Source organism: Rhodococcus sp. NPDC127593, assembly GCF_042671975.1.
Classification (GTDB): Bacteria; Actinomycetota; Actinomycetes; order Mycobacteriales; family Mycobacteriaceae; genus Rhodococcus_F.
This window is the reverse complement of sequence record NZ_JBHXWI010000020.1, coordinates 1-113,609: the sequence shown is the minus strand read 5'-3', so window position 1 is coordinate 113,609 and position 113,609 is coordinate 1. Positions and strand designations below refer to the sequence as shown.

The window sequence follows — 113,609 nt, the reverse complement described above, 5'->3', positions numbered from 1 at the left end:
GTGCCGGGTAAGCGTTGGCTGCGGCACACCCAGTGCCGTAGCGGCCTTGGTTATCTGCCCTTCCTGGGCCACCGCGGCAAATTGCACCAGCATCGGACACAACGTATTCAGAACGTCATGCGAAAATGATTTATTCGGCTCATTCATTTCCGTATATCCTCAATTCAAAATTGACTTTTCCCCAAGTGTCGAATCATCGTTGACCCTTGTTTCGAACACCTGCTAACGTCGAATTTAGAGCACCGACATGCGGCAGGGCAATAGCTCCTCATCGAGCAATTACTACCGACCCACATCCGACGGGCTCCGATTTCGAATAATCGACAATGGCAACCGAATGCGGCTTGCCGGAGGCCATTTAATTCCGAGAATTGATGGTTCATGCGAAGGGAAAAGGGATGATAACCGAAGAAATAGCCGCCGACGCGCTGGATGTGTTCGAGACATTTGTCAGCGCAGGGTGGACCGACGGTCTGCCCGTCATTCCGCCGACCGCACGCCGGGTCGCGGAATTCGTCGAACGTGCCGGACGCTCTGCCGATGAGGTCATCGCCGAGGTCGCTCCTCTCGGCGGCGCGGCGACGACCGAAAAGATCGCCGCCAACGCCATCATGGCAGGGTGCACGCCGGACCACATGCCGGTGTTGATTGCCGCCCTGCAGGCTGCCACCGATCCGGCGATGAACATCGGCGGCATGCAGTGCTCGACGCACATGGCATCGCCGTTGCTGATCGTGCACGGGCCGATTCGCGACGAGCTGGGTATCAACTCCGGTGCCAACAGCTTCGGGCAGGGTGTGCGGGCCAACGCGACCCTGGGGCGCGCCCTGAAACTCGCGCTGGTCAATATCGGCGGATCGCACCCCGGCGAGGCGGACAAGGCCACCCTGGGCCAGCCCGGCAAGTTCACATTCTGCATCGGCGAGAACGAAGAGGACTCGCCCTGGCCGGGGCTGCACGTCGACCGGGGGCTGTCCAAGACCGACAGCGCGGTCACTCTCTACGGTGCCGAGGGCCCGCAGAACATCAACAACCAGGCCGCCGACAACCCATACGACATCCTCACCACCGTCGCGGGCATGATGACGAACCTCGGGTCGAACCACATCTTCATCCAGGGTGAGAGCTTCGTGGTGCTGTGCCCCGAGCACGCCCAGATCATTGCCAAGGCCGGTTGGACGAAGGCCGACATCAAGCACTTCCTATTCCAGAACGCCACACGCAGCGTTCGCGAGATCGGGGCCGGCGGTATCCACGGCCGCAAGGTGCGCAACTACCCGACCTGGCCGCGCTTCGTCGATGCCGACGATCTCGACGCCCGCGTTCCGGTCACCCGCCGCGTCGACGACATCACCATCATCGTCACGGGCGGCCCCGGCCGACACTCGGCATACCTGCCCGGCTGGGGCACCCGGTCGGTTACCCGCAAGATCGAAGCATGAAAGGTCGCCAGCACATGTCTATTACGATCGATGACAACAAAAAAGACTGGGCAACAAAGTATTTGGTCGAGAAGCTCGGTCTGGTCGATCCGACCGTGAACGCCGCCGACGCTGCCAAGTCCAAGCCCAACGGTGCTGCCGCACCGCGCCTGGCCGCGCTGACCGGCGCTCGCGGCGTGCTGTTGGACAACACCAAGGGCAACGCCGGACCGCTACTGCGCCACGTGGGCGATCTACTCGAAAAGAAGTACGGTGTCCGGCCGCTGACGATGGAGCGCAAGATCGTCTATTCCCGCCCGGCCGACCCAGCACAGCTCGACGAGCTCGCCCGTGACTACGAGTTCGTCGTGACCGGTGTCGGTGCGTGCGGCTCGTGCACCTCCGGCTGTGTGCGCGACGCTGTCGACCTCGAGGCCCGCGGCATTCCGACCGTCGCGATCCACACGACGGTCTTCATGAACTCTGCGATCGCCCACCGTGGTGCGTTCGGTCGTCCCGACCTGCAGTTCGTACCGGTTGAGCACCCCATCGCCGCGGTCAGCGACGCCGAGCTCGAGCGGCGCGCCATCGCGCTGGTGGACGATGTCGCGACGATTCTGATTGGTGGCAAGGCATGAGCAGCATTCGCGAAGATGTTGAAAATGCCCTCGATGGGCTGCGGCAGGGCTTCCAGGCCGACGGTGCGGACCTGACCGTCGAAGAGGCGACGGAGTCCCAGGTGACTCTGCGGCTGGTGGGCAGCGACGAGACCTGCTGGGAATGCATCGTGGCCCCCGACCAGCTGCGTGACGTGGTGGGTTCGGTGCTGCACGACAGCATCGGCTCGCAACCCTCGGTCGAGGTGATCGACCCACGCAGCGACCACTGAGCGATCGGTGGCCGGGATTCTCACCCGGCCACCGATGCCCTCACCCTCACCCCTGCATCGAAACGACCCGAACCGAGAAACCAATGACTTCGACCGCACACTCTGGAGCCCATGCCGACACCGGACAGAGGCGCCCACTGAGCCCCCACGACTTCTTGAATATCGACTTCTGCTTGTCGGAGGAGGAGCGGCTCATCCGCGCCACGGTCCGTGACTACGTTCGCCGTGACCTGTTGGGCCGGATCCCGGACGCCTACGACAACGCGTACCTTCCGGAGGACTTCCCCAGGGCTGCAGGCCGGCTGGGGTTGTTGGGAATGCACCTGCAGGGATACGACTGCCCCGGCACCAGTGCGGTCGCGTACGGGCTGGCGTGCCTGGAACTCGAGGCCGGTGACAGCGGCCTGCGGAGCTTCGTCTCGGTCCAGGGCTCGTTGGCTATGTTCGCGATCTGGCGATACGGCAGCGAGACACAGAAGCAGACCTGGCTGCCGGCGATGGCAGTGGGCAAGGCGATCGGATGCTTCGGCCTCACCGAGCCGGATGCCGGTAGCGATCCCTCCGCGATGCGCACCACTGCCCGCCTCGAAGACGGCCAGTGGGTCCTCAACGGCAGCAAGATGTGGATTACCAACGGCAGCATGGCGGCCGTCGCCGTGGTGTGGGCGAAGACCCCCGACGGGGTCCGCGGATTCCTCGTACCCCGCCACACCCCTGGCTTCTCCACACGCGACATCACCCACAAGATGTCGCTGCGCGCCTCCACCACCTCGGAACTGGTCTTCGACGACTGCACACTCCCGAGCGAGGCAATCCTTCCCGAGGCGCACGGGTTGAGCGCACCGCTGTCCTGCCTGACCGAGGCACGATTCGGAATCATCTGGGGAGCGGTCGGGGCCGCGCGTGCCTGCTACGAGGCGGCGCTCGACTACGCAAGCACCCGAACGCAGTTCGGGCGGCCCATCGCCGGATTCCAGCTCACCCAGAGCAAACTCGTCGAAATGTTGACCCACGTCAACACCTCCTTGATGCTCGCCCTGCACCTCGGCGAACTCGAGGACGCCGGGCAACTGCACCCGCAGCAGGTCAGCTTCGGCAAGCTCCACAACGTGCAGAGCGCACTCCACGTGGCGCGCAGCGCCCGCACCATCCTCGGCGCCAATGGCATCACCCTCGAGTATCCGGTGATGCGGCACATGACCAATCTCGAATCCGTCCTCACCTACGAAGGCACCGGCGAGATCCACACCCTCATCGTCGGTCAGGCCATTACCGGTCTGCCCGCGTTTCACTGACATTGGAGCAGCCATGGATTCCCCACGCAACGTCATCATCATCGGCGGCGGCCCGGCCGGGTACACCGCCGCCATCTACACCGGCCGCGCCGACCTGAACCCCCTGGTCGTCGAGGGCACCCAGTACGGCGGCGCTCTCATGCAAACCACCGAGGTCGAGAACTTCCCCGGATTCGTCGAAGGAATCCAGGGCCCCGAACTCATGGACACCCTGCGCAAACAGGCCGCACGCTACGGAGCGGACCTACTCACCACCGACGTCTCCGCCGTCGACCTGACCGGTGACATCAAGACAGTCACCATCGGCGACAACACCGTCGAAGCACGGACGGTGATCCTGGCGATGGGATCGGCCTACCGCAACCTGGGTCTGCCCAACGAACAACGCCTGTCCGGACACGGCGTGTCCTGGTGTGCGACCTGTGACGGGTTCTTCTTCCGCGATCAGCACATCGCGGTTGTCGGCGGCGGCGACTCCGCCCTCGAGGAAGCGATGTTCCTGACCCGCTTCGCTTCCAGTGTCACCGTGGTGCACCGGCGCGACACACTGAGGGCATCGAAGATCATGCAGGAACGCGCGTTCGCGAACCCCAAGATCCGGTTCCTCTGGAACAGCGTCCCCGAAGACGTTCTCGGCGATCAAGAAGTGACCGGCCTGCTCGTGCGTAACACCGGCACCGGCGAACAGTCGACGGTACCGGTCACGGGTGTGTTCATCGCGATCGGTCACGACCCACGACACGAACTCGTACACGGTCAAATCCCACTCGACGGCGAAGGCTACGTAGTGACCGAAGGCCGCTCCTCACGCACCACAGTGAGCGGAGTGTTCGCCTGCGGCGACCTCGTCGATCACACATACCGGCAAGCCATCACCGCCGCAGGCAGCGGCTGTACCGCCGCACTCGACGTCGAACGCTACCTCGCCGACACCGCCGCCGGTGGCGCCGTCGCGAGTGGATAGGGATCTACGAATACCGACTCGGTCCCGGACCTGCGGCCCTTTCCCGGTCGGCACAAGGCCCGATCCCCGGCTCGACAGCTGCTACCCCTGACCAGCAGCGCCCATCAAACCCGAATCAACCGATTCCGGTCCGACAACACAGGCAAGGGAACTGAACATGTCCGATCACGCACTCACTGTCACCGACGATTCCTTCGACGAACTCGTTCTGAAGAGCACCCGACCGATCCTCGTCGACTTCTGGGCACCATGGTGCGTGCCGTGCAAGAAACTGTCGCCGATCCTCGACGAAATCGCGGCAGAGAGCAGCGACAAGATCGCAATCGCGAAGCTGGACATCGACGCAAACCCGAACTCCGCCAAAAGCTACCGCGTCATGTCCCTCCCGACCATGGTCGTCTTCCGCGACGGCGAAGTCGTCGGCAGAATTACCGGCGCCAAGGACAAGGCCACCTTGCTGAAAGACATCGGCGCTACCCTCTCCGTGAGCGAAGACACCGCCAACTCGATGTGAGGTGGGAACTCGCCAGCACCGTGAATCGATTGACGATCTGAACCAACCCGGGGCTGATCCGCACGAGCCAGATCTTGTGCGTCGGGTCGATCGGCACGATGAGCAGTGTCGAAGATGGCCTCGTACTCGGCCGGTGAAATCCGCCCGAGCCGGGAACCAGCCGACGGCGTGACGTCGGCGATATGCCCCGCCGTGTAGAGCCCGGTCGTTCGACCAGATCCGGCGGTCGCGTCGCCGACGGTTCCGGCACCGTTGCGCAGTGATCACACGGAAAGATCGGTGCGACCCGAACCCGTCGCGGTGTTCGGCGACGACATCGGCAGATCAATTGGCGGGGGCGCACTCCCGAATCACAGACGTTTGCGGACTCGAGTAATTCGATGGCCCTTCCCGGCCCGGCGCTCTTTCGCCGTGATGACCGCGGGTGAATCCAGAAATCTGGGATCCTGTTCCGGTTTCTCAAACGTCGAGACGGCACTGTCGAGGTATGCGAGCAAAGCCATTTATTCTTGAATACCAACATTCAATTTCGAATTCCGGTTCAAGGGTTATCTTCGAAGCCTGCCAGAGGTAGTGTGGTCCCTATCGCTGCAGCAGGTGGTGCTTCCGTCCCGGAAGTTACCACGCAATTTTGAACCGTCGGGTCTATTTCCGAAGTCGAAATTGGCAGAATGCCCACAATGATACTTGGTTTTCCTTCGACGCGAATTCCTATGTGGACTCGTGCGTCGCAGGGGGCTGAATCCGAGTCCAGATTTGCCCGCGAGTTCTCGCAGAGAAACGAAAGAAAGGACATCGATGTCCACCTCCACGCCTTCACCAGCGGCCCTGTCGCCGCCCACTACCGTCCGTCGACGTCGGTACTACGCTCAGCTGTGGTTCTGGGTTCTGGTCGCTTTGGTCGCCGGTATCATCGTCGGACTCGTCGCCCCAGGATTCGGGGAGAATCTCCGCTTTCTGGCGGATAGCTTCATCCAGCTCATCAAGGTAGTCGCGCCGCCTATTGTATTTTGCACCATCGTGATTGGGGTCGCCTCAATCGGCAACATGCTCAAGGCTGGAAGGCTCGCTGCGACCGCTCTGGGCTACTTCCTGGCCATGACGATCGTCGCGCTCTCGCTGGGTCTGGTCGTGCTCAACGTCATTCGTCCCGGTGCCGACTTTCCCACACAGGTAGCTGATCCCAGCACACTCCAGACTGCCCAAGCGGATGTCACTGAAGCGACCGGGAAGACCGGAATGCTCGGCTTCATTCAGGACGAGCTATTGCCGAAGAGCCTTTTCGGTCCATTCGTAGAAAATGACATGCTCCGTGTGATCGTGTTGGCGATTTTGTTCGCCGTCGCTGCATCGATGCTTGCTACTCCGCTACGTATGCGGGTCGTAGCCGCAGTCGAACTGATGTCGAAGGTTGTCTTCGGAGTTATCCGCATACTGATGCTGCTGGCACCGATTGCGGCATTCGGCGGTATGGCCTACACCGTGTCTCAATTCGGCGGTAAGACGCTGGCCAACCTAGGCCTGTTGATGGTCGCCTTCTGGCTGACATGCTTCTTTTTCGTGTTCGTTGTACTTGGTGCGGTCTGTGCGTGGAGCGGATTCAGTATCTTCAAGTTTCTTCGCATGATCAAGGATGAGCTGCTGATTATCGTCGGAACATCGACATCTGAGACTGTCCTGCCGCGCCTCCTGGGCAAACTCCAGGCGGCGGGTGCAAGTCGCTCGGTTGTCAGCATGGTTCTACCGACAGGTTATGCGTTCAATTTGGATGGCAGCTGCATCTACTTGACAATGGGAGCGCTATTCATCGCGCAGGCCGGCGGTGTGGACCTTCCCATCGGAGCGCAACTCGCCCTTGTGGCGCTGATGATACTCACGTCGAAGGGCGCGGCCGGGGTAACCGGCGCAGGCCTTGTCACGCTCGCTGCGTCCCTACAGGCATTCGGACCAGACTTCTTTCCTCCTTCAGTACTTACCATCGGCCTCGCTCTGCTCGTCGGCATCGATCGGATCATGAGTGAGGGCCGCTCACTGACCAATGCGATAGGCAACGCGGTCGCGGTGATGGTCATTGCGCGCTGGCTGGGCGAGCGTGACGAGACACGCTTCCGTGCGGCGCTCAAAGACCCCGAACTCGTGCGAGATCAGATCGAACAAGAGCCGGACACGGTACAACTGGGAGCCGGTACATACGAAATGCCCGAGGCGATCCGGCCTCACAGACAGATGGCAGCTCGAGGTGACGACGAGTCTCCGACTTGTGAGTATGCGCCGGCCGTCACGTCCAAGATGGAGCCGCGGGATTAACGCCCGAGCATGGCGGGCGCCGTCGCGCAACCTCCTGGCCGGCTTGGCGCGAGCTTCGGGCCAACCATGCTCGGTGTGGTACCTCGGTTCGGATTCGTTGCTGCACAACGTGAATTGCTGACCGTGACAGGGTCCCGCACTTTTTCATGATTTCCGTTCGCAGGTTGGTGTGGGGTGCTGGGCGAGGTAGCTGTGTGCGTGGTCGCCCATCACATGCGCGCTGAGTCGGTGCGCACGGGCGGCGAAGCCGCATAATTGAGGGTGCGAGGTGAGACCGGTGCGGCAGACACCCTGGTTGGCGACGACGGTATTCGTCGGATCGGTTGCTGTCCTGCTCGCAGTCCACACCGGCGGCGGTGCGTCGAGCGAACCCCACAGGGAAGCGACGCGCATGCTCGATCCCGCCGGGCCGGTCCTCGTCCTCACTCCGCCGCGCGGGCAGCCGGGCGACCACATCCAGTATCACGCCACGAGTCTTCCGACGTGTGGCGGGCCGTGGGCGGTGGAGTTCGGCGATCGTGTCCTGGGCGAGACCCGTCAGGTCGGCAGCGTCGCCGACTTCCGCGCGGCGGTGCCGAACCGCGGCAGTCGCGGTTTCCAGGTGGCCGGTCTGCGGTGCTTGCCGACCCCGTCCATGGTGGTGCAGACGACTTTCGAGGTGCTCCCGGTGACACGTTCGCCGGAACCGACCACTACCTGGATGCTGCCGCCACCACCAGAGCTACCGACGCGGACGAAGAGACCCACACCGACGACCACCACCACGATCACAGCTCCTGCTGACGCGGAGCGGTAGCGGCGACATCCGGAGCCGGAACGGTGAAACTGCCTATCCGAACGGTCCCGGCGGGATCGCCTGCTGGGAAACCGTCGCCGTCTGAGGGCCCCTGCGCGGTGTCCTCAGACGGTGTAGTGCAGCAGGGAGACGCCGTTCTGGAAGCCGCGGGCCTCCACCAGCTGCAGCCTCGGCATCTCGTACCCGTCGGGGAACAGCCTTCGTCCCCGACCTTGGACGGCGGGGTACACGAACAGTCGGTACTCGTCGACCAGGCCGGACTCGATCAGGGCATGGGTCAGCATGATGCTGCCCGTGACCACTATGTCGCGGCCCTCCTGCCCCTTCAAGGCCCGTACCCGGGCGATCCAGTCGCCCGTGAGCACGGTCGAGTTCCGCCACTGGGGGTCGGCCATGGTCGAGGAGACGACGTACTTCTGAATCTGGTTCAGCTCGTCGGTGATCCCCGTCTGGTCGTCGGTCTGTCGGGGCCAATAGCCGCGGAAGTCCTCGAACGTCCGCCGACCCAGCAACATCGCGTCCGCGCGCTCGGACTGCCGGCGGGTCGCCTCCAGCAGCTGCGGATCCTGGTCCGCGGGGTCGAACCAGTCGCCGAGCATCTCGATGGAGCCGTCGAGGGTGATGTTCTGGGTGATCGCGAGTGTTCTCATACCAAATACTGACACCGCGACCGCCGAAAAATCATCGGCAGCACCTGCACACCTGACGACGGCGAACAGGGGGCACACGTCACGGTGAGCGGATGGAGCCTGCGAGTACGCTGGCGCGGTCGAGAAGGAGAGGTGTTGTGCCCATGAGTGAGCCGTATGCAGTCGTCGGAGCGACGGGTGGTCAAGGAGGCGCTGTCGTCGACGCGCTGCTCGAACGAGGGCGTGAGGTCCGCGCGCTTGTCCGTCGAAGCTCTTCTCGCTCAGATGCGTTGCGCCTACGAGGCGTCGAGATTGCCGTCGCCGACATCACCGATCGGGCGGCGATCGCGTCTGCCGTCGATGGGTGTGCGGGCGTGTTCGCCATGACAACTCCGTTCGAGGACGGCCCCGAGGCGGAGATCGCTCAGGGTGCGGCGCTGGTCGGCGCGTTCAGTGATTCCGGTGTTCCACACGTGGTGTTTTCTTCGGTGGCCGACGCGGACAAGAGTACCGGGGTCCCACATTTCGACACGAAGGCTGCGACCGAGTCGTTGCTGCGAGAATCCTCGGTCTCGTACACGATCGTCGGGCCGACCTACTTCTATGACAACCTGCTCGGTGGACTCGACGGAATCCGCCATGGCCGACTCGATCTGCCTCTGCCGGTCGACACCCCGCTGCAGCAGTTGTCGCGGCGAGACCTCGGTCGGTTCGTCGCCCTCGTGTTCGACGATCCGGACCGATTTTCCCGGACACGAATCGACCTGGCGTCGGATGATCCGACGCCACGTCGAATGGCCGAGGTGCTCGGTGAGGTACTGGGCACGCCGGTACATGCCCATTCGTCCGACGCGGACGCCATCGCGTCGCCGGACATGCGCGCGATGTTCCGCTTCCTCACCGACAGGGGGTACGACGCGAAGATCGGCGAACTGCGCCGGCTCTACCCCGAGGTGGGCTGGCAGAGCTTCGCCGAGTGGGCTGCAGAGTTGGCCTGAGGTCCGACGAGCATCGGCGCGTATTCGACGACCGTGGCGGTCGCCACGATTATGTAATATGGAGGTCGGGAGCCCGGTACTCGAACACCAGCAGTGAGGACGGTCATGGGCGTGCAGGCCAACACCAGAGCCATCGAGAAAGACATCGTCACCGACTTCAGCGAGCGGATGAGCTACGCCTCGTACCTCGACCTCGACACCCTGCTGAGCGCGCAGAAACCGGTGAGCCGGCCGGAGCATCACGACGAACTGCTGTTCATCATCCAGCACCAGACCACCGAACTCTGGCTGAAGCTCGTCCTGCACGAAACACTCGCGGCCCGAGCTGCTTTCGACGAGGACGACATCGGCCGGGCGCTCAAGTGCGTGGCGCGCGTCAAGCACATCCAGAAAACGCTGACCGAACAGTGGTCGGTCCTGGCCACGCTGACCCCCACCGAGTACTCGGAGTTCCGCCGGTTCCTCGGCAATTCGTCCGGGTTCCAGTCCTACCAGTACCGCGCCGTCGAGTTCGTACTTGGCAACAAGAACGCCGGAATGCTTGCGGTGTTCGACGCCGATCCCGCCGCCCACGATCTGCTCGAACGGCTCCTCGCCGAGCCGAGCCTGTACGACGCGTTCTGGCAGTGCCTGGCGCGGCTGGGGTACGACGTGCCGGCCTCCGCGCTGGACCGCGACGTGACCACCGCCTACACGCTGAACGAGGACCTGCTGCCCCTGATCAAGTTCGTCTACGAGAACCACGACGAACACTGGGCCGTCTACGAGGCCTTCGAGGAGTTCGTCGACCTCGAGGAGAACTTTCAGCTGTGGCGCTTCCGCCACATGCGCACGGTGCAGCGGACCATCGGAATGAAATCCGGAACGGGAGGGTCCAGCGGAGTGGGATTCCTGCAAAAGGCGCTGGACCTGACGTTCTTCCCCGAACTGCTGGCTGTGCGCACCGAGATCGGACGATGATGACCACCTCGACCGATGTGCCGGCCGCCCGCGCCGCCGAACTCGACGCCGCGGACCCGCTGCGCCCGTACCGCGACCTGTTCATCGGCGCCGACGACCCCTCGGTGCCCGCCTACCTCGACGGCAACTCGCTCGGCCGGCCCACCAAGGCGAGCGCCGAGCGGATCAACGCCTTCGTCACCCAGTCGTGGGGCGGCCGCCTCATCCGCGGGTGGGACGAGGAGTGGTACGACCTGCCGATCACGATCGGTGACACCCTCGCGAGGGTGGCGCTCGGCGCCGCCGCCGGGCAGACCACCATCGGCGACTCGACGACGGTCCTGTTGTACAAGCTGGCACGCGGTGCGCTCGCGTTGCGGCCGGACCGCACCGAGATCGTCGTCGACCGCGACAACTTTCCGACGGACCGCTACGTGCTCGAGGCCGTCGCCGGAGAACTCGGGCTCACGCTCCGGTGGATCGAGTCCGATACCCGGGGCGGCGTCACCGTCGACGACCTGACGTCCGTGGTCTCCGAACACACCGCGCTCGTCGTGCTCAGTCACGTCGCCTACCGCTCGGGCTACCTGGTCGACGCCGCCGGCGCCGCTCGCGTCACACACGACGCCGGTGCGCTCCTGCTGCTGGACCTGTGTCACTCCGTCGGCTCGGTTCCCCTCGAACTCGACACGTGGGGTGTCGATCTGGCGGTCGGGTGCACGTACAAGTATCTGAACGGCGGTCCGGGCTCACCGGCGTTCGCCTACGTTCGCGCCGACCATCAGCAGGACTTCGTGCAGCCGATCTGGGGCTGGATGGGCCGCGACGACCCGTTCGCGATGGAGCAGGGCTACCGCCCGGCGCCCGGCATCCGGCGGGTGATCAGCGGAACGCCGTCGGTCCTCGGCATGATCGCGCTGCAGGACACCCTCGCACTCCTCGACGAGGTCGGCATGGACGCCGTGCGCGCCAAGTCGATCGCGCTCACCGAGTACGCACTCGACCTCGTGCGCGAATTACTGGTTCCGCTGGGCGTAGAGATCGGGGCGCCGGAGGATTCCGCCGAGCGGGGTGGTCACGTCATCATCGACCACCCGCGGTTCCAGACCGTCGTCGAGCGACTGTGGACGAAGGGCGTCATCCCCGACTTCCGGGCCCCGCAGGGGCTGCGGCTCGGCCTGAGCCCGCTGAGTACCAGCTTCGGTGAGGTGTGCGCCGGGATACTCGCGATCCGTGATGAACTCACCGACTGAACCGGCGAGCGCGATCCTCGACGACTTCGATTCGCGGCCCGGCAGCGCGACGTCGCTGATCCGCACCGTCCTCGGCGCGTACGTGCGCGACCTCGGCGGGTGGGTGGCGATCGCCGACTTCGTGGAAGTGATGCAGGCCGCCGGTATCCCGGCCGAATCGACACGCATCGCGGTGGCCCGCCTGAAGAAGAAGGGGGTGCTGCGGCCGCTGACCCGCGACGGGCGGAGCGGGTACGAGGTGACCGAGCAGGCCGAGTCGATGTTCAGACGCGGCGATCCGCGGATCTTCGGCTTCCGTCAGATGGCGGACACCGACCCCTGGCGGCTCATCTCGTTCACCATTCCCGAATCGCAACGGGCGGTGCGGCACCAGTTGCGCAGGCGACTCGGCTGGATCGGCTGCGGAACCGTGTCACCCGGCCTGTGGATCGCCCCCGAGTACCTCGCCCGCGAGGTCCAGGACATCGTCGACGCGCTGGGCCTGTCCGAGTACGTGACCACCTTCGTGTCCACGGCGGTGTTCGTCCCCGATTCGATGGGGAACGCGGCGACGCGGTGGTGGGATCTGGACGGCATCGCCGCGCGGCACCGCGACTTCCTGGACCGCCACCGGGTCGCTCTGTCTGCTGCAGAGGAGGTGTCGCCGCGCGAAGCGTTCGTCCGGTTCGTCCCGCTGCTCGACGAATGGCGCATCATCCCCTACATCGACCCGGGCCTGCCCGCCGGCATGCTGCCCGAGGACTGGCCCGGCGCCGACAGCGTCCGCCTGTTCGCGTCGGCGCGGGACCGCTACCTCGACGGGAGCCGCGACTGGGTGCGGAGCGTGCAGTCGCGGCTCCCGGTGTGAGGTGCTATCCGAGGAATTCCTCGCCGATGTTCTTGGCCCACTCCTCGGCCTGATCCTTCGGGCGGATCGAGCTGGACCCGTCGTGCCTGCCGTGTTCGCCCACCTGGACCGCGCCGAGGGAGACGAGCTTCTCCGCGATGATCTCGCCGCCGCGGTTGTACGTCTCCTCGTACACCTTGTCGCCGAGGCCGAACAGCGCGAACTGCACACCGGTGAGGTCGGGTTCGTCCTCCTCGAGACCCTCGAAGAAGGGTTCCGCGCCGGTGGGCAGCTCGCCCTCACCGTAGGTGGAGCACACGATGACGTGGAAATTCTCGGGGTCGAGATCGCCCGCGTCGAACTCCATCATGTCGTACAGGGACGTGTCGCCGTAGTCGCCGAGCACGTCGGCGATGTTGTCGGCCACCAGTTCGGAGGTTCCGCCCTCGCTGCCGTACAGAATCACCACTGCCATTGTTCTTGCTCCTCGTGAGTTGCTGCCGACGTGGTCAGTACACGTCGCGCAGGTAGCGCTTTTCCTTCTTGAGCTTGGTCACGTAGTCGGCGGCCTGCTCGGTGGAAAGGGTGCCATGGGTGGCGATGACCTCGTGCAGGGCCCGGTCGACGTCCTTCGCCATCCGGGTGGCGTCGCCACACACGTAGAAGTGGCCGCCGTCCTCGAGCCAGGCGAACAACTCCGCGCCGTTCTCGACCATCCGGTTCTGCACGTAGATCTTCTCCGCCTGGTCGCGGGAGAAGGCGAGGTCGAGGCGGGTGAGGAGACCGCTGTCGCTCATCGCGCCGATCTCCTCCTCGTAGATGTAGTCCGACGCGCGGTGCTGGTCGCCGAAGAACAGCCAGTTGCGTCCCGACGCGCCGCGCGCCTGCCGTTCCTGCAGGAACGCGCGGAACGGCGCGATGCCGGTACCGGGGCCCACCATGATCATCGGTGCGTCGTCGTTCGCGGGGACGCGGAACGACTTGTTCTTCGACACGAAGATCCCGCCGCTGCCGCCGTCGCCGATCCGGTCGGCGAGGAACGTGGAGCACACGCCGCCGCGGTCGCGTCCGGCCGAGCTGTGGCGGACGCTGGCGACGGTCAGGTGCACGCTGCCGGGGTTCGCGAGCGCGCTGGACGAGATCGAATACGCCCTGTGCTGCAACGGCTTCAGCAGCCCGACGAACTCGTCGGCGGTAAACGTCACCGACGGCTCGAGGAGCAGCAGGTCGAGCACGTCCTTGCCCCACAACCAGGCGTCGAGGGCTTCCTTGTCGCCGTGCCGCAGCACGTGGCTCAGTTCTTCGTCGCCCGCCCGCTTCTCGATCTCGTCGATGAATTCGTGGCTCGGCGTGGAGATCTCGTACGCGTGCAGGAGGAGATCGCTGAACGGCCGCTCCTTGCCGGTGACGGCGGCATCGGCAGGGATGCCCAGCCGGGACACCAGGGCGTCGACGAGGGCGGGATCGTTGATCGGCATCACACCGAGCGCGTCACCGGCCTCGTACTCGAGGCCGCTGTCGGCGAGCGCGAACTCGTAGTGCCGGATCTCCTTCGCCGACGTGTCGCTCGACAGCCGCCGGTTCACGGAGAGCGTGGACGCATAGGGGTTCTTGCGGTTCCACTGCGAGCGGTTGCGGGCCGGTTTCGTCTCGGGCTCGGCGATATCGGCGACGGGGGACTCGCCGCGAATGCCCTCGACGGCCGCAAACAGGGGGAGGGTGTCGGCGACCCACGCGGCGGCGGTGTCCTCGTAGTCGACGTCGCAGTCGACGCGCGGAGTGACGCGGCGGGCACCGAGCTGCTCGAGCCTGGTGTCGATCATCTTGCCGGCCTGGCAGTACCCGTCGTAGCCGGTGTCGCCGAGTGCGAGCACGGCGAAGTCGGTGGTTTCCAATCGCGGCGCGGTCTCCGCGGACAGCGCCTGCCAGAACAGTTCGGCGTTGTCGGGCATCTCACCCTCACCGTAGGTGGAGGTGACGACGAGGACGCGTTGCATGGCGGCGAGGGCGTCCGTGTCGACGTCGTCGAGGGCGCTCACGACCGGTGCGAAGCCCTGCGAACGTGCTGCGGCCGCAGCGTCTTCCGCGACGCCCTCGGCGTTCCCGGTCTGGCTGCCGTACAGCACGTGCATCGCGGGCAACTGCCCAGCGCCCGCCGCCGCGGGCGCGTCGGAGCCACCGACGACCAGGCGTGAGCTCATGCCGGCGAGGAAGCCGGTGAGCCAGACGCGCTGGTCCTCGCTGAACGGGGCGTCCTGAGGGATGTACGGCATCTTCATGAGGGGACCACGTCTCTCGTGGGGATCAGATCGGGGAGAGCGTGCTGCGCGAACAGCTCCTCGAAACCGGGCAGCCGGCCGATCTTGTCGACGTTCTTGGCATCCTGGTGCAGGATCCAGCCGTACGTGCCGGGGGCGTCGATGGACCGCACGTTGCGGCGGCGCAGCGCATCCTTGTAGTCGGCGAGACGCTTGGCCGCCACCATCACGGCCAGGTCCTCGTCGCTGTAGTCCTTCAACGCTTCCCGCGCGTACCGCTGCAGCCGCTGCATGAGGAAGAAGTCCTCGGTGAGCAGCAGGTTGCGGACGGCCTTGTCGACCGCCGGATCGGACGGATCCGCGACACCCGGCAGCTTGGACAGCGCCATCTCCTGCGCCGCGTTCAGCACCGTGTAGTTGTTCAGCAGCGCGAACATGGCCTCGGTGTCGGCCTCGCCGTAGCCGGGCACGGCGCCGTCCAGCACCGCGTGACCGTCCCGGTAGTCCAGCTTGAACTTGCGCACCTGGTGTGCGACCAGTGCGGCGGCGAGTTCGTCGGCGAGCTCCTTGCGGGGCTTGGCCTTCAGGATCTCGTCGCTGTCCTGGTACTGCAGCAGTGCGCGCGGCATGCCATACACGAAGTGGTGCTGTTCGGTCTCCCAGTTCTCGAGCAACCATGCCGCCTTGGCGGAGCCGGTGGCCTCGAGGTGCCACCCGAGCAGCACGTGCACGGCCTGACGGTGCAGCGCCGCGTGCTCGTCGTCGCCGGTGATGGAGCCGAGCAGGATCGAATCCGCGCTGGCCTTGCCGGGCAGCTTGCCCTCGGGGTCGTACTGGTAGACGAAGCCACCGCTCATGCCGTTGCCGACACCCTTGCCGAAGCCGCCGAGGTTGAGGACGGCGCCGTTGGTCATGTACTCGCAGGCGAAGTCGCCGACGCCCTCGACCACCGCGGTGGCACCCGAATTGCGCACGGCGAAACGGTCACCGGCCTGGCCCTCGACGAACGTGCGCCCACCGGTGGCGCCGAACAGTGCGAAGTTGCCGATCAGCACGTTGCCGCCGTGCAGGTCGGAGCCGCCACCGGGCGAACGCACGACGATGCTGCCGCCGTTGGCGCCCTTGCCGACGCCGTCGTTGGCGGTGCCGGTGTGGACGAGGGTCATGCCGTCGTTGCAGAACGCACCGTACGACAGGCCCGCGGACCCGGACGTGGCGATCCGGACGCTGCCCTCACGCAGATAACCGCGGCCGCGCTCGTCGCGGAGCACGGCGGGCAGCTCGACATCGGTGAGTTCGTGATTCAGCATCCGCTCGATGTCGACCGCCAGCTGGGCGCCGACGCTCTTGTTGCGGTTGCTCAGGTGCACCCCGTCGCCGAGCTCCACCGTGGCCTCGCCCTGCTCGACCAGCGCCGCGCGCAGCTGCACGAGCCAGCCGTCGTCGAGGGTGTAGTCCTTCTCCAGGTACACCGGATCGCCGATCGACACTTCCTCGACCACGGCGAGCATCGCGCGCAGGTCGAGCTGGCCGACGCTCGACGGGTGGTCGAGGAGCTGCAGCAGATCCGACCGTCCCCGGGCCTCGCGCAGCGAGGACATCCCCAGCTCGGCCAGCACCTCGCGGGTCTCGTGCGCGATGTTCAACAGGTACTGCGCCATCGCCCGCGGATCACCGTCGAACAGTTCGGGATTGGTGGTCAGACCGGCGGGGCACTTGATGTTGCAGTTCTTGGCCATGACGCACTTGAGCATCATCAGCGCGGTGGTGCCGAACTCGAAGCTGTCGGCGCCGAGCAGCGCCGACTTCACCACGTCGCTCGCCGTCTGGTGCGCGCCGGAACACCGGAGCAGCACCTTCTGCCGCAACCCGTTGGCGCACAACGCCTGATGGACCTCGGCGACGCCGATCTCCGCCGAACGTCCGGCGTACTTGAGGCTCGTCACCGCGGCGGCACCGGTGCCGCCGGTGTTGCCCGCCACGTTGATGACGTCGGCGCCGGCCTTCGCGACACCCACCGCGATGGTGCCGATGCCCTCCGAGGACACGAGCTTGACGATGACGCGGACCCGCGCCGCCTTGCAGTCGTGGATCAGCTGCGCGAGGTCCTCGATGGAGTACGTGTCGTGATGCGGTGGGGGAGAGACGAGTTCGACACCGGGGGTGCCGCCGCGAGCGGCCGCGATCTCGACGGTCACCTTGGGTGCGGGCAACTGCCCGCCTTCGCCGGGCTTGGCGCCCTGCGCGATCTTGATTTCGAGTTCCTCGAGCATCGGGTCGGCCAGGTAGCCGGCCCACACGCCGAAGCGGCCGGACGCGAACTGCTTGATCCGGGAACCGCGGATGGTGCCGTAGCGGGAGATGTGCTCGCCGCCCTCACCGCTGTTCGACATGCCGCCGACCATGTTGGTGCCGTGCGCGACGGCCTCGTGCGCGTTGGAGTTCAACGCACCGTGGCTCATGGCGCCGGACGTGAGGAACGGTGTGATGTCGCTGGCCTTCTGCACCTGCGCGATCGGCAGGCTCGCCGGAGCGGTGCGCAGCAGCGACAGACATCGCAACGCCTCACCGGACGTGCGCACGAGAAGAGCATCACCGTCCACGCTGTGCTCGCGGAGGTCGTCGCCGAACCGTATCGCCAGCGATTCGCCGAGCGCCGCCAGCACACGGGCCTCGCCCGCGTGGGGGCCGGTGAGCCGGAGCCGGAACCGGTCCTCGCCGATGGCCTCGGATTCGAGTCCGCGCACCGCGAAGCTGTTGTTGCCCTTGCGGGAGAAACGGCCCATCTGCTTGCGGAACTCGGCTGCCGTGGTGAGGAACGTGACGTCGGCGGGCAGATCCAGCACGTCGCGCAGCGCTGCGGGGCGGCGGGTGCGCTCGTCGACCATCGTCCGGGCGAAGGCGCGGTAGCCGGGGGTGATCTCGAAGCGGTCGATCGACTCGGGGGTCAGCTTCTGGAAGCCGGCGTTGCGGTAGGCGTCGTCGTCGAGACCGAACGCGTCCTCGAGCCGGTTCAGTGGCAGCAATCGCAGCGATTCCGTGTGGTCCTGCGTGCCCGCCGTGTCGAATGCGATGGGTTCCTCGGTGAGGTCGACGAAGCCGCGCACGGCCGCCGTGCCGTACGAGTGACCGGCGCCTTCCGCGCGCTCCTTGAACAGGCCGAGCAGCGGGACGTCCTTCTCCCCGGTGACGGCCAGGGCGCGCTGGTGCCAGTCGGCGACGGCCTGCGCGATGACGGCGAACCCGACACCGCCCACCGGCGTCTTCACGTTCGCGAAGTAGCGGCGCAGTACCCGGTCGTCGGTGTCGAGGTAGTTGGGTTCGAAGAACTCGCCGCCGATGTAGCTTTCGGCGGTGCACAGGCCGACCCGGCCCATCGTCTTCATCAGCGACTTCTCGGCGGCCTTCGCGAACCGCTTGAACGCCACATCCGCCTCGTCGGCGAACTTCTCCTCTGCGCGCAGACGGACGGCGAGCGGGTAGATCGCGGCGGCGCCGAATCCGAGGGCGGCCGCCACATGGTGCGAGGACGAGATCTGACCGCTCTCGGCGACGACGGACACCCGCAGGCGCAGACCCTCTTCGATCAGCCGCTGGTTGACAGCGGAGATCGCCACGATCATCGGCAGCGCGGCGCGGTCGGTGGCCACGTGACGGTCGGTGACGATCGCGATGCCGCCCTGCTCGCGGGCGAACGCCTCCACCTCGTCGCAGAGCCCGTCGACCGCGGCCTCGAGTGCGGCTGCGTTGGCGGCGAAGTCACCGTGGACGGGGGTGTACAGCATCGGGAATCGCTGCACCGGCGTCTCGGACTGCTTGCGGATCCGCAGCATGTCCATGTGTGTGAGGATCGGCGACGGCACCACGATCTGCGGCGCCGACTGCGCCCCGCTGTTCGGCTTGGCGCCCAGCGCGACGCGCAGCGTCATGCCGTCGGCCTCACGGATGCTGTCCAGCGAAGGGTTGGTGACCTGAGCGAAACGCTGCGAGAAGTACTTGGCCACCCCGCCTTCCTGATCGGAGAGCGCGTTGATGGCGTTGCCGTAGCCCATCGCGGAGATCTTCTCCTGACCCGACGCGAGCATCGGGTCCATCATGAACTTGAAGCTTTCCTGGTTGTGCGAGTACGCGACGTAGCGCTGGGTGCGCTCGAGGTCGCCGTTGTACCGCAACGGTCCCGGCTCGGCCTCGACCTCGGGCAGCGCCTCGATGGTCCGGCGGGCCTCGGCGACGAGCGTCGGGTAGTCGTTCCGGGAGGCGAGCAGCTCGAGTGCCTCGTCGGTGGAGTACGAGCGGCCCTCGCGGTGGTCGAAGTACAGCATGCCGCCGGCCTCGATGCGTCCGCGGTGCAGGACGGTCTCGGGGTCGAAGTCGATCTGCCCGGCCTCGGACGTGACGCACAGGTACTCGTTCGTCTCCACCGAGCGCAGCGGTCGCAGTCCGAGCCGGTCGAGCCGCGCGCCGACGACGGTGCCGTCACCGAAGATCAGCGCGGCCGGGCCGTCGTTCTTCTCCTCGTACAGCGAGAAGTACTCGAGCATCGACCGGACCTCGGGCGACAGGGTGGAATCGTTCTCCCACGCCGGCGGCATCATCGACACCACCGCGGTCACCAGGTCGAGACCGTCCTCCACGACCCGGCTCTGCAGCGTCTGGTCGAGGCGGCAACTGTCCGACTGGCCGTGCGGGCGGACGATCTCCCGGTTGCGGGAACGAGCGAGAGCCGTCTCGGACAGGCGGTTCTTCTTGTCCGTGTTGAGCTCACCGTTGTGCGCCATCAGACGGAACGGCTGCGCCATCGTCGGATGCGGATCGGTGTTCGTCGAGAACCGGGTGTGGAAGTACAGGGTGTGGATGGCGTGGGCCGGGTCGACGAGGTCCCGGAAGTAGGGCATCACCTCGTTCGAGTTGAGGCGGCCCTTGAGCACCTGGGTGCGGGCGCTGAGCGACAGCGGGTACAGCCCGGCCAGATCGGGCTGGGTGTACGCGACGGCCTCGATCGCGAGCAGGGCGTCGTGGATGCGACGGTCGAACTCGGTCTCGTCGGTGCAAGCGTCGGGCGCGGTGAACACCCACTGCCGGATCGGCAGCTGGTACCGGATTGCGGCGGGCCGGAGCACGGTGGCGTCGACGGGCACGTCACGCTCGACCAGCACCCGGAATCCCTGATCGGCGAGAGCCCGCTCGATGACGGCCTCCGCGTCGCCGTGGAATGCCACGTCGGTGGGGAGGAAGAAGTTGCCGACACCGAAGCGGCCGGCCTCGAGATCGTCCTGACCGGTCAGGGAGCGGAAGAACGACACCGACAGGTCGACGCACACACCGGCACCATCGCCGACACCCTCGGCCGACATGCCACCGCGGTGAGGAACCGCACACAGGGCCTCATGGCCCCGGGTGAGGACGTCATGGGACTGAATGCCGTCCTTGCGGGTGATGAAGCCCACGCCACAGCTGCTCTTGTCGAGCGTCCTGTCGTACAGGCCGGACTCGGTGGCGCTCGTGTTCAACCGACTGTCTCCTCGCGATACTCGCCGAATAAGGGTCCGTGCTGGGCGCACGGGTGGCGTCGGCGAGAGGATCACGGCAGAGAACCGACCCCGAACCGATACGCCGGTGAGGCAGACGTCGTTGTCTGAGGTGCGGAACGTGGCATGTCCGCGCGAAATCGCAGATTAGCCGAGGCTAAGTCTTTACTGCAAGCTGCTCGATCCGCAGCCGCCGAGCGGTACCAAATCCGCGCCGGGCGTGCAGCCGAACGCCGAGTTGCGAACATCACACCTGGCCAGACGGCTGGGCCCCGCTCGTAGGTGCGCGGGCAGTTGGTCAGACGCCGGCGCCATTGCGGGTGCGGATGACTATCCGGCGGGCGTGTGCGGGGGCTGACCTCAGTCGGTGAGGTCGATGCGGACGGTCAGGAGGTCGGTGCCGACGACCCGGACGGCGACGCTGTTCATCCGGGGAAGCTGCGCCAGCCGGGTGCGGGCGTCGTCGTCGGGGAGCAGCGTCGCGGTGCCCGTGTGCCACCTGCCGTGGATCCGCAGCCGAACGGCATTGTTCGCGCGGATGTTGCGGATGTAATTCGACCGCTCACCGAACTCGGACACCAGCCAGAACTCGGTGCCCGTTCGCCGGCCCCCGATGGGCGTGACGCGGGGCTGCCCGCTCACGCGGCCGGTGGTCTCGAGGAGCGTCTGGCTCGACAGTCGCGTGGAGAGCGGGTTGGCGACGTGCCGCTGGAATTGCATGACGATCCGTCGTTTGATCGCGTCGAGGTCGGCCATGACGAGAGCCTTCCACGTGGGGAAGGCTCTCGTCGAGCGTTTCGCTACGCCGCTGCGACCGTCTCGTCGTCCTCGAACGGGTCGCCGGTCCGTTCGGCGTTGTAGCGGGCTTCGTCGAGGATGCCTTCCCGCTTCGCGACGATCGTCGGGACGAGAGCCTGGCCGGTGACGTTGACCGCGGTGCGGCCCATGTCGACGATCGGTTCGACCGCGAGCAGCAGGCCCACACCGGCGAGGGGCAGTCCCAGCGTCGACAACGTGAGCGTCAACATGACGGTGGCGCCAGTGGTGCCCGCGGTGGCCGCGGACCCGATCACGGAGACGACGATGATCAGCAGGTAGTCGGTGAACGACAAAGGAACACCGTAGAACTCGGCGACGAAGATCGCGGCGATCGCGGGATAGATGGCAGCGCAGCCGTCCATCTTGGTGGTCGCCCCGAGCGGCACCGCGAACGACGCGTACTCGCGGGGGACACCCAGATTGCGTTCGGTGACCCGTTCGGTGAGTGGCAGGGTGCCGATCGACGAACGGGACACGAAGCCGAGCTGCGTGGCGGGCCAGACGCCGGAGTAGAAGGCGCGCACCGACAGTCCGTGCGCGCGGATCAGGACGGGGTAGACGACGAGGAAGACGATGGCCAGTCCGATGTAGACGGCGGCGGTGAACCAGCCGAGCGAGCCGATGGCGTCCCAGCCGTAGGTGGCGACCGCGTTCGCGATCAGCGCGGCGGTCCCGATCGGTGCGAGGCGGATGATCCACCACAGCACCTTCTGCACGATCGCGAGCAGCGACGCGTTGAACTGCAGGAACGGTTCGGCCTTGGCCCCGACCTTCAGTGCGGCGATGCCGATCGCGGCCGCGACGACGAGCAACTGCAGCACGTTGAAACTCAGCGACGTGCTGGCGGCGCCCTCGGTGAGGGTGGTCTTCGCGTTCAGGCCGAGGAAGTTACTGGGCACCAGGCCGGTGACGAACGCCCACCACGACCCGGTGGTGGCCGGTTCCTTGCCGGCGCCGGTGACGGTCGTGTGCGATCCGGGCTGGGTGACGAGTCCGATGACGATTCCGATGACGACGGCGATGAACGCGGTGATCGCGAACCACAGCAGCGTCTGGACGGCGAGGCGCGCGGCGTTGGCCACCTCACGCAGGTTGGCGATCGAACTGACGATGGCCGTGAACACCAGCGGGATCACCGCGACGGTAAGCAGTTTCACGTAACTGGACCCGATGGTGTGGACGGTTCCGACGAGCCAGTTCTCGTTGCCGTCGGCGGCGACGGGCATGGCGCGGGCGACGAGTCCGAGGATGACGCCGACAACGAGTCCGGTGACGATCTGGGGGCCGAACGAGGTGGCCCACTGGGGTAGACGGCGTCGAGAGGTGGTCTCGGCGCGCGTGGACAGCGCGGAACTGGGCATGGGTGTGCCTTTCGCATGGGGCCGTGGAACGTCGCCCGGTGGGGCGGATACGACGAGAGAGAGTCCTGAGTGAAGCGGTGCGTCAGCGCGAGCGCGGACAGATTGCGCTCGCCTGCAGGCGGAGGTCGACGTAGCGCCGAGAGGTCAGGAACAACACTGCCGGAACAATACTCCCGGTGGCGGAGGGCGTATTACTCCGGTTCCGCCTCGCCCGGATACCAGCGCGCGTAGACGTCGGGGTGCGCGCGGGTGCGGCTCTTCCATGCGTTCTCGCCGTACGTGCGATAGAGCGGATTCGCCGGATCGAGTTCGATGCCGCGCGCCCGTTCGGCCAGGTGCGGCGGCAGTTCGATGGCCGGGACCGTGGCGTCGAGAGCGGGATTGAGGAAGTACGGCACGGACAGTCGCTCGGGCGCACCGGCGGGGGTGAGCACCCGGTGCTGGGTGGCCCGCAGGTAGCCGCCGGTCGCGACCTCGAGCAGTTCGCCGATGTTCACCACGAACGAGCCGGCGCGGGCCGGTGCGTCGATCCAGTCGCCGGTCTCGGTTTCCACCTGGAGTCCCGACGACCCGGGTTCGAGGAGCAGCATGGTCAGCACGCCGGAATCCTTGTGGGCGCCGACGCCCTGCTCGCCGGTGTGGTCGGCGCTCGGCCGTTCCGGATAGCGGACGACCTTGATCAGCGTGGCGGGGGCGTGCGCGAAAGCGTCGTCGAAGATCGCCGGATCGGCGTCGAGCGACGCGGCCCAGTTCCGCAACAGTCGCATCCCGACGTCGGCGAGCGCGGCGTCCAGGGCCTCGATCGTCTTCTCGAGGTCGGGGAGATCCGTGGGCCACTGATTGGGGCCCTGCAGTCGCAGGTAGCCGGCGGCACCGGGGATCGGCTGCCGTTCGGGGCCGATGTCGATCTGTTCCCGCCAGTCGGTCTCACCGTTGGTCAGTTCGCCGCCCACCCGGTTGTAGCCGCGGAAATGGGGGCTGTTCAGCATCGCGATCGACTGCTTGGAGTCGTCGGACAGGGCGAAGAACTCCCGCGCGACGGTGAACACCCGATCGAGCAGTTCCCGGTCCACGCCGTGCCCGTCGAGGTAGAAGAACCCCACGTGGTGGGTGATCTCCCGCAGCCGTTCCCGCCCGGCCGGAGTGTCCAGTTCGGCGAAATCGATGACGGGGAGCATCCCTCCACGGTATCTCCGGGTGGTCGCGGTGTCAGGTCTCCCGGCGGCGCTCGAGCAGCACGCTGTCGTGCCAGACGCCGTCGATCTGCGCGAGTCGTTGCCGCACCCCGACCGTCCGGTAGCCGACCGCGTGGTGCAGTGCGATGGACCCGGTGTTCACCGCCAGCACCGAGGCCTGCAGCGTCCAGATGCCCGAGAAGTCCGCTTCGTCGATGAGCCGCCGCATCAGCGCGGTCCCGATGCCCGCACCGCGGAACTCCCTGGCCGTGTACACGGAGTTCTCGGCGACTCCGCGGAAGCAGCGCCGCGCGGGGACAGGAGACAGGGCCGCCCACCCGGCGACCGTCCCGTCCACCTCGGCCACCCATCGGTGCCCGCCCAGCCAGCGCGAGTCCAGTTCCGACCGTGTCGGGGTCTCCGTGTCGAATGTGGCCAGCCCGCCGACGATGCCCTCCGAATAGATCCGGAGCACCGACCCCCAGTCCCTCGCATCGAGCCTGCGTACGGCGATCGGCGGCATCGTGGAGGTGTGGCCATGAAGTGCTGTGGCACAACGCAATCGGGGATCGGATTCCGAAGATACGAGGGCAAACATGGCGCCAGCTTAGCGGCTCGACGTGCCCGCGTGGGGTGCCACGTTTCGGGGCGAATGTACCTTCGGGCGCCTCGGCAGCGCCGAAGGGTACATTCGCCCGGCGAGTTCGGGAGGTGAACCCGGTGCCGTGACGGCTACTGCCGCAGCCGGATCCAGGTCGTCTTCAGTCCGGTGTACTTGCCCATCGCGTGCAGGGAGAGGTCGCGGCCGAACCCGGACTGTTTGAACCCGCCGAACGGGGTCTGCGCGCTGATGGCGTCGACGGTGTTGACGGAGACGGTTCCCGCGCGCAGTGCCGCGGAGACGCGGTGCGCCCGGTTCAGGTTCTCGGTCCATACCGAGGCGGCCAGACCGTAGATGCTGTCGTTACCCATCCGGACGGCGTCGGCCTCGTCGGTGAACGTCTGGACGGTGAGGACGGGTCCGAACACCTCCCGGGTCACCACCTCGGCGGTGGGTGCGACGTCCGCGAAGATCGTCGGTTCGACGAAGGATCCCCGGCCGCCGACGGTGGTCCTGTTGCCGCCCAGCAGCACCCGGCCCTCGGACCGGGCGCGGTCGATGAAACCCGCGACGGTGCGAGCGTGGTTCTCGTCGACGATCGCGCCCAGTGTGGAGGCGGGATCGAGCGGATTGCCGGGGCGGATCGACGACGCCCGGCGGACGAGGGCCTCGGTCACTTGTTCGGCCACCGACTCCTCGACCAGCAACCGGGAGTTGGCCGAGCACACCGCGCCCTGGTTGTAGAACGCGCCGAAGACCGCTTTCTCCACTGCCTCGTCCAGATCGGCGTCCGCGAACACCAGGTTGGGACTCTTGCCTCCGCATTCGAGCCAGACCTGCTTCAGATTCGAGTCCGCCGCATACCGGAGGAACCGCTTCCCGGTCGCGGTCGAGCCGGTGAAGGCGACGACATCGACGTCGGGATGCAGGCCCAGGGCCGCCCCGGCGGTGGCGCCGAACCCCGGGACGACACCCAGGACGCCGTCGGGCAGCCCCGCCTCCGCGGCGAGTTCGGCCAGCCGCAGCACCGACAGCGGGGCCTGCTCGGCGGGCTTGAGGACGACGCTGTTGCCTGCTGCGAGGGCCGGCGCCAGCTTCCACACCGCGAGGTCGAGTGGGAAGTTCCACGGGACCACCGCCCCGACGACGCCGAGGGGTTCGCGGGAGACGAGCGCGAGACTCCCGGGATCGGTGGGCGCGATCTCGCCGCCGATCTTGTCGAGGGCCTCCGCGTAGAACCTGAAAAGCTCTGCTGCCGATGGGACGTCGACGGTCAGCGCCTCCACCACGAGCTTGCCCATGTCGAGGGAGTCGAGCAGGGCGAGCTCGTGACGGTGTTCTAGGATCAGCTCGGCGAGCCGGAGCAGGACCCGCTTGCGGTGGGATGCCGGACTCCGCGACCAGACGCCGGAGTCGAACGCCTCGCGCGCAGACCGCACCGCGGCATCGACGTCCGGGGCGTCCGCGGCTGCCACCCGTGCCAGCAGCTCACCGGTCGCCGGGTTGATCGAGTCGAACGTCTCGTCCGACTTGGCGGGACGGAACGCGCCGTCGATGAAGAGCTCCCGGCGCGGCGTGATCGTCGCGGCGAGCCGGGTCCAGTCGGCGAGTGTGGTCGGATCAGGCATCGTCATCCCTCGTGCTCGAAAGTGGTGGTGTGCGATCAGGGAACATAGATGGCGAACTGTTTGAGCAGGGGTTCGTCGACGCGGTACTCGCCGCGCCACCCCCTGGTCAGGGTGAACGCGTCGCCGGGTCCGAAGGTGTGCGAGACGCCGTCGTCCGCCGTCAACGTCACGGAACCCTCCAGCACCCGGGTGTATTCGTCGCCCGGGTAAGACTCGATGTACTCGCGATATGGCTCCGCACGCCACGAGCCGATGGTGAACTTCTCGTCCCCGCTGCTCAGGTGGACCATTTCGTGTTCCTTCGGATCGCCTTGCTGGAGCGTGTCCGCGGTGACGTAGGCGCTGGGTGTCATCGCCGCGATGTTCCGGGCGTCGGTCGGGATCGGGTGCACTGCGGTCATGGTGGTGTTCCTCAGTTCTGTGCGTCGGCGAGTGGGGGGACGGAGAATGTCTCGACGGGTTCGATGGACAGTCCGGTGACTTCTCGTCGGAAGGCGACCGGGCCCGGGGCGGGTGGTTCGTCCAGCTCCTCGGCGTACCGGTGCCCGGACCAGACCGCGGCCGCGATCGTGGACGGCGCCCAGGCGTCGCCGATGCCGCGGACACTGCGCAGGTCGGCGTCGGCCCATTCGGATTCGCGCGACCGCAGTTCGTGGAACAACCCGTCCTTCGGGAGTCGCGCGGTGACGAGGACGACGCTGTCCGCGTCGACGAACTGCTCGTCGCCGGTGAACGCGCACACCGTGCGGACGCCGTCCGCGGTGACCGCGGTGACGGCGCGATTCACCTGAACGTGCACACCGGCCTTGATGATTCGCTTGCGGATGCGGACCACCTCCATGGTGTTCGTCGTCCACTGCGACACGTGCGCGGCCGGCGTGATCAGGGTGACGTCGAAACCCTCCTTGGCGAGGAGTTCGGCGACGACCGCACCGAGGTAGTAGTGGTCGTCGTCGAAGAGGACGACCTTGTTGCCCCGGGGGCGGAGGCCTGCCATCACGTCGTCGGGGGTCAGGACGTCGGCGTGCTCGTCGACGGGAACGGCGTGGGTGTGCCACCGGCCGACGCCGTCGCGCCGCCAGTGCGAGCCCGTCGCCACGACCACGTGATGGAAGTCGTTCTCGATGACGTCGTCGGCGGTCATCTCGCTCTCCATGAACACGTCCACGTTGGGGAGCTTGCGGAGTTGCTGTTCGCGGTAGTCGACCACGCGGATCCACGCGGACAGTCCGGGGAGCTTGGACTCGCGGGTCACACGGCCGCCGAGTTGCCTGCTCGCCTCGGCGAGGCTGACGTTGTAGCCGCGTTGCCCGAGCGCGCGCGCCGCCTCGAGTCCGGCGGGGCCGGCGCCGACCACGAGGACGTTCGAGTCGGTCGAGTGGACCTTGATCCGCTCCGGGTGCCAGCCGCGGCGGAACTCCTCGCCCATCGTCGGGTTCTGGGTGCAGCGGATCGGGGACATCGTGAAGTCGCCGGACACGCAGATATTGCAACCGATGCATTCCCGGATGTCCTCGAGGTTCCCCTCCTCGATCTTGCGGGGAAGGTACGGGTCGGCGATCGAGGGGCGGGCCGCGCCGATGAAGTCGAGGATGCCGCTCTTGACCTGATGCAGCATCGTGTCGGGGGAGGTGAAGCGGCCGACGCCGACGACGGGTTTCGTGGTGAGCTGCTTCAGCCCGCGGACATACGGTTCCTGCTCCGCCTCGGGGCCGAACCGCGAGGTGACGGAGTCGTCCTCCCAACTGCCCAGCACGAAGTCCCACAGATCGGGGGTCTCGCCGAGCAGGCCGATCACGTCTTCGATCTCGCTGCGGGTGATCCCCTCGTCGCCGAGGAGTTCGTCGACCGAGATGCGGCACGCCACAGCGGCCTTTCCGTCGGCGACCTCTCGTGAATCCTCGAGGATCTCGCGGAGCAGGCGAACCCGATTGGTCAGGCTGCCGCCGTACTCGTCCGTCCGGTTGTTGTAGCGGCGGGACAGGAAGTGGTGCAGGCCTCCGATCGCGTGCCCGGCGTACACGTAGACGATGTCGTATTCGGCCTTCAGCGACCGGCGCACCGCCTCTCTGTGCCAGTGCCGGAGGTCGGCGATGTCCGACTTGGTCATCGCCCTGGCCTGGACGGGGTCGTAGTTCCAGGAGACGACGGGCAGATTCTGCGGGCCGAGCGGGGTCTCGCGGCTGATCAGGTTGGGACTGTTCAGGCCGTTGTGGGCGAGCTCGATGCCGGCGAGGGAGCCGCCCTCGTGAATCTTCTCGGAGATCCGGGTCAGGGCCGGCAGGTCCTGGTCGTCCCACAGGCGCAGTTCGATGAACGGGCCGATGTCCGAGGTCGGATGGATCTCGACCTGCTCGGTGCAGACCACCGCCCAGCCGCCCTCGGCCTTGACGCGCCGCATGTAGGCCTCCCCGGAGGGGTCGCGGTAGCCCATGCCGTTGCAGTGCGGGACTTGGAAGAATCTGTTGCGGGCGGTGACCGGTCCGATCTGGACCGGTTCGAAAAGGATGTCGTATCGCGGATCACGCACGGTGGGTTCCTCACGCTGTTCGGTTCGTGCAGTGCCAGAATCGTCGGCCCGCGCGACCACAACAGTCAACAGGATCTTTCCGTGCCACTGCATCAGTTATTCAGATGCCAACTCGCCGGTCTCGGCATCTGGAGAACTGATGCAGTACCCCGGAACTTTGTGCTGTACAGATTTGCCGGGTGCGGACGAGAGTAGTGACCGGCATCACTGCAACGTGAGAGGCATGATCGATGAGCGACAACACCCCCACCGCCCTGGCGGACGAACAGACACAACATCTGAAGAAGTCCCTCGGCCGTTTCGACATCGTCTTCCTCATCGTCGCGGCGGTGGTGTCGGTCGAGGTTCTCGGTCAGGTCTCCACCTTCGGCGCGGAGACGTTCACCTGGGCACTGGTTCTCGCGGTGTTCTTCCTGCTGCCGTACGGCCTGATCTTCGCCGAGATCGGCAGCACGTTCACCGGCGAGGGCGGTGTGTACGTGTGGGTCCGGAGAGCGTTCGGCCGGCCACTCGCCGCCCTCGCGTCGTTGCTGACGTGGGTGACCCAGCCCGTGTGGGTCGGCGGGTCCATGGCGTTCATCGCCGCGGAGACCTGGAACCACTACGTCAGCGCGTTCGAGGAAGGATCGGTGACGGACTACCTGTTCAAACTGGTCTTCATCTGGCTGACGGTGCTCGCGGCCGTCGTGAGTCTCGCACGCGGCAAATGGATTCCGACGGTCGGCGCGTTCCTCAAGATCGTCTTCCTGCTGTTCTTCCTCGTCACCACCGGCATCTACGCCGCGAAGCACGGTTTCGCCGGCATCTCGGCGGGCGACTTCAGCCCCACCCTGGCCGGGCTCCTCGGCGTGACGCCGCTGCTGCTGTTCTCCTACCTCGGATTCGAATCCGGGAACAGCGCCGCCGGGGAGATGAAGAACCCCGCCCGCGACGTCCCGATCTCGATCGCCCGCGCCTGCGCCATCGCCGCCGCGTCCTACCTGCTGCCGATCTTCGCCATCCTGCTCGTCGTGCCCGCGGACGACATCACCGGTGTCGGCGGGCTTCTCGAGGCGGTCGCGACCGTGTACAGCGTCTACGGTCCCGCCGCGCCCGCCATGCTGACCGTGACCGGGGTGATCTTCGCGGTGATCCTGATGACCCAGGGCGCGGCGTGGATGATCATCAGTGACCGCATGCAGGCGATGGCCGCAGCCGACGGCGCGTTCTTCGGCGGATTCTTCGGTCGCTTCCATCCGCGTCTCGGAACGCCGGTGCGCGTCAACTTCCTCTCCGGACTAGTCGCCACCGTCTTCATGATCGCGGCCATGCAGATCACCGGCTCCGGCGGTTCGATTTTCGCTGTCGTGCTCACCATCTCGATCTCGACGTTCCTGCTCAGCTACCTGATCGTCATCCCGTCGGCGGTCCGCCTGCGCACGCGTTTCCCGGACGTCGTGCGGCCCTTCCGGGTTCCCACCGGAAACGCCGGCTTCCGCGTCCTCGGCATCCTCTGCTTCTCCTGGGTACTGCTCGGTTCCTGGGTGGCCGTCTTCCCCGGCACGCTGGAATCGGTGTTCGGCCTGGACTACGACTTCGAGGAGATCTGGGGCGTGAGCCAGGGGACGTTCGAACTGTTCACCCTCGGGACTCTGGCGGTGCTCACGCTCCTCGGCGCGGTTGGTTACGTGCGAGGCACATCCGTGCGGTCGGCGAGTGGCCCGCGCCCCGCCCGGGAGGACCGCCCCGGAACGGAGCCGGATCCCGACCTCGTGAAGGCCGACATCCGCTGATGGCGTCGCGGCCGCCGAGTGTGTCGCGGGTGGCTCCCCGGTCGGAGACCTGCAATCCTGGTCACCTCAGATCCCGAGGAGAGCGCATGCAACGACGACCCGACGTGACGTTCACCCAACTCAGGTATTTCGTCGAGGCCGCGAACTTCTCCAGCATGACGAAGGCCGCCGACGAACTGATGGTCGCGCAGTCGGCGGTGTCCTCGGCGATCTCCCAACTCGAGCACCAGATCGGCACCCAGCTCTTCATCCGGCAACGGTCCCGCGGACTTGTCCTCACCGCGGCGGGGGAGGAGATGCTCCGCGACACCCGCAGCGTCCTCGCCCACCTCGGTGAGGTTCTCGACGCGGCGCGCGGCCACGAGGACAACGTTCGGGGAACCGTCCGCCTGGCCTGCTTCGTCACCCTCACCCCGTTCATCCTCCCGACACTGATCTCGGACCTGCGCGATCAGCACCCCGACCTGGAGGTCGAGGTCGTCGAGACGCAGGCGGAGGCGGTGCGGGCGGCGCTGCGGAACGGCACCGCGGAACTGGCCCTGACCTACGACCTCGCGCTCGGCGACGACATGGAGACGGAGACACTCGGGGTTGCCAGACCGCACGTCATCCTTCCGCCGGACCACCGGCTGGCCGGCCACGACGCGATCACGCTCGCCGACCTCGAGGGCGAACCCATGGTGTTGCTGGACCTGCCGAGCAGCCGCGACTACTTCCTGGCGATGCTGTCCGCGGCGGGTGTCACACCGGTGGTCCGGTACCGGTCCGCGAGCTACGAGACGGTGCGCGGACTCGTCGCCCGCGGCCACGGCTTCTCGATCCTCAACCAGCGGCCCGCCGAGGGGCGGACCTACGACGGCGGGCGGGTCGCAACGCTGCCCATCGCCGACGATGTTCCCGGCCTCCCCGTGGTGCTCGCCCGGCTGAAGGGTGTGCGGAGCACGGCGCGGGCCCGGGCCGTCGCCGAACGGGCGCGCGCCGTGTTCGCGAAACAGGCGGGTTCGGCGCGCTAGAACGGCCACCCCATCTGGGCGTCGCGGTCGGCGCCGAAGGCGTGATCGACACGGTCGAGGACGTCGGGGTCCGCGGCCCGCAGCCGGTTCGCGGCGGCGAAGGTGCGTGCCCGGTGGGCGCCGAGATACAGGCTGCCCAGCACGTCCAGGTCGAGCACCACCTGCGGGGCGGAGTCGGTCGGGGTGCACATCGCGGTGCCGTCCCGCACGGTCAGCGCGAACCGCCCACCGGCGTCCAGGAACCCGTCGTCGACCTGGATCACGACGTCGAAGTCTGTTCGGTACCTGCGGGCCTCGAGTGCGGCCGGCACGTCCATGATCCGGACCCACAGCTCGTCATGGCGGGAGGTGGTGCGCACCAGCCGGCCGTCGGCCAACAGATATGGCAGGGGGTCCTCGGGGGTGAGGTGCGCTTCGATGCGGCGCACGAGGTCCAGCCCGAGGAGCGCCCGCCACAGCGCGGCATGCGCGTCTCGCGTGACCGTGCGGATCTCCTCCACCCGGGCGACGGTTCCGTTGTCGCCGGACACGCGACGGTAGAGCACGTAGCCGTCGTCGTGGACGAGCCCGAACAGGCTTGTGCCGCCGCCCCGTTCGCTCTCACGGTCGGCGAAGATCCGATTCCACACGATCTCGGGCCGCACCTGCGCCCCTGGTGTCACCCGTTGCCAGCGGTCGTAGACGTCCGTGAACGCCGGCCGTGCCTCCGCCGGATGGACCATCCGCACACCGCCCGGATCCGGCGCCTTCGGATGCGGGACGGCGAACCGACGGTCGATGCTCGACGTGGTCTCGACGGTCGCCGGACCGTACCCGAACCGGCCGTAGATGCCGCCTTCGCTGGCGGTCAGAATCGACAGCGGCACGCCCGACTGCCGGATACGCGCGTGATGCTCGGTGTAGAGCGCGCGGAGAATCCCCCGCCTGCGGTGCGTGGGCGCAACGGTCACAGCGGTGACCCCGGCCGCCGCGACGCTGCCGCCACCGGGCACGGTGACAGTCATGGGGATGTCCATGGTGGCGCCGACCACCGCGTCCTCGTCGAGCGCGATGATCGGCGGCGCGCCGCTGACGAGTTGCTTCCAGTGGGCGGTGAATTCCTCGGTCTGCGGTGTCACGAAGCAGATCTCGTTGAGCAGGGTGATCTTCGGCCAGTCCTGCTCGGTCGCGGTCCTGATCGTGATGCCGGCGGTGGTCGTCGTCATCCCCCGACACTGGCACACGCCAAGTGGACTCGCAGCCGAATTTCGGCGTCCGACCTTGACCTGGTGCGCGTCTTCGGAGAGTCTGAGATCTTGCCGACCCGTGAGGGGGTGACGTCACGGTGTCGAGTGACCGCCCCTCGTCTGCACCTCGCCGAACGCTCCGGCTACGCCGGGAGTCCTGGGGATTCGTGATCGGCTCCTTCCTGTTCGGGATGGCGGCCACGCGGGTGTACGGGGACGCGGTCGGCGCCGAGATCGACAACATCACCTACTTCCTCGGATCGCTGTTCTTCACCACCGCCGGATTCATCCAGTTGCGGCTCAGCGGCAGGCCGGTGCCCGGGGAGGAATCAGCGACGGTCGAACGCTACGACTGGTGGGCGGCGCTGGTCCAGTTCGTCGGCACCCTGCTGTTCAACGTGAGTACCGGGGTCGCGCTGATCCAGGGTCTCACCGTCGAACAGTACCGGGTGTGGGGGTGGCGTCCCGACCTCTTCGGATCGACGGCGTTCCTCGTCGCCAGCGGTCTTGCGGTGGTGGCCACCACCGAAACCGACAAGCTGTGGGATCCGCATGCCCGCAACTGGCGCAGCACCTGGCTGAACATGATCGGGTCGGTGGCGTTCGGGGTATCCGCGGTCGCCGCGTTCATCGTGCCCGGCACGGACGCGCTGGAGAACGCGACGATCGCCGATCTGGGCACATTCGTGGGCGCGGTCTGCTTCCTCGTGGCCGCACTGCTGATGCGCCCGCCTCACCCCAGATATTCGCCGAACCAGGCGAGGACACGTTCGTAGGCCTCGGCTGCCGCGGTCGCGTTGTAGCGGGGCCCGGTGTCGTTGAAGAACGCGTGATCGGCACCCGGAACCGTGACGATCTCGTGCGGTAGCCCCGCCTTCGCGAGTGCGGCAGCCGCGGCGTCGCGGGACGCGTTCACCCGGGCGTCCAATTCCGCGTAGATGGCGAGGACCGCGGCCCTCGACCCGGAGAAGTCGGCGCCGTCGGGCAGTGGACCGTAGAAGGGGACCGCCGCCGCCAGGCGTGGCTCGCCGGACGCGAGGAGTTGCCACACCATCCCGCCGCCGAAACAGAACCCGACCGCCGCGATCTTCTCGTCCGGCTCCCGTCGCCCGAGTTCGTCGACCCCGGCCTTCATATCTGCGACGAAGCGCGCCGGCGGCACGGTCGCCAGCGCGGCGGTCGCCTGCGCCTGATCGGTGAACGTCGCGGTCCCACCCTCTTCCGAGAGCAGGTCGAGGGCAAGTGCGGAGTAGCCGGCACCTGCGAATCGTCCCGCCACCGAACGGATGTGGTCGGTCAGGCCCTTGTTCTCGTGTATGACGAGGACCGTTCCGCGGGGTGTGGCGGCGTCGGCCCACGCACCCTGCAGGACGCGGCCGTCCGGGCCGGGGAACGACACCGCTTCGGTTGCGACGGCCTCGGCCGCTCCCGGCGGCGGGGGCGTCGCTCCGCCCGGCGTCACCGGAGCCGAGGTCGGCGACTCGTCGCTGCCGGTGGAGCAAGCGGCGAGCAGCGAGGACGCCGCCGCCACGCCGAGACCGATGAGGCCGAGTCTTCGTAACGCCTCGCGGCGGGACAGCAGCCCGTCGGCATGATCGATCGCGATCTCTTCGGCGATATAGCGCTGCAGTGGCGTCATGATCGTCCCCGTCCGCATCGGCTGATGTAGGGAATTATCCCTGGTCGAACCTGTGATCGGTATTGATTCCCAGTTCATCACTTTTCCTTATGCAGTGCGCCACTTATCTGTGTTGTACAGATTTCACCGGGGACCTCAAGATTGGTGCAACGGCACGAACTCCTCGCTCACCGCACACAGAAAGGAGCCCGTCATGCCGATCGCTGACCGTCACCCAGCCGTCGAAACGACGGCCCGAACATCGGTGGCCCCACCGATGCCGGACAACTCGACCGCGAACTTCGTCATGGCCATGAGCGCCGTCGCGACCGGAGTCACCGTCGTCGCGACGGACGGTCCCGGCGGGCGCGCCGCACAGACCGTGAGTGCGATGTGCTCCGTCTCGGCGGACCCGGCGCTGGTGCTCGTCTGCCTGCACGGGCGAAGCCCGGTCAACGACGCGATCTCCGAGAACGGTGTCTTCTGCGTCAATGTGCTTGCCACCCAGCACGATCACGTCGCCGACACGTTCGCCGGCCGCCCCTGGCCCGGCAAGCAGCGGTGGGACTTCACCTGCGGGCACTGGACCGTGGCCGAATCCGGCTCCCCCCGCGTCCACGACGCGATCGCGTCGTTCGACTGCACCGTCCACGACGTCATCGAGGCCGGCACCCACCGCATCTACATCGGACGCGTCGCCGCCGTGGAGGCGCACCCCGGCGAACCGCTCGTGTACGCCGCCCACACCTACAGCAAGCCCGCAGCGTTCGAACCCTCCACCTTCCCCGACTACCCGGACGCACACCCCGCGCCGAGGACCAGGAGCACGAAATGATCCGCACCGGAGATCAATACAGGGAGTCCATCAGGGACGGCCGTGAGGTCTGGGTCGACGGGGAACGCGTCAAGGACGTGGCCGACCACCCCATGTTCAAGCCGATCGTCGACGTGCGGGCCCGCATCTACGACCTTGCACACGACGAGGCCACGCAGGACGCGATGACCTACGTCGATCTCGAATCCGGCGAACGCAACGCCATCGCCAACAAGCTTCCCCGCACGCAGCAGGACTGGCTCGACAAGCGCGCCGCCGTCGACCTGGTCCTCGAGGACACCCGAGGCGTGGTCACCCGCGTCGGTGACGAGACCATCGGCGAGATGTGGTCGCTGTTCGACGGTCAGGACGTCCTCAACGAGGTCGACCCGCGCTTCTCGGAGAACATCCGCCGCCACCTGGAGCGGTCGGTCCGGGAGGACCCGTTCCACGTGTCGGCGAACACCGACCCCAAGGGCGACCGGTCCAAGGCGCCGCAGGATCAGGACCCCGACATGCTCCTGCACGTCGTGAAGGAGACCGACAACGGCATCGTCGTGCGCGGCGCGAAGTACGAGACCGCCGCCGCCTACTCCAACCAGGCGTTCACCAAACCCACCATCGCCAACTGGGGCAACAGCGAACTGTCCGACTACGCTGTCGGATTCGTGCTCGACATGGGTGCGCCGGGGCTGAAGTACATCTCCCGCAACGGGTTCGCCGGCCGCGCACCGGCCGCCGACTACCCGCTCGCCAACCGGGTCGACGAGGTCGAGTCCCTCGTCGTGTTCGACAACGTCGAGATCCCCTGGGAAGACGTCCTGTTCTACCGGCACACCCGGGCGGCCACGTTCATCCGCTCCACCCTGCACCGCTACAGCGCGTTCCCGTTCGTCCAACGCACCCTGCACCTCGCCGATCTGATGATCGGATCCGCACTGTGGAACGTCAAGCAGAGCGGCCTCGAGAAGCAGCAGGCGGTGCAGGAGAAGCTCGCTCAGCTCGCCTGCTACCGGGAGACGATCAACGCCCATCTCACCGCGGCCATCTCGCTCGCCGAGCCCAGCCCCGGTGGCCTGCTGATGCCGAACCAGTCCCTGCTCTACACCGGGCGGGTGATGGCGCTCAGCCAGCTGCCCGCGATAATGCACATCGCCCGCGAACTGTGCGGCGGCCAGATCTGCATCACCCCGGACGCCGCCACGTTCGCCGACACCGACGTCGCGCCATGGCTGGAGAAGTTCTACTCCATCAACGACAACTGGGTGGCCGACGACCGCCGCAAGCTCCTCGCGTTCGCCCGCGACCTGCTCAACAGCGACTACGCGGGACATCGCCTGACGTTCCAGCTCTTCGCCCAGTCACCGCCCTTCGCGCAGCTCGCCGCCGTGTACCGCAACTTCGACTTCGACGGGCCGCTCGGGCTGGTCAAGGCCGCGGCGGGGCTGTCGGACAACGTCGACGGAGGTGTGGCATGACCACCCACACCCGCATCCGCCCGTTCAACACCCGCGACACGTACCCGGAACAGAACCTCGACAACGACCTCGCGCAGGCCGTCGTCGCCGGCGGAGTCGTGTATCTCCGCGGGCAGATCGGACAGGACCTCGACACCCGGGAGTCTGTGGGTATCGGCGACGTCGAGGCCCAGGCCGAGAAGGCGATGGCGAACATCGCGATGCTGCTGAAGGAATCGGGCAGCCGGCTGGAGGACGTCGTCAAGGTCACCATCTACCTGGTGGACGTCCGGTACCGAGAGACCGTCTACCGGGTGGTCGGACGCTGGCTGAAAGGTGTGCACCCCGTGTCCACCGGCATCGTCGTCGACGCCCTCGCCCGGCCCGAATGGCTCGTCGAGATCGACGCGACGGCAGTGATCAGCTCATGACGTTCTCACTCGTCGCCCGTGATTCCGCAGGCGCGTTCGGGATGGTCGTCTGCTCCTCCAGCCCCGCCGTAGCCGCACGCTGCCTGCACGTGCGGTCCGGGGTCGGCGTCGTCGCCTCCCAGAACGTGACCAATCCGCAGCTGGGGCCGATCGGCCTCGACGCGCTCGCGTCGGGTGAGGATGCGGAGACCGCGCTGAAAACCGCGCTCGCGCAGGAGAAGTTCCCGGACTGCCGGCAGGTCGTCGTCGTCGATGCGGACGGCGGCACCGCGGTGCACTCGGGCGCGCAGACGCTGGGCATCCACAGCAGCGCGCAGGGCGGCGGCGTCGCAGTCGCCGGCAACATGCTCCGCGACGAAGGCGTCATCCGGTCGCTGCTGTTCGGCTACGTGTCGAGCGCGGCCCCGACGTTCGAGGGCAGACTGCTCGACGGTCTCACCGCGGCCGTCACCGCCGGCGGCGAGGCGGGGCCCGTGCACTCGGCGGGAATCCAGGTGGTCGAGGACGTGCAATGGCCCGTCACCGATCTGCGCGTCGACTGGCACGACGACCCGGTCGGCGAACTGCGCCGGCTGTGGACGGTGTGGGAACCGCAGAAGCGGGACTACCGGGTGCGCGGAGTCGACCCGACCGCCGCCCCGTCCTACGGCGTACCGGGTGACCTGTGAGCGCCGACGCCGCGGTGCGCGACGGAGCCAGGCGGGCGGAAGACCGCATCCTGGCTCTGTCGCACGACCTCCACGCCCACCCGGAGGTCGCGTGGGAGGAGGAACGCTCGTGTGCCCGGGTCGCCGGGGTGCTGTCGGATGCCGGGTTCACGGTGGAGCAGCAGTACGTCGGACTGCCCACCGCATTCCGCGCGCACCTCGGCTCCGGACCGCTGCACCTCGCGGTCTGCGCCGAATACGACGCGCTCCCCGGGCTCGGGCACGCGTGCGGGCACAACGTCATCTCCGCCATCTCGGTGGGGACGGCGCTGGCCCTCGCCCCGCTCGTCGACGACCTCGGCATCACCCTGTCGGTGCTCGGCACCCCCGCCGAGGAAGGCGGGGGCGGCAAGATCGACATGCTGAAACGCGGAGCGTTCGAGGGCGTCCACGCCGCCGTCATGGCGCACCCCGGCCCGGTCGACGTCGCGCGGGCCGAGCCGTACGCGGTGTCCCACAGTCACATCCGGTACGACGGCAAGGCGGCACACGCCGCCGCGTACCCGGAACGGGGCGTCAACGCAGCGGATGCGTTCACGGTAGCGCAGGTCGCCATCGGGCTTCTCCGGCAACAGCTTCCGTCGAGCACACGAGTGCACGGGATGATGACCCGCGGGGGAGAGGCCCCCAACGCCATTCCGCAGCGAACCGAAGGCCGCTGGTACGTGCGCGCGGAGACGCTGGAGGAACTGGCCCGCATCGAGCCCCGCGTCGCCCGCTGCTTCGAGGCCGGCGCCGTCGCAACCGGCTGCGAACTCACCATCGCCCCCGAAAGCGAACCGTATTCGGAGTTCCGCACCGACGAAGCGCTGCTCGCGTCGTACGTCCGGCATGCGGAGGGACTGGGTCGCGTGTTTCGCACCGGCCCGGACTCGCTGATGAACCGGGCCTCCACCGACATGGGCAACGTCTCGCAGGTGATTCCCGCGATCCACCCCTACATCGGAATCGACTCCGCGCCCGCCGTCAACCATCAGGCCGAGTTCGCCGCGGCCAGCGCCGCGCCCGCGGCAGACCGGGCCGCCGTGGACGGCGCGCTGGCCCTCGCCCTGACCTTGCTCGACGCCTGCGCCTCCGGCACCCGTGAGTACTTATTAACCGCCCGACGTTAATAAGTACTCACGGGTGGAGCAAAGAATTCGAGCGCGATGTTGTCGGGGTCGCGGAACGAGATGCCGGAACCGTAGTGCGCCGTCTTGATGCCCCCGTGCTCGATGCCGAGTGCGTCGAGCCGCTCCACCCACCCGGTCAGTGCGTCGGGGGAACACTGGAACGCGATGTGGTCGAGTCCGACCTGCCGTTCGTCGAACGTCGCGGGAGCGCCGCTGTCGGGGTGCGTGTGCAGACCGAAGAGCATGCCGCCGTCGAGCGCGAACACCGTGTGGTGGAAGGTCCCCGATTCCTCGTCCTCGTCGAGCACGGGGTCCGACCCGAACAGTGTGGTGTACCAGGCGGTGCTGGCCGGTAGGTCGGACACGGTGATCGCGACGTGGGTGAGGCCCGGGAAACTGGACATCTGCGACAACTCTCTTCTCCGGTGAAACACGGTGGACGAGGTACTTGCACGGTCTCTTTTCGACCCTAGCGAGCCGGCGCCGCCGGGTGGTGGACAACGGCGAAACCTGCCCGAGCGGACAGGAGTTGGTCACCACACAGGGCCGCACACGCAGAACCGCCCGAGCCTGTAACAGGCTCGGGCGGTGCGGTGTTCGGGGACTACAGCCGGGCAGGCACAGGTGTGGCGGACGTGGCCTTCGCTCCGGTGGAGCGACCGGAACCGCGCCGCGCCAGGAGCAGGTAGATGGGTCCGGTCACCACCAGCCCGGCCACCCAGGACAGGTCGGCGCCGCCGAGGAACGCGGACACCGGCCCCGTGTAGAGGGACGTGGCCATGAACGGAATCTGGACGATGATGCCGAGCAGGTAAGCGGTGATGGCCGTCCAGTTGAACCGGCCGTAGATGCCGCCGTCGAATCGGAAGATCGACTCGAGGTCGTAGACGCCCTTGTGGATGATGTAGAAGTCGATGAGGTTGATCGCCGTCCACGGCACCAAGACCACCAGGAGCACGACCACCAGATCGACGAAGTGCGAGACGAAGTCGGCCGACAGTGCGATGGCGACGACGGACGCCGCGACGAGAATGATCGTCGAGAGAATCACCCGGGCGCAGGCGGTCGGAATCCAGCGGGCGCGGAACGTCTGGACCGACGTGATGATGGCGAGGACGGCGCCGTAGAGGTTCAGCGCGTTGTGGCTGATGACGCTGAGCAGGAACAGCACCAGCATGATGCTGCCGAGGCTTCCCGTCGTTGCCTTGACGCCGTCCATCGTGTCCATGCCGACAGGTGCGGCGAGCGTGACGACCGCGCCGAACGCGAACGCGAGGAACGAGCCGAGGGTGCAGCCGAGGTAGGTCGCCCAGAATGTCGACGGCACGCCCACGTCCTTGGGGAGGTACCGCGAGTAGTCGGAGACGTAGGGCGCGAACGCGATCTGCCAGAGCGCGCCGAGCGAGACGGTCGCCAGCCAGCCGGCGAAGTCGAAGTCGCCCCGCGTGAGGAAGTCCGACGGCAGGTCGCCGGTGAGGATGGCGACGAAGCCCACCAGGATTCCGATTCCGAGAACCCACGTTCCGATGCGGTTGAGGATGTGGATCAACCGGTAGCCGATGATGCAGATGACGGCGGAGCCGAGGGCGCCGGCCACGATCCCCACGTTAACGGGTATGCCGTTCACGATCCCGTGCATCGACTGCCCGGCCAGGACGATGTTCGACGAGAAGAAGCCGAGATACATGACGGCGGCGATCACCACGATGATGAGCGCCCCGAACGTGCCGAACTGTCCGCGGCTCTGGATCATCTGGGGGATCCCCATCTGGGGTCCCTGCGCCGAATGCAACGCCATCAGGGCGCCACCGGCGAGATGTCCGACGACGAACGCGACGAGACTCCACCACAGAGAGAGTCCGAACAGGCTGGGCCCGAGGGCGCCGGTCACGATCGGCAGCGGGGCGAGATTGCCGCCGAACCACAGCGTGAACAGATCACGAACCTTCCCGTGGCGATCGGATTCCGGGACGAACCCGATGGTGTGCTTCTCCAGCATCGGGGCGACGTGGTTGTCGGGCATCAATCCTCCGAACGGAGCGCGTGCGCGCCACTTCTAGTCGAGTAGTGGAGACCACAATGGTCGGAGGCGGTGAATCTGTACAGCACAACTAACTGATGCGTTGCATCACTTCTTCTGATTCACCAGGTCGGAAGTAACCTGAGTCGATGCGCACCGTGGGAGTCGACCTGGCGGCCGAGCCGAAGAAGACCGCCCTGGCCGTCATCGACTGGTCCGGCGGTGTGGCCCGCGTCGCGTCCGTCCGGCTGGGAGCCGGGAACGACGCCGTCACCGAGGCCGTGCTCGCGTGCGACAGGGCCGGTATCGATGCACCGTTCGGCTGGCCCGACGCGTTCGTCCGCATGGTGTCCGAGCATCACACCGGCCGACTGTCCGCGACCAACGGTCTCGCCAACCGCGACGGGCGTCGACCGTTGACGAAGCGGCGCACCGACCTCGTGGTGCAGGCCGCGACGGGGATATCCCCGCTCAGTGTGTCGGCGGATCTCATTGCGCACGTCGCGTTGCGCTGCGCCGGAATCCTTGCGGAACTCGGCGACCTCGGCGTCGACGTCGGACGCGTCGACGGCCGCGTGGTCGAGGCGTATCCGGCGGCCGCGCTGCGCACGTGGGGGCTGGTGTCGCGCGGATACAAGAGCGCGCAGAACCGGGTGACGCTGGGGGAGTTGGTCGACGCGCTCCTGACGGCCGCGGACTGGTTGGAACTCGGTGCATTCCAGACGATCTGCCGCGAATCGGACGACGCCCTCGACGCCGTGCTGGCCGCCGTCGTCGCGCGGGCCGCGGCCGTCGGCTGCACGGCACTACCCGAGGGCGACGACCGCGCCATCGCCGAGCGGGAGGGGTGGATCCACGTGCCGACGGGAGACCTGCAGTCGCTACGACCCTAACGGCGGATTCCTGCGACTGCGCTGGTAGACCGTCCGCGGCGACGCCCTCGGGCGAAACCTGGCAAATTGGACACCACACGCACCGTGCGTGGGCACACGAAGAAGGAGTCCAATGGCTTTCTGGGATCAGCTGAAGGCAAAGGCGTTCGAGATGAACGGCCAGCTCAAGACCAAGACGGCACAGTTCCAGAACAAGGAGTTCGCCAACGCCAGCATGGCCATGTGCGCCCTCATCGCCGCGGCGGACGGGACCATCGACCCGTCCGAGCGTCAGAAGACCGCGGCGCTGATCACCAGCAACGAGGCGCTGAGTGTGTTCCCGTCGGACGAGCTGAGCCAGAAGTTCGACTGGTACTGCAGCAAGCTGCAGTCCGATTTCGAGTTCGGCAAGATCGAGGCGACCGCCACCATCGCGAAGCTGAAGTCCAAGCAGGATCAGGCACGTGCCGTCATCCAGATCGGCATCGTCATCGGTGGCGCCGACGGCAACTTCGACCAGCACGAGCGAAATGTGGTGCGCGACGCCTGTTTCGCCGTCGGCATCGCTCCGGCGGAATTCGAACTCTGAGGTGATCGGTGACGCGCCCGGCGCAGGGCGCGTCACCGACGCTCAGTAGGCCGTGATGATCGGCGCCGGGTTCCACATGCCCGAACGCTGAATCCGGGTGGTGTCGATCTCCGCGGTCTTCGCGTCGGAGTCGAGCGGGGAGTACTGCTCCACTCCGCCCCAGTCACGGTCCCAGTCGTCCCTCAGATACGACGGTATGGTTCGGCTCGCCCGGGTCATCTCGATCCAGCCCAGGGGGCCTCCGCCGTACCGGTCCTGCCACAGGCTCGTCATGATCGCGCCGGGACGGTCGGGGAGGATCCGGTACTCGGGCGCCTCCGCGACACCCGTGCGGTGGTCGAACGGTCGCTGACACGGAAATGCAAGTCCCACAGCCCAGTCGATCATCACGGGTGCGTCGGATCCGATCACGTCGTTCAGTGTCTGCGTCCGCGGAACACGCGGCGGCGTCACCGCCAGCCACTGCTGTGTATCACTGTCCGTGTCCGATGCCACGAGTCGGATGACATCCGTATTGTCCGGCAGGGAATCGAGCGGAACGCGCAGATTCCGCCAGGACGGTGCCGGCCCGATGTCGATCGGCGTCACGCGTCCCGATACCGCGACGGCGCCGTCCGGCTGCGCGGTGCCGTACTCCACCTCGAGGTTCTGGCCGTACGTGACGACGCCGTCCGCGTCGACGGAGTGGATGCGGCCCGCCGCGGCGATGGAGACGATACCCCCCCGCCCCGGCGTCCGAGTCGGGGTTCGGCAACCGGTACCAGCCCGTGGTCAGTGACGCGTCGCCGTCGCTGCCGTCGCTGCCGAGGACCGGCGTGCGGTCGGGGTCGAGGCCGAACGGCAAGGCCACCGCGCTGCCGTTGACACCCACCGCCCCGGCGCCGCCGCCGGTACCCGCGGCGTTGCTCGACGCCGTCTGCTCGGTGTTGTCGGTCTTGACGGAGTTGGCGACGCCCGCATCCGACGATTCCTCGTCGGCACTCAGATCGCCGGCGACGCCGTTCGGTGTGAAGCCGACGGTGCCGGTGCCCGCGAGGGCGGTCGCGGCGTCACCGGACAGTGGTTGCAGCAGCGACGCGTTGGGATCGGTTTCGAGTAGGACGTCGTTGGCCAGACCGCACGGTGCGCCGGTGACGGCGTCGACGTTGGAGCGGGCGAGGGAGAACGCGGGGTATTGTGCGACCGCGCCCTTCGCCATCGACAGCACCTCGAACAGCACCATCGCGGCGGCCGCCACCGTCAACGGCGGGATCGCCCACAATCGGCGTCGCCGCACGGATTCGGTCCGGGTGTAGGGCTCGCGGAAGTAGCACCACGCCGCGATCAGCAGCATCACCAGCGTGGCGCCGAGCAGGATCGTGCCGGCACCCAGGCCGGCGATCGACACCGGCTTGTCCCACCACGGGACGCTGTAGCTGGACACGTACCACCACCCGTTGGTGCTGGTGAAACACATCGCGAGCAGGAACAGCACGGCGGCCGCGAACAGGGCGCGGTTGCGTGGCGAGCGCACCACGGCCGTGCTCACCGCCACGGACGCCAGGACGGCCAGCGACCCCGCGAGGCCCGCGTAGATGCCGAAGTGGTGCGTCCACTTGGTGGGCGTGAACATCATCAGCCCCATCGCGGCGAGCGTGATGCCGATGAGCCGCCGCGACGGTCCGGCCGCGGTCCCGGGGATCCGGCCGCCCTTGCGCAGCATCACGAGGACCGTCACGGCCAGGCTCAGCACCATCACGAACACGCCGAACCGACGCGACAGCGAACCGTCGACGGAGATGTTCAGCAGGTACTGGTAGCGGAGGTATTCGTCGAACCAGGGAACATTGGGGCCGATCGCATGAACGTGCTGCATCTCCATGACGGCGGCGAGGGTCTGATCGGCGAACACCGCCACCAGGATCACGGTTCCCGACGCGACGAGCGGCGCCAGCAACGCGACGTATCCCACCGTCTTGGCCCGGGCGATCACGATCTGCAGGATCGGCCGGGCACCCGCGACCAGGGCGCCGAAACAGATCAGCCCGGACGGGCCCGCGGTCAGCGTGGCCGCACCGACCAGGATCGCCACCGCGGCGGGCAGCAGTCGCCGGGTCGCGACGGCGCGTTCCACCGAGCACCACGTGAGCAGCACGCCCACCGCGACGATCGGCTCGGGCCGCAGACCGTTGTTGTACGGGAGCCAGAACGCGAGGAACACCAGTCCGCCGGTCCACAGCGCGAGCCGGTTGCCCCGGACCGCGGCGCCGAGTCGCGGTGCGACTTCACGGCTGATCACCAGCCACGCGACGATGCCGGCGAGCAGCGCGGGCAGACGCACGAACGGGCTCGCCGGGGTGATGTTCGCCAGCACCGCGAGGACGTCGTAGTACGGAGACCCGAACGGCGCTTCCGGGACGCCGTACCAGCGGAAGTAGTTGGCCATGTAGCCCGCGGCCTCGGACGTGCGGGCCATGTTGAACTGATAGCCGTCGTCGGAGGTGGAGGCGCCGATGAAGTGCCAGAGCACCAGCGTGCCGATGACGACGGCGTCGGCGGCCCCGAACGACCACCAGCGGGTGGGCAGGAATCGTCGCGCCCGGCGCCCGTCGACGTTGTCGAGACGGTGCAGAGCCACCAGCGCCAGGATCGTCGCGAGCGCACCGACCACCATGGCGACGAACTTGAGGGTCGACGGCGTCGACGAGAAGCGGCTGTCGATCTGAGCCGTCACCTGTAGTCCGTCGGGCGCCGCGCCGTCGAGGTCGCTGAAGATGCCCACCATCTGCGGGCGGAGGTCGCCGTCGACGACAGTCGGTGTGTCCTGGCCCGCCGCGACGAATCCCGCGGTGGTCCGAGTGGAATCCGACGACACCACGAGCGCGCAGTCGGCGGGTAGCTGGTCCACCGGCGACGACAGGAGCACCTTGTTCCGCAACAGCACCTCGACGCCGGCGGGACCGTCCGGGGTCGCGGGATTCACCCTCGCGACCAGTCCGTACTTCCCGGCGTCGGCGGCGCCCGCGGGGGCGGTGGAGGTCAGGATCCCGCCGCGGTCGGCGAGTTCACCGACCGCCGAACAGGGGATCCGGACGTCGAGGCTCAGCGGCGCGTAGGTGACGAGCGGTGCCTCGACGCTTCCGGTGCTGCCGTTCTGCGGCCAGGTGAGGGTCGCGCTGTCCTGCTCGACCGGAAGGAACGGGAGCGACAACGTGAGCAGCACTCCGAAGACGGAGGCGATGATCGCGAGAAGGCGGGCGGAGCGGATCGACTGACCGACGGGGGACGACTGGGGCGGGGTCCCGATCGGCGACTCGTCCGAGTCGTCTCTGGATACATTCGCCGATTCCAGCCTGCTGTCAGTCACGACGTCGGATAGTACCCATCCGCGCCAATGGTTAGCGAAGGCAAGGAACAGGCCTGGTCGGAGGGCCGGCCGCCCCGACTGATCACATGTGGAAGTGCTTCAGAATCCGCGACCGGCGCTCCGCTCGGGTGGAGAGATGGTGGTGATGCCGGGGACCGCGGCGGTGCTGAACTTCGGAATGCACTTCGCGGATGATCTCGAACATGCCTCCGCCTTCCTTCTACGCGAGTCGGTAGCCCGACGGTAGGTCGGCACAGGGGTGAGCCGATTCACCCGGGGCGGGTGAACCAGGTCACCGCTCGCGTACTTTCGTCGTACCCGCCCCCGGGGTGTCCCTACCCCTCTGCGCGACAGAAGAACGATCATCCCGTGACGGGCTGCACCGACAGCTGCTTCACGCCGGTCTGCGAACAGCCGGTCGTGGCGTAGGGGACGAACACCGACCCGGTGTCGTTGGGTGGGTACACCCGGAATCCCGCGACCGGAGTCGGGCCACACGTCTCGGCCGGATAGTTCTGCACCACCGTCGCGCGCACCGCTGCGGTGGCCCGTGCGCCCGGGGCAACCGTCACCGGAGTCTCGGTTCCGCCGTCCCGCTCGGCCGCGGCACCCACCTGCGGACCGTCCGGGCCCGCGACGTAGGACACCCCGGGGTATCCGTGGAGGACGCAGTCGCGGGTGCCGGTGTTGGTGAAGACGAGCGGGATCTCCTGAGATCCGGCGGCCCCACTCGCCTCTCCGAGCGTCACCTGCAGCTCGCCGATCAGGCAGCGGTCGGGATGGGGTGCGGTCGTCTCGGTCGTCTCGGTCGGCGCGGACGGGGTGGTGGTGGTGGTTGCAGTGGTGGTCGCCTCCGAAGTCGTCGAGGTGACGCTGCCGGGCGAGGGTTCGGCGGTCCCCGTCTCGTCCGTCGAGCCACACGCCGAGGCGGTGAGCACGGCGGCGATTCCGAGTACGCCGACAAGGGTGCGTGCCGGTGACTGCGTGCGCATCTGATCGCTCCTCCTGCTGGGTGTGCTGCCGTACGTCGATGGTCCGCGATCGGTGGCATCCCGGTGTGTGGTTCGGGGAGATCGCATTCGCCCCTCGCCGGAGGATTCCGGTCGTAGGCTGCGGGGCGCAGGGGGAACCGCGACACTTTCACTGGAGGCTGATCAATGAGCGAAGTTCTGGACCGGACCAAGATCTACATCGACGGATCCTGGGTCGATTCGCAGGGGACGGGCCGGATCGACGTGGTGAATCCGGCCACCGAGGATGTCATCGCGGTGGTCGCCGAGGGCACCGCCGACGACGTCGATCGCGCCGCGAAGGCCGCGCGAGCAGCCTTCCCCGCATGGTCCGCGCTCAGCGGCAAGGAACGTGGCGAGTACCTCCAGAAGGCGGCTGCCCTGATCAAGGAGCGACTCGACGACTTCACCGCGCTGGTGTCCCGCGACATGGGCATGCCGCTGGGATTCGCGAAGCCCATCCAGATCGGCATGCCGCTCGCGAACCTCGCCGCCTTCGCCGAGCTCGCCGCCACCTACGACTTCGACGCCCACGAGGTGGGCAACTCGCTGATCGTGCGCGAGCCGATCGGTGTCGTCGGGGCGATCACCCCGTGGAACTTCCCGCTGCACCAGGTGGTGCTCAAGGTCGGCGGTGCTCTGGCCGCGGGATGCACCGTGGTGCTCAAGCCGACCGAGGTGGCGCCGCTCGCCACCTACGCGCTCGCCGACATCTTCGACGAAATCGGTCTGCCGGCAGGCGTGTTCAACCTCGTCAGCGGATACGGGCCCGTCGTGGGCGAGGCGATCGCCGGCCACCCCGAGGTGGACATGGTCTCCTTCACCGGCTCCACCCGCGCGGGCAAGAGGGTCGCGGTGGTCGCGGCCGAGACGGTGAAGAAGGTGGCACTCGAGCTCGGCGGCAAGTCGGCCAACGTCATCCTCGACGACGCCGACCTGACGAAGGCTGTCACCGACGGAGTGGCCAAGTGTTTCCTCAACTCCGGTCAGACGTGCTCGGCGCTGACCCGGATGCTGGTCCCCGCGGACAAGGTGGACGAGGCCGCCGCCATCGCGGCACAGGTCGCGCAGAATTACTCCGTCGGCGATCCGACGGCCGCCACCTCGGTGCTGGGGCCGCTGGTGAACTCGAACCAGCTGAAGCGGGTCCGCGGGTACATCGAACAGGGCATCGCGGAAGGCGCGCACGCCGTACTCGACGGTCGGGAGACCGGCCAGGAATCCGGCTACTTCGTCGGCCCCACCGTGTTCTCCGGCGTCACCGAGGACATGACCATCGCCAAGGAGGAGATCTTCGGCCCCGTCCTGTCGATCATCGGGTACCAGGACGAGGACGACGCCGTGCGGATCGCCAACGCGACGGAATACGGACTCGCCGCCGGCGTCTGGTCCGGTGACAAGGACCGCGCCGACCGCGTCGCGCGGCAGCTGCGCGCCGGCCAGGTCGAGGTGAACGGCGGGGCGTTCAACACCAACGCCCCGTTCGGCGGATACAAGCAGTCGGGCATCGGCCGCGAGGCCGGCGTCCTCGGCTTCGAGGAGTTCCTCGAGATCAAGTCGATCCAGCGGTAGGCGGCAGGCGGCTTCGCCGCCCGTGCGCCTTTCTGGTAGGGACTGCTACCAGAAAGGCGCACGGGTGCGGAGCGCAATTGGCCTCACGCTGAACCGAATCCGTGACTCCCGACCGTCGCGGTCCTACCCTCGAATCGAGGGGTGGACAGCAGAAATGAGGGAATGACATGGATCTCGGTCTAGGCGGCAAGCGGGCGATCGTCACCGGCGGCAGCCGCGGAATCGGTCTCGCGATCGCGCGCAGCCTCGCGTCGGAGGGGGTCGATGTGGTGCTCGCGGCAAGGGGCGTCGAGGCGCTCGAACTGGCGGCGAAGACGCTGTCGCAGGAGACCGGGCGCCGGGTGATCGGGGTACCCACCGACACCGGCGACGACAATTCGGTGCGCGCCCTCGTGCAGCGAACGGTGGACGAACTCGGCGGCGTCGACATTCTCGTGAACGCCGCGGCCACACCGTGGAGCGCGGGCAAGCCGAACGACTTCGCGTCCACCACCGACGACGTAGTGCGCGGCGAACTCGAGATCAAGGTGCTCGGCTATCTGCGGACGGCCCGCGCGGTGGCACCGCACCTCATCGAGCAGGGGTGGGGCCGGATCATCAACATCAGCGGGCTCGGTGCACGGCAGGCCAATTCCATCGCGCAGACCGTGCGGAACGTCGGTGTGTCGGCGCTGACGAAGAACCTCGCCGACGAACTCGGCCCGCACGGAATCAACGTCACCGTGGTGCATCCGGGACTGACGCGGACGGAACGACTCGTCGACCGCCTGGCCGAGCAATCCGAGGACGAGGGTGTGCCGGTGGCCGAGCTGGAGTCGCGGCTGGCCACCAACTCGATCCACCGGCTGATCGATGCGAGCGAGGTCGCGGACGTCGTCACTTTCCTGGCCTCACCGCGCAGTGTCGGGATCACCGGCGACGCGGTGGCCGTCGGCGGGGGTGTTCCGGGCGCCGTCTATTACTGAGCCCGGGCCGGTGACAGCACGCCGTCGTGTTCGGTGACTTCCCGGGCGGCGCGCTCACCGGACCGGATGGCCCCGTCGACCCAGCCGCACATCACGGACGAACTTTCCGTGCCGGCCCAGTGAATGCGACCGCAGGGCGCGCGGAGGGCATGGCCGAACTGGGTGAGCACTCCCGTCGGTGCATGACTGAGCATGCCGCCGCCGGAGTAGCGTTCGACGCTCCAGTTCTGCTCGATGTAGTCGATCGGGGAGGCCGCTTTGCTTCCGAACCTCGCGGTCAACTCCCCGAGCACCGCCTTCTTCCGCTCCGCTTCCGACAGCGTCCCCAGCTTGCGGGCGATCGGTCCCTCGACGATCACACACAGAACACCGGGACGTCCCGTGTCCGTGCTCGCGTCGATGGTGATCGTCGCGGGGGAGTCGGGTGCCGCTGACTGCCCCGACAGTCCGTCGGCCCGCCAGAAGGGTTCGTCGTAGAGGACGGCGATCTTCATGACCGCGCCGCTCGGCATTCTCTGGTGCAGGAAGGACCGATCCATCGGGAGCATGGGCTCGTAGAGGATCTGGCTCGCGATCGCGAGGGGTACCGCCACGATCGCCCTCCGGGCCCGCACGGTCATGTCCGCGGATCGGACGGTCACGCCGTCGCCGTCCTGCGCGATGTGCCGGACGGGTTGCGACAGGTGGAGTGCGTCGCCGATCTCGGCTGCCATCGGACGGTAGATGGCGCCCATTCCGCCGACCGGTCGCGCGTCCTCGGCGGCGTCCTTCACACCGAGAACGAAACTCGGACCACCGCCCGATGCCATCTGGTACAGGACGAACAGCATCGACACCTCGGACGCCGCGGATGTGTAGCAGCCGGCGATGGCGGTCTCGAGTAGGTCGTGGGCGGGCTTGGACAACGTATTGTCACCGAGCCACTTCGCGAGACTGATCGAGTCCCACTTGGCCGCCTTCTTCGCCTCCCACGGCGCCTCGAGCGGGATCGTCTTGCACATCTCGCCGAGTTCGACGAACACGGCGCCGAGATTCGCAGCCGCCCAGGGACTCATCGTCAGGGGAATCGTGCCCTTGTACCGGTACTGCTTGCCGTCGACGACCATCATCGCCTCGCCGTCGGTGTACTGCTTGTAGCTCTTGACGCCGAATTCGTCCATGAGGGCGTAGATCCGGTCCTGTCCCGGCCCGATCCACGCACCGCCGCGATCGATCCACGAACCGTCCTCGCGGACCTCGGTGAACGTGCGCCCGCCGATCCGGTCACGCGCCTCCAAGAGCGCGACCGATTGTCCGGCCTGTTTCACGCGCAGTGCCGCCGTCAGTCCGGCGAATCCAGCGCCTACGACGCAATAGTCGACCTCGATGTCTGCCATGACAAATCCCCTCGCGCTCGCCCCGGTGGCCTCGTGCGGCCGTATGCAATGGATGCGTCGCGATTCGTCCTGGGGGTGTGAATTCCTCTCTCCGGGAATGAAACCGCCGCGCACAGAACGTATTCATCCTTACTCGCGGCGAGTCGTGCGGTCAAGGCTTGCGCGCGTGAGTACTTGTCAACCGCCCGCGGTTAACAAGTACTCACGGGCGGGGACGAGCGGGAAGACCTGCGCGGCGATGCGCTCGAGTTCCTCGTGCGCGGGGGAGCACTGGATGAGCAGCAGGGTGAGACCGGCGTCCTGGTAGGCGCGGATCTTCTCGGCGACCTGTTCCGGTGTGCCGACGAGGTCGGGGCGCAGTCCACGCGTGCCGACGGAGTATTCGCGCTTGGACAGTTCGACGTCGAGTTCGGAGTTCTTCACGAACTCCTCGAACGACGCATACCCGGGCGAATGCGGATCGACGGTGGTGATGCGTTCGAGTTCGGCACGGGCTTCGGCTTCGGTGTCGCGCACGATGATGTACGTCGACATGCCGAATTCGGCCATGTCCCGCTGGTGGATTCGCTGCGACCGGGCGTTCATGTCCGCGATCTTCGTGCGCACCTCGTCGACGGTGCCGCCGTGCAGCACGTACGAGTCGGCGAAGGTCGCGATCGATTCACGGCCGCTCTCGCTCTCACCGCCGGCGAAGACCGGGGGATGGATGCCGGGTTTCGGCGACAGGATCGAGTCGCGCACGCTGAAGTGCTCGCCCTGGTAGGTGAATGGTGTGTGTTCCCACAGTCCACGGAGAACGTCGACGAATTCGGTGGCCTGCCGGTATCGGTCGTCGTGCCGGGTGAAGGCCCCGCCGTACTGCCGGGCTTCCTCCTCCCACCACGCGGCGACGACGTTGAGCGCGAACCGCGCCGCGCCGGCATCGGTTGTTCCGGCGATGTCGGTGATCGTCGCCGATTCCTTCGCGGTGACCGCCGGCAGGTGGAATCCGGGTCGCACCGCCGTCATCACTCGGAGCTGTTCGGTGACCGCGAGGATCGCCGACGACAGCGACCACGCCTCGAGGCTGGGCGCGTCGACGCCCTTGCGGTCGTTGAGATAGAGCTCGGGCACGAGGGTGGTGTGGTATCCGAGCCGATCGGCGAGCTGTGAGAGCTTCTTGACGTAGTCCCAGGTGGCGGGCATCCCTTCATCGCCGAGGTTGCGCAGGAAGCCGCCGTAGATGGGCGTCCAGTAGCCGAAGTGCATGTCATTCCTCCGTGATGGCGTCGAGCGAAGCACGCAGATCGTCGACGAGGTCTTCCAGGTTTTCCAGTCCGATCGACAATCGGACGGTGCGGTAGCCGAATCCGGCGTCGCGGAGTTGCGTGTCGCCGAGATGGCTGTGCGTGGTGGTGGCGGGGTGCACTACCAGCGAACGGGCGTCGCCGATGTTGGCGACGATCGAGAACAGTTGCAGCGAGTCGATGAACTTCGCCACCTTCGAGTCGTCGACGGCGAGATCGAACGAGAAGACCGAGCCGGCGCCTCGCGGCAGGTACCGCTGGGCGGCGTCGTGCCACCGGTTGTCCGGCAGTCCGGGGTAGTTGACCTTGGCGACCGCGGGATGACCGTCGAGAAATTGTGCGATCGCCAGTGCCGAGCCGACTTGCCGTTCCAGTCGCAGGTCCAGCGTCTCCAATCCCTGAAGCAGCTGGAACGAATTGAACGGGGACAGTGCGGGACCGAGATCGTGGACGATCTTCGTCTTCGCATAGACCAGGTAGGCGCTCCGTTCGCGGCCGAACTCCTCCCACAGCACGAGGTCGCCGATGCGCGGGTAGGGCTCGGTGAACTGGGTCCACCGCTGCGGTTCCGCGCCGAAGTCGAACGTGCCGAGGTCCACGATCACACCACCCAGCGACGTCCCGTGCCCACCGATGAACTTGGTGGCCGAGTACACGGTGATGTCGGCTCCGAAGTCCTTCGGGCGGAGCAGATACGAGGTGGCGATCGTGTTGTCGACGATCAGCGGGACCCCCACCTGGTGCGCGATGTCGGCCACGGCCCGGACGTCGAGCACGGAGGCGACGGGGTTGCCGATCGTCTCGGCGAAGAAGGCCCGGGTCTCGGGACGCGCGGCCGCACGCCAGGCGTCGAGGTCGTCCTGATCGACGAGCGTGACCTCGATCCCGAAGTCCGCGAAGGTGTCCGTGAGGAGATCGACGGTTCCCCCGTACAGCTGCCGAGCCGCGACGATGTGCTGTCCGGACTTGGCGAGGGTGAGCAGGGCGACCGCGACGGCGGACTGTCCGGATCCCGTGGCCAGGGCGGCGACACCGCCGTCGAGATCGGCGAGACGCTGCTCGAACACGGCCTGGGTGGGGTTCCCGGTGCGGCTGTACAGGTTTCCCTTCCGGCGGAGTGCGAAGATGTCCCGCGCCTGTTCGAAGCTGCCGAAGTCGTAGGCAACCGATTGGTAGATCGGGGGGATCGCGGTGTTCTGCGTCGTTCCGGGTTGATAGCCGGTGCGGACCTGCCGGGTCGCGAACCCTGTGGTCTCGGGCATCGGTGTGCCTGTCCCTTCGTCGGTATTTCTGAACGGGTGAATCACAAACGAATATGTTCGGAACAAAACACGAAGCGAGGCGAGAAGGCACGTGTTTTGTTCTGCTCGAGCTTTAGTCTTGTTCGACCTCGCGCGTGTGGGTCAGGGTGACGCAGTCAATCCTGCGAACAACACCCCGAATGAGGTAATCAGTGGACATCGACTGGCTGGAACCCGAAGCGACTGTGCGTGGCTCGGTGATCGTCGTCGCCGGCCGCGGTGAGCGTGCTCACGTGTATCGCCGGTTCGCCCGCCGGATCGCCTTCGATGGTTACCGTGTCGCGGTGGTGGAGAACGATCCCGCGGCGACCGCTCGGGTGATCGCAGATGCCGAGACCGCTCTCCCTCTCACCGTCGTCGGATCGGACAGTGGCGCCCTGACCGCCCTCGACCTCGCCTCGACGCATCCGGCCGTGTCCGGGGTCGTGGCAGCGGGACTACTCGTCGCCGGCGCCGACGCCTTCACCGGAGAGTGGGACGGCGAACTCGAGGTCCGTTCCGCGTGTCCCGTGCATCGGGGGGTCCTGTCCTCGGCCGACGCTCTCGAGCGGGGAACGCTCGGTGCGGAGACACCGGTGGCCACGGCCGATTCGCTGACTCACGTGCAGGTTCCCGTCCTCGTCGTGCACGGAGGCGCCGACGTCCTGAGCCCGGCAGCGGACGTCCTGGCCGTCACGTCCGCGTTGCCCGACGCCCGGGTCGTCGTCGTCCACGAGGGACTGCACGACATCCTCAACGACGTGTCCCACCGGTCGGTCGCCGCCGAGATCGTGCAGTTCCTCGAGCGCCTCCGCCTGCCCGGTACGCCCGACATCATCCTCCGCGAACCGGCAAGGGCACTCACGCAGTGACCCGGACGCGCGGGGCGCGGGGGCGGTAGTGGTTGTCGATCGAAGGGGTGTGGATGTCAGCGGTGCTGGAGACGGAGGCGATTGCCCCGGAGTGGTTGCTCGAGCGGATCGACGGCCGCACCGCGGAACTGGCCGATGCCGTCGCCGACCTCATCAGGTCGGGTGAGCTCAGCCCCGGCGATCGCCTGCCGACCGTCCGCGCACTCGCGAAATCGACCGACCTCAGTGTCGGTGCGATCGTCAGTGCCTGGGGCCGGCTGCAGGAACAAGGGTTCGTGCAGACCCGCCGTCGCGGCGGCACCGTCGTTCTCCCGCCGCTCGACAGCGTGCCCGAGCGCGGCATACCCGACTGGCGTGGCGTCGACCTGGCGCAGAATGCACCCGACCTGGCGCTGCAGCCGTCCCTGTCCGACGCTTTGTTGTCCAGCCTGGACGCCGAGACGCTGAATGTGTTCGGCCGCGAACTGATGACCGAGCGGTTGAGGAACGCCGTCGCCCCGGGGTGGCCGTTCGAACCGGAGGCCTGGGCCACGGCGGGCGGTGGAACCGAGGCGTTGTTGCTGGCCGTGGAGGCGGCAGCCCCACCCGGCTCCATGGTGGCCGTCGACGAGCCCCTGGGCCCGGGCGTTCTCGACACCCTCCGCGACCTGGGGCTGGATGCGATCGGCGTCGGCGCAGATCGCGACGGCCCCCGGCCGGACGCTCTCGACACGGCACTCTCGGCCGGTGCGGTGGCCTTCGTGTTCCAGCCCGGTGCGCCGTTCGCGGTCGACCATGCGGTCAGTGCGAGGCGCACGAGGGAACTCGCCGAGGTGCTGCGACGGCATCCGGCGGCGTGGGTCGTCGAGGACGACTCGATCGGACCGCTCGAACCGCAGCAGCCTCCCTCTCTGGGATCTGAACTGCCGCAGCGGGTCGTCCGGATCCGCAGTTATTGCAAGGCATATGGGATAGACGTGCGGACCTCCGTTCTCGGCGGGTCCCGCGAGCTGGTCGAGAAGGCCATGAAGGTGCGCAGTCACGGCGTGGGCTCGAACAGCAGAATCCTGCAGAACACTCTCGCCCACCTGATCGGCAGCGCCGATGCCGAGCAGGCGGTCACCGCAGCGCACGAGCGCTACGTCGCCAGGCGCACATCGCTGCTGGAGGCCCTGATCGACCGCGGCATCGAGGCCTCCGCGGGCCCGCACAGTCTGGTCGTGTGGGTCACGGTGTCGGACGAGACCGCGGCCCTCGTCGCGCTGGCGCGGCAGGGCATCTCCGTGGGGGCCGGTTCCCGCTCGTTCGTGCAGGCACCCGCACGGCAACTCCTGCGCTTGTCGGCCACCCAATTGCCCGACGATCCGGACCTGATCGGGCAACTCGCCGACGTCGTCGCGGTGGCCGTCGCGGAGTCGTCGCGCGAGTTCTTCGACTGATCGGGCTTTGTTCGGCAGCCCTGCGGGACATACGAAATATGTTTTGAAACATCGAGAATTTAATACTCTGCACGCGCCTGTTTGCTCCATACACTTCAACGCGGCGTGCCGAGGCAGGTGCCTGACGGCGGACGATGAAGGAGCGAGAACATGACGAGACGGCAACTGAAATTGGGAGCTGTCCTCACCCCCACGGGTGGGCCCGGGCACCCGTACACCTGGCTGGACCCGGAAATTCCCGCCGACGCGAGCGTCGACATCGACTGGTACATCCGCTACGCGCGGCTCGCCGAGCAGGCGCGGTTCGACCTCGTCTTCATCGTCGACAGCCAGTTCATCACCCCCGACTCGCCCCCGCACTACCTGAACCGGCTCGAGCCGCTGACGCTGCTGTCGGCGCTCGCGGTGGCCACCGAACATATCGGGCTCGTCGGCACGCTGACCACGTCGTTCAACCAGCCGTTCAACCTCGCGCGACGGTTCGCGTCTCTCGACCTGATCAGCCGCGGCCGTGCCGGCTGGAACGTGGTCACCAGTGGCGACTCGGGTACCGCCGGAAACTACGGCCTCGAGGAGCATTACGACTACGCCACCCGCTACGGCCGGGCACTCGAACACGTCGAGGTCGTCAAGGCGCTGTGGGACTCGTACGAGGACGACGCGTTTCCGCGCGACCGGGAGGCCCGCCGCTTCCTCGACCCGGACAGGCTGCACACCCTGGACCACCGTGGTGAGCACTTCTCGGTGGTGGGCCCGCTCAACATCGAACGCTCGCGGCAGGGGCAGCCGGTGATCTTCCAGGCCGGTGACTCCGACCAGGGCCGCGACCTCGGAGCGCGTATCGCCGACGGGATCTTCACGCACGCGCCGAGTTTCGAAGCGGGAGCGACGTTCTACGCCGACATCAAGACCCGCGCCGCGGCCTACGGGCGCGCTCCCGAGGACATCGTGATCCTGCCAGGCGTCACCGTCACCGTGGGCGACACCGACGCCGACGCGCGCGAGATCGAGCGCGCAACCCAGCTGGCGGACAACGACTTCGGAAAGTCCCTCCGGGAACTTGGCCGGCCCTTCGGCTGGCACGACTTCCGGCAGTACGACCTCGACGCACCGTTCCCCACCGAGGCACTGCAGCACGCCGAGCGCAGCTTCTACACGCAGGCCAAGAAGATCGCCGACCTCGCCGCCGACCGGGGGTTGACTCTGCGGCAGACGGTCGAGGCCCTCAGCGCGCCGAAGACGTCGCCGTTCACGGGTAGCGCCGAGACCGTCGCGAACGAACTGCAGCGCTGGCTGGACGGCCACGCCCTCGACGGCATCAACATCCACATCGGTCACCCGGCGCAGTTCCAGCGCTTCGTCGACGAGGTGCTGCCGATCCTGCGTGAGCGTGGCGTCGTCCGGGAGGACTACGAGCAGAACACGTTGCGCGGCAACCTCGGCCTGCCCTTCGCGGAGAACCGCTACACCCGGGCGCGGCGTGAGGGAATCGACCCCGCCCCGCTGCCCGGCACCACCGCATCGCTGCCCGCGAGCGTCTGAATCACCACCCCCTTTGCATGGTCAGGAGCACCCAGTGAGCAAGAAGAGCCGGCGGATCGCCGGCGCCGTAATACTCGGAGTGATCGTCGGGCTCGTTGCCACCGCGTGCGGCGGTGGCAGCAGCTCGGACGGCGCCGAGGTCAAGTGGGCGTTCAGCCTCCCCACCTCCTGGGATCCGGTGACGAGCCGGACAGGAAACGACATCAACACGATCAGCCTCGCGTACGCGTCGCTGACCCGGCTCGACGCCGAGGGCAACGTCGAACCGTCACTCGCCGAGAGCTGGAACTACAACGCCGACGGCACCGCGGTGACCTTCACCCTGCGTGACGGTCTCACCTTCTCCGACGGGACCACCCTCGACGCCCCGGCGGTCAAGGCGTTCTTCGATCGAGGCAAGACCCAGGACGACTCGTTCCTCCGCGATCAGCTCGCCGGCGTCACCGAGGTCACGGCCGACGGTCCGACCGCCGTCACGCTGCACCTGGCCGACGCCGACTACCAGATCCCGTACCTGGTCGCCGGGCGTACCGGTGCCATCGCCAGCCCGACCGCGGCGGCCGACCCGCAGAAGCTCAGTGTGTGGCCGGTCGGGGCCGGTCCCTTCACGATCACCGACTTCGTCGCCGAGGACCACGCCTACTTCGAGAAGAACCCGAACTACTGGGACGCCGACAACATCCACATCGACCACTTCGAACTCAGCGTTGCCCCGGACCCGGCCACACTCGTCGCCGGTGTCCAGTCCGGCTCCATCGACTTCGCGACACTGCCGGCCCTGCAGTCCAAGGAAGCCGAGGCCGCCGGTCTCGATGTCACCGTGAAGCCGTCGCTGGCCGCGAACGACGTCTCCATCAACCTGAACAAGGCCCCGTTCGACAATCCGAAGGTCGTCGAGGCGTTCCGGTACGCATTCGACCGCCAGGCATTCGTCGACGTCATCACGAACGGGTTGGGTAGCACGACGAGCCAGCCGTTCCCCGACGGGTACCTCGCCTTCAATCCGGAGGTCGAGAAGCTCTGGAACTACGACCCCGACAAGGCATCTCGACTCCTCACCGAGGCGGGATACGGACCCGGGCAGTTGTCGATCGAGGTCACCGCCCAATCGGCGGCCACCAACCGGGCGGAGCTCGTGCAGGCGCAGCTGAAGAAGGTCGGCGTCGAGTCCACCATCAAGGTGGTCCCGCCGGGATCGTCGACGTGGCAGAGCGAGGTCTATATCGCGAAGAACCCGCAGGTGGCGACGGACGGCACCATCGGGCGTGAATCCCCGGTGCAGAACCTGCTCGCCGTCTACGGTCCGGAAGGCATCATGAACCTCAGCGGCCCGCACGCGTCGCCGGAGTTCTCCGCCGCGCTCGATGTCGTGCGTCGCACGCCCCTCGAGGACCCGGAGTACAAGCCGCGGCTGTGGCAGGCCGTCAAGGTCGGTGTCGAGCAGTCACCGACGAACTACCTCTTCAGCAATCCGTGGATCATCGTGTCCAACCCGGACCTGAAGAACCTGAACATCCTGCCGTCCCAGGTTCGGTGGGAAGGCGTCACGGTCTCGTGACCACCGCAGACGTCCAGGCCGCCGGCGCCGGGAGAACGTTCGCTCTCCCGGTGCCGGCGGGTGAGCTCGGCACGGCGCTGCGGGTCGTGCTGAGCACTGTGCTGATCGTGGTCCCGGTCTTCCTGTTCTCCACCCTGATCACCTTCCTGCTCGGGGCGGCCAGCGGGCTGAATCCGGCCGCCGGGATCGCCGGCGACGCCGCGACCCCGGAGACGATCGCCCGCATCAACGCCGAATTCGGGCTGGACAAGCCGGTCTGGCAGCAGTACATCGACTGGATGTCGAGCATGCTGAGCGGCGACCTCGGTGTCTCGTGGTTCAGCAAGATCCCGGTCAGCGAGTTGATCGGCGAGCGGCTCGCCGTCAGCGCCTCGATCGCGGGTGTCGCTCTGCTCATCGGACTCGTCCTCGGCGTCGGACTCGGGGTACTCGCCGCCGTCTACAAGGGCAGCCTGCTCGACCGGCTGATCACCGCCTACACGTCGGTGGCCTCGACGCTGCCGCCGTTCGTCATCTCGATCGGACTGATCCTCGTCCTCAGCGTCGGGTTGCACTGGCTGCCGTCGGCCGGGTACGTCCCGCCGGACGAGGACTTCGGCCGCTGGCTGTCGCTGATCATCATGCCGGCGATCGCGTTGAGCATGGACGTCGTCGCCGACATCGCGCGACAACTCCGCACCGGACTGGTCGCGGAGCTGGATCAGAACTACGTCACCGGCGCGGTGGTCCGGGGCATCAGTCCGTCCCGGATCCTGTTCGTGCACACACTGCGTAACGGCAGCGGTCCCGCGCTGTCCATCCTGGGTATGAAGGTCCCCACGCTCATCGGCGGCGCCGTCGTGATGGAGACCATGTTCTCCATGCCCGGCTTCGGTCGCCTCGCCGCCGACTCCGCGCTGCGCGGAGACGTTCCCATCGTCCAGGGAACGCTCGTCGTGGCGATCGTGTTCGTGCTGTTCTGCAACATCGTCGTCAACATCGCCCAGAGCGCCTTGCAGCCGGCAACCAAGCGGAGAGACTGAAATCCTATGCTCACAGCAATCCTGCGCTATCACTCCGCTCGCGCCGCGGTGGTCGTTCTCGGGCTGATCGTGGTGCTCGCGGTGTTCGGGCCCGCCCTCGCGCCGTTCGACCCGCTCGAGCAGGACACGTCGGCAATCCTGCAGGGCCCGAGTGGAACTCACTGGCTCGGGACGGACAACGTCGGACGGGACGTGTTCAGCCGGCTGCTGGCGGGTTCGACCGTGTCGGTGCTGTCCGCCCTGCAATGCGTCGTGGTCGGATTCCTCCTCGGCGTGATCCCGGGCTTCCTGTCGGTGTACCTCGGGCGCGGCGTGGAATGGTTCACCCTCCGGTTGATGGATGCGCTCATCACGCTGCCGTTCCTGGTGTTCGCCGTCGCGATGACCGCGCTGCTCGGAAACGGGCTGGCGCAGGCGATGTTCGCGGTCGGCATCCTCATCGCACCCGCGTTCTACCGGGTCACTCGTGCCGCGGCACTGACCGTGGCCAACTCCCAGTACGTCGAGGCCGCCGAACTGATGGGGGCCGACACGTCCTGGATCATCCGCCGTCACGCGGTGCGCAAGGTGCTGCCGGCGGTGGGGGTGACGTTCGCGGCGATGACCGGGGCCAGCCTCGTCATCGTGTCTTCGCTGACGTTCCTCGGGATCGGCGTCGTTCCGCCGGACCCGACCTGGGGCGGGCTCCTCGCCAGCGGATTGCAGTACCTGTACCAGGTTTCGTTCGGCCCCGTCGTGCCCGCCCTGTTGATCGTGGCCACAGTATGGGCACTCAACGCCATCGCCGACGCGCTGCGGGATGCGACCGGTCAACCCCATCGACGCGCCCGCAGGAAACAGGAGGTCACCTCGGATGTCCACTGACACATTGGATGCCACGTGGGCACCCGCAACCACGCCCCCCGGCAGGCCGGTGCTCACCGTGAGCGATCTGCGCATCGCACTCGACGACGGAACCGAACTGGTCCACGGCGTCGACTTCTCCCTCGCGCGCGGCGAAGCCCTCGGGATCGTCGGCGAATCGGGAAGCGGCAAGTCGCTGACCTGCCGCGCCATCCTCGGAATCCTGCCCGGCGGAATCGACGTCACCGCCGGCTCGATCGACTTCGACGGCATCGAACTCACCGACCTCGGTCGCAAACACTGGCGGCCACTGCGGGGAACCCGTATCTCCGCGGTGTTCCAGGACCCCGCCTCCTATCTCAACCCGTCCATCCGGGTCGGTGAACAACTGGCCGAGGCACTCCGGTCGACCCTCGGGCTGTCCCGCGCGGACGCGCGGCGGCGCGGCGTCGAACTGTTCCGGAAGATGGGGCTGAACGACGCCGACACCGTGTACCGCCAATACCCGCACGAACTGTCCGGGGGAATGCTGCAGCGGGTGCTCATCGCGATCGCGGTGTCCGCGGAACCGGAACTCCTCATCGCGGACGAGGCGACGACCGCCCTCGACGTCACCGTTCAGGCCGAGGTGCTCGACCTCCTCGAGGACCTGCGCGACGAACTGGGCCTCGCACTCGTCCTCGTCTCGCACGACCTCGCCGTGGTGGCCCAGGTCTGCGACAGCGTGATCGTGATGCGGGACGGCGCCGTCGTCGAGTCCGGGCGCGCGGAGGACCTGCTCACCGCACCCCGGCACGAGTACACCCGCCTGCTCGTCGAGAACCATCGGGAGTACGGGCTCGAGTCGTTCATCGGGAAGGAGGCGACTCGTGTCTGAACCGTTGCTGCGCATGACCGACGTCCGGGTGGAGCGTGGGCCCCGTGGGGCCCGCAAGCAGATCCTGCACGGCGTCGACCTGACCATCGATGCCGGCGAGAAGGTGGGACTCATCGGTGAAAGCGGTTCCGGGAAAACGACACTCGCCCGCACGATTCTCGGCCTGATCCCTCCCACGTCCGGATCGATCGAGATCCGCGGGCAGCGCGTCGACGACCTGTCCATGCCGCACCGCAGGGCGCACCGCCGCACGGGGACCGTGCAATACGTGTTCCAGGATCCGCTGCTGAGCCTCGATCCGGACATTCCGGTGGGCGAGTCGATCGCCGAGGGGCTGCTCGTGCGGGGCGGACTCGACCGCGATGTCGTGCGGTCGCGGGTCGCAGACGTACTGAGCAGTGTCGGACTCGACGCCGACATCGCGGCGCGGATACCCGCCGAATTGTCCGGTGGGCAGCGCCAGCGGATCGCGATCGCGAGGGCCCTCATCCTGGATCCGGCGCTGTTGCTGCTCGACGAACCGGTCAGTGCCCTCGACTCGGTCAACCGCATCCAGATCCTGAAACTGCTCACCGAACTCGGGCATTCACGGCAACTCGCTCAGCTGTTCATCTCGCACGACCTGGGGGCGGTGGCGGCGCTGGTCGACCGGATCGTCGTGCTGTACCGCGGCAACATCGTCGAGGACGGGCCCACCCACCAGGTGATCTCCGATCCCCAGCACCCCTACACCGCGCTCCTCGTCGGATCGGCTCCCACGTTGAGCGGCGGCGCGGTGACGCGGGAACGTCGCCGCGAACTGAGGCTCCGCCTCCCGTGAGTACTTGTTAACCGCGGGCGGTTAACAAGTACTCACGGCTCAGCGGCGCAGCGCCTTTCGCGCCAGCCAGTTGCCGAAGAACTGGGAGGCCTGGACGAGCAGGATGATGACGAGGGTGGCGACGAGGGTCACCTGCCAGTTGAAGCGCTGGTAGCCGTAGACGATGGCGAAGTCGCCGAGGCCGCCGCCGCCGATCGTTCCCGCCATCGCGGACATGTCGACGATGCCGATGAGGACGAAGGTGTAACCGAGAATCAACGGACCCAGGGCTTCCGGGATCAGCAGGGTGACGATGATCCGCAGGGGTCCCACGCCCATCGCGCGGGCAGCCTCGATCACGCCGGGATCGACGGTCACGAGATTCTGTTCCACGATGCGCGCGATGGCGAACGACGACGCGATGATCATCACGAAGATCGCGGCCTCGGTTCCGATGGTCCGGCCCACCACGGCAAGGGTTACGGGCCCCAGTGCGGCGAGCAGGATGATGAACGGAATCGGCCGCACGATGTTCACCAGGATGTTCAGCACCGTGTAGGCGGCCGTGTTCTGGAGAATCCCGCCCTTCCTCGTGGCGTACAGCAGCGTCCCCACCACGAGCCCGATCAGTCCACCGACCACCAGTGTGATGACCACCATGTAGATGGTGGTGCCGATGGATTCGAACAATACGGGGCGCAGTTTGTCCCAGTTCGTGGTCATGCCGGTACTTCCTCGACGTCGGTGACGGTCCGCAACCGGCGGATCACGTCGTCGACGCCGTCGTCCGGACCGACGAGTTCGAGCGTGAGGCTGCCGAACGAGCGGTCCTGCAGGGTGGTGATGCCGCCGTAGACGATCTCGAACCGGACGCCGTGCCCTCCCGCGTCGGAGAGAACGTCGCCGATCCGGCTGCCGTCCCGCACGTCGGCGGTGACGATCCGGCCCCCGAAACGCGCCCGCAGCCGTTCCAGGTCGGCGGGCTCCGGGCGGTTGCGCAGGATCGTGCTCACGAAACTCTTCGACGCCGGCGCCTGTGGTTCCGAGAAGACGTCGAACACCGTGCCCAGTTCCACGACACGACCCTCCGCGAGCACGGCGACACGATCCGCGACGGCCCGGACGACGTCCATCTCGTGCGTGATCACCACGATCGTGACCCCGAGTTCCCGGTTCACCTTGCGGAGCAGACGGAGTACGTCCTGGGTGGTCTCCGGGTCAAGGGCGCTGGTGGACTCGTCGGCGAGCAGCAGGTCCGGCGACGTCGCGAGCGCGCGGGCGATCCCGACCCTCTGCTTCTGCCCGCCGGACAGCTGGTCGGGGTAGGACCGCGCCTTGTCGGAGAGGCCCACGAACGCGAGCAGTTCGGCGACGCGTTCGCGGCGCTTCTGCCGTGGCCACCCGGCCACGACGAGGGGGTAGGCCACGTTCCCGGCGACGGTCCGGGAGCGGAACAGGTTGAACTGCTGGAAGATCATCCCGATCTTCGCGCGCACGTGCCGGAGTTTCGATTCCGACAGCGCGGTGATGTCGACGTCGTCGACCACGATGCGCCCACTCGTCGGGCGTTCCAGGCCGTTGATCAGACGAACCAGCGTGCTCTTCCCGGCCCCCGAGTAGCCGATGACCCCGAAGATCTCACCTCTCTCGATGGTGAGATCGACGGTGTCGACGGCGGTGAGTGTCTTCTTTCCGGACTGGAAGGTTTTCGTGACGGATTCGAATCGGACGATCGGTGTCATCTACTTGGCCGAACGAATTCCCTCTTCGACCCGCGACAGGATCTGCTGCAGTTGGGCGCCGTCCCGTTCCACCTCGACCGACGTTCCCTTCGACTCCTCGCGCACGGCGGCCTGGATCTCGGGGTCGTGCCAGATCTTCACGAGTTCGAGGTACGTCGCGTTGTCCTTGTCCTCGGCGCGGGTGACGAACGCGTTGATGTACGGCTCGGCGGCGGGGCTCGACGGGTCGTCCTTGTAGAGAGCGGATTCGGGGTCGATGCCCGAACGCTCGAGGAAGGTGTTGTTGACGATCGCACCGTCGACGGATGCGAGCGACAACGCCGTCTGGGCGGCGTCGACCGGCGTCACCTTCACCTTGGACGCACCCGTGTCGATGTCGGCGGGCGTGGGGGACCGGTTGTCGCCGGTCAGCGTGAGCAGGCCGGCGCCCTTCAGCACGAACAGGGCACGAGCCTGGTTGCTGGGGTCGTTGGGGATCGCGATCTCGCCGCCCTGCGGTATGTCGGCCAGGCTCTGGTGCTTCTGCGAGTACAGGCCGAGCGGCACGATCTGGGTGGCGCCGATCGGGGTGAGGTCGTCGTCGGCGCCGGTGTTGTACTCGCCGAGGAACTGCAGGTGCTGGAAGAGGTTCGCGTCGATCTGCCCCTGCGACAGGGCGGTGTTCGGCTGCGAGTAGTCGGAGAAGTTCACGACGTCGAGCGTGATACCCGCGTCCTTTGCCTTGTCCTCGAAGATCTCCCACGAGCGGTCGCTGGCCTCGGTGGTTCCGATCCGGACCGTGTCGCCGTCGGCGCCGCCGGATCCACCGGAGCACGCTGTCAGAGCCGCCAGGAGAGGAACGGCAGCAAGGGCGAGAGAACGGCTGAACTTCACGGAGAATCCCCACGATCGATCGGATGACCACGGAGTGTGGCCACCGGTAAGGTAGCCCGTCCGGGCTCGGTGCGGAAGGGTTTGGATCGCCCTGATTCGAAGGGCATTGTCTCGACTTCCGTTCCTGCCCTGCAGTATTCGACCGGAACCACCGAGTGCTCTAGGGTGGCGGGGTAAGCATGCGAGAGGTGATGAAGCAATGAAGGTAACGGTAGTGGCGGGCAATCCCAAGCCCGGTTCACGGACGCTGGACGCAGCCGGTCTGGTCGCGGCCGCGGTCACGGGTGCCGCCGCGGATTCCACGGTCGACGTGACCGAGCTCGGTGCGGGACTGCTCGGATGGGGTGACGAGAAGGTCGCGGCAGCCGTGGAGACGGTGGCGTCGTCGGACCTCGTCGTGTTCGCGAGCCCGACGTTCAAGGCCTCGTACACGGGCGTGTTGAAGCTGTTCCTCGACCAGTTCGCAACCGGAGACGGACTGAAGGACGTCGTGGTGGTGCCGCTGATGCTCGGGGCCGGGCCCGCGCACGCCATGGCGCCGGACCTGCTGCTCAAGCCGGTGCTCGTGGAATTGGGCGCGACGGCCCCCGCGCCTGGCCTCTATCTCATCGACACCGCGTACACCACCGACACACGCATCGCCGACTACGCCGAGCGGTGGGGTTCGATCCTCACCGCGGCGGCCCGGACCCGGACGGAACTCTCATGACGCAGGCAGACGGCACACTCGACAAGACTTCGCTCCGGGAGGCGTTCGGACATTTCCCGAGCGGTGTCGTCGCCGTCTGCGCCGAAGTCGACGGTGAGCGCGTCGGGATGGCGGCGAGCACATTCGTGCCCGTGTCGCTGGAGCCGCCGCTGGTCGCGTTCTGCGTGCAGAACACGTCCACGACGTGGCCGAAACTCGCGGACCTCGCCCACGTCGGGATCAGCGTGCTCGGTGAGGCGCACGACGCCGCCGCGCGTGTGCTGGCCGCGAAGACCGGCGACCGGTTCGCGGGCCTCGACACCGAAACCACCGACGGCGGGGCGCTGTTCATCGACGGAGCGTCGGTGTGGCTGGACACCACCGTCACCCAGCAGGTTCCTGCGGGGGATCACGCGATCGTGGTCCTGCGGATCAACGAGCTGAGGGTGCAGTCCGAGATCGAACCGATCGTGTTCCACCGCAGCCGGTTCCGCTGGTTGCGCACCGTCGCGTCCTGACCGGGGGTGAAATGACCACGGAACTGACGGTTACCGGGAAGACGGACGTTCATCCCCTGGACGACGCCATCCGGGAATCTCTTCGCGGGGAACACGCGCATTTCGCCAGGTGGTCAGGCCGGGTGGCGCGGTACCACCCGGACGTCGCGCCGCACGTCGGCCACCCGGCGACGCTGGGGGACGAGGACTGGGCGGATCTCGCGGCCTTGCTCGGGCCGTCGGCGACGGCCGCGCTGCGCGGATTCGGGCACACCCCGCCGCAGGGCTGGGAGGTCGTGGACTCGTTCGGCCTGGTGCAGATGGAGGGCACCGCGCTGGACGTCGCCCCGGACCCGGATGCCGAAGTTCTCGGCGCGGCGGACGTCCCCGAGATCCTGGACCTGATCGGCCGCACCCGACCCGGACCGTATCTCCCACGAACCATCGAGATGGGGACGTATCTCGGTTTTCGTGTCGACGGCGAACTGGTGGCAATGGCGGGCGAGCGGTTGCATCCACCCGGGTGGACGGAGATCAGCGCAGTCTGCACCGACGAGCGTTTCCGGGGACGCGGATTCGGTGCCCGCCTCGTGCGCGCCGTCGGAGCAGGCATCCGCGCTCGCGGTGAAAGACCGTTCCTGCACGCCGCGCAGGCGAACACGACGGCGATCCGCCTGTACGAAAGCCTCGGCTTCACCCTCCGTCAGCAGTCCGCGCTCACCGTCGTCCGGACACCGGCGGTGGCGGCTCCGTCGGCCGTGCGGGGTTGACGAGCAACCGCTTCTCCGGGCGTCTTCGACTGCGACTTTCTCCGCCGTCCGATCTGACATGCGCACAACCGATGAATTCCGCGTCGCCACGCAGTCTGTATGTAGTGAATGTCGGCCTGAGATGAGGTGACGAGGAGAGTGCACGCCGTGGACCAAGAGAACGTGAGCGCCACCCTGACTGTCGCCGTGCCCGCCGCCAGGGTGTTCGCGGTGCTGGCCGACCCGGCGACCCATTCTGCGATCGACGGCACCGGCTGGGTGCAGAAAGCCGCCGACCAGGCGCCGCTGACCGAGGTGGGGCAGATCTTCCGGATGGACATGTATCACCCCAACCATCCACAGGGTGACTACCAGGTGGCCAACCGGGTCCAGGTGCTCGACCCGCCGCGCGCCATCGGCTGGCTGACGGGGCAGGAGAAGGACGACGGTCGCCTGGAGTTCGGCGGCTGGACCTGGCGTTACGACCTGGTACCGCGTGGTACGTCCGAGACTGAGGTCACGCTCACCTACGACTGGTCGGCGGTGCCGCAATTCATCCGGGAGTACCTCCAGTTCCCGCCGTTCGGTCCTGAGCATCTCATCAACTCGCTGCACCACCTGGCCGAGCTTGCCGCACCGACATCCCGGGCCTGGACGCCCCTCGAGTAGTCCTACGGTTGGGCGATCCGCTCGATCAGCCATGAATCGACGCCGCTGAGCGCCGTCCTGGCCATTGCCGTGGGGTGGCCAGTGAACCCGTGGGGCGACTCGGGATAGATCCGGAGCTGGACGTCATTGCCGGCGGCGGAGAGCCTGCTTGCCATCGCGAGGTTGTCTTCCAACAACACATCGTTGCTCCCGACGACCAGTAGCGCCGGGGGAAGGCCGTGGAGATCGCCGTAGACAGGAGAGATGTCCGGAGCAGTGCGGTCCTCCACGTGGCCGACGTAGGCCTGGATAAAATATTCGTCGGCGATCCGACGTCCGGCCGGCGTCTGCGCGCTCACGTCATAGGTGCCGAATTGGAGTGCGGCGCCGGTGAACCTGTCGACGTCTCCTCTGTCCCTCAGCCGGAGCAGGGTTGTCAGCGCGAGTGTCGCTCCCGCCGATTGCCCCCCGATCGCCAGTCGGGATGATCCGAAGCGGGCATCAGCATGTTCGACGAGCCAGAGCGCAGCCGCTTCGCAGTCGTCGGGTGCGGCCGGCCACGGGTGCTCGGGTGCCAGCCGGTAGTCGACGCTGACGACGGCGATGTGGAGAGCGTCCGCGAGCTCACGGTTGCGCACGTCGTCTCGCGCTGCGGAGTCCATGTAGAAGCCGCCGCCGTGTATGTCCAGATAGACGCCCCGCGCTCGGCCGTTTGTGGGAGTGAAGGTCCTCACCGGGACACGCCCTCCCGCGGCCTCGACCATTTCTTCGATCGCCGGTGGAGCGGTGGGAGCAGGAGCGGACCTTCTCGCCCGTATTTCCTTCAACTCCTCGGGAGTGCTGGGGCCACGGCCGGCTGCCCTCGAGTTGTAGAAGCGCCGAGCTTCTTCGACCTGCTCCGCAGGCACGTCAGCCATCAAGTACTCCAGCGCGAACCGCACGCGCCCTCCTCACACTCGGGGGTCTCATCACGACGCTATTGCCGCTCTGGATCGCCCGGTACGTCCGCGACGACTTCGGCCGAGCGACGCGGTCACATCATGCCCGACTTGCTCGAGACAAGTACTCACAAAGGCTCGAGGTGAAGCCGTCGAGTGGAAGTGCAGCATCCGAGAAATGGGCCTCGGCTGGTGCTCCGAATTGAGCGATGACGGGCGGCGGATCCGGGAGTCGCAATAGGCGTCGAGCGGGTGTCCGCTTCCTCAGATCAGGTGCGGTCATCCCGATCCGTCGTCGAGGTGGCAGGATCAGTGGTATCGAGATCGGGAATTCGATGTGAGTGCCCGGATCGACATTTAGGGAGTATCGGCATGGCGCAGGGCATTGTGAAGTGGTTCAACGGCGAGAAGGGCTTCGGTTTCATCGCACCCGACGACGGAACTCCGGACGTCTTCGTGCACTACTCGGAAATCTCGGGCAGCGGTTTCAAGTCGCTCGATGAGAACCAGCGTGTGGAGTTCGAGGTGGGCCAGGGACAGAAGGGCCCGCAGGCCACGAATGTGCGGCCTGTCTAACTAGTCTGCGGGGACCGCACCCGGTGGGTGCGGTCCCCATCCGACAGCCGGATGAGGATCCGCTCGCGGAACCGGTCGAGGCCTGTCACGGTTTCTGTTCCGGCGCGTGTCTCGAATAGCCACGCTGCCGGTTGGTCAGGATTTGATGAAGTGCGCCTTGATCACGACATGGGTGGCGAGCAGGGAGCCCTTCTTCGTGTAGGTCAGGCCCCAGTTGCTGCGGTCGACGTGCACTTCGGCGGTGACCGTCGCGGTGTCATCCGTGGCGACAACATGGGTGGGGACGGTGAGCGGTCGAGTCTGGCCGTGAACGGTCAGATCGCCGTCGAGATGTAGGTGTCCCGGATCGGCGGGTCGCGCCTTTGCCGCGGTGAAGACGATGGTGGGGTACTTCTGGACGTCGAAGAAGTCAGCGGAGCGCAGGTGCTCGTCGCGTTTGCTGTTCTCGGTGTTCACGGAGGTCGCGTCGACGACCAGCGTTCCGGTGATACTTCCGTCGTCGCTGACCGTTGCGGCGCCCTCGACGGCGTGGAAAGTCCCGGTGACCGGGAGTAGCCACAACGCCTTGGTGTGAAAAGTGACCGAGGTGCGAGCAGGGTCCAGAGTCCAGGGCCCGGCGAGCGCGGACAGATGGGGGACGGACTCCATCGGCGATGTCATCGTGTACCTCCGGTTGATGGCCATCCGTAGCCAGAGAAGGTCTCGGGTCGAGGAGCGGACAGCCTGATCGGGTGTCACCGACCATCGGCCTCGGCGGACTCAGCCCAGAGATGGACACCCTCTGGCAAGTATCGTAGCGACGGGGCTGAGCGCCTCATAGAAGCTCGCGCGGGCCCGACGGCGGATCCGCTTGCGGGACGGGTCGGAGTCTCGACGTTCGGACGATTCGTCCCGGTCATGGTTCGGCATACGGGGCAACCCATCGACGATCATCGACGGCATGGAGAACACGAGCGCCCAACCAGGCGACACCGTCCGAGAGTCATACTCGGCCAGATCCCAGGAGTACACGGATCTCTTTGGCTCCCTGACTTCGACGCACCCATCCGATCGGACCCTGGTGAGCAGCTGGGCCGCCAACCTGGACGGGCCCGTGCTCGACGCCGGGTGTGGTCCGGGGCAGTGGACTGACTTCTTGGCCGAGTGCGGAGTAGCCGTGAGCGGGATCGATCTGGTTCCTGAATTCGTTGAACGAGCTCGTATCCAGTATCCAGAGCTTTCCTTCGAAGTCGGCGGCTTCGAGGCATTGGACGCCGCGACAGAATCGCTGGGTGGTGTGCTTTCGTGGTACTCGCTCATTCACCACAGTCCGCAGGATATCCAGACTCCGCTCGCCGAGTTCGCGCGCGTGATTCGGCCGGGCGGAGGGTTGCTGGTGGGTTTCTTCGAAGGAGCAACCGTAGGCACTTTCGACCATGCCGTGACCACTGCCTATCGATGGCCGGTGGCTGAACTCGGCCAGAAGTTGTTCACGGCCGGCTTCGAGGTGATCGAGACACACACACGAACGGGGAGCGGCACCAGACCTCACGGCGCAATCACCGCACGCCGGCAGCGCACCCGGTGAGGTTCCTCCGGGAGACTGAAGTTGTGCCGGATCTATGAGTACGGCCGGCCGATCCGGCGACCGTTGTGACACCGGGTCGGGCAAGATCGCAGGTATGAAGTACGTGCTGCTGATCTGCGACGATGAGTCCGTATCGCCGACGAACGAGGAACTCGCTGCCGATCCGGTGCATCAGGCATGGTGGGAGGATGTGCAACGACGCGGCGGTCTGCTCGTCGGCCAGCGGCTGCGGCCGGTGGTGGATGCCACGACGGTCCGGGTCCGCGAAGGTGAGACTCTGGTCTCGGATGGGCCGTTCGTCGAGACCAAGGACTTCGTCGGCGGCTTCGTGATGGTCGAGTGCGCGAACCTGGATGAGGCGATCGAGATCGCTGCCGGCCATCCCTACGCGCGTTGGGGCGGCGTCGAAATCCGCCCAGTCTGGGAATGACGGCGCCCGATGACCGAGTCCGTGCGGCGGTCGATGCGGCGTTCCGGGACGAATGGGGCCAGGTGGTTGCGACCCTGATCGGGTTGACGGGCGATTGGGATCTGGCCGAGGACTGTGCGCAGGACGCGTTCGCGTTCGCATTGACGAACTGGCCACGCGATGGCGTTCCGCGCCGCCCCGGCGCCTGGCTCACCACGACGGCTCGCAACCGCGCGATCGATCGGCTCCGCCGCGACGCGGCAGGTGCAGGCAAGGTGCGCCAGCTCGCCGTGCTGGCCCGCGACCCGGACGAGCTGCCGCACGACGAGATCCCCGACGAGCGGCTGCGGCTGATCTTCACCTGTTGCCATCCGGCGCTGCCGTTCCCGGCCCGGGTTGCGCTCACCCTGCGTACGTTGGCCGGTTTGAGCACTGCCGAGATCGCCCGGGCCTTCCTGACCGCCGAGTCCACGATGGCGCAGCGCCTGGTCCGCGCCAAGCGCAAGATCCACGAGGCCGGAATCCCGTACCGGGTCCCGCCCATCGAGCTGCTCTCCCAGCGACTGGCCGCGGTACTGGCGGTGCTCTACCTGATCTTCAACCAGGGCTACGACGAGGAGGACGAACGCCGGGCCCTCACGGCCGAGGCCATCCGCCTGGCCCGGCTCCTGGTCCGGCTGATGCCTCGGGAACCCGAGCCGCGCGGCCTACTCGCGCTGATGCTGCTGCACGAGTCCCGGCGCGCGACGCGCACCGACGACGGAGTGTTGGTCACCCTGGAGAACCAGGACCGGTCTCGGTGGGACCAGGCGCTGATCTCCGAAGGAGTGGCAACGCTCGACCAGGCGCTGGCCACGGGGCGCATCGGTGGCTATCAGGTGCAGGCCGCTATCGCCGCCTGCCATGTCACCGCGCCCGACGCGGCGAGCACGGATTGGCCGCGGATTGCGGCCCTGTACACCGAGTTGGCGCGGCTGGCGCCATCCCCGGTCGTCGATCTCAACCACGCCGTGGCGGTCGCGATGGCCGACGGCATTCCGGCCGGCCTGGCCCTGGTCGACGAGATCACGGCATCCGGCCGACTCGACCGGTACCACCTGCTGCCCGCGACCCGGGCCGATCTGCTCCGCCGGGACGGCCGTACCGCCGAGGCCAAGGCAGCGTACGAGCAAGCACTGAAGCTGGCCCAGATGGAGGCCGAACGCCGCTACCTGACCGGTCGCCTCCGCGAGCTCTGAAGAAATCTCGAGATTTCTTTCGCGGACGTTGTCGATCTCGGACGGCATCCTTCGTCGGTTGGTTGAAAGCACACCAAGAGGAAGGGAGAGTCTTGTGAACACCGACACGACCCCGCCGGCACCGTTTGTCGTCGGCCGCGCGACCTACCAGGCCGAACTGGATGCGCTGCGGGTCCGGGAGAAGTCGCACACCCACGAAGGCGACGCGATCGCTGCGGCCCGCCGGCGACTGCCGATGGTCGAGGTGGACCCCGCCGTCACCCTGGTCGGCCCGCACGGGACGGTCCCGCTGCTGGACGTGTTCGAGGGCCGCCGCCAGTTGATCGCGTACTTCCACATGTGGCACGCCGGCCACCCCGCGGCCGAACAATGTGAGGGCTGCACGTTCTTCAACGGCCAGGTGCGCGAGCTGTCATACCTGCACTCCCGCGACGTCACGTACGCCACGCTGTGCCAAGGCCCGTACGACGTGAGCGTCCGCTACCGCGACTTCATGGGTTGGGACGTGCCCTGGTACTCCGCGCAGGATGCGGCGAATGCGCTGCTCGGCGATCGCCAACGGTCCCCGGCGCCGCTGGTCTGTTATCTGCGACAGGAGGACAGGGTGTTCGAGACGTTCTGGACCAGCGGTCGTGGCCTGGAACCGATGGCTCCGACGTACGGGTTACTCGACATGACCGCGTACGGCCGTCAGGAAACGTGGGAGGACTCGCCGAGCGGTTGGCCTCAGCGTTGGGAGCGCCGCACGCGGGAAATCATGCGCACCGACGGACGGCCCACCGCGCAGTGGTCCCGCCTGGACGCCGGACGCTCTGACGACCTCGGCACCATCGAGCGCTGATGCCGCCGATGGACGGCAGAGTGCGGTGACTCGCGATACCGGATCACCGTGCAGATGCGGCGACGTGTTCGCGGCGCGTCAGCACGAGCGGCGGGCCGTCGGTGATCGCGATGGTGTGTTCGCTGTGCGAGGTACGCGATCCATCCGCCGAGCGGATGGTCCACCCGTCGGGGTCGTAGACGATCTTGTCCGTGCCGGCTGCGAACCACGGTTCGAGGGCGAGGGTCAGCCCCGGGCGCAGGGTGAGTCCTCGGCCCGCACGTCCTGTGTTCGATACGTGCGGATCCTCGTGCATGGTTCGTCCGAGCCCGTGACCACCGAACTCGGTGTTGACCGGGTACCCGTACTCGGCGGCGACCGCGCCGATCGCGGCAGAGATATCGCCCAGCCGGTTGCCGGGTATCGCGGCGGCGATGCCGGCTGTCAGGGCCTTTTCGGTGGCTGCGATGAGGCGTTCGTCCTCGGGTCGTGGATCACCGACGATGATGCTGCGGGCACAGTCGGCGACCCACCCGTCGATGGACACTGCGATGTCCATGCTCAGCAGGTCCCCGTTCTGCAGCACGTAGTCGTGCGGCAGGCCGTGGAGTACGGCGTCGTTGACCGACAGGCAGATGACGTTGCGGAACGTTCCGCGCCCGAATGACGGCGCGTAGTCCCAGTAGCATGACGTGGCGCCGCGCTGGGCGATCAGCTGGCGGGCGCGTTCTTCGAGCTCGAGCAGATTCACACCCGGGCGCGCGCGGTGTTCGAGATCGTCGAGCAACTCGGCGATGAACGTGCCGGTGACGTCCATCGCAGCGATCTCCCGTGGTGTTTTCAGTTCCAGCACCAACTACTCCTCCTGATAGGCCAAAATCGGTATTAAAATACCACTCTAGACGGTGTGTAGGTATTTTCATACCGCTGCGGAGTTAGACTGCTCGCATGGTGCGTCTTCCTCTGACTCCGGAACAGCTGGCCGCAGGTAAGCGCCTCGGTCTTCAGCTGCGGCAGGCGCGCGGTGATCGCACCCTCGCCGAGGTTGCGGAGGCGGCCGGGATCTCTCCGGAGACTCTTCGAAAGATCGAGACCGGGCGAATGGCGACACCCGCATTCACGACCGTCGCGGCCCTCGCCCGCGTGCTTCCCCTGTCGCTCGACGAGCTTGCCGACATCTGCCTTGCCAGCACCGGCCTCCGGCAAACCGGGTAGCAATTGTCCAGCCCGACCCGGTGTCGCCTGGTTGGGGCCATTCCCGGAAGGTTGTGGCCGGGGTGGCGGAGATCAGGGCTGAAGGACGTACTTCCCGCGGACGCCGCCCTGCGCGACCGCGCGGTGGGCGTCGGCGACCTGGTCGAGCGGTACGACGGCGTGTACCCGCGCCGGCAGGTGGCCGCTGGCGGTGGAGTCGAGGAGCTGGGCGAGCCGGGCACCGTCGGGATGTGCCACCAGCACGCGGACGGTGACGCCGCGTTCCGCTGCCGGCGCCGCGCCCGGTTGCACGCCGACGAAGAGGCCGCCGTCGCGGACCAGCGTGAGGCACTGTTCCTGGAGTGCGGCGCCGTCGGCTACCGCGTCCCAGGCGCGCGCCGCCGCTGCGGTGAAGTCGGCGCCGAGGCCGCGCACGAATTTCTCGTCTTCGTCCCGGGCCAGTCCAGTGACCCGCCAGCCGCGGTCCTGGGCGAGCGTCACGACGTACGCCCCGACCGCTCCGGCGGCTCCGGTCACCAGCAGGCTCCGGCCTCCACCGTCGCCGAGCACCTCGACCAGCTGGTCTGCGGCCAGGCCGTTGAGTGGGACCGTGGCTGCGGTGGCCAGGTCGAGACCGTCCGGCACGAGGGCGGTGTCGCTCGCCGGGACGATCAGCTGCTCGGCGTACGTGCCGAAGTCGCGGTCGAACCCGGCGACCAGCCCTGCGACGCGGCTGCCGACCGGGATGTCGACGTCCGGACCAGCCGCGGTGACGGTGCCGGCAAAGTCCCAGCCCAGGCCGGTGTGGTCGGGCTGGTCGATCAGCCCGAGCCGGTGGAACACCCCGGCGGCAAGCGCCAGGTCCACGGGGTTGACCGCGGCCCCGGCGATCTCGACCCGGACCTGGCCCGGCCCGGGCTCGACGACGGGTACGTCGATGATCTCGATGGAGTCGGGACCGCCCGGGGTGCGGACGATTGCGGTGCGGAAGGTGGTGGTGGTGGACATGTTCGCCTCCTGTGAGCCGGTATTTGTGCTGCACCACCACGATGGAGGGGTTACTCTCCAAAGGGAAGTAGGCACTTCAGGGTGCGTATGTCACCGCGGAGGAAGGAGCGGTCGATGCCGACAACGACGGCGGCCCAGGAGCGGGCGCAGGCGAAGGTGGAGTACGAGGCGTTCCTGGCGACGTGTCCCAGCCGTCAGCTCCTCGACCGGATCTCCGACAAGTGGGTGACGCTGGTCCTGGCCGCGCTGGGCAGCGATGGACCGCACCCGGGCGAAGACTGCGTCGACGAGCCTCGGCGGATGCGCTACTCGGAGCTGTCCCGTCGGCTGGCCGGAGTCAGCCAGAAGATGCTCACGCAGACGCTGCGCTCCCTCGAACGCGACGGCCTGCTCACCCGCACGGTGACGCCGACCGTGCCCGTCACGGTCACCTACGAGCTGACCGACCTCGGACTCTCGCTCCACGCCGTCATGCGCGGTGTCAAGGCGTGGGCGGAGGCGCATATGGACGAGGTGCTCGCCAACAGAAACACGTACGACACCCGCGTCGGCTAGCGCTCTGAACCTAACCACTCACGGGGAGCGGGGCGCCCTCGAAGCGTTCGCGGAGGGTGGATTCGGCGTACTCGTGCCGGAAGATCCCCTTCTCGCGGAGGAGCGGCACGACGTGATCGACGAAATCGGTGAGCCCGGAGGGGAATCCGTCCGGCATCAGGTTGAAGCCGTCCGCCGCGCCCGCCAGGAACCATTCCTCGATGGTGTCGGCGATCTGTTCGGGTGAGCCGACGACGAGCCGGTGGCCGAAGCCGCCGGCCTGGCGGAGCAGTTCGGACACCGAGTACCGGCTTTCGAGTGCCAGTCGCACAACGGCTTCCCGGAATCCGAGGGAACCGGCGAACGACGGATCGACGGGAGCGAGGAGCAACTCCTCGGGGATCGGCCGGTCCGGGTCGAGCGAGCTCAGGTCGACGCCGAGCATGCCGCCGAGACGTTCGGCGGAGAAGCCGTCGGCGGCCTTGGATTCCCAGTCCTCGTACCGGGCGATCGCCTCGGCCTCGGTGCTGCCCACCACGGTGACGAGGCCGGGAAGGATCTTCACCGCCTGGGGATCGCGACCGGCTACGCGCGCGACGTCTTTCACTTCCCGGTAGTGCTGTTGCCCGGCAGCAAGGGTGAGCTCCGCCGAGAACACCGCGTCGGCGCTGCGTCCTGCCAGTGCGCGGCCCTGCGGGGAGCCGCCGGCCTGCACGAGCAGGGGGTGGCCCTGCGGCGACGGCGGCACGGGCAGTACGCCGTGAACGTGGAAGTACTCCCCGTCGTGGTGCACGGGCACCCGGGTGGTCGCCGATTCCCACAGCGCCGTGACGACGTCCACGAACTCCGTGGCCCGGCGATACCGCGACTCGCGGTCGGGAATCCGGGAGAGGCCGAAATTGTGGGCGGTCCCGGCGTGGAACGTGGTCACCACATTCCACGCCACCCGTCCGCCGGACACGACGTCGAGGGAGAGGAACCGGTCCGCCAGGTCGAATGGATCGTTGAACGTCGTCGACGCCGTGCCGATCAGCCCGAGGTGTTCCGTCGCGCTCGCCACCACCCCGAGCACGGTGGTGGGTTCGAGGGCCCGTGTCGGTTTGACGGCGGGATCCTCGCGGAGCGCAGGACCGTCCGCGAGGAACAGCGCGTCGAGTGTGCCGCGCTCGGCGATCTTCGCGACCTCGGTGTAGTAATCGGGGTCTATGAACGACCTCGGGTGCAGGTCCGGAGCCCGCCACGCGGACGGGTGGAAACCCACGTCCAGCACGTTGACGTTGAGGATGACCTCTCGCAGCGCGGGCATCAGCCGGCAGGCTTCGCGGCCGCGCCGTCGACGTTGGTCTGGCTGCGGTCGGTGGCTCGCGCCGATTCGATGCTCTGCGCCACCCGGGAGAAGAACGGGTCGCTGTCGATGAGCTGGCCGATCCGCGGGTCGTGGTAGGTGTCGAGCAGCGGCGCGAAGTCGGGGTTGTCCTTGTTCTTCTCGTTGATGACGACCTCGATCCAGTACAACTCGTACGCGGGGGCGTTGAAGACGATTTTGTCGTCGGGGACGTCGGCGAGGTCGAAGTTGGAACGCCAGCCCAGTGCCAGGTCGACGTCGGGGAGCGTGCGCGGCAACTGCGCCAGCGCGGCCTCGGTGAACTCGAACGACTTCGGGTTGTCCTTCACGTCGCGGATGGTCACGCGCGACGGGTCGACACCGTCCTTCAGGGTCAGCTGGCCGAGGTCCTGCAGGGTCTGCAGTGCCTGCGCCTGATTCGACGGGTCGTCGGGGATGGCGACCTTCGCGCCCTTGGGGAGATCCTCGAGCTTGTCGTACTTCTCGGAATAGCCCGAGAACTTGAGGACGTACCAGTCTCCGGCCGCATACAGTCCGAGGTTGCCGTCCTCGTTCTGCACGCGCATCCACTCCTGATGCTGGCTGTGGTTGGCGTCGATGTCGCCCTGGGAGACCGCAAGATTCTTGAGTTTCGAATCCTCGATCTGCACCGGTTCGACGGTGATGCCGTGGTCGGGAGCGAGTTTCGCGACTTCCTTGGCGAGCTTCTCGTCCAGGATCGATCCGGCGGTGTATCCGATCTTGAACGTGGTCTGCGGGCCGTCGCCCTCGGTTCGGTCGTTGCCCCCGACCGCGCCGCACGCGGTGAGGAGGAGAAGCAGCGTGGCCGTCAGTCCGCCTGCCGCCACAGCGCGGGCGCGCGTCACCGAGCGGGGTCGAGTCGTCATGGGTGTTGTCCTCTGATCTGGGTGAATGTGAAGGAAGGCTCAGCGCCGGTTGGTGAGGCGGGCGGCCAGATCGCCGACGAGCTGGATGACCTGGACCAGTACCACGAGCGCGATGACCGTCGTGATCATCACGGTGTCGTCGAATCGGTTGTAGCCGTAGGCGATGGCGAGGTTGCCGATGCCGCCTGCGCCCACCGCTCCCGCGATCGCCGACATGTCGAGGATTCCGATCAGCGCGATGGTCAGCGCGCCGATGATGGTCGGGACCGCTTCGTGGAGTTGCACTTTGCGGATGATCTGGAAGTTCGACCCGGCCGAGGCGCGGCCCACTTCCACCACTTCGGGGGGAACGTCCCGCAGCGAGTTCTCGATCAGTCGCGCGACATACGGTGTGGCGGCCAGCGTCATCGGAACGGCCGCCGCCTGCACCCCGAGCGAGGTGCCGACGACGAATCGGGTGAAGGGGATGATGGCGGCCATCAGCACCAGGAACGGAAGCGATCGTCCGAGATTGACCACCCAGCCCGCCACCGCGTTGATCGCCGGGTTGGGGAACAGCCCGCGGGGAGCGGTGTTGTGCAGGATGACCGCCAGCGGAGTGCCCAGCAGGATCGCCAGGATCACCGTGATCCCGACCATCTGCACGGTCTGCTGCAGGGCGGGGAGGAACAGCTCGGGAAGTTCGTCGACCGGAGTCGAGATGGCCAGAACGACACTGCCCGGGGCGCTCATGCCGCGGCCTCCTCGGTGGCCCGGGCGGATGCGTCGTCGTCGACCCGGGTTCCGTGCAGGCCCCACGACGACAGCAGCTCGCCGACGGACGGATGCTCACCGGCCACCGAGATGGTGACCCGCCCCGCCGGGCGTCCGCCGACCGATTCCACGGTCCCGGACAGCACCCCGATCGACCGGCCGGTGGCCTTGCCGAGAAGCTCGATCCAGTTGGTGGGGACGGTGTCGGAGCCGTAGGTGACGTGCCAGAGCACGTCCCGGTCCTCGGCGGTGATGTGTGAACGGTCGGGGAGGAGGCCGACGCCGAGTTCGGAGTGGGGATTCCGGAGGAGTTCGATCACCGGGCCCGATTCCACTACCCGCCCCGCGTCGAGGACGGTGACGACGTCCGCGACCTGCCGGACGACATCCATTTCGTGGGTGATCAGCACGATCGTGAGCCCGAGGTCGTCGCGCAGTTCGCGCAGCAACGCGAGGATGGATCGCGTGGTGCTGGGATCGAGCCCGGACGTCGCCTCGTCCGACACCAGGACCCTGGGAGCGAGTGCCAGCGAGCGGGCGATCCCGACGCGTTGCCGCTGCCCGCCGGACAGCTGCCGGGGGTAGAGGTCGGCCTTGTCGGACAATCCCACCCGCTCGAGCAGTTCCGCCACCCGTGCCCGCCGCTCGGAGCGGCCCACACCGGCGAATTCCAGTGGCAGCGACACATTCTCGGCCGCCGTGCGACGGGCGAGGAGGCTCGACGCCTGGAAGATCGTGCCGATCGCGCGACGCTGATCGCGGAGCCGGTGTTCGGACAGTCCCGAGACGTCGGTGCCGTCGAGCAGTATGCGGCCCTCGGACGGGCGCTCCAGCAGGCTGATGATGCGCGACAGCGTGGTCTTGCCCGCACCGCTCTGGCCGATCACCGCCGCGATCTGGCCGGTGCCGACGGAGAAGTCGATGTCGTGGAGCACTTCGACGGAACGGGACTTCTTCCCGAATCGTTTCGTGACGGAACGGACTTCGATCATGCTGAACCACCTGTGTCGGATGACGGCACCTCGGGTCGGCCGTCGGGACGGAATTCCGGCCCGTGGACGGGCCGGTGGATTCCCGAAACGATAGGCGCGGGTAAACGGAAAGTCATGCCTAAGAATCGACTTGATCAGAAAGGACGCTAGTTTTGCGCGCCCGGATAGACCGGACGGCGGTGGGCTGGTGCCGGCGCCGGATCGGGCAGCCGCAGCGTCGCCCGGAGCGAGCGCTGCCGGTACCCACGGGGTCGAGTCGGCCTCGGCCACGCGGCGAAGCCGGCGTCGAGGTCGGTGACGGTCGCGATGTGACCGTCGACCTCCGTGGCGTCGGGATCGTCGGCGACGAACAGCAAGGCGTGCTCACGCACAGCCTGCCCGTGACGGTCGACCTGGCTGCGGTCCAGCACGACGATGTCGGAAACCTCGGCGGCGGAGACGATGTCGTCGCCGTCCTGCGCCCACCACGCGACGGGAATCGTCTGCTGCGGCGGGGTGGGGACGTTGAGGGGGCCGGCGATGTCGAAGACCCCGCGGTGGTCGGCGTAGACGATCCGGTCGGAATCCGCGAAACGCACGTCGTGTGGGCGTCCACGGATCGTGTCGGCCGGCCAGCTCTCCCACAGCGTGCGCGAAGCGTGGATCGCGTCGGTCGTGGCTGCGGGACTCGGTCCGGCATCGATCCAGACCCCCGCCGAGGCCAGGTTGCCCGGCGCCGATCGGTCTTCCACGCCGGTGAGCCAGCCGACCCGGCCGCGGCTGGTGTGATCGAGCGATGCGAGCCGGCGAGCCAGGTTGTACGGGTGGTCGAGGTGGGGGACCGCGGTGACGAACACACCGACGTCGTCGGTGGCGGCGATCAGGGCTGCGGCGGACACGCTGGGGGACAGCGCCGCGGTGGGCCGGGGAGCGGTCCGCGACACCCGCTCGACACCGAGCAGGACGAAGTCCGCGCCCGTGCGGGTGATGAATGCGGCGAGTTCGTCGACGCGGCCGCGGCGAATGGCGTCGACGAGCAGATGCTCACCGAGTGCGAGGCCGTAGAAGGTCCTGCTGCGCTGGATCACACTCATCGGAGGTCTCCCGGTGTCGGTTCGAGGGTCTGCTGTCGTGATGTCAAGGGGCATCTCCTGAGAAGAGGCTGGATGTCGCGAGCGCGAGGGACGTCAGGCCCAGGACGACCAGCAACATCGATACGGACGCACTGCGCCGGAGGACGCTGGACCGCGGATTCTGCGGGTCGTACCACAGCCAGAGAACCTGTCCGACACGGAATTCGCCCCTACCCGCATCGGACAGGGAGGCGCCGAGCGTCGGTCCGGGATCGAATGTCCGCCGCTGACCGACGAACTCGTCGCGTCCGATCCGATACGAATAGCTGATCGACGGCCGTACGTCGACGACCGAGCATTCGGACCCGGTCCACGACCGGGATCTCCACAGCGCGAGGACGCCCGGAACCCCACGGAACAGGAGGAACGCACCCGCGATGATCCAGACGATGATCACACGGGCGACGTTACGGCCCGCGTCGGTGTGTCGTACAGCCTTCTCCGCAGCGTGAGCGGAACACGAACCCTGTGCGTTTTGTTTCGAATCCCCGTAGTCGAAGGTGACTCGAATAGCTTTGGCTGGCAAACATTTAGGAAGGTCGTTGAAATCAGGACGAGCGGAAGACTCGGAGAACGGGCGGTCGGCGGCCTACGGTTGAAGGTGACGGCGGTCGACACCGATGCGGCCGCACGCACGGTCACCGTGCATCTGGCGGAACCGAACGCCCTGTTCCTGGCGGCGTTGTCGATGAACACGGCCGGGCTCGTCGCGGACGCAACCATCGATGCCAGCAAGGAAGATCAGTCGGTGGTGACCAATCTGATCGGCAGCGGACCGTTCGTCGCGGAGTCGGAGATTCCGAACAAGGAGATCAGACTCGTCAAGCGCCACGGGTACGACTGGGCGCCCGCCACCGCGAAGCACCAGGGCGAGGCGTACCTCGATTCGGTGACGGTCGTGCCGATCGAGGAGGACAGCATCCGCGTGGGTGCGTTGCGCTCCGGGGAGGGCGACGCCCTCCGGTACACCCAGCCGCCGGACGAGGCGCTGCTCCAGAAGGAGGGTTTCACCGTTCTGGGCCTGCGCACTCCCGGTCTGGCCAACGTCCTCGATGTGCGGCAGACCGCCGATTTCGTCGACGACGTCAACGTTCGCAAGGCGGTGATGTACGGGATCGACCGGGACCAGATCGTGTCCACGCTGTATTCCGACAATTGGAAGCCCGCGAACAGCATCATCACCGAGGGCGCGCTGGGGTGGAAGGACCGTTCCGACGAGGTGCGATTCGACCCGGACGAGGCGAATCGCCGGCTCGACGCGTCGGGTTGGACCACGCGAGATGCGGATGGCATCCGGCAGAAGGACGGCCGGCCACTCGAACTCGGTCTGTACATCGACGTCTACGACCACACGTCGAAACCGTTGTACGAACTCGTCCAGCGTCAACTCCGTGCGGTGGGAATCTCGCTGCAGCTGAAGCAGACCGACTTCGCGAACTATCCGGGTGCGGGGTCGGTTTTGCAGGACTGCCGGTAAGGCGACCGCGGATCCGAAACTCAGCCTGCGTCGCAACGGGTGGCCCACCGCGGACACCTTCCGGCTGACCCAGAACTACGACAGCGACCAGGGTGATCTGTTCCAGCTCGAAGGCAACGACCCGTATCTCGACGGCCTGCTCCGTTCGCAGGTCACCGAGACGGACCGGACCAAGCGGATCGCGTTGATCGAACAAATTCAGGATCACGTGATCGACAACGCGTACACGATCCCCCTTCTGCTGGATACCCAGATCTTCGCCGTCGCCCCGCACATCCACGACTTCCGCAACGCGGCCAACTCCGTGCCCTGGTTCTACGACACCTGGACGGAGCGCAAGTGAGTGCTGATGGGGGACAGAGCAGTTCATGTCACGACGCGTCCAGAATCAGACTGAGCGCAACGCTCGTCCCGTGAGCGATGCTCTGGGAAGGTAACGACTATCGCGGAAAGGGGAACCGTCATGAGCCGTCATTCCGTCGTCGGACTGCACGTCGACGCCGCACTCGTCACCGAGCTGCTCGACCCGAGGGAGCCGGCGCGACGAGAAGAGTTCGGGCGCAGCATCGACGAGTCGGGAATCGACTTCGTCGTTCTCGGCGGTGACCGCCTGGACGCGGGGGAATCGAGTTCCGCGACGATCGATGCGACCGTGGCCGCCACCGTCCTGGCTCGTCACACGACGTCGGCCGGACTGGTGGTGGCCGGTGCTCCCGTCCGCGATCACCCCTTCAATCTCGCGCGTCGGCTCGGCTCGCTCGATCACGGATCCCGCGGCAGGGTCGGATGGCTGATCGGGTCGGGCGACGGCGCGGTGGGGAGCTGGACGAGCGCGGACCCGGTGGACGCTGCGGTCGAAGCCGTGTCGGTCGTCCGGAAGTTGTGGGAGAGCTGGCCGGGCGACAGCATCGTCGACGACGCCGAGCGCGGCATCTTCGCGGAATCCGAGCGGATCGTCTACATCGATCATGCGGGTACGTTCTCCGTGTCGGGCCCACTCAACGTTCCCGAGCCACCGCAACGCAAGCCGCCCGTGTTCTGGCGTCCCGCGAACGCGGCCGAATTGGTGGCGGCGCGGCGCACGGCCGACGCCGTGATCCTCGCGGACGAGGATGCGGTGCGACGCTACCGGGCGCACTTCGACCCCGATGCCGCCCGTGACCAGGTGTTGCTGCTCGACCGGCACTGGGCCCCGGACGGCGTTTTCCCTCTGGCGACGGAGGCCGACGGTGTGGTCTTCCGAGGGGCCACCACGGCTACCTTGCCCGTCCTGCTCGACGCGGTGCGGCGGGAGCCGATCTTCCAGGACCCGCGGCGCACCCTGCGTGACCGTCTGGGGTTGCAGACGGCGGAGACCGTACTGTCCGGCGGCCGCAGCGCGTTCCCGGTCACCTGAGCATTCCACCGAAGACAGGAGATTCACCATGACAGCGGTATCCGAGGCCCCCGCGCCGGAGGCGGTGCGTCCGCCGGCACGCGGCTCCGCCGAACTGGCGGCCGTGATCGCCGTGATCGCCGAGGACGCCGCGCGGCGGCGCGCCCGTGGCGGGACCGAAGGCCCACAGCGGGCCGTCGAGTTGATCCGCGAACACCGGCTCGGGGCCGTGCGTGTGCCGCGGGAACACGGCGGCGGTGGCTATACCTTGCAGGATCTCTTCGATCTGGTGATCGACCTCGCCGAGGCCGATCCCGATGTGCCACACATTGTCCGGGTCCACTACGCGTTCGTCGAGGAAGTGCTGCGGGCCCCGCGCACCGAACGCAAGGACGCATGGCTGCCGGAGATCCTGTCGGGTAAACTGTTCGGCGGCGCATCCTCGGAGCTGAGCACCCGCGCCGTCGGCTCCTACAGCTTCGAATCCACCCTGACACCGCATCCCGGCGGGTACCGCCTCGACGGGGTCAAGTTCTACAGCACCGGGTCGCTGTACTCCGATTTCATCCGGGTTTCCGCCAACCTTCCGGACGGCAAGGCGCTCAGCGCAATCGTTCCCGCCGACCGGGCGGGGATCGTCCACAAGGACGACTGGGACGGAATCGGCCAGCGCCACACCGGCAGCGGGACGACGGTATTCGAGAACGTTGCCGTCGACGAGTCCGAGACGCTGCCGTTCCGCGGTGGCGACGAGGAGACCCGGCCGCGGCAGGCCCTTCCCCAGTTGTATCTGCACGCGATCGCGGCGGGCATCCTCCGCACCGTCACGGCCGAGTCCGCCGAGCTGATCCGCGGTCGCAAGCGCAGTTTCGTGTTCGCTGTCGCCGAGGAACCACGTCACGATCCGCAGTTGCTCGAGATCGTCGGAACGCTGTCCGCGGCGGCCTTCGCAGCGGAGTCCGTGGTCCGGGCGGCTGCGGCAGCACAGGATGTGGCCGCGGACGTCGCGCGCACGTCCGGCGTCGACGCCCGGCTCGAGCAGGAGGCCGCGGTACTGGCCGCGAAGGTGAAGGTCTCCATCGAGGACATCGCGCTCCGGGCAGCCACCCGGTTGTTCGAGGTCGGCGGCGCCTCGGCCACCCGGGAGTCGGCGCACCTGGACAGGCACTGGCGCAATCTGCGAACCCTGTTCTCCCACAACCCGACGGTGTACAAGGCGCGGGTGATCGGCGACCTCGTGGTCAACGAGACTCCGCTTCCCGACACCGGATTCTTCTGATTCGGAAGGCATCGCCGTGAGTAGATCCCGACGCCAACTGGTGCTCAACGTGAACGTGCTGGACGTGGGAATTGCCCCGGGGGCGTGGACCCTCGACGACGTGCATGCGCGCTCGTTCGTCGATCTCGACCACTTCACCAGGATCGCCCGGATCGCCGAGCGTGGCACCCTCGACGCGTTCTTCCTCGCCGATGGCCCCGGCTTCTGGGAGAACCCCCGGGTGAAGCCGACCCGGGCGCTGGAACCGTCGGTGATCCTGGCGGCCGTGGCGACGGCCACCGAGAACCTGGGCCTGATCGGGACCGCCTCCACCACGTTCAACGACCCGCTCGATCTCGCCGAACGCTTCCTCTCCCTCGACTACCTCAGCGGCGGCCGGGTGGCGTGGAACGTGGTCACCACCTATTCGCCGACGGCCGCAGCCAATTTCGGATTCGAACAGATTCCGGACCGCGACTACCGCTATCGCCGCGCCGAGGCGTTCGTCGGCGTGGTGACCGCGCTGTGGGAGAGCGCTCGGAGCGGTGTCCCGGTGTCGCATCACAGCGAGTTCTTCGACGTCGACGGCGTGCTGCGGGTGCCGCCGTCGGATCAGGGGCAGCCGCCCCTCATCCAGGCAGGCGGGTCGCCCGCCGGGCGTGACCTCGCCGGCCGCACCGCACACGGCGTCTTTTCCGCGGAGCTCACGCTGGACGCCGGGCGCAGGCACTACAAGCACGTCAAGGACGTGGCCCGTGCGGCCGGCCGCAATCCCGACGATGTGAAGATCCTGCCCGGGCTGATCACGGTCATCGGCTCGACCGAAGCGGAGGCCGTCGCTCGACACGAACAACTCCGCACGCACGTGCCCGCGAAGTTCGGCTGGGACCGGCTGAGTCTGACCCTCGGTGTCCCGCTCGCGGAACTCGACCTCGACCAGCCGATCCCGGCGTCGCTCCTGGACGGACCGCCCGACCCGGCGACGTTTGCGGGTTCCCTCGGGTTCCGTGAATCAGTGGTCGGTCTGGCGCGTGAGCGGAATCTGACCGTGGCCCAGCTCCTTCGCGAGTTGGACGGGGGTGGCGGGCACCGCGCCGTGATCGGCACACCGGAACAGGTGGCCGACACCATCGAGGCGTGGTTCCGCGCCGAGGCGGCCGACGGATTCAACCTGATGCCCGACGCGTTCCCGTCCGGACTCGACACCTTCGTGGACGAGGTGGTGCCCCTGCTCCGCAAGCGGGGGCTCTTCCGTTACGAATACGCGGAGAAGACCCTGCGTGAGCGCTTCGCGGTGCCGGTTCCCGAGTACGGCGCCGCGCGGTCGGCGTGAGTTCGTTCAGACGGTGAGGGGGAGCTCGTGACGTCACCGCGTTCGGGGTCGCAGGCGGTGGAACGGGCGATCGCAGTACTCGCCTGCTTCGAGGGCGGGCCCACCGACCTGACCGTCAGCGCGCTCGCTGCCCGCACCGGATTGGCGGTCAGCACGACGTATCGTATCGTGCAGGCCCTCGTCCGCGGCGGCTTGCTCGAGCGCGACGAGCGAACCGACTGCTATCGGGTGGGGCCGAGCCTGATCTCGCTGGCCGTTCCGTCGCTGGGGCGTCTCGACGCCGAATCGTTCGCCCCGCACCTGTATTCGCTCGCCGCACGTGTGAAGCTGACGACCAGTCTCGGGGTCGCGAAGGACGATGTCGCGGTCACCGTCTTCTCGGCGCGCCCACCCGAACGGTTTTGCATGCACCAACTGCCCGGTGCACGTCAACCGCTGCAGAGCAGCGCGATGGGCATGGCGATTCTGGCGTTCGGTACGGCGTCCGCACGGCGCAGCGGTTCGGTGGCGGCGTCCTCCGACCTCGAACGGGTCCGACGGCTGGGCTACGCCGCGGCCTTCTCCTCGGAGAACCGGGACGTGCTCGCCGTTGCGGTTCCCGTTCTCGACCCGGAGGGACGGCCCCGCGGCGCGTTGGGGGTGCAGGCGCTCCGCCGGCGACTCACCGACGATCTGGTGCGGGAGATCGTGACGCCGATGCGGGGCGTCGCGGCGCGGATCGGTGCGGGTGCCGGAACTGCATTTCCCGCGTTCCGGTAGGGAAAAACTCAGGGTGAACCTTTTTCGCATTGTGAAAATACCGTTGTAGCACCGTGGTTCGGGATTCGATGATGATCGCGACGTATCGATTCAGCCCGAAACCAGGAGTACTCATGACACTCACCACCGCCGCGCCCGCCGAATCGGATCGGACCGCCGGCACCGCGCTCGAGGTTCGTCCGGTCGCCGGGCACATCGGCGCCGAGATCTCCGGAATCGACCTCCGGAAAGAACTGGCCGACAACGAGGTAGCCCAGGTCCGCGACGCGCTGCACCGCTACAAGGTCCTGTTCTTCCGCGACCAGGAGATCGGGCACGCCGAACAGATCGCGTTCTCGCGGAAGTTCGGTGACGTGACGCCGTCGCACCCGTACGACGACGAAGCCCCCGAGGGTTTCCCGCAGATCCTCGCCGTCGACAGCCGCAAGTACGAGAAGCGCTTCGGCCGCAAGAAGTACAACTACGACAACAAGTGGCACACCGATGTCACCGCGCTGATCAACCCGCCTGCCGGCACGATCCTGCGCGCGCACATCGTCCCGGAACAGGGCGGCGACACCCAGTGGACCAACCTCGTCGCCGCGTACGAGGGTCTGCCGGACTCGCTGAAGGGCCTCGTCGACGGTCTCCGCGCCGAGCACCGGTTCGGCGGCAGGCACCCGCAGTGGGCCGACGACAGCAGCTACGCCCAGAAGACGCGGGAGAACCCGCTCGTCACCGAACACCCGGTGGTCCGCGTGCACCCGGTGACGGGGGAGCGGGCACTGTTCGTCACACCCGGTTTCACCGCCCGGATCGTCGGGGTCTCGCCGGCGCAGAGCGACCGCCTGCTGGATCTGCTGTTCGCCGAGGTGACCAATCCGGCGTACACGGTGCGCTTCCGCTGGGCGCCGGGCAGCCTCGCGTTCTGGGACAACCGTGCCACCGCGCACCTCGCGCCCACCGACCTCGACCACCTCGACGTCACCCGGGTCCTGTACCGCACGACCCTCGAGGGCGACGTTCCCGTCGGCCCCGACGGCAAGGAGTCCACGTCCATCGCCGGTGCGGCGTTCCGCGGCGAGAAGTAGGCGGCTTCGCCACCCGTGCGCCTTTCTGGTAGCCAGCGCTACCAGAAAGGCGCACGAGTCCATAAAGGAGACAGACGAAAATGACAGTTATCGACGACTGTCCCGGTGTCGCCACCGAGCTCCGGATCGCTCCCATCGCCGGCTATATCGGCGCCGAGGTCAGCGGTGTGGATCTTGCGGGTGAACTGGACGAGGCCACCGCTGCACGACTGCGGCAGGCATTGCTCGACCACAAGGTGCTGTTCTTCCGCGACCAGCCCCTCGACCACGCGGCGCAGATCCGGTTCTCCCGCCACTTCGGGAAGGTGACGCCCGCACATCCGTACGACTACAACGCCCCCGAGGGCTACCCGGAAATCCTGGAGGTGGACAGCCGCAAATACGCGGCCCGCGGCGGTGCCCGCAAGTACAGCTACGCGAACTTCTGGCACACCGACGTCTCTGCGCTGGTGAATCCGCCGGCGATCACGTTCCTGCGATCGGAGCTGGTACCCGACGTCGGGGGCGACACCACCTGGACCAATCTCGCTGCGGCGTACGCCAACCTGCCGGAATCGTTGAAGACATTCGTGGACGGCCTGCGCGCCGAGCACCGCTTCGGGGGACGACAGAAGCGCTGGGAGGCGGGCAGTGATGCCGAGCAGAACGTCACCACCAAGCCGATCGTGACGGAGCACCCGGTGGTCAGGGTGCATCCCGAAACCCGTGAGCGCGGGCTCTTCGTCACCCCCGGTTTCACGAGTCGCATCCTCGGTGTCTCCCCGGCGCAGAGCGACCGGATTCTCGACCTGCTGTTCGAGGAGGTCACGAACCCGGCCTACACCGTCCGTGTTCGCTGGCAGAACAACAGCATCGGAGTGTGGGACAACCGCATCACCGCGCACCTCGCACCGGCGGATCTCGACCATCTCGACGTCGTGCGGGTGCTGTACCGCACGACCGTCGAAGGTGATGTTCCGGTCGGCATCGACGGTCAGCCGTCGCGGTCGGTGGTCGGCAGCGCGTTCCACGGCGCCGACTGAGCCCGGGGCGACGACATGAGGGCTGAGTCGCGGATCGGGTTGCGCCGCAACAGGTCGATCGTTGCGGCGGTGTTGGTCACCGGTATGGCACTGGTGGTCGCCGCGTGTGGTGGGTCCTCCTCCGGGGGCGGCACGACGGCGGACGGCAAGACGGTGCTGCGGTACGAGGGCAGCCCGGCCAGTGTCACCTTCCCGGAACTCGCGGAGGACCTCGGCTTCTTCGAGAAGGTGCAGCTGGAGTGGCTGGGTGACACGACGAGTGGACCGCAGAGCATTCAGTCGGCGGCCACGGGGGACACCGATTTCGGGTCCGCGTTCAACGGTGCCATCGCGAAACTCGTCGACGCCGGGGCGCCGCTGACCGGAGTCGTGTCGGTATACGGGTCGGACGGCGACACCGAGACCGACAGCTTCAACGGCTACTACGTCCTCGAGGGCAGCCCCATCCGGACGGCTCGTGATCTGATCGGCAAGAAGGTGGGGATCAACACCCTCGGCGCCTACCACGAGTACGTCATCAAGGAATGGCTGTTTCGCGCCGGACTGACCAACGACGAGATCAACCAGGTCGAGCTGACCGTCGTGCCACCGAACAACACGGAACAGGCACTGCGGTCGGGGCAGATCGACGTGGGGAATCTCGGTGGGATCGTGAAGGATGCCGCGCTCGGCCGGGGCGGGTTGACGCCGCTGTTCACGGATGTCGATCTCACCGGACCGTTGGGGATCGGGGCGGTGGTGTTCCGGAACGACTTCATCGCGAAGAACGAGGACGCCACCCGCGACTTCGTGCAGGGGGTCGCGCGTGCCGTGCGGTGGACGCAGACTGTGCCGAAGGAGGAGGTGGTCGACCGATTCGTGAAGATCATCGAGGGTCGTGGGCGGAACGAGTCCACGGAGTTCGTCCGGCAATGGAAGAGTGCCGGCGTGCCCGCGCCCGGGGGAGTGATCGACCCCGGGGAGTTCCAGATCTGGATCGACCAGGGCGTGCGGTTGGGGGTGCTGAAACCGGGGGGTGCGGCGGCCGAGGACCTCTTCACCAACGAGTACAACCCGTACGCGAACGGCACCTATCCGCCCCACAGCGACGCCGACGGAAACGCGGTGTAGGCGGCTCCGCCGCCCGTGCGTGGTCAGCGAGTCTCACTCGTCAACCACTCACGGGCTGTGGAGTGCCCGGCGGACGGCGTCGGCGAAGGACGTGGGGTCGTGAATCAGCCAACCGTGGTTGCCTGTCACAGTGATGACGGGCGGATTGCGCAGCGCCTTCCGCATCGACTCGAAGCTGGCGAGAGGAATTGTCCGGTCCCCGCGACCCCAGACGAGCGACACCGGTAGGCCCCGGTCGGCGAGCACGCCGAGTTCGTGGCGCAGGTCCGCCCGTCTGGCCAGGTGTGCCGTTCGCCAGACCGCACCCGGATCCCGCAGCGCGTTGGGCAGAAAACCGTTGACGAGCGACGCCGTCGTGTGCGCGATGGTCCGGATCGACAGCGCCTCACCCAGCGCCGAAGCGCCCCAGTCCCACAGCGGCCTCTCGCCGATGGGCCGGATTCCCCAGCCGTCGGACGACCAGGCGCCACCACCGACCGAGTTGACGAGCACCAGGCGCGCGACCCGCTCCGGAAGGTCGTGCGCAGCCTGAATGGCGACGCCCCCGCCGAAGGAGTGGCCGACCAGTGTGACCGGCTCGCTGATTCCCGCCTCGTCGAGGAACCGTCCGAGCCAGGCCGCATAACCGGCGAAGGTCCGGGCCTCGGGTGGATGGTCGGGGGTTCCGCCGAAGCCGGGGAGCGTCGGAGTGACGACGCGATGCCCCTGCTGGGCGAGCATCGACAGGCTGCGGCCGTACACCCGCGGGGTGAGCCCCCATCCGTGCAGGAAGACGACGGGCGAACCTCGCCCCACGACAGTGAGGGTCGCGGCGTCCGCACCTGTGGGTTCCCCGAAGATCTCGGGTTCTGAGTTCTGGATCAGTGACACGCTCCACAGCGTGGATGACGCGCATGCCGTCGGTAACGGGCCGAATTGCCTGAAGACATACCTGTTTTTGGGGTTTCGTGACGGACCGGTCGGTTCGATATCTAATCGTTATATACCTGGACTGCGAAAACAGGTATCTGTATGGGCCATTCGGCCGTTGTCCGCTGAGTCCGTGACCGGGATGTTATCTAATGTCTCGTCCGAACGGCACTCGTGTCGACGGGCACCAATGAATTGAAGGACTCAGCTCAATGGCCAAGCATAGATTGCGTCGGGGCAATCGTCTGCAGTTTTCGACCGGCGGTCTTCTGATCGCCGCCGGTGTGGGAGTGGGAGCGTTTCTGCTTCCCGTTGCTCCCGCTGCAGCGGAGCCGATCACCATCCCAGGGATTGGGACATTCGAGATACCCGGTGTTCCGCCGGTGCCGTCGGCTCCGAACCCTGGGCCCCTCCCGGGACCGCTGCCCGCCCCGCCGGCACTGCCCGCCCCGCCGGCGTTGCCGTCTACCCACGGCGCTCAGGCTCTCGCGGCCGCCCAGTCGAAGATCGGATCGCCGTACGTCTGGGGTGCCACCGGCCCGAACTCCTTCGATTGCTCGGGTCTGGTGCAGTGGGCATACAAGCAGGCCGGCATCTCGGTGCCCCGCACCACCTACGACCAGATGGGCGGTGGATCGCCCGTCGACAAGGGCAGCCTGCAGCCGGGTGATCTCGTCCTGTTCAACGGGGCCGAACATGTCGGGCTCTACGCCGGGAACGGCACGGTCGTCCACGCGCCCACCGCCGGGCAGCCCGTGAAGCAGGCGCCCCTCGATTCGATGCCGTTCTACGCGGCGCGCCGGTACTAGGCGGCTCCGCCGCCCGTGCGCCTTTCTGGTTGCCAGCGCTACCAAAAGGGCGCACGGGGCGCGAAGCGCCCTACGAGTTGCGGATCAGATCCGACGCCCGCTCACCGATGAGGACGGAGGGTGCGTGGGTGTGCCCGCGGATGATGGCGGGCATGATCGACGCGTCGGCGACGCGCAGTTTGTCGACCCCACGGACCCGCAGTTCGGGTGTGACGACACTCGCGTCGTCGTTGCCCATGCGGCACGTCCCGACCGGGTGGTAGAGCGTGTGGGCGTTCTCCTGCAGCGCCCGCGCGAGAATCTCGCCGAGTGGAGTGCTCGGCTCCACCGCCGGGCGAATCATGTTGCCGAGCAGCGACTTCAGCGCCGGGGCCGATGCGAGGGCGTCGCACAGGCGCAGTCCTTCGAGCATCGCCCGCCGGTCGACTCCGCCGCTGTCGCTGAGGTAGCGGGGATCGATGATCGGCTTCGCGAGGGGATCCGCCGACTGCAGCGAGATCTCGCCTCGACTCTCGGGTTTCACGAGGATGGTGCCGATCACCGCGGCGTGACCGGTCGCCGGGATGAGGCCCTCGTCGAAGAACGGCGCCGGCCCGAAGATCATCTCTAGGTCGGGCAGCGTCAGATCGTCCCGACTGCGCGTGAAGCCGTACGCCTCGGCCACATTCGAGGTGAGCATGCCCCGGCGACGGGTCAGGTAGTTGAGCAGCTCGGGGATCTTCTCGGCGGCGAACAGTGAGTCCGAGTCGACGCTGTAGCCGAGGAACGACACCAGGTGATCGAGGAGATTCTTCCCGACCTCCGGCAGGTGCTGCTGCACCGCGATTCCGTGCTCACGTAACTGCGCCTCGTCGCCGATGCCCGACAGCATGAGGAGTTGCGGGGAGTTGATCGCCCCGCCTGCGAGGATCACTTCCTTCGCGGCCCGGACGGTGCGCCGCACCCCGTGCTTCTCGTACTCGACGCCGACGGCCGCGGAACCCTCGAACACAACCCGGGTGGCCTGGGCGCCGGTGAGGACGGTCAGATTCTTCCGTTTCAGCGCCGGCCGGAGGTAGGCGTCGGCGGTACTCCACCGGGCGCCCCGCTTCTGCGTGACCATGGTCTGTGAGAAGCCCTCGGGCCGAGTGGTGTTCGCCCGCTCGACGGGGTAACCGGTCTCCTCGGCCGCCGCGAGGAACGACCCGGTGAGGGCGCGGGGGCTCCGCTGGTGCGAGACGACGATCGGCCCGCCGGTTCCGCTGTCGGCGTCCGACGCGCCCTGCACGTCCTCGATGCGGCGGAAGTACTTGACCACTTCCTTGAACGACCAGGAGTCGTCGGTGAGGTCGGCCCACTCGTCGTAGTCGGCGGCGAACCCGCGCACCCACATCATCGCGTTCATCGACGACGAGCCGCCGAGCATCTTGCCGCGCGGCCAGTAGATCGTCCGCCCACCGAGTCCGGGTTGCGGCTCCGTCAGGTAGTCCCAATCCATCTCGCTGCGAAACAGTTTCGAGAACGCGGCGGGGATGTGCGCGAACTTGTCCTTGTCCTCACCACCGGCCTCGAGGACCACGACCTCGCTGCCGGAGTCGGCGCTGAGCCGGCCGGCCAGCACGGCACCTGCCGAACCCGACCCCACGATCACGTAGTCGGCCACAGACAGTTCCTGATTCATCGTTCATCTCCACTTCGACGGGGGTGAGGGGTCGGGGGCACGCGCCCTCATCCACGCAGCGCGGACGCGAAGATCGCCGGCAGCCGGGTCCATGAGGGTGCACCGGCAAATCCTGTCAGCAATCGGCCCGTCGTGGCGGCGGTTCGGTTGGTGACGAACCACGGGGGCTTGGGCGAGATGGACATCTCACGGTTCAGGATCGACCGCGGCGACGGGCGGAACGGGCCGCGGACGACGGTGCGCTCCGGCCGGTCGATGAGCAGGGCGTTGTGCACCACGCCGATGCCGCTCTGGACGTCGTTCAGGGTGTGGCCGGGGAAGGCTCCCCAGGTCGCGGTGGCGGTGAGGTACCCGACGCCGGTCCACGCGTTCACGGCGATGGTCCCGTAGCGGAGGCTCTCGAGCAGCGAGTCGAACTCCGCCCCCATCTCGCGGATGGTCTGCGGGGCAGCGACGATGTTGACCCCGAGGGTGCCGATGAAGTCCTCGTTCACGAGGTCGGCGGCGTGTGCCGCGAACTCGGCGCCTCCGTGGGGTAGGTCGATCACGCCGAGCGCCGGAGCGAAGTACTCGGTCTGCAGGAGCGGGGCGTAGGCGCCGGGCTCGAGATCGGTGACCAGGACGCGTCCGCCGTTCTCGCCCAGGCGTGCGGCGGTGGGGAACGACGCGGTGGCCGCGGCGACCCGGGAGTCGCTACCGGGGTAGTACGCGGTGCGGTCCGGTGCCTTGTCGAGGGCCTCTTTCAGGGCTGCCACGAACTCGTCGCGCTGCTTCCACTCGGACGACACGACCACGGCCTGCGCCGCGATGCAGTTGTAGCCGCCGTTGTGAAGTCGCTGCGTCGCAATGTGTTCGGCCTGGAACTTGATGTCGGCGCGGCTCCAGTCGCCGGGCAGCACGATGGTGGGTGACACGCCGCCGAGTTCACTGGAGATGGCCTTGCCGAGGATGGGCTCGTTCGCAGCCTTGCGCCGCGCACCCTCCTCGCCGGTGCCGAACACGATCGCGTCGTGGGTGAGCGCGCTGCCCGTCATGTGCACGTGGTCGACGAGGTCGTGGTGCACCAGATACGTCCCGACCTCCGCGCCGCCGGTCAGCAGTCGGACCGCGCCGATGGAGATGAGCGGTTCGAGGACACGCGTCAGCACGGGCAGCAGGCGGTCGGTGATGGGGTTGAGCTTGAGTGCGACGACGCGATTGTGCGCGATCAGTTCGTACAGGGTGTCGAGCGGGGCGATCGAGGTGATGTTGCCGGCGCCCAGGACCACGCCGACGCCCTGTGTCCGCGACGGGTCGCGCTGGGCGAGGCCGGCGTCGCGCTGTGCCGTCGCACGATCGATTCCCGGCTGCAGCCACACGTCCGCGCTGAATCCGCTGAGCAGCAGCTTGTCGAAGATGTTCAGCGGCAGCGCCTTGACGGTGGTGCGGCCGCCGGGGGCCGTGCCGAACGTGGCGCCGTCCAGCGGGCTGGTTCCGGCCTCGAGTTTCGCCAGGCTCGCGGACAGTGCCGCGGTGCCGGTGGCCAGCGGGTACGGTCCCGACATCCATTCCTCGCCGACCAGCGGCGACTTCGGGTCCAGCCCCTTGATCGCGACCGCGGCGTCCACCCAGTCGGCGGCGTGCTGCACGGTGAGGTCGTGCACCTTGTCGAGGAGTTTCCTGCGATCGGCGAGGGAGAGGTCGGCCCAGGTCTTCTCGCCCTCGGCGAGGTCGGCGAGGGCGGCGTCGACGTCCGGATGTGGGGAGGCCGCGTCGGGGGTGTTGGAGGTGGCCTCGGGTTCTGAAGTGCTCACTGTGGACAGCTCCGCTCGGGTCGACTACATGAAGGACCGCGCCGCAGAAACGAAAAACTACTGTGGCGTAGAACACTGATTCTCGTCCCAGTTGCCGGCGTCGCGCCATAGGCAGCGGCTGTCAATGTGAACATGCGGGCTATGCCGTCGCACAAAAGGGTATGGCGCGGACCACGTCCGGTCGATAGTCTTGCCGGATGACTGTCAGCTCGGATGTCGCGCCGTCGCCCACCGATCTTCTGGGATCGATGCTGGAGTCCGTGGACCAGTTGTCCGAGGAACTCGTATCGCGCATCCTGTCGGCCGAGCACGGCTACGTGGAGGCGACCCTCCTCACTCCCGAGCAGTTGTACGCGGCGTGCGTCGACAATCTGACGGCAATGCTGGGCAACCTCGCGGGCAGTGCGCCGATCCGGCTCGAGGCGGCGCGGGCGGCCGGACAGTTGAAGGCCGAACAGGGTGTGCCGCTCGCGGCGCTACTCCACGCGTTCCGGCTCGGCGGCCGCCTGATCTGGGACGAACTGATGAACCGCTCGGAGGGCCGGGCCACCAACGCGCTGCTCGACATGGCCGCCCAGGTGTGGGCGCTCGTGGACGTCTACTCGGACAGCGCCGCGGAGGCATATCGGGAGACCGCCGACCTGCGCGCCCGCGAGGACGCCGAGTCGCGGGGCCGGCTGATCAGGACCCTGTTCGGCGACCACGCCGCCAACCCCGCCGGCGCCGCCGACGCGCTCCGCACGTTCCGGATTCCGGAGAACAGCACCTTCCTCGTCGTGTCCGTCGAAGCGGCGGCGTCTCCGTCCGCCGCGGACGTCGTGCAGTCGGACCTTCGCGGTGTGGGTGTCGACTCGGTGTGGGACACGGAGGTCGACGGGCGGATCGGACTGCTGTGGGCCGCCACCGCCGAGGTGCTCGATTCCGCGCTGGACCTCCTCGGCCGCTCCGGTCACGGCCGGATCGGGGTCAGCTCGGTGTTCGGACGTCCCGGCGGGACGAGCCGGGCCGTCGAGCAGGCACGGATCGCCCGTCGCTGCGCGGGACACGGTGGATGCACCGTCACCCGCTACGAGTCGGTGCCGGTGTCGTTGCTGCTGGTCAGTGTGCCCGACGCCGGCAAGCTCGCGTCGAACCAGATCCTCGGACCGGTGCTGGGCCTGCCCGCCGAGGAACAGGAGAGCCTGCTCGCCACCCTCGATGCGTGGTTCTCCTGTCGCGGCTCCACCACCGCGGCGGCCACCCAGCTGCACTACCACCGCAACACCGTCCTGTACCGGCTGCGCAGAATTCACACCCTCACGGGACGCGACTTCTCCGACCCCATCGACGCCGCCGAACTGTACGTCGGCCTGCGGGCGCACCAGCTGCTCGGTGCGTGATCGGAGCACACCTGCTCACGCGGATTCGAAGACGGCTGCTATGCCCTGCCCGCCGCCGATGCACATCGTTTCCATGCCGTAGCGTCCCCCGCGGCGCTTCAGTTCGTGGAGCAGTGTCGTCATGATTCGGGAACCGGTGGCGCCGACGGGATGGCCGAGGGAGATTCCGGAACCGTTGACGTTCACCTTCGATTGGTCCTCGTAGCCGAAGCCCTGAAGAACCGCGAGTACCTGGACCGCGAAGGCCTCGTTGACCTCGACGAGGTCCATGTCGTCGACGCCCAGGCCGAGCTTGCGGAACAGTTTGCGAACCGCGGGAACGGGACCGATGCCCATTTCGGCGGGCTCGCATCCGACGGCAGCCCAGCCGTGCAGGAAGCCCAGCGGTTCGAGACCGAGCCGGTCGAGTTGGTCCTCCGCGACCACGAGACACGCCGCGGCGGCATCGTTCTGCTAGCAGGCGTTGCCTGCGGTGACGGTGCCGTTCGGCATGACGGTGCGCAGCTTCGCGAGCTTCTCGACGCTCGAATCGGCGCGGATTCCCTCGTCCCGGTCGAAGATCACCGGCTCCGCTGTGCGCTGCTGCACCTTGATCGGCACGACCTCGTCGGTGAAGCGTCCCGCCTCCCAGGCGGCCGCGGCCCGGTGTTGGCTCTGGGCGGCGAACGCGTCGGCAGCGTCGCGGGAGATGCCGTATCTCGAAGCGAGGTTCTCCGCGGTTTCGATCATCCCGGAGATGTAGCCGAATCGTTCGACGGGCTGGGAACGTTCGCGGCCACGATCGAGCCGATCGTGCAGTTTCACCGTTCCCTGACGCGAACCCCAGCGCATGTCGGTGGTGTAGAACTCGACGTTGCTCATGCTTTCGACGCCGCCGGCCATCACGACGTCCGCGGCGCCGCTCTGCACCATCATCGCCGCGGTGGCGATCGACTGCAGGCCGCCGCCGCACCGGCGGTCCAGTTGCATGCCGGCCACGTCGAGGGGGAAACCTGCCTGCAGCGCGATCCACCTTCCGACGCAGGGGGTCTCGCTGTTGGCGTACGACTGGGCGAACACCATGTCCTCGATGAGGGCGGGGTCGATGCCGCTGCGTTCGACGACGGCGGTGGCGACCGCGGCACCGAGATCCTCGACCGCCACGTTCTTCAGTGCGCCGCCGAAGGCCCCGATGGCGGTGCGGGACGGGGCGACGATGGCTGCTCTCCTCATGAGTGCTCCTGAACTCGAAAATCGGGGTTTTCCTTGGCGAAGAAGGCGCGCACGCCTTCGCGGCATTCGGGTGAACTGAACGCACGGTCGCTTGCGGTCAGGGACTTCTGCACCAGCTGCTCCTCGTCCAGATCGTCGGCCGCGTTGATCACCGACTTACACAACTCCAGGGCGAAAGCGGGTCGACGGGTGAGGATCCCGGCCCAGCGCCGCGCCTCGGCCAGTGCGGTGCCCTGGGGAACCACCGCGTCGACCAGACCCCAGTCGAGCGCGGTCCGGGCATCGATCGGGTCACCGAAGTACATCATCCGCTTGGCACGGCCGATCCCGATCCGCCGTGTGGTGCGAAACGTTCCGCCGCTGCTGGGGAAGACTCCGAGTTTGATCTCCGGCAACGCCAGCGAGACCTGTTCTTCCGCGATCAGTAGGTCACAGCAGCAGGCAATTTCGAGTCCACCGCCGAGAGTGAGCCCGCCGAGGGCGGCCACCGTGGGCTTCGGGAAGTGCGCGAGGAACTGGAAGATCTCGTTCTGCCGTCGAAGCTTCTTCTCCACCACCTGGCCCGGTTCCATCATCTCGTGGAACTCGGAGATGTCGGACCCGGCGCAGAACGCCCGGCTTCCGGCACCGGTCACCACAATGGCGCGTACCGTGTCGTCGATCGCGAGGGCGTCGAGGCGGTCGGCGAGCTGCCGCGTCAAGTCGCGGGTCACCACATTGAGCGGTGGATTGTCCAGTGTCAGTATCGCGACACCGTTCTCGATCGTGAGATGCACGTGCACATCAGGCATGGCCGACTCCGTTCCGATCCGGCGTCAACTCGACGCGGGTGATCTTGCCCATGAACAAGAAGCTGCAGACCGCCAGTGCGGCGCTGACACCGACGAAGATCAGTGCTCCGTCGTAGGAACCGGTGGCGTCGACGATGTAGCCGATGGCGATGGGGGTGGTGATGCCCGCGGCGTTCGCGAACGTGTTGAACAGGCCGCCCGACAACCCGGCCGCTTCCTTGGGGGAGGTGTCCGAGACGATGGTCCACCCGAGGCTGCCGAGGCCCTTGCCGAAGAACGCCAGCACCATGAACAGGATGACGACGGTCTGCGAGGTGGTGAAGTTGCAGAGGACGATGACGGTCGCCAACGTGAGTCCGATGATGATCGGAATCTTGCGGGCCCAGGTGAGCGGCACGCCTCGTGTGAGCAGACGGTCCGATACGACTCCGCCGAGGATCCCGCCGAGGAAGCCGAAGATCGCGGGGATGGACGCGGCGAGACCGGCGTCGAGCAGCGGCATTCCGAGTTCCTCGATGAGGTAGATCGGGAACCACGTGAGGAAGAAGTACACGATGGTGGTGATGAAGAACTGGCCTGCATACAGTCCGAGCATCATTCGGCTGCCGACGAGCTGTCGAATGGCGTTCCAGGTGTTGATCTTCGGGGCGTCCGGTGCGGAGCTCTCCTCCTCGATGTCGATCAGCGCACCGCCCTCGGCGATGTACTCGATCTCGGCGTCGTTGGCCATTCTGTGCTCGCGGGGCTGGTCGTAGAACCTCAGCCACAGCGCGCTCAGCGCCATGCCGATTCCGCCCATGGCGAGGTAGGCGGAGTGCCAGCCGTGTGCGTGCGTCAGCCACGCCATGAACGGGGTGAACACGACCGCCGCCGCGTACTGGGACGAGTTGAAAATGGCGGAGGCGGTGGCACGTTCGGACGACGGGAACCACGTGGCCACTACCCGGCCGTTCGACGGGTAGGCAGGCCCCTCGGCGATGCCGACGCCGATCCGCAGGGCGAACAGTGCCACAACCGCGGCACCGAGTCCCATGAGCGGAACGAAGCCCTGCAACAGGGTGAAGAGCGACCAGACGAAGATGCTGATGGCATACATGCGCTTGGCGCCGAAGCGGTCGACGAGCCGTCCGCCGGGGATCTGGGCGAGCATGTACGCCCAGGCGAACGCGGAGAACAGGTAGCCGAGAGTGATGGCGCTGATGCCCAGGTCGGCTTTGATCTCGGTGCCGGTGATCGACAGGATCGCGCGGTCGGCGTTGTTGAGCGTCGACACGATGAAGAGCAGTGCCACGATCAGGAAGCGGATCCTGGTGCGGCGGGGCGGAGGTGCGTCCGCGGGGCGCGTGCGACCCGATGAACTGGAATGGGTATCCGAGAGTGACATGGTTTCTCCGGAGTCGAAGGGGGAAATGGGCGAGGGACGACGCGGAACAGCCGATCGTCAGTGCTCGCGGGGGTCGGGCCGGACCGTGATCAGCGCGTCGAGCGCGAGTACGCCGTGGCCTTCCTCGAGTACCACCACCGGGTTGAGTTCGAGGGAGTCGAGTCCGTCCGCGTGGGTGACGGCGAACCGCGATGCCGCGACGAGGACGTCGGCGAGACCGTGGATATCGGCGGCGGACGCGCCACGAAACCCGGTGAGGAGGGGATAACCCCGGATCTCGCGGATCAGTTTCAGGGCCTCGTCGCGGTCGAGTTCGCCGACGCGGAAGGCGACGTCGCGGAACAGTTCGGCCTGTACGCCACCGAGGCCGAACATGACGGTGGGTCCGAAGACGGGATCGTTGGTGACACCGACGATGGTTTCGACACCCTTCGGGCACATCACGCCGAGGAGCACACCCTCGATGCGGGCGGACGGCGCTGCGGCGGTCGCCCGTTCGAGTAGCGTCGCGTACGCGGCTGTGGCCTGGGCTTCGTCCTCGACGGCGAGAATGACACCGCCGATCTCCGTCTTGTGCGCGATGTCGGGTGAGACGATCTTCATGACCAAGGGAAATCCGAGGTCCGCCGCGGCTTTCGCGACGTCGTCGGGGTGGGTGACCAGTGTCGAGGCTGGGAAGGGGATGCCCGCCTCGGTCAGGAGCTGCTGGGCGGCGTGTTCCGACAGCGGATCGCTACCGAGAGGGGCTCGCGTGGTTCGTTTTCGGTCACGGCGGACGATCTCGCTGTCGAAATGCTCGGCGAAGTACGCGAGCGCGCTCAACGCGGTGACGGCCCGTTCGGAGTCGTCGAAGACGAGGAAGCCGTCGCGCTCGTACGCCCGGACCACCTCGGTGCGCGCCTCCATGCACAGTGCCGTCAGCCGGTCGAGGAATTCGCTCGTCCCGGCGCCGATGGCCTTGCGGATCTCCTCGCCGTAAGTGGGGGAGTCGGGGAGCATGGTGAACGATCCGATGATGCTGTCGTAGCCGCCGTCGGAGTACATGACGTCGAACGTCTTGGTGATGAGACTCATGTCGTTGAGCCAGCCGGCGGTGGTGTCGCAGGGATTGTTGTCGCTACCCATCGGATTGAGCTCGCGGAGCTTCGCCCGCCCCGATTCCGCGAGAGGAGTGACATCGAGCCCGCCGCGTTCGGCGGCATCGCACAACTGCACGCCGAAACCACCGGACACGGTGATGATCCCGAGGCTGCGCCCCGTCGGGAAGCGTCCGCGGTCGGCGGCGTACGCGACATCCACCTGTTCCTGTGTGGTGTGCGCCCGGTACACCCCGTACTGCCTGCAGAGGGCGTCGAATACCGCGTCGGCTCCCGCGAGGCTCGCGGTGTGGGACTGTGCGGCGGTTGCGCCGGCGGCGGACTGGCCGACCTTCATGAACACGACCGGCTTGCGGTGATCGTGTGCGGCCTGCAGGGCGGCACGAAAGGACTCGCCGTCACGGACGCCCTCCGCGTACGCCAGGATCACGCTGACGTCGTCCTGCAGGGCGAGCCAGTGGATGCAGTCGGCGACGTCGGTGCCTGCCTCGTTGCCGGTGGACACCCAATAGCCGACGCCGATTCCGCGCTTCTCGCACAGGTAGGCGAGATGCCCGCCGTAGGCACCGCTCTGGCTGACGATGGCCGCGCCGCCGGGGGTCGGCATAGCCGTGTCGAAGGCGCTGCTGAATGTGCCCGCGAATCCACTGTCCGTGTGGAGCAGGCCGAGACAGTTGGGGCCGAACAGCCGGAAGTCGCCCGCCGCCGCGATCGCGGCGAGCCGATCCTGGAGCGCACCGCCGTCGGACCCGGTCTCGGCGAACCCCGCGGCGTAGACGACTGCCGCGCCGACGCCCTGTTCCACGCACTCGGTGAGGGCGCCCTCGAGCAGCCGGGACGGAAGGGCGATCAATGCGATGTCCGGTGTCTGGGGGACGTCGGCGAGTGCGGCGTACGCGCGGAGGCCCTGCACTGTCCCGCGGTGGTTGTTGACCGGATAGATGGCGCCGCGGTATCCCGCGCGGATCAGGTAGTGCAGCGCGCGTCCGGAGATGCGGGTCGCATCGTCGGACGCGCCGATGACCGCGACGGATCGGGGGCGGAACGCCTTCTCGAAATTGGCGAGTTCGGGCACTGGTTTCTCAGGTGGCATGGATGGCCTCCGTGGTGATGGTGGGCATGATTGCTCGAAGACTGTTGTCTGAGTCACAGTGCTTCCCGGCGCCTGTTTAATACAAGCGAAGCGCGCTCATCGGCATCACTTGATTCGAACGGGGTATCACCATGGAGTTACGTCAGCTGACTCAATTCGTCGCCGTCGCCGACACCCTGAACTTCCGGGCGGCGGCGGAACGCCTGCACATGACGCAGCCGCCCCTGTCCGTGTCGATCCGAAAGCTGGAAGAAGAGATCGGGGCCGAACTGTTCGTCCGGTCCACTCATCAGGTGCGGCTCACGAAGGCCGGCGAGGCGGCGCTGACCGATGCGCGCGCGGCACTCTTCCACGCCGAGGAAGTGGCCAGGGTCGCGCGGTCCACCGCGCACGGATTCAGCGGCGGGCTGCGCGTGGGCTTCGTCGGTTCCGCCAAGAACATCCTGCTCCCGCGGCTGCTGCCGGCATTCCAGAAGCAGTATCCGGACATCGTGTTGAAGTTCTCGGAGCTCACCAACGCCGAGCTGATCGACTCGCTCGAACAAAATCACCTCGACGTCGGGATAGTGCGCGTGCCACTGTCGCGGCGAAGCGATATTCGCTACATCACCGTGGAGCGCGACCACTTCGTCGTCGCCCTACCCACGCGACACCGGCTGGCAGCGAAGGACGGGGTCTCGCTCGACGACCTGCGGGACGAGCCGTTCATCGACTACACCACCTCGGACCTGCCCGGCCTGCACGCGCTGACGTCGATTCTGTTCGAGGAAGCGAAGTTCTCACCCCGGGTCACCCAGGAGGCGGTGCAAGTGCAGACGGTGTTGTTTCTGGTCGAGAGCGGGTTCGGCTGGGCACTCGTTCCGTCGAGCTCGTCGCGGCGAGCGGGTACCGGTGTGCGGTTCCGGCAGCTCGTCCCCGCCGCGTCCCGTCCCGCAATCGGGTTGGCGGTGGCCTACAACCCGACGTTCGCGGGCGTCACGGTTCAGCGTTTCTGTGAACTGGCGGAGACTCTCGCGCGGTGACGCGCGCTCGGCTCGGTGAATCCTGCCCCCGCGCCCGCTCGAGGGCCGACAATATGTGTGGGTCGGCCGTCGTCCGCTCGGGTGTGCCGGGCAGTGGGGCAGTGCAATGGGGTTCATCATCGGATTCGCGCCGTGGATCGTCTACTGGATCCTGGTGGGCAACACCGGATTCGTCGCTGCCGTCGCGATTGCGTTCGGCATCGCGGCGGTAGGTCAGGTGCTGCAACGGTTGCGGGGCCAGCCCTGGCGGACCCTCGAGGTCGGCACCGTCGCCGTCTTCGCGCTGCTGCTGATCGCGGCGCTCACACTGGACGACGCCGTCCTCGAACGCTGGCTGCAGCCGCTGAGCAACTTCGGGTTGTTCGCGATCGCGGCGGTGGGCGTTCTGATCGGGAGGCCGTTCGTGCGCGAATACGCGGCGGCCACCGTGGACGCCCGGACGGCGGCGAGCGGCGGTTTCCGATACATCACCACGGCGATGACGTGGATGTGGGTGGCCGCGTTCGGACTGATGACCGTGTTCTCGCTGATCCCGCCGATCGTCGACGGCGACGCCACCATGCGCGATGCCGGCGACACCCTGTCCGTCGTCTGCTACTGGGTGCTGCCGTTCACCCTCATGGGCGTCGCGGGCCTCGTGTCCGCGGTGTTCCCGGGATGGTTCGAGAAGCGGTCGCAGCTGCTGGAGACCCAGACTTCGGCGGATCCGGAGGTCACCGAGCAGCCCGCGCCGGCCGCGGACGTGTCGGCAGGGTCGCTGGAACTCGACGTTCCGGCGTCGTCGCGTCACGACGAGGCGTTCTCGCTGATCGTCCGTGGCGCCCGGCCCGGATCGTCGGTGACCGTCCGCACCACCGGGACCGACCTGTTCGGTGGGCAGTGGCGGTCGGAGGCCACGTTCGCCGTCCCGGCCGACGGGATCGTGGACGTCGCCGGACAGGTTCCGGACCACGGTGATTGGGATGTGGCGGACGCCGACGCGCCGCTGTGGTCCATGCGGTTCGTGTCCGAAGGCCGGGTTCCCGACCTCTTCGTGCCGCCGCCCGACGCCTGGCTGGTCACCGTCGAGGCGATGACTCCGGAGGGAACGTCGCGGCGGACGGTGACGCGTCACGCGAGCGCCCCCGGCGTGTCCGTTCGTTCACTCGACGTCGGCGACCGGCCCGCCCTGCTCGCACTACCCGCCGGCGACGCCCCGAGCGGCGGTTGGCCGGGCGTCGCCTGCTTCGGCGGCTCGGAGGGCGGCGTCGACTCCCAACGTTCCACCATCGGGATGCTCGCTGCCAACGGGTATGCCGCACTGGCCTATTCGTGGGTGGACGAATCGAACACCGACGCGACGCTGGTGAGCATTCCGCTCGAGCGATTCGCGTCCGCGGTCCGAATGCTGGGTGCACAGCCGTCGGTGGACGCGAACCGCCTGACCGCGATGGCCATTTCGCGCGGTGCGGAGGGCCTGTTGGCCTCCGCCTGCGTCGACGAACTCCCCGTCGCCGGGCTGATCCTGATCAGCCCGAGTTCGGTGTCGTGGCAGGCGATCGGCCCCGACGGCGAGATCGCCGACACCCCGTCGTGGACGTGGAACGGCCGGGCCGTGCCGTGGGCGCCGCTGCCGGGCGGGGCGCTGATGCCGCAGCTGATCCGCAACGCGTGGCGGGCGCACCACGACGTCACCGCGCACCGGCCGAGCCTGCTGCGCCTGGGTGCGGCCTACCGGGCCGGTCTCGCGGGCGCACCCGCCGACGCGACACTGCGGTCCGAGGAGGCGACGCCGCCCTTGCTGTGCCTGACCGGCGCGGACGACGAGCTGTGGCCCTCGGACGCGATGGCCACGACACTTCTCGGGCGTCGATCCGACGCCCGAGACGAACACCGGACGTTCGACGGCGCCGGACACCTCCTCCGCCTCGGAATGTTCCCCGCCGACGCACAGTGGACCGGCGGCATCGCGTTCGGTGGTGTGGGCGCAGGTCAGGGCCGGGCGCAACGCGAATCGGTGGACAGCGTGCTCGGCTTCCTCGCGCGGACCACCGCAGTGGCGCGGGCCTGATGCGCGGTGCAGAGAACGGCTTCGGCCACCCGGACCGCATCGTCGGTTCGATCGTCGACATGGCCGGGATCTCCCGGGCGAAGGTGCTGCCGATCTCGAGGCTGGATTCCTTCGTCGACTCCGGGGCAGGCGCATCGCCGAGCTGGAATGTGTTCTGCGTCGACGATCATCTCGCGTTCACACCGTCCTTCTCCGTGGTGGGCGATCTCCGTCTGCGGATCGACGGCGACGAGGTGAGAGACCTGGGCAACGGCACGTACTGGGCGCCGGCGAGCCTGACCGAGCAGGACGGGACGCCGTCGCTCGCCTGCACCCGGGGTGCGCTACGCCGGGTGACGACGCGGTTGGCGGAATCCGGGCTGAGCGCACGAGCCGGCCACGAGATCGAGTTCACCCTCTTCGACGCGGCGGCCACCGAAGAATGGTCCGCCTACGGACTGAATGCCGTTCTCGCGCACGAAGAATTCTTCGAGCACTTCCTCGCGGCGGCGTCGACGGCGGAGCTGCCGATCGAACAGTTCCATGCCGAGGCGGGGCTGAACCAATTCGAGGTGTCGCTCACCCCCGCGGATCCCGTCAGGGCGGCCGACAATGCGGTGCTGGCGCGCGCCCTGATCAGCCGGGTCGCGCGCGCCCAGCGACTCCGCGCGTCGTTCTCACCCATGCCCGTCGCGGGCGGGGCGGGTAACGGCGCCCATCAGCACGTGTCGATCTCCGAGGGCGGCAGGCCGATCCTGTCGGGAGGCCCCGGCCCGCACGGGTTGACTCGTGCCGGTGGCGCCGCGGTCGCCGGGATTCTGCGGGCGCTCCCCGAGTTCACGGCGGTTCTCGCCGGGTCGGCGCTGTCGCACCTGCGGTTGCGCCCGGGTATGTGGTCGGGGGTGTTCCGCTGCTGGGGCCTGGAGAACCGCGAGGCAGCCGTCCGTCTCTGCGCGGAGACCGCCGGAAACCCGCACGGCGCGAACCTCGAGATCAAACCCATCGACCCGTCCGCGAACCCGTATCTGAGCAGCGCCGCCATCCTCGGAGCCGCCCACGCCGGCATCGCCGGGGCGCTGCCCCTCCCGGACGAGGTGTCGGTCGACCCGGCCGAATTGACCGGCGCCCACGCCGTCGATCTCCTCCCGACTCTGCCGTCCGACGTGCTCGGAACGTTCGAGTCGTCGGCGCTCGCGCGCCACCTGTTCGGGCCGCTGATCATCGAAGCGCTCGCGGCGGTCAAGGGTTACGAGCTCGCCGAATACCGGGACAAACCGGTCGACGAGGTCGCACAACGCTTCCGGTACGCGTGGACATCCTAATCAGTTGCGGATCATCGCCAGCGCCGTGCGCAGTCCGCGCCGCTTCCCGGTCGCAGGATCGATCCCGAACACTTCCTTCATCCCGCCCCGGATCCGGAATCGCAGTTCCGATGCCGTCTCCGGAGCGTCGTCCGCGGACGCCGACAGGAAGCGGTTGGGCAGGGCGAGCTTGAAGATGGTGCGGAGGGTGAGTCCGTACTGGTGGGGGAGCGAACCCGTCGTGTAGGGGAGGTCGTATTTGTCGCACAGTTCCCGCATCTTCACACCGATCTCGGCGTAGCGGTTGCTGGGCAGGTCGGGGAACGCGTGGTGCTCGATCTGGTAGCAGAGGTTGCCGCTCATGAACGCCAGCACCGGGCCGGCGTTGAAGTTGGCGGAGCCCAGCATCTGGCGCAGGTACCACTCGGCCTTCGTCTCCTTGTCGAACTCCTCCTTGGTGAACTTCTCGGCACCGTCCGGGAAGTGGCCGCAGAAGATGACGCCGTAGGCCCACAGGTTGCGGATCACGTTGGCGGTGATGTTCGCCGTCAGCGTGCTCTTCCACGCCGGGCCGGTGAGCGCCGGAAACACCACGTAGTCCTTCCCGACCTGCCGCGCGATCTTGCGTCCCACCTCCTTCGCGTTGCGGAGGGTTTCGGCGCGGTCGTAGTCGCCGCGCCGGATGCTCTCCACGTCCAGGTGGTGCAGCGCGACACCCCACTCGAACAGCAACGCCAGCAGCATGTTGTAGAACGGCTGCGCCAGGTACACCGGCGACCACTTCTGGTCGCGGGTCATGCGCAGGATTCCGTAACCGACGTCGCTGTCGAGACCCACGATGTTGGTGAACTTGTGATGGACGTAGTTGTGCGAGTGCTTCCACCCCGACGACGGGCACGTGTTGTCCCACTCCCAGTTCGACGAGTGGATCTCGGGATCGTTCATCCAATCCCATTGGCCGTGAATGACATTGTGGCCGAGTTCCATGTTCTCGATGATCTTCGCCGCACCCATCAAGGCGGTACCCAGGATCCACGCCGGTCTCTTCCGGCTACCGAACAGGACGACCCTGCCCGCGATCGCCAGCGACCGCTGCAGTTTGATCGCCCGGTCGATGTACCGCGCGTCGCGGGCGCCGCGGGACTCTTCGATGTCTGCCCGGATCGCATCGAGTTCCGCGCCCAGCGCCTCCACATCCGCATCGGTGAGGTGGCTGTACTCCTTGATATCGGTGATGGCCATCTGGTCTCGATACCCGGTTCACCCGATTCTCAATCTGCGAATCCGGACAACTGTTGCGCAACCGTGTTGTGGTCACACGTCCGTGTGAGGGAGTCCGCTATTCTCTCCACGGTCGCCGAGCGTGTCGGTGACCGGGGTCCGGGGGTGGATCTCGATGCGGATATCAGGGGGAGATGTCGATGTCAGAGGGCGATATGACGTGGCCGGACAGTGTCCTTGCGTCGCTGGACGGGACCGGTGCGACGCAGCCTCCGCTGGCCGGCGTCCCCGGGCTGCCGCCGGTGCTCGGTGGACCGGACGTCGCCGTCGTCAAGGTCGACCCCGACATGCTGCGTGCGATGTCCACCGCGCTCGGCGCCATTGCGCGTGAGGTCGAGGCATTGGGTGGCCGGCGTAGCTTCGAGCACGCGGTCCGGGCCGTCGAGGGGTCCGACACTGCGGCGGCGTGCCGGGACGCCGGCGACATCCTCGCGTCCGCGCTGGGGGTTGCCGCGAGTCGCATCGACGAGATGGCGTTCATCGCCGGAGACGGCGCCGAGAACTACGAGGTCGCCGACACGTCGTTCGCGTCGCAGCTGTCGGCGATGGGGGAGATGTGATTCCGCGTAGGTCGCAACTGCACGTCTGGAATCCGCGGGACCTGACACTGGCGGGCGAGGAGATCGGACGGACTGCCGAAGACACGCGAACCCGGGCGGACGACGTCCAGCGTGCTGTCTCGGATCTGGGCCGGCACGACGACTGGCGCGGTCCCGCTCAAGCGGCCGCTGAGCAGCGGGCGAACAGTGAGCGCACGGAAATCCGCCGGCTCGCAGATGATCTGGAGGATCTGTCGAACGCGCTCGTGGGCGGAGCCGATCGCCTCGGTCACGCGCGGGACTACGTCGCCACCGTGATCGACAAGGCGGCAACCGACGGCTTCACCGTCTCCGACGACTGGCAGATCGTCAGCCCGCCGAAGACGATGAGTGAGGCCGAAGCCGCCGAGCATGCCGACCTGATGGAGTACTGGCGCAGTCAACTCGGTGGAGCGCTGACGGAACTCGACACTGCCGACCGGGACATGGCGACGGCGATCCGCGACGCGCTCGGGGCCGTCGCGGCGACTGCCCCGGCGTCCGCCGGCCTCTCGGGGCACGAGGGCACCGCGCTGGGCGAGCAGGTCGCCCGGGGCGGTTCCGACATTCCACAGGACGTCCGTGACCGTGTTGCCCGGGAGATCGCGGCCGCAGGGCTCACTCCCGAACAAGTGAAGACGCTGGCCGACGGCGGCAAGGTCACCGATCTTCCGCAGGGAACGATCGACTTCCTGCAGCAGTTCTATACGGCGGCCGGCAAGGACGGCTTCCTCGCCCTCTCCGAGCAGTACAGCGAGAACGGACGCACCCATGCCGCCGGCGCGTTGTCCAACGGCCTCGCCGTGATGTCGAACTACAACGTCAGCAGTGCCAGCGGCGACGTCGGCGGTCAGAGCCACATCCCGGAAAGCCTTCGTGGGCTGTTCGAGGGACCGGTGACCTCGACCGGCAACCTCACCAAGGGTGCGCACGACGCCCCGCAACCGTCTTTGATCGTCAACAACGGCGACGACCTGGCACGCTTCACCAAGGCGTTCGGGCTCGCGGACCCGGGCGTTCAGCAGGGCAGTGAGTTGAGCGAGAGCCTCCTCTCCCGTGCCGGCGAGATCGCTTCGGCCACCAACGACAAGAGTCTGCTGATCGGGGACTCGTTCGACCACAACGCTCTGGGTCGCGACAGCGTCGACACCCTCCTGCAGGACATGGTCGGCGTCGGTGGTCGCGACCATGTCGCCGTCCACAGCATCCTGTCCGGTGAAGGCATGCCGGCCGACTACAACCGCGACGACGTCATCATGCCCCTGCTCCAACGTGATTGGGCCGACGGGGGCGAACAGAAGGTCGCCGGGATGTTCGACTGGATCGCCGACGACGCCAGGCCCTCCGATCCATCCGATCCCGGAGAAATGTTCCGGTCGACACAAGCCGGCGAATCGGCATTCGGGCTCGCGCAGATCCTTGCAGCGAAAGACGCAGAACTACTCGACATCCCTGGGATGAAGGGGCAGGCAATCGGTGAGGTGAACCCCGAAATTACGCAGGCGTTGGGCACAACGCTCGCACCCTACATCGGCAACATGGTGGGGGTGCCCGGCGACTTCGCAGGCACTTCGGGTTTCGCCAGCCCGACAGGCGGAGAATTCGGGCTCGAGAACGCGCCCCGCCTCTTCTCGGTCATCGATTCCAATGCCGATGCGGCAAGCTACTTCAACGCGCAGGCGTTCGGAATGTCGGCTCAGCTCGAGCAGGCGTGGGCTTTGGAAGGTCTCACTCCACAGGTGCCGCACTACGAGTACGGTTCTTGGGCAGGAAGTATCCAGGGTGTGGTCGACAAGGGGCTCGATCTCGAATTCGCGGACCGTGTCGGCGACGAATCATCCAACAATTCAGCAAGTTTCGAGAGCAAGGGCGTCGCGTACGACACGATCAGAACCGTGGTCAGCAAGGGCGCCGAGTTTATTCCCGGCGCTGGACCGATCATCTCGAGCGGAATCGATCTCGCGGATTCTGCATTCAAGAGCGCGGTCATCGGCGTGGTACCCGACAGCACCGTCCAGCCGAACACTCAGTTCGCGGAGGATTCCCTTCTCGCAAAGCAGTATTACCAGATTGCTCTCGGTCTTCAGGCGGCAAATGGCGGCTCGCTCGACCCATATGTCGGTCTCGAGGATTTTCGAGAGGGTGTGAACGGCCCCCTGCTGCCGTATGACGAGATCGTCTCTGATCGTCCCAGTTTTACAACGCCGCTGCTTTCATCGAGCTTGGCCGGGTACATCACCGAAGCGGGCTTTACCGGAGTTGGTGAGTTTGTCGATGCCATGAACGCTGGTCGCGAGCAGGTGCAGAACATGGAGTTCGGGCGATGAGGGCTCAGATGTCGACCGTCCTTGCTGCAGTTGTCGTGTCGGTAAGTGGCTGTGGCACCGATGATGCGAAAACTCCGATTGATACTTCGGAAAGCGTTGTCGCCGATTACAGCATCCCCGAGAACGTCGACTACAACGTTCGGTGGTCAGCGGAATCCGGTATCGATCTGCTCAGCAGGCCTGCGATAGCGGTCCGGGCGTACATCGAGTCGTACTACGTCGCGATTCATGCTCACGCGTTGTCGGCGGGCTACCCAGGTTTCGCTGACGCGACGTCACGGCAGCGCGACCGGGTCGACTTCGACCATTCGAACGATCCGGAACTGGAACACCTTGTCGGAACCCAGTTCGAACACCTCCTGGCACTGACGCCGACGGGGGACGGGTGGGTCGCCACGGTGTGTTCGGGTAACTACACCGTAATGGCGGAGAAGGACGGTCGGTTCTTCAATTTGACAGGTCCGTCCCCGCAGGCGGAAACGGTAAGAATGGTGGCGCCCGAGCAGACGCATTCTGTCCCTTCTGAACAGTTTGTTGCGGAGGGTGCAGAGCGTGCTCCATCAGTGGATGTATTCGCTGGTTGGACGATCAGTGAGCATGTGCCGGCTGCGCGCGATCAGAACGCTTACGCGGAGTGCGACTCGCGCATGCCCGATGCCAGGGATGTGAGACCGCAGAAGGCGAACCTCCCACACGACACCCCCTACCCGACGCTCGCTCCGTATCCGGGCTGGCCGCGCTACGACGAGAACTGACGGCCTTTCCTACCGCCGGCGGAAGGGCACTGTCACCGCCGCGCTCGTCCGGTCATATCCTCGACGTCAGCCTTCGTGTTCGGTGGAGGCTCGAGCAGATGATCGGACGGTTGGTAGTGGACAGCAAATGTGACGTCGTTTATGCGGACGACCTCCGGGTGGGCGAGAAGTTCGAGCTGGGCTCGTACACGGTGACGGAGGAGGAACTGGTCGAGTTCGCGGGGCAGTGGGATCCGCAGTCGTTCCACATCGACCGCGAATCTGCAGATGGCGGCTATTTCGGCGGGCTCATCGCGAGTGGTGTGCACACGATCGCAGTGTGTCAGCGACTGTCCGCGACGACTCTTTATGCAGGGTGGAGCGTCATTGCGGGGACGCGGATGCGCGACGTCAACTTTCTCCGGCCGGTGAAGCCGGGTGACGTGCTCACCGGAAAACTGGTTGTCGAGGATGTGACGCCTGACGATCGCGGACGGGCTCTGGTGACGGTCGCGGCGGAGATTCTCAACGGGTCGGGCAGGCAGGTCCTGACGTCGGTGACCGAGATGTACATGCGCTGCCGCCCGGAAACCGACTGATCGTCGAATTTCTTGGACTCTTCGAGGATTGTTTTCCGGGTTTCTGGGTATCGCCCCGAGAGGCCAGGTAACCAACGGAGGCAGTTATGAGAATGGGCAGGAGAGTGGCCGCGGTGGCAGTATTCGCGGCGTCGATCGGTTTGGGAGCATCAGGTGTCGCCTGGGGCGGCAGTCTCGACTCGGTGGTGCCGGTGCGTCGGCCGGACGTCATTCAACCGATGCCGCCCGGGTTCCCGCAGAACGGTCCGATCGGGTGCGACGACTGGGCGGAACCCTACGAGAACAACGTCCCCGCCTGGGGCACCGATCCGTACAACCAGTTCGACAACTGGTGCGACGGTCCCGAGGACGGCCTTTCCGCGCAGCAGCCGCCGGTCAATGACGAGCAGGGCCGGATCGTCAATCCCTGATTCGACGTCGATCATCACGCGAGGCAATTGGCCGGCGTGTGGGTCCGTGGTGGTCTGAAACCGACCGTCCGTCCGTAAAGGTCGGCTCGAGATTGGCTGCGCTCGCTGTGTTCGCGGCCTCGATCGGTTTGGGAACATCCGGTGTCGCCTGGGGTGACGCGCTCGACCCGGCAGTCGTGCCGGTGCGCGCACCGGACACGGTTGCACCACTGCCTCCTGGTGTTCCGCCGACCGGCCCGGCGGGCAGCGACGGCTCCGAGGACGATATGCCGCAACCGGCCACCTTCAGCGGTGACGAGGGCGGAGGCGACTCGCCGAACGAGCCGCAACCGACCGATCCGAATCAGTGCGCCCCGGGAGTCTCCGTTCCGGGCGCGCTGATTCAGTTGCCGGAGGGCTGTTCGTGCAGTCCGAAGGCGGAACCCTGATCGTCGTGGCACAGCATGAACCGCCCGAATTTCGCCACCGACTCCGGGTCGTCGCCCAGGTCGACGGCGTCGACGGTCCCGCCCAGCGCCAGCACCTGCTCGACGGCGGCGTCGAGGTCCGGCACCCGGAAGAAGACGTACGGGCTGGCGCCCTCGTCGCCGCCGTGGATCCCGCCCGGGACGTTCGGTGTGTTGATGGAGTAACCCGACCCGCCGGGCCCGGATTCGAATTCCCAGCCGAACAACGCCGAGTAGAACTTTCGGCCCTGCTCGGTATTGGCCACACCCAATTCGAAGAATGACAGTTCGCCCGACATGAGCACTCCTCCGTCGACAGTGTCCCCGTGACCTCGTAGCGTAGCGCGCAAGCCCGGTCCTTCAGGGCCGGGTTAGCGCATCGACTTCGGCCTACCGGGAGCACGGGGCGGTCGCCGCTGCTGCTCGATGTACTGCCGGATGATCGAGATAGGTGCCCCGCCACACGATGCGGCGAAGTAGCTCGGGGACCAGAGGTGTCCGTTCATCGAGTGCCGGTTCACCCATCCGCGGTACTGGTCGCGCAGGCGGCGTGCGGAGACGCCTTTGAGGCTGTTCACCAGCTTCGAGATTTGGATGGTCGGAGGGTAGTCGATCAGCAGGTGCACGTGGTCGCCCTCCCCGTTGAACTCAAC

General features: G+C 67.2%; 104 protein-coding genes and 2 pseudogenes (1 of these 106 running past the window's edge). 62 read left to right on the top strand and 44 right to left on the bottom strand.

All coding sequences use genetic code 11. The features are described from left to right. Positions 1-147, bottom strand: partial view of a LysR family transcriptional regulator gene (locus ACFVJ3_RS20155; RefSeq protein WP_378453699.1) — the 5' portion only. 840 nt of this gene lie to the left of the window's left edge; the window shows 147 of its 987 coding nt (coding positions 1-147); its start codon is at positions 145-147; its stop codon lies off the left edge, out of view. Positions 148-398: 251 nt separating this feature from the next. Between ACFVJ3_RS20155 and ACFVJ3_RS20150 the strand changes: the two genes are divergently transcribed. The 8 genes from ACFVJ3_RS20150 to ACFVJ3_RS20115 all read left to right on the top strand — a co-directional run bounded on the left by ACFVJ3_RS20150 (position 399) and on the right by ACFVJ3_RS20115 (position 8,186). Beyond that, positions 399-1,442 (top strand): hypothetical protein, encoded by a 1,044-nt coding sequence (locus ACFVJ3_RS20150; RefSeq protein WP_378453698.1) that lies wholly within the window; start codon positions 399-401, stop codon positions 1,440-1,442. Next, complete coding sequence (locus ACFVJ3_RS20145; protein WP_378453697.1) at positions 1,439-2,059, top strand: hypothetical protein; 621 nt, start codon at positions 1,439-1,441, stop codon at positions 2,057-2,059. The genes ACFVJ3_RS20150 and ACFVJ3_RS20145 overlap by 4 nt, the downstream gene beginning before the upstream one ends. Then, positions 2,056-2,310, top strand: a complete 255-nt coding sequence (locus ACFVJ3_RS20140) for a NifU family protein (RefSeq protein WP_378453696.1) — start codon at positions 2,056-2,058, stop codon at positions 2,308-2,310. Before ACFVJ3_RS20145 ends, ACFVJ3_RS20140 begins: the two co-directional genes overlap by 4 nt. Positions 2,311-2,393: 83 nt before the next feature. Next, positions 2,394-3,605: an acyl-CoA dehydrogenase family protein gene (locus tag ACFVJ3_RS20135; RefSeq protein ID WP_378453695.1), complete on the top strand. Its 1,212-nt coding sequence runs from the start codon at positions 2,394-2,396 to the stop codon at positions 3,603-3,605. Between the two features lie 13 nt (positions 3,606-3,618). Next, positions 3,619-4,569, top strand: a complete 951-nt coding sequence (gene trxB / locus ACFVJ3_RS20130) for a thioredoxin-disulfide reductase (RefSeq protein WP_378453694.1) — start codon at positions 3,619-3,621, stop codon at positions 4,567-4,569. A gap of 157 nt (positions 4,570-4,726) precedes the next feature. After that, a complete protein-coding gene (gene trxA, locus ACFVJ3_RS20125) occupies positions 4,727-5,083 on the top strand; it encodes a thioredoxin (protein ID WP_378453693.1) in 357 nt (118 codons plus the stop codon). A 798-nt stretch (positions 5,084-5,881) separates the two neighbouring features. Further along, entirely contained in the window at positions 5,882-7,390 is a 1,509-nt protein-coding gene (locus ACFVJ3_RS20120) for a cation:dicarboxylate symporter family transporter (protein WP_378453692.1), read from the top strand. Positions 7,391-7,667: 277 nt separating this feature from the next. Then, the gene (locus ACFVJ3_RS20115) at positions 7,668-8,186 is read left to right on the top strand and encodes a hypothetical protein (protein ID WP_378453691.1); all 519 of its coding nucleotides are present in this window, start codon (positions 7,668-7,670) and stop codon (positions 8,184-8,186) included. A gap of 104 nt (positions 8,187-8,290) precedes the next feature. Here ACFVJ3_RS20115 and ACFVJ3_RS20110 read toward each other — a convergent pair whose 3' ends face one another. After that, positions 8,291-8,836, bottom strand: a complete 546-nt coding sequence (locus ACFVJ3_RS20110; RefSeq protein WP_378453690.1) for a dihydrofolate reductase family protein — start codon at positions 8,834-8,836, stop codon at positions 8,291-8,293. 137 nt (positions 8,837-8,973) lie between these two features. Between ACFVJ3_RS20110 and ACFVJ3_RS20105 the strand changes: the two genes are divergently transcribed. The 4 genes from ACFVJ3_RS20105 to ACFVJ3_RS20090 all read left to right on the top strand — a co-directional run bounded on the left by ACFVJ3_RS20105 (position 8,974) and on the right by ACFVJ3_RS20090 (position 12,852). Next, positions 8,974-9,813, top strand: coding sequence for an NmrA/HSCARG family protein (locus tag ACFVJ3_RS20105; protein ID WP_378453689.1), 840 nt, complete (start codon positions 8,974-8,976; stop codon positions 9,811-9,813). Positions 9,814-9,918: 105 nt separating this feature from the next. Continuing rightward, positions 9,919-10,773 carry a tryptophan 2,3-dioxygenase gene (locus tag ACFVJ3_RS20100; protein ID WP_378453688.1) on the top strand — a complete coding sequence of 285 codons (855 nt, stop codon included), beginning with the start codon at positions 9,919-9,921 and terminating at the stop codon, positions 10,771-10,773. After that, a complete protein-coding gene (locus ACFVJ3_RS20095) occupies positions 10,770-12,005 on the top strand; it encodes a kynureninase (protein WP_378453687.1) in 1,236 nt (411 codons plus the stop codon). The genes ACFVJ3_RS20100 and ACFVJ3_RS20095 overlap by 4 nt, the downstream gene beginning before the upstream one ends. After that, positions 11,989-12,852: a PaaX family transcriptional regulator C-terminal domain-containing protein gene (locus tag ACFVJ3_RS20090; RefSeq protein ID WP_378453686.1), complete on the top strand. Its 864-nt coding sequence runs from the start codon at positions 11,989-11,991 to the stop codon at positions 12,850-12,852. The genes ACFVJ3_RS20095 and ACFVJ3_RS20090 overlap by 17 nt, the downstream gene beginning before the upstream one ends. A 4-nt stretch (positions 12,853-12,856) precedes the next feature. Here ACFVJ3_RS20090 and ACFVJ3_RS20085 read toward each other — a convergent pair whose 3' ends face one another. The 10 genes from ACFVJ3_RS20085 to ACFVJ3_RS20040 all read right to left on the bottom strand — a co-directional run bounded on the left by ACFVJ3_RS20085 (position 12,857) and on the right by ACFVJ3_RS20040 (position 28,731). After that, positions 12,857-13,306, bottom strand: coding sequence for a flavodoxin domain-containing protein (locus ACFVJ3_RS20085; RefSeq protein ID WP_005252412.1), 450 nt, complete (start codon positions 13,304-13,306; stop codon positions 12,857-12,859). A gap of 34 nt (positions 13,307-13,340) precedes the next feature. Next, the gene (locus ACFVJ3_RS20080; RefSeq protein ID WP_378453685.1) at positions 13,341-15,110 is read right to left on the bottom strand and encodes a sulfite reductase subunit alpha; all 1,770 of its coding nucleotides are present in this window, start codon (positions 15,108-15,110) and stop codon (positions 13,341-13,343) included. Then, on the bottom strand, positions 15,107-20,599 hold the full coding sequence (locus ACFVJ3_RS20075) for a glutamate synthase-related protein (RefSeq protein ID WP_378453684.1): 5,493 nt from the start codon (positions 20,597-20,599) through the stop codon (positions 15,107-15,109). The genes ACFVJ3_RS20080 and ACFVJ3_RS20075 overlap by 4 nt, the downstream gene beginning before the upstream one ends. A gap of 378 nt (positions 20,600-20,977) precedes the next feature. Then, positions 20,978-21,373 (bottom strand): nitroreductase/quinone reductase family protein, encoded by a 396-nt coding sequence (locus tag ACFVJ3_RS20070; protein ID WP_378453683.1) that lies wholly within the window; start codon positions 21,371-21,373, stop codon positions 20,978-20,980. 44 nt (positions 21,374-21,417) lie between these two features. Then, positions 21,418-22,797, bottom strand: coding sequence for a dicarboxylate/amino acid:cation symporter (locus ACFVJ3_RS20065; protein WP_378453682.1), 1,380 nt, complete (start codon positions 22,795-22,797; stop codon positions 21,418-21,420). 191 nt (positions 22,798-22,988) lie between these two features. After that, positions 22,989-23,975: an isopenicillin N synthase family dioxygenase gene (locus tag ACFVJ3_RS20060; RefSeq protein WP_378453681.1), complete on the bottom strand. Its 987-nt coding sequence runs from the start codon at positions 23,973-23,975 to the stop codon at positions 22,989-22,991. A gap of 31 nt (positions 23,976-24,006) precedes the next feature. Then, a complete protein-coding gene (locus ACFVJ3_RS20055; protein WP_378453680.1) occupies positions 24,007-24,495 on the bottom strand; it encodes a GNAT family N-acetyltransferase in 489 nt (162 codons plus the stop codon). A gap of 209 nt (positions 24,496-24,704) precedes the next feature. Next, the gene (locus ACFVJ3_RS20050) at positions 24,705-26,201 is read right to left on the bottom strand and encodes an aldehyde dehydrogenase (RefSeq protein ID WP_378453679.1); all 1,497 of its coding nucleotides are present in this window, start codon (positions 26,199-26,201) and stop codon (positions 24,705-24,707) included. A 35-nt stretch (positions 26,202-26,236) separates the two neighbouring features. After that, complete coding sequence (locus ACFVJ3_RS20045; RefSeq protein WP_378453678.1) at positions 26,237-26,602, bottom strand: cupin domain-containing protein; 366 nt, start codon at positions 26,600-26,602, stop codon at positions 26,237-26,239. A gap of 11 nt (positions 26,603-26,613) precedes the next feature. Next, positions 26,614-28,731 carry an FAD-dependent oxidoreductase gene (locus ACFVJ3_RS20040; protein ID WP_378453677.1) on the bottom strand — a complete coding sequence of 706 codons (2,118 nt, stop codon included), beginning with the start codon at positions 28,729-28,731 and terminating at the stop codon, positions 26,614-26,616. A gap of 230 nt (positions 28,732-28,961) precedes the next feature. Here ACFVJ3_RS20040 and ACFVJ3_RS20035 point away from each other — a divergent pair, with 230 nt between their 5' ends. After that, positions 28,962-30,503, top strand: a complete 1,542-nt coding sequence (locus ACFVJ3_RS20035) for an APC family permease (protein ID WP_378453676.1) — start codon at positions 28,962-28,964, stop codon at positions 30,501-30,503. Between the two features lie 86 nt (positions 30,504-30,589). Beyond that, positions 30,590-31,516, top strand: a complete 927-nt coding sequence (locus ACFVJ3_RS20030; protein WP_061044390.1) for a LysR family transcriptional regulator — start codon at positions 30,590-30,592, stop codon at positions 31,514-31,516. On the opposite strand, the gene ACFVJ3_RS20025 is transcribed toward ACFVJ3_RS20030, so the two are convergent. Next, positions 31,513-32,721 (bottom strand): enhanced intracellular survival protein Eis, encoded by a 1,209-nt coding sequence (locus tag ACFVJ3_RS20025; protein ID WP_378453675.1) that lies wholly within the window; start codon positions 32,719-32,721, stop codon positions 31,513-31,515. The two genes, ACFVJ3_RS20030 and ACFVJ3_RS20025, sit on opposite strands and share 4 nt — an antisense overlap. Before the next feature lie 119 nt (positions 32,722-32,840). Between ACFVJ3_RS20025 and ACFVJ3_RS20020 the strand changes: the two genes are divergently transcribed. Continuing rightward, positions 32,841-33,518, top strand: coding sequence for a hypothetical protein (locus ACFVJ3_RS20020; RefSeq protein WP_378453674.1), 678 nt, complete (start codon positions 32,841-32,843; stop codon positions 33,516-33,518). Here ACFVJ3_RS20020 and ACFVJ3_RS20015 read toward each other — a convergent pair. Then, positions 33,476-34,381: a dienelactone hydrolase family protein gene (locus tag ACFVJ3_RS20015; RefSeq protein WP_378453673.1), complete on the bottom strand. Its 906-nt coding sequence runs from the start codon at positions 34,379-34,381 to the stop codon at positions 33,476-33,478. The two genes, ACFVJ3_RS20020 and ACFVJ3_RS20015, sit on opposite strands and share 43 nt — an antisense overlap. 193 nt (positions 34,382-34,574) lie before the next feature. Here ACFVJ3_RS20015 and ACFVJ3_RS20010 point away from each other — a divergent pair, with 193 nt between their 5' ends. From ACFVJ3_RS20010 to ACFVJ3_RS19990, 5 genes are read left to right on the top strand one after another with little or no spacing between them, the layout of a single operon-like run. Continuing rightward, positions 34,575-35,195: a flavin reductase family protein gene (locus tag ACFVJ3_RS20010; protein ID WP_378453672.1), complete on the top strand. Its 621-nt coding sequence runs from the start codon at positions 34,575-34,577 to the stop codon at positions 35,193-35,195. Beyond that, positions 35,192-36,652, top strand: coding sequence for a 4-hydroxyphenylacetate 3-hydroxylase family protein (locus ACFVJ3_RS20005; protein ID WP_378453671.1), 1,461 nt, complete (start codon positions 35,192-35,194; stop codon positions 36,650-36,652). The genes ACFVJ3_RS20010 and ACFVJ3_RS20005 overlap by 4 nt, the downstream gene beginning before the upstream one ends. Further along, the gene (locus ACFVJ3_RS20000) at positions 36,649-37,062 is read left to right on the top strand and encodes a RidA family protein (RefSeq protein WP_005254012.1); all 414 of its coding nucleotides are present in this window, start codon (positions 36,649-36,651) and stop codon (positions 37,060-37,062) included. The genes ACFVJ3_RS20005 and ACFVJ3_RS20000 overlap by 4 nt, the downstream gene beginning before the upstream one ends. Further along, positions 37,059-37,730 carry a DUF1028 domain-containing protein gene (locus ACFVJ3_RS19995; protein ID WP_378453670.1) on the top strand — a complete coding sequence of 224 codons (672 nt, stop codon included), beginning with the start codon at positions 37,059-37,061 and terminating at the stop codon, positions 37,728-37,730. Before ACFVJ3_RS20000 ends, ACFVJ3_RS19995 begins: the two co-directional genes overlap by 4 nt. Beyond that, a complete protein-coding gene (locus ACFVJ3_RS19990) occupies positions 37,727-38,881 on the top strand; it encodes a M20 family metallopeptidase (protein ID WP_378453669.1) in 1,155 nt (384 codons plus the stop codon). Before ACFVJ3_RS19995 ends, ACFVJ3_RS19990 begins: the two co-directional genes overlap by 4 nt. On the opposite strand, the gene ACFVJ3_RS19985 is transcribed toward ACFVJ3_RS19990, so the two are convergent. After that, positions 38,878-39,285 (bottom strand): VOC family protein, encoded by a 408-nt coding sequence (locus ACFVJ3_RS19985; RefSeq protein WP_378453668.1) that lies wholly within the window; start codon positions 39,283-39,285, stop codon positions 38,878-38,880. The genes ACFVJ3_RS19990 and ACFVJ3_RS19985 overlap by 4 nt on opposite strands. A gap of 200 nt (positions 39,286-39,485) precedes the next feature. After that, entirely contained in the window at positions 39,486-40,904 is a 1,419-nt protein-coding gene (locus tag ACFVJ3_RS19980) for a purine-cytosine permease family protein (protein ID WP_378453667.1), read from the bottom strand. A 146-nt stretch (positions 40,905-41,050) separates the two neighbouring features. Here ACFVJ3_RS19980 and ACFVJ3_RS19975 point away from each other — a divergent pair, with 146 nt between their 5' ends. Continuing rightward, entirely contained in the window at positions 41,051-41,794 is a 744-nt protein-coding gene (locus ACFVJ3_RS19975; RefSeq protein WP_378453666.1) for a DUF429 domain-containing protein, read from the top strand. A gap of 112 nt (positions 41,795-41,906) precedes the next feature. Beyond that, positions 41,907-42,362 carry a tellurite resistance TerB family protein gene (locus ACFVJ3_RS19970; protein ID WP_005254018.1) on the top strand — a complete coding sequence of 152 codons (456 nt, stop codon included), beginning with the start codon at positions 41,907-41,909 and terminating at the stop codon, positions 42,360-42,362. A 42-nt stretch (positions 42,363-42,404) separates the two neighbouring features. Here ACFVJ3_RS19970 and ACFVJ3_RS19965 read toward each other — a convergent pair. Then, a pseudogene (locus ACFVJ3_RS19965) lies at positions 42,405-45,708 on the bottom strand (arabinosyltransferase domain-containing protein). Between the two features lie 362 nt (positions 45,709-46,070). Continuing rightward, positions 46,071-46,700, bottom strand: a complete 630-nt coding sequence (locus ACFVJ3_RS19960) for a DUF4232 domain-containing protein (protein ID WP_378453665.1) — start codon at positions 46,698-46,700, stop codon at positions 46,071-46,073. Positions 46,701-46,865: 165 nt separating this feature from the next. Here ACFVJ3_RS19960 and ACFVJ3_RS19955 point away from each other — a divergent pair, with 165 nt between their 5' ends. Together ACFVJ3_RS19955 and ACFVJ3_RS19950 are read left to right on the top strand one after the other, a co-directional pair. Next, complete coding sequence (locus ACFVJ3_RS19955) at positions 46,866-48,290, top strand: aldehyde dehydrogenase family protein (RefSeq protein ID WP_378453664.1); 1,425 nt, start codon at positions 46,866-46,868, stop codon at positions 48,288-48,290. Positions 48,291-48,457: 167 nt separating this feature from the next. After that, a complete protein-coding gene (locus ACFVJ3_RS19950; protein WP_378453663.1) occupies positions 48,458-49,255 on the top strand; it encodes an SDR family NAD(P)-dependent oxidoreductase in 798 nt (265 codons plus the stop codon). Here the strand turns inward: ACFVJ3_RS19950 and ACFVJ3_RS19945 are convergent. From ACFVJ3_RS19945 to ACFVJ3_RS19935, 3 genes are all read right to left on the bottom strand, one after another. Next, positions 49,249-50,631 carry a flavin monoamine oxidase family protein gene (locus tag ACFVJ3_RS19945; protein ID WP_378453662.1) on the bottom strand — a complete coding sequence of 461 codons (1,383 nt, stop codon included), beginning with the start codon at positions 50,629-50,631 and terminating at the stop codon, positions 49,249-49,251. The two genes, ACFVJ3_RS19950 and ACFVJ3_RS19945, sit on opposite strands and share 7 nt — an antisense overlap. 177 nt (positions 50,632-50,808) lie before the next feature. Then, positions 50,809-51,879, bottom strand: a complete 1,071-nt coding sequence (locus ACFVJ3_RS19940; RefSeq protein ID WP_378453661.1) for an LLM class flavin-dependent oxidoreductase — start codon at positions 51,877-51,879, stop codon at positions 50,809-50,811. 1 nt (position 51,880) lies between these two features. Beyond that, entirely contained in the window at positions 51,881-53,179 is a 1,299-nt protein-coding gene (locus tag ACFVJ3_RS19935) for an O-acetylhomoserine aminocarboxypropyltransferase/cysteine synthase family protein (RefSeq protein WP_378453660.1), read from the bottom strand. A 191-nt stretch (positions 53,180-53,370) separates the two neighbouring features. Between ACFVJ3_RS19935 and ACFVJ3_RS19930 the strand changes: the two genes are divergently transcribed. From ACFVJ3_RS19930 to ACFVJ3_RS19895, 8 genes are all read left to right on the top strand, one after another. Further along, positions 53,371-54,069 (top strand): alpha/beta hydrolase, encoded by a 699-nt coding sequence (locus ACFVJ3_RS19930; RefSeq protein ID WP_378453659.1) that lies wholly within the window; start codon positions 53,371-53,373, stop codon positions 54,067-54,069. A 53-nt stretch (positions 54,070-54,122) separates the two neighbouring features. Further along, positions 54,123-55,487 (top strand): aminotransferase class I/II-fold pyridoxal phosphate-dependent enzyme, encoded by a 1,365-nt coding sequence (locus ACFVJ3_RS19925; RefSeq protein WP_378453658.1) that lies wholly within the window; start codon positions 54,123-54,125, stop codon positions 55,485-55,487. A 150-nt stretch (positions 55,488-55,637) separates the two neighbouring features. After that, on the top strand, positions 55,638-57,029 hold the full coding sequence (locus ACFVJ3_RS19920) for an LLM class flavin-dependent oxidoreductase (protein ID WP_378453657.1): 1,392 nt from the start codon (positions 55,638-55,640) through the stop codon (positions 57,027-57,029). A 34-nt stretch (positions 57,030-57,063) separates the two neighbouring features. Then, a complete protein-coding gene (locus tag ACFVJ3_RS19915) occupies positions 57,064-58,587 on the top strand; it encodes an ABC transporter substrate-binding protein (protein WP_378453656.1) in 1,524 nt (507 codons plus the stop codon). Continuing rightward, positions 58,584-59,609 carry an ABC transporter permease gene (locus ACFVJ3_RS19910; RefSeq protein ID WP_378453655.1) on the top strand — a complete coding sequence of 342 codons (1,026 nt, stop codon included), beginning with the start codon at positions 58,584-58,586 and terminating at the stop codon, positions 59,607-59,609. Before ACFVJ3_RS19915 ends, ACFVJ3_RS19910 begins: the two co-directional genes overlap by 4 nt. A 6-nt stretch (positions 59,610-59,615) precedes the next feature. Beyond that, entirely contained in the window at positions 59,616-60,473 is an 858-nt protein-coding gene (locus tag ACFVJ3_RS19905; protein WP_378453654.1) for an ABC transporter permease, read from the top strand. Further along, positions 60,463-61,329, top strand: a complete 867-nt coding sequence (locus ACFVJ3_RS19900; protein WP_378453653.1) for an ABC transporter ATP-binding protein — start codon at positions 60,463-60,465, stop codon at positions 61,327-61,329. Before ACFVJ3_RS19905 ends, ACFVJ3_RS19900 begins: the two co-directional genes overlap by 11 nt. Next, the gene (locus ACFVJ3_RS19895) at positions 61,322-62,149 is read left to right on the top strand and encodes an ABC transporter ATP-binding protein (protein ID WP_378453652.1); all 828 of its coding nucleotides are present in this window, start codon (positions 61,322-61,324) and stop codon (positions 62,147-62,149) included. The genes ACFVJ3_RS19900 and ACFVJ3_RS19895 overlap by 8 nt, the downstream gene beginning before the upstream one ends. A 39-nt stretch (positions 62,150-62,188) precedes the next feature. On the opposite strand, the gene ACFVJ3_RS19890 is transcribed toward ACFVJ3_RS19895, so the two are convergent. Genes ACFVJ3_RS19890 through ACFVJ3_RS19880 form a run of 3 tightly spaced genes read right to left on the bottom strand, consistent with a single transcriptional unit; the run spans position 62,189 to position 64,743 of the window. Then, positions 62,189-62,851: a methionine ABC transporter permease gene (locus ACFVJ3_RS19890; protein ID WP_095870357.1), complete on the bottom strand. Its 663-nt coding sequence runs from the start codon at positions 62,849-62,851 to the stop codon at positions 62,189-62,191. After that, positions 62,848-63,870, bottom strand: coding sequence for a methionine ABC transporter ATP-binding protein (locus ACFVJ3_RS19885; RefSeq protein WP_378453651.1), 1,023 nt, complete (start codon positions 63,868-63,870; stop codon positions 62,848-62,850). Before ACFVJ3_RS19885 ends, ACFVJ3_RS19890 begins: the two co-directional genes overlap by 4 nt. Further along, entirely contained in the window at positions 63,871-64,743 is an 873-nt protein-coding gene (locus tag ACFVJ3_RS19880; protein ID WP_378453650.1) for a MetQ/NlpA family ABC transporter substrate-binding protein, read from the bottom strand. A 199-nt stretch (positions 64,744-64,942) separates the two neighbouring features. Between ACFVJ3_RS19880 and ACFVJ3_RS19875 the strand changes: the two genes are divergently transcribed. From ACFVJ3_RS19875 to ACFVJ3_RS19860, 4 genes are all read left to right on the top strand, one after another. Next, entirely contained in the window at positions 64,943-65,452 is a 510-nt protein-coding gene (locus ACFVJ3_RS19875; protein ID WP_378453649.1) for an NADPH-dependent FMN reductase, read from the top strand. After that, positions 65,449-65,949, top strand: coding sequence for a flavin reductase family protein (locus ACFVJ3_RS19870; RefSeq protein ID WP_007300445.1), 501 nt, complete (start codon positions 65,449-65,451; stop codon positions 65,947-65,949). Before ACFVJ3_RS19875 ends, ACFVJ3_RS19870 begins: the two co-directional genes overlap by 4 nt. An 11-nt stretch (positions 65,950-65,960) precedes the next feature. After that, the gene (locus ACFVJ3_RS19865; RefSeq protein ID WP_378453648.1) at positions 65,961-66,698 is read left to right on the top strand and encodes a GNAT family N-acetyltransferase; all 738 of its coding nucleotides are present in this window, start codon (positions 65,961-65,963) and stop codon (positions 66,696-66,698) included. Positions 66,699-66,836: 138 nt separating this feature from the next. Beyond that, on the top strand, positions 66,837-67,346 hold the full coding sequence (locus ACFVJ3_RS19860; protein WP_378453647.1) for an SRPBCC domain-containing protein: 510 nt from the start codon (positions 66,837-66,839) through the stop codon (positions 67,344-67,346). Between the two features lie 2 nt (positions 67,347-67,348). Here ACFVJ3_RS19860 and ACFVJ3_RS19855 read toward each other — a convergent pair whose 3' ends face one another. Next, on the bottom strand, positions 67,349-68,266 hold the full coding sequence (locus ACFVJ3_RS19855; RefSeq protein ID WP_378453646.1) for an alpha/beta hydrolase: 918 nt from the start codon (positions 68,264-68,266) through the stop codon (positions 67,349-67,351). 369 nt (positions 68,267-68,635) lie between these two features. On the opposite strand from ACFVJ3_RS19855, the gene ACFVJ3_RS19850 reads away from it, so the two are divergent. Further along, entirely contained in the window at positions 68,636-68,839 is a 204-nt protein-coding gene (locus tag ACFVJ3_RS19850) for a cold-shock protein (protein WP_009476254.1), read from the top strand. Between the two features lie 135 nt (positions 68,840-68,974). Here the strand turns inward: ACFVJ3_RS19850 and ACFVJ3_RS19845 are convergent, their stop codons facing one another. Next, positions 68,975-69,499 carry a YceI family protein gene (locus tag ACFVJ3_RS19845; RefSeq protein ID WP_378453645.1) on the bottom strand — a complete coding sequence of 175 codons (525 nt, stop codon included), beginning with the start codon at positions 69,497-69,499 and terminating at the stop codon, positions 68,975-68,977. Positions 69,500-69,779: 280 nt separating this feature from the next. Here ACFVJ3_RS19845 and ACFVJ3_RS19840 point away from each other — a divergent pair, with 280 nt between their 5' ends. From ACFVJ3_RS19840 to ACFVJ3_RS19825, 4 genes are all read left to right on the top strand, one after another. Then, positions 69,780-70,406: a class I SAM-dependent methyltransferase gene (locus tag ACFVJ3_RS19840; RefSeq protein WP_378453644.1), complete on the top strand. Its 627-nt coding sequence runs from the start codon at positions 69,780-69,782 to the stop codon at positions 70,404-70,406. A 94-nt stretch (positions 70,407-70,500) separates the two neighbouring features. Then, entirely contained in the window at positions 70,501-70,836 is a 336-nt protein-coding gene (locus ACFVJ3_RS19835; RefSeq protein ID WP_378453643.1) for a YciI family protein, read from the top strand. Then, positions 70,833-72,053 (top strand): RNA polymerase sigma factor, encoded by a 1,221-nt coding sequence (locus tag ACFVJ3_RS19830; RefSeq protein WP_378453642.1) that lies wholly within the window; start codon positions 70,833-70,835, stop codon positions 72,051-72,053. The genes ACFVJ3_RS19835 and ACFVJ3_RS19830 overlap by 4 nt, the downstream gene beginning before the upstream one ends. Positions 72,054-72,147: 94 nt before the next feature. Beyond that, a complete protein-coding gene (locus ACFVJ3_RS19825) occupies positions 72,148-72,894 on the top strand; it encodes a DUF899 family protein (RefSeq protein WP_378453641.1) in 747 nt (248 codons plus the stop codon). 43 nt (positions 72,895-72,937) lie between these two features. Here ACFVJ3_RS19825 and map read toward each other — a convergent pair whose 3' ends face one another. After that, positions 72,938-73,726, bottom strand: coding sequence for a type I methionyl aminopeptidase (gene map, locus ACFVJ3_RS19820; protein WP_378453640.1), 789 nt, complete (start codon positions 73,724-73,726; stop codon positions 72,938-72,940). 95 nt (positions 73,727-73,821) lie between these two features. On the opposite strand from map, the gene ACFVJ3_RS19815 reads away from it, so the two are divergent. Continuing rightward, complete coding sequence (locus ACFVJ3_RS19815; RefSeq protein WP_378453639.1) at positions 73,822-74,088, top strand: helix-turn-helix domain-containing protein; 267 nt, start codon at positions 73,822-73,824, stop codon at positions 74,086-74,088. Positions 74,089-74,160: 72 nt separating this feature from the next. Here ACFVJ3_RS19815 and ACFVJ3_RS19810 read toward each other — a convergent pair whose 3' ends face one another. After that, a complete protein-coding gene (locus tag ACFVJ3_RS19810) occupies positions 74,161-75,075 on the bottom strand; it encodes an NADP-dependent oxidoreductase (protein ID WP_378453638.1) in 915 nt (304 codons plus the stop codon). Between the two features lie 114 nt (positions 75,076-75,189). Between ACFVJ3_RS19810 and ACFVJ3_RS19805 the strand changes: the two genes are divergently transcribed. Continuing rightward, positions 75,190-75,630 (top strand): winged helix-turn-helix transcriptional regulator, encoded by a 441-nt coding sequence (locus ACFVJ3_RS19805; RefSeq protein ID WP_378453637.1) that lies wholly within the window; start codon positions 75,190-75,192, stop codon positions 75,628-75,630. A gap of 10 nt (positions 75,631-75,640) precedes the next feature. Here the strand turns inward: ACFVJ3_RS19805 and ACFVJ3_RS19800 are convergent, their stop codons facing one another. From ACFVJ3_RS19800 to ACFVJ3_RS19775, 6 genes are all read right to left on the bottom strand, one after another. Further along, positions 75,641-76,915: an LLM class flavin-dependent oxidoreductase gene (locus ACFVJ3_RS19800; protein WP_378453636.1), complete on the bottom strand. Its 1,275-nt coding sequence runs from the start codon at positions 76,913-76,915 to the stop codon at positions 75,641-75,643. Continuing rightward, entirely contained in the window at positions 76,915-77,841 is a 927-nt protein-coding gene (locus ACFVJ3_RS19795; RefSeq protein WP_378453635.1) for a MetQ/NlpA family ABC transporter substrate-binding protein, read from the bottom strand. Before ACFVJ3_RS19795 ends, ACFVJ3_RS19800 begins: the two co-directional genes overlap by 1 nt. A gap of 39 nt (positions 77,842-77,880) precedes the next feature. Next, positions 77,881-78,573 (bottom strand): methionine ABC transporter permease, encoded by a 693-nt coding sequence (locus ACFVJ3_RS19790; RefSeq protein WP_378453634.1) that lies wholly within the window; start codon positions 78,571-78,573, stop codon positions 77,881-77,883. Next, the gene (locus tag ACFVJ3_RS19785) at positions 78,570-79,586 is read right to left on the bottom strand and encodes a methionine ABC transporter ATP-binding protein (RefSeq protein WP_378453633.1); all 1,017 of its coding nucleotides are present in this window, start codon (positions 79,584-79,586) and stop codon (positions 78,570-78,572) included. Before ACFVJ3_RS19785 ends, ACFVJ3_RS19790 begins: the two co-directional genes overlap by 4 nt. A gap of 146 nt (positions 79,587-79,732) precedes the next feature. Next, complete coding sequence (locus ACFVJ3_RS19780; protein WP_378453632.1) at positions 79,733-80,659, bottom strand: LLM class flavin-dependent oxidoreductase; 927 nt, start codon at positions 80,657-80,659, stop codon at positions 79,733-79,735. A gap of 43 nt (positions 80,660-80,702) precedes the next feature. After that, positions 80,703-81,095 carry a DUF3592 domain-containing protein gene (locus tag ACFVJ3_RS19775; RefSeq protein WP_378453631.1) on the bottom strand — a complete coding sequence of 131 codons (393 nt, stop codon included), beginning with the start codon at positions 81,093-81,095 and terminating at the stop codon, positions 80,703-80,705. 204 nt (positions 81,096-81,299) lie between these two features. On the opposite strand from ACFVJ3_RS19775, the gene ACFVJ3_RS19770 reads away from it, so the two are divergent. The 9 genes from ACFVJ3_RS19770 to ACFVJ3_RS19730 all read left to right on the top strand — a co-directional run bounded on the left by ACFVJ3_RS19770 (position 81,300) and on the right by ACFVJ3_RS19730 (position 90,102). Then, complete coding sequence (locus tag ACFVJ3_RS19770; RefSeq protein WP_378453630.1) at positions 81,300-82,175, top strand: ABC transporter substrate-binding protein; 876 nt, start codon at positions 81,300-81,302, stop codon at positions 82,173-82,175. Further along, entirely contained in the window at positions 82,144-82,518 is a 375-nt protein-coding gene (locus ACFVJ3_RS19765; RefSeq protein WP_378453629.1) for a hypothetical protein, read from the top strand. The genes ACFVJ3_RS19770 and ACFVJ3_RS19765 overlap by 32 nt, the downstream gene beginning before the upstream one ends. Positions 82,519-82,638: 120 nt before the next feature. Then, positions 82,639-83,571 carry an LLM class flavin-dependent oxidoreductase gene (locus ACFVJ3_RS19760; RefSeq protein WP_378453628.1) on the top strand — a complete coding sequence of 311 codons (933 nt, stop codon included), beginning with the start codon at positions 82,639-82,641 and terminating at the stop codon, positions 83,569-83,571. A gap of 28 nt (positions 83,572-83,599) precedes the next feature. Beyond that, complete coding sequence (locus tag ACFVJ3_RS19755) at positions 83,600-84,829, top strand: acyl-CoA dehydrogenase family protein (protein ID WP_378453627.1); 1,230 nt, start codon at positions 83,600-83,602, stop codon at positions 84,827-84,829. A 16-nt stretch (positions 84,830-84,845) separates the two neighbouring features. Next, a complete protein-coding gene (locus ACFVJ3_RS19750) occupies positions 84,846-86,141 on the top strand; it encodes an LLM class flavin-dependent oxidoreductase (RefSeq protein ID WP_378453626.1) in 1,296 nt (431 codons plus the stop codon). Positions 86,142-86,168: 27 nt separating this feature from the next. After that, the gene (locus ACFVJ3_RS19745) at positions 86,169-86,900 is read left to right on the top strand and encodes an IclR family transcriptional regulator (RefSeq protein ID WP_378453625.1); all 732 of its coding nucleotides are present in this window, start codon (positions 86,169-86,171) and stop codon (positions 86,898-86,900) included. A 113-nt stretch (positions 86,901-87,013) separates the two neighbouring features. Then, positions 87,014-87,970: a TauD/TfdA dioxygenase family protein gene (locus tag ACFVJ3_RS19740; protein ID WP_378453624.1), complete on the top strand. Its 957-nt coding sequence runs from the start codon at positions 87,014-87,016 to the stop codon at positions 87,968-87,970. 80 nt (positions 87,971-88,050) lie between these two features. Further along, positions 88,051-88,992, top strand: coding sequence for a TauD/TfdA dioxygenase family protein (locus tag ACFVJ3_RS19735; RefSeq protein WP_378453623.1), 942 nt, complete (start codon positions 88,051-88,053; stop codon positions 88,990-88,992). A 15-nt stretch (positions 88,993-89,007) separates the two neighbouring features. After that, a complete protein-coding gene (locus tag ACFVJ3_RS19730; protein WP_378453622.1) occupies positions 89,008-90,102 on the top strand; it encodes an ABC transporter substrate-binding protein in 1,095 nt (364 codons plus the stop codon). A 48-nt stretch (positions 90,103-90,150) separates the two neighbouring features. Here the strand turns inward: ACFVJ3_RS19730 and ACFVJ3_RS19725 are convergent, their stop codons facing one another. Further along, positions 90,151-90,972 carry an alpha/beta fold hydrolase gene (locus ACFVJ3_RS19725; protein ID WP_378453621.1) on the bottom strand — a complete coding sequence of 274 codons (822 nt, stop codon included), beginning with the start codon at positions 90,970-90,972 and terminating at the stop codon, positions 90,151-90,153. Between the two features lie 251 nt (positions 90,973-91,223). Between ACFVJ3_RS19725 and ACFVJ3_RS19720 the strand changes: the two genes are divergently transcribed. After that, the gene (locus tag ACFVJ3_RS19720; RefSeq protein ID WP_378453620.1) at positions 91,224-91,820 is read left to right on the top strand and encodes a C40 family peptidase; all 597 of its coding nucleotides are present in this window, start codon (positions 91,224-91,226) and stop codon (positions 91,818-91,820) included. A 70-nt stretch (positions 91,821-91,890) separates the two neighbouring features. Here ACFVJ3_RS19720 and ACFVJ3_RS19715 read toward each other — a convergent pair whose 3' ends face one another. Next, positions 91,891-93,480: a GMC family oxidoreductase gene (locus ACFVJ3_RS19715; RefSeq protein ID WP_378453619.1), complete on the bottom strand. Its 1,590-nt coding sequence runs from the start codon at positions 93,478-93,480 to the stop codon at positions 91,891-91,893. Between the two features lie 47 nt (positions 93,481-93,527). Then, the gene (locus tag ACFVJ3_RS19710) at positions 93,528-95,273 is read right to left on the bottom strand and encodes an aldehyde dehydrogenase family protein (protein WP_378453618.1); all 1,746 of its coding nucleotides are present in this window, start codon (positions 95,271-95,273) and stop codon (positions 93,528-93,530) included. A gap of 197 nt (positions 95,274-95,470) precedes the next feature. Between ACFVJ3_RS19710 and ACFVJ3_RS19705 the strand changes: the two genes are divergently transcribed. Continuing rightward, positions 95,471-96,652 (top strand): PucR family transcriptional regulator, encoded by a 1,182-nt coding sequence (locus ACFVJ3_RS19705; protein WP_378453617.1) that lies wholly within the window; start codon positions 95,471-95,473, stop codon positions 96,650-96,652. A gap of 15 nt (positions 96,653-96,667) precedes the next feature. Here the strand turns inward: ACFVJ3_RS19705 and ACFVJ3_RS19700 are convergent. The 4 genes and pseudogenes from ACFVJ3_RS19700 to ACFVJ3_RS19685 form a co-directional block, all read right to left on the bottom strand. Then, positions 96,668-97,864, bottom strand: a pseudogene (locus ACFVJ3_RS19700) (acetyl-CoA C-acetyltransferase). After that, positions 97,861-98,655 carry an enoyl-CoA hydratase/isomerase family protein gene (locus tag ACFVJ3_RS19695; protein ID WP_378453616.1) on the bottom strand — a complete coding sequence of 265 codons (795 nt, stop codon included), beginning with the start codon at positions 98,653-98,655 and terminating at the stop codon, positions 97,861-97,863. Before ACFVJ3_RS19695 ends, ACFVJ3_RS19700 begins: the two are co-directional and overlap by 4 nt. Further along, positions 98,648-100,039, bottom strand: a complete 1,392-nt coding sequence (locus ACFVJ3_RS19690) for an MFS transporter (RefSeq protein ID WP_378453615.1) — start codon at positions 100,037-100,039, stop codon at positions 98,648-98,650. The genes ACFVJ3_RS19695 and ACFVJ3_RS19690 overlap by 8 nt, the downstream gene beginning before the upstream one ends. A gap of 57 nt (positions 100,040-100,096) precedes the next feature. Next, the gene (locus ACFVJ3_RS19685) at positions 100,097-102,229 is read right to left on the bottom strand and encodes an acetate--CoA ligase family protein (RefSeq protein ID WP_378453614.1); all 2,133 of its coding nucleotides are present in this window, start codon (positions 102,227-102,229) and stop codon (positions 100,097-100,099) included. Between the two features lie 131 nt (positions 102,230-102,360). Here ACFVJ3_RS19685 and ACFVJ3_RS19680 point away from each other — a divergent pair, with 131 nt between their 5' ends. The 3 genes from ACFVJ3_RS19680 (at position 102,361) to ACFVJ3_RS19670 (ending at position 106,602) form a co-directional block, all read left to right on the top strand. Beyond that, on the top strand, positions 102,361-103,251 hold the full coding sequence (locus ACFVJ3_RS19680) for a LysR substrate-binding domain-containing protein (RefSeq protein WP_378453613.1): 891 nt from the start codon (positions 102,361-102,363) through the stop codon (positions 103,249-103,251). A 106-nt stretch (positions 103,252-103,357) separates the two neighbouring features. Continuing rightward, entirely contained in the window at positions 103,358-105,301 is a 1,944-nt protein-coding gene (locus ACFVJ3_RS19675; protein WP_378453612.1) for an acyl-CoA thioesterase/BAAT N-terminal domain-containing protein, read from the top strand. After that, positions 105,301-106,602, top strand: a complete 1,302-nt coding sequence (locus tag ACFVJ3_RS19670; protein WP_378453611.1) for a glutamine synthetase — start codon at positions 105,301-105,303, stop codon at positions 106,600-106,602. The genes ACFVJ3_RS19675 and ACFVJ3_RS19670 overlap by 1 nt, the downstream gene beginning before the upstream one ends. Here ACFVJ3_RS19670 and ACFVJ3_RS19665 read toward each other — a convergent pair whose 3' ends face one another. Further along, positions 106,603-107,823 carry a fatty acid desaturase family protein gene (locus ACFVJ3_RS19665; RefSeq protein ID WP_378453610.1) on the bottom strand — a complete coding sequence of 407 codons (1,221 nt, stop codon included), beginning with the start codon at positions 107,821-107,823 and terminating at the stop codon, positions 106,603-106,605. Between the two features lie 173 nt (positions 107,824-107,996). Here ACFVJ3_RS19665 and ACFVJ3_RS19660 point away from each other — a divergent pair, with 173 nt between their 5' ends. The 5 genes from ACFVJ3_RS19660 to ACFVJ3_RS19640 all read left to right on the top strand — a co-directional run bounded on the left by ACFVJ3_RS19660 (position 107,997) and on the right by ACFVJ3_RS19640 (position 112,510). Continuing rightward, complete coding sequence (locus ACFVJ3_RS19660; RefSeq protein ID WP_378453609.1) at positions 107,997-108,422, top strand: hypothetical protein; 426 nt, start codon at positions 107,997-107,999, stop codon at positions 108,420-108,422. Next, positions 108,419-110,767, top strand: a complete 2,349-nt coding sequence (locus tag ACFVJ3_RS19655) for a WXG100 family type VII secretion target (protein ID WP_378453608.1) — start codon at positions 108,419-108,421, stop codon at positions 110,765-110,767. Before ACFVJ3_RS19660 ends, ACFVJ3_RS19655 begins: the two co-directional genes overlap by 4 nt. Positions 110,768-110,775: 8 nt before the next feature. Next, on the top strand, positions 110,776-111,522 hold the full coding sequence (locus ACFVJ3_RS19650) for a hypothetical protein (protein WP_378453607.1): 747 nt from the start codon (positions 110,776-110,778) through the stop codon (positions 111,520-111,522). Positions 111,523-111,620: 98 nt separating this feature from the next. After that, positions 111,621-112,100, top strand: a complete 480-nt coding sequence (locus ACFVJ3_RS19645; protein WP_378453606.1) for a MaoC/PaaZ C-terminal domain-containing protein — start codon at positions 111,621-111,623, stop codon at positions 112,098-112,100. A gap of 86 nt (positions 112,101-112,186) precedes the next feature. Beyond that, positions 112,187-112,510 carry a hypothetical protein gene (locus ACFVJ3_RS19640; RefSeq protein WP_378453605.1) on the top strand — a complete coding sequence of 108 codons (324 nt, stop codon included), beginning with the start codon at positions 112,187-112,189 and terminating at the stop codon, positions 112,508-112,510. 382 nt (positions 112,511-112,892) lie between these two features. Here the strand turns inward: ACFVJ3_RS19640 and ACFVJ3_RS19635 are convergent, their stop codons facing one another. Both ACFVJ3_RS19635 and tnpA read right to left on the bottom strand, forming a co-directional pair. Then, positions 112,893-113,255, bottom strand: coding sequence for a VOC family protein (locus ACFVJ3_RS19635; RefSeq protein ID WP_378453604.1), 363 nt, complete (start codon positions 113,253-113,255; stop codon positions 112,893-112,895). Positions 113,256-113,327: 72 nt separating this feature from the next. Next, the coding region (gene tnpA, locus ACFVJ3_RS19630; protein WP_378453603.1) for an IS200/IS605 family transposase at positions 113,328-113,609 on the bottom strand (282 nt) is incomplete at its 5' end.

Coding starts and splice junctions, on each gene's coding strand:
- ACFVJ3_RS20060 (WP_378453681.1), bottom strand. CDS start 23,975: ATGCTCCCCGTCATCGATTTCGCCGAACTGGACACTCCGGCCGGGCGG.
- ACFVJ3_RS19875 (WP_378453649.1), top strand. CDS start 64,943: ATGAAGGTAACGGTAGTGGCGGGCAATCCCAAGCCCGGTTCACGGACG.
- ACFVJ3_RS20005 (WP_378453671.1), top strand. CDS start 35,192: ATGATCCGCACCGGAGATCAATACAGGGAGTCCATCAGGGACGGCCGT.
- ACFVJ3_RS19865 (WP_378453648.1), top strand. CDS start 65,961: ATGACCACGGAACTGACGGTTACCGGGAAGACGGACGTTCATCCCCTG.
- ACFVJ3_RS19790 (WP_378453634.1), bottom strand. CDS start 78,573: ATGAGCGCCCCGGGCAGTGTCGTTCTGGCCATCTCGACTCCGGTCGAC.
- ACFVJ3_RS19635 (WP_378453604.1), bottom strand. CDS start 113,255: ATGTCGGGCGAACTGTCATTCTTCGAATTGGGTGTGGCCAATACCGAG.
- ACFVJ3_RS19805 (WP_378453637.1), top strand. CDS start 75,190: ATGCCGACAACGACGGCGGCCCAGGAGCGGGCGCAGGCGAAGGTGGAG.
- ACFVJ3_RS19685 (WP_378453614.1), bottom strand. CDS start 102,229: ATGCCACCTGAGAAACCAGTGCCCGAACTCGCCAATTTCGAGAAGGCG.
- ACFVJ3_RS20080 (WP_378453685.1), bottom strand. CDS start 15,110: ATGAAGATGCCGTACATCCCTCAGGACGCCCCGTTCAGCGAGGACCAG.
- ACFVJ3_RS19650 (WP_378453607.1), top strand. CDS start 110,776: ATGTCGACCGTCCTTGCTGCAGTTGTCGTGTCGGTAAGTGGCTGTGGC.
- ACFVJ3_RS19890 (WP_095870357.1), bottom strand. CDS start 62,851: ATGACCACGAACTGGGACAAACTGCGCCCCGTATTGTTCGAATCCATC.
- ACFVJ3_RS19720 (WP_378453620.1), top strand. CDS start 91,224: ATGGCCAAGCATAGATTGCGTCGGGGCAATCGTCTGCAGTTTTCGACC.
- ACFVJ3_RS20030 (WP_061044390.1), top strand. CDS start 30,590: ATGCAACGACGACCCGACGTGACGTTCACCCAACTCAGGTATTTCGTC.
- ACFVJ3_RS19780 (WP_378453632.1), bottom strand. CDS start 80,659: ATGAGTGTGATCCAGCGCAGCAGGACCTTCTACGGCCTCGCACTCGGT.
- ACFVJ3_RS19970 (WP_005254018.1), top strand. CDS start 41,907: ATGGCTTTCTGGGATCAGCTGAAGGCAAAGGCGTTCGAGATGAACGGC.
- ACFVJ3_RS19925 (WP_378453658.1), top strand. CDS start 54,123: ATGTCAGCGGTGCTGGAGACGGAGGCGATTGCCCCGGAGTGGTTGCTC.
- ACFVJ3_RS19995 (WP_378453670.1), top strand. CDS start 37,059: ATGACGTTCTCACTCGTCGCCCGTGATTCCGCAGGCGCGTTCGGGATG.
- ACFVJ3_RS19785 (WP_378453633.1), bottom strand. CDS start 79,586: ATGATCGAAGTCCGTTCCGTCACGAAACGATTCGGGAAGAAGTCCCGT.
- ACFVJ3_RS19735 (WP_378453623.1), top strand. CDS start 88,051: ATGACAGTTATCGACGACTGTCCCGGTGTCGCCACCGAGCTCCGGATC.
- ACFVJ3_RS19665 (WP_378453610.1), bottom strand. CDS start 107,823: ATGGCCATCACCGATATCAAGGAGTACAGCCACCTCACCGATGCGGAT.
- ACFVJ3_RS20000 (WP_005254012.1), top strand. CDS start 36,649: ATGACCACCCACACCCGCATCCGCCCGTTCAACACCCGCGACACGTAC.
- ACFVJ3_RS19675 (WP_378453612.1), top strand. CDS start 103,358: ATGGGGTTCATCATCGGATTCGCGCCGTGGATCGTCTACTGGATCCTG.
- ACFVJ3_RS19850 (WP_009476254.1), top strand. CDS start 68,636: ATGGCGCAGGGCATTGTGAAGTGGTTCAACGGCGAGAAGGGCTTCGGT.
- ACFVJ3_RS19695 (WP_378453616.1), bottom strand. CDS start 98,655: ATGCCTGATGTGCACGTGCATCTCACGATCGAGAACGGTGTCGCGATA.
- ACFVJ3_RS19815 (WP_378453639.1), top strand. CDS start 73,822: ATGGTGCGTCTTCCTCTGACTCCGGAACAGCTGGCCGCAGGTAAGCGC.
- ACFVJ3_RS20035 (WP_378453676.1), top strand. CDS start 28,962: ATGAGCGACAACACCCCCACCGCCCTGGCGGACGAACAGACACAACAT.
- ACFVJ3_RS19840 (WP_378453644.1), top strand. CDS start 69,780: ATGGAGAACACGAGCGCCCAACCAGGCGACACCGTCCGAGAGTCATAC.
- ACFVJ3_RS19760 (WP_378453628.1), top strand. CDS start 82,639: ATGAGCCGTCATTCCGTCGTCGGACTGCACGTCGACGCCGCACTCGTC.
- ACFVJ3_RS19985 (WP_378453668.1), bottom strand. CDS start 39,285: ATGTCCAGTTTCCCGGGCCTCACCCACGTCGCGATCACCGTGTCCGAC.
- ACFVJ3_RS19800 (WP_378453636.1), bottom strand. CDS start 76,915: ATGCCCGCGCTGCGAGAGGTCATCCTCAACGTCAACGTGCTGGACGTG.
- ACFVJ3_RS19795 (WP_378453635.1), bottom strand. CDS start 77,841: ATGACGACTCGACCCCGCTCGGTGACGCGCGCCCGCGCTGTGGCGGCA.
- ACFVJ3_RS19955 (WP_378453664.1), top strand. CDS start 46,866: ATGAGCGAAGTTCTGGACCGGACCAAGATCTACATCGACGGATCCTGG.
- ACFVJ3_RS19740 (WP_378453624.1), top strand. CDS start 87,014: ATGACACTCACCACCGCCGCGCCCGCCGAATCGGATCGGACCGCCGGC.
- ACFVJ3_RS19715 (WP_378453619.1), bottom strand. CDS start 93,480: ATGAATCAGGAACTGTCTGTGGCCGACTACGTGATCGTGGGGTCGGGT.
- ACFVJ3_RS19680 (WP_378453613.1), top strand. CDS start 102,361: ATGGAGTTACGTCAGCTGACTCAATTCGTCGCCGTCGCCGACACCCTG.
- ACFVJ3_RS19830 (WP_378453642.1), top strand. CDS start 70,833: ATGACGGCGCCCGATGACCGAGTCCGTGCGGCGGTCGATGCGGCGTTC.
- ACFVJ3_RS19870 (WP_007300445.1), top strand. CDS start 65,449: ATGACGCAGGCAGACGGCACACTCGACAAGACTTCGCTCCGGGAGGCG.
- ACFVJ3_RS19905 (WP_378453654.1), top strand. CDS start 59,616: ATGCTCACAGCAATCCTGCGCTATCACTCCGCTCGCGCCGCGGTGGTC.
- ACFVJ3_RS19670 (WP_378453611.1), top strand. CDS start 105,301: ATGCGCGGTGCAGAGAACGGCTTCGGCCACCCGGACCGCATCGTCGGT.
- ACFVJ3_RS20140 (WP_378453696.1), top strand. CDS start 2,056: ATGAGCAGCATTCGCGAAGATGTTGAAAATGCCCTCGATGGGCTGCGG.
- ACFVJ3_RS19835 (WP_378453643.1), top strand. CDS start 70,501: ATGAAGTACGTGCTGCTGATCTGCGACGATGAGTCCGTATCGCCGACG.
- ACFVJ3_RS20100 (WP_378453688.1), top strand. CDS start 9,919: ATGGGCGTGCAGGCCAACACCAGAGCCATCGAGAAAGACATCGTCACC.
- trxB (WP_378453694.1), top strand. CDS start 3,619: ATGGATTCCCCACGCAACGTCATCATCATCGGCGGCGGCCCGGCCGGG.
- ACFVJ3_RS20045 (WP_378453678.1), bottom strand. CDS start 26,602: ATGACCGCAGTGCACCCGATCCCGACCGACGCCCGGAACATCGCGGCG.
- ACFVJ3_RS20070 (WP_378453683.1), bottom strand. CDS start 21,373: ATGGCCGACCTCGACGCGATCAAACGACGGATCGTCATGCAATTCCAG.
- ACFVJ3_RS20110 (WP_378453690.1), bottom strand. CDS start 8,836: ATGAGAACACTCGCGATCACCCAGAACATCACCCTCGACGGCTCCATC.
- ACFVJ3_RS19920 (WP_378453657.1), top strand. CDS start 55,638: ATGACGAGACGGCAACTGAAATTGGGAGCTGTCCTCACCCCCACGGGT.
- trxA (WP_378453693.1), top strand. CDS start 4,727: ATGTCCGATCACGCACTCACTGTCACCGACGATTCCTTCGACGAACTC.
- ACFVJ3_RS19640 (WP_378453605.1), top strand. CDS start 112,187: ATGAGAATGGGCAGGAGAGTGGCCGCGGTGGCAGTATTCGCGGCGTCG.
- ACFVJ3_RS20145 (WP_378453697.1), top strand. CDS start 1,439: ATGAAAGGTCGCCAGCACATGTCTATTACGATCGATGACAACAAAAAA.
- ACFVJ3_RS20050 (WP_378453679.1), bottom strand. CDS start 26,201: ATGCCTGATCCGACCACACTCGCCGACTGGACCCGGCTCGCCGCGACG.
- ACFVJ3_RS19950 (WP_378453663.1), top strand. CDS start 48,458: ATGGATCTCGGTCTAGGCGGCAAGCGGGCGATCGTCACCGGCGGCAGC.
- ACFVJ3_RS19660 (WP_378453609.1), top strand. CDS start 107,997: ATGTCGATGTCAGAGGGCGATATGACGTGGCCGGACAGTGTCCTTGCG.
- ACFVJ3_RS20085 (WP_005252412.1), bottom strand. CDS start 13,306: ATGGCAGTGGTGATTCTGTACGGCAGCGAGGGCGGAACCTCCGAACTG.
- ACFVJ3_RS19845 (WP_378453645.1), bottom strand. CDS start 69,499: ATGACATCGCCGATGGAGTCCGTCCCCCATCTGTCCGCGCTCGCCGGG.
- ACFVJ3_RS20065 (WP_378453682.1), bottom strand. CDS start 22,797: ATGCCCAGTTCCGCGCTGTCCACGCGCGCCGAGACCACCTCTCGACGC.
- ACFVJ3_RS19960 (WP_378453665.1), bottom strand. CDS start 46,700: ATGCGCACGCAGTCACCGGCACGCACCCTTGTCGGCGTACTCGGAATC.
- ACFVJ3_RS19730 (WP_378453622.1), top strand. CDS start 89,008: ATGAGGGCTGAGTCGCGGATCGGGTTGCGCCGCAACAGGTCGATCGTT.
- ACFVJ3_RS20120 (WP_378453692.1), top strand. CDS start 5,882: ATGTCCACCTCCACGCCTTCACCAGCGGCCCTGTCGCCGCCCACTACC.
- ACFVJ3_RS19935 (WP_378453660.1), bottom strand. CDS start 53,179: ATGCCCGAGACCACAGGGTTCGCGACCCGGCAGGTCCGCACCGGCTAT.
- ACFVJ3_RS20055 (WP_378453680.1), bottom strand. CDS start 24,495: ATGCCGCCGATCGCCGTACGCAGGCTCGATGCGAGGGACTGGGGGTCG.
- ACFVJ3_RS20025 (WP_378453675.1), bottom strand. CDS start 32,721: ATGACGACGACCACCGCCGGCATCACGATCAGGACCGCGACCGAGCAG.
- ACFVJ3_RS19945 (WP_378453662.1), bottom strand. CDS start 50,631: ATGGCAGACATCGAGGTCGACTATTGCGTCGTAGGCGCTGGATTCGCC.
- ACFVJ3_RS19940 (WP_378453661.1), bottom strand. CDS start 51,879: ATGCACTTCGGCTACTGGACGCCCATCTACGGCGGCTTCCTGCGCAAC.
- ACFVJ3_RS19755 (WP_378453627.1), top strand. CDS start 83,600: ATGACAGCGGTATCCGAGGCCCCCGCGCCGGAGGCGGTGCGTCCGCCG.
- ACFVJ3_RS19645 (WP_378453606.1), top strand. CDS start 111,621: ATGATCGGACGGTTGGTAGTGGACAGCAAATGTGACGTCGTTTATGCG.
- ACFVJ3_RS20010 (WP_378453672.1), top strand. CDS start 34,575: ATGCCGATCGCTGACCGTCACCCAGCCGTCGAAACGACGGCCCGAACA.
- ACFVJ3_RS19690 (WP_378453615.1), bottom strand. CDS start 100,039: ATGTCACTCTCGGATACCCATTCCAGTTCATCGGGTCGCACGCGCCCC.
- ACFVJ3_RS19885 (WP_378453651.1), bottom strand. CDS start 63,870: ATGACACCGATCGTCCGATTCGAATCCGTCACGAAAACCTTCCAGTCC.
- ACFVJ3_RS20135 (WP_378453695.1), top strand. CDS start 2,394: ATGACTTCGACCGCACACTCTGGAGCCCATGCCGACACCGGACAGAGG.
- ACFVJ3_RS19980 (WP_378453667.1), bottom strand. CDS start 40,904: ATGCCCGACAACCACGTCGCCCCGATGCTGGAGAAGCACACCATCGGG.
- ACFVJ3_RS20150 (WP_378453698.1), top strand. CDS start 399: ATGATAACCGAAGAAATAGCCGCCGACGCGCTGGATGTGTTCGAGACA.
- ACFVJ3_RS19810 (WP_378453638.1), bottom strand. CDS start 75,075: ATGTCCACCACCACCACCTTCCGCACCGCAATCGTCCGCACCCCGGGC.
- ACFVJ3_RS20015 (WP_378453673.1), bottom strand. CDS start 34,381: ATGACGCCACTGCAGCGCTATATCGCCGAAGAGATCGCGATCGATCAT.
- ACFVJ3_RS19705 (WP_378453617.1), top strand. CDS start 95,471: ATGACTGTCAGCTCGGATGTCGCGCCGTCGCCCACCGATCTTCTGGGA.
- ACFVJ3_RS19975 (WP_378453666.1), top strand. CDS start 41,051: ATGCGCACCGTGGGAGTCGACCTGGCGGCCGAGCCGAAGAAGACCGCC.
- ACFVJ3_RS20095 (WP_378453687.1), top strand. CDS start 10,770: ATGATGACCACCTCGACCGATGTGCCGGCCGCCCGCGCCGCCGAACTC.
- ACFVJ3_RS20090 (WP_378453686.1), top strand. CDS start 11,989: ATGAACTCACCGACTGAACCGGCGAGCGCGATCCTCGACGACTTCGAT.
- ACFVJ3_RS19900 (WP_378453653.1), top strand. CDS start 60,463: ATGTCCACTGACACATTGGATGCCACGTGGGCACCCGCAACCACGCCC.